Annotated in this window: 79 protein-coding genes and 1 tRNA gene; 52 read left to right on the top strand and 28 right to left on the bottom strand. The window is 67.6% G+C overall.

Annotated features, from left to right (window positions below):
• The 17 genes from ACLM5J_RS17705 to ACLM5J_RS17625 form a co-directional block, all read left to right on the top strand.
• Positions 1-205 (top strand): hypothetical protein (locus ACLM5J_RS17705; RefSeq protein WP_413657821.1); only part of this gene is annotated, 205 nt, incomplete at its 5' end.
• Between the two features lie 12 nt (positions 206-217).
• The gene (locus ACLM5J_RS17700) at positions 218-772 is read left to right on the top strand and encodes a NuoB/complex I 20 kDa subunit family protein (RefSeq protein WP_413657820.1); all 555 of its coding nucleotides are present in this window, start codon (positions 218-220) and stop codon (positions 770-772) included.
• Positions 769-1437 carry an NADH-quinone oxidoreductase subunit C gene (locus tag ACLM5J_RS17695; protein ID WP_413657819.1) on the top strand — a complete coding sequence of 223 codons (669 nt, stop codon included), beginning with the start codon at positions 769-771 and terminating at the stop codon, positions 1435-1437. The genes ACLM5J_RS17700 and ACLM5J_RS17695 overlap by 4 nt, the downstream gene beginning before the upstream one ends.
• Positions 1437-2798 (top strand): NADH-quinone oxidoreductase subunit D, encoded by a 1362-nt coding sequence (locus ACLM5J_RS17690; protein WP_413657818.1) that lies wholly within the window; start codon positions 1437-1439, stop codon positions 2796-2798. Before ACLM5J_RS17695 ends, ACLM5J_RS17690 begins: the two co-directional genes overlap by 1 nt.
• Positions 2795-3508 (top strand): NADH-quinone oxidoreductase subunit NuoE, encoded by a 714-nt coding sequence (nuoE, locus tag ACLM5J_RS17685; RefSeq protein WP_413657817.1) that lies wholly within the window; start codon positions 2795-2797, stop codon positions 3506-3508. The genes ACLM5J_RS17690 and nuoE overlap by 4 nt, the downstream gene beginning before the upstream one ends.
• On the top strand, positions 3505-4830 hold the full coding sequence (nuoF, locus tag ACLM5J_RS17680) for an NADH-quinone oxidoreductase subunit NuoF (RefSeq protein WP_413657816.1): 1326 nt from the start codon (positions 3505-3507) through the stop codon (positions 4828-4830). Before nuoE ends, nuoF begins: the two co-directional genes overlap by 4 nt.
• On the top strand, positions 4827-7250 hold the full coding sequence (locus ACLM5J_RS17675; protein WP_413657815.1) for an NADH-quinone oxidoreductase subunit G: 2424 nt from the start codon (positions 4827-4829) through the stop codon (positions 7248-7250). The genes nuoF and ACLM5J_RS17675 overlap by 4 nt, the downstream gene beginning before the upstream one ends.
• Positions 7251-7267: 17 nt before the next feature.
• On the top strand, positions 7268-8524 hold the full coding sequence (nuoH, locus tag ACLM5J_RS17670; protein WP_413657826.1) for an NADH-quinone oxidoreductase subunit NuoH: 1257 nt from the start codon (positions 7268-7270) through the stop codon (positions 8522-8524).
• Positions 8524-9081, top strand: coding sequence for an NADH-quinone oxidoreductase subunit NuoI (gene nuoI, locus ACLM5J_RS17665; protein WP_413657814.1), 558 nt, complete (start codon positions 8524-8526; stop codon positions 9079-9081). Before nuoH ends, nuoI begins: the two co-directional genes overlap by 1 nt.
• Positions 9078-9986: an NADH-quinone oxidoreductase subunit J gene (locus ACLM5J_RS17660; protein ID WP_413657813.1), complete on the top strand. Its 909-nt coding sequence runs from the start codon at positions 9078-9080 to the stop codon at positions 9984-9986. Before nuoI ends, ACLM5J_RS17660 begins: the two co-directional genes overlap by 4 nt.
• Positions 9986-10285 carry an NADH-quinone oxidoreductase subunit NuoK gene (gene nuoK, locus ACLM5J_RS17655; RefSeq protein ID WP_413657812.1) on the top strand — a complete coding sequence of 100 codons (300 nt, stop codon included), beginning with the start codon at positions 9986-9988 and terminating at the stop codon, positions 10283-10285. The genes ACLM5J_RS17660 and nuoK overlap by 1 nt, the downstream gene beginning before the upstream one ends.
• Before the next feature lie 11 nt (positions 10286-10296).
• Positions 10297-12231, top strand: a complete 1935-nt coding sequence (gene nuoL / locus ACLM5J_RS17650) for an NADH-quinone oxidoreductase subunit L (RefSeq protein WP_413657811.1) — start codon at positions 10297-10299, stop codon at positions 12229-12231.
• Positions 12231-13775, top strand: coding sequence for an NADH-quinone oxidoreductase subunit M (locus ACLM5J_RS17645; protein WP_413657810.1), 1545 nt, complete (start codon positions 12231-12233; stop codon positions 13773-13775). Before nuoL ends, ACLM5J_RS17645 begins: the two co-directional genes overlap by 1 nt.
• Before the next feature lie 47 nt (positions 13776-13822).
• The gene (gene nuoN / locus ACLM5J_RS17640; protein ID WP_413657824.1) at positions 13823-15358 is read left to right on the top strand and encodes an NADH-quinone oxidoreductase subunit NuoN; all 1536 of its coding nucleotides are present in this window, start codon (positions 13823-13825) and stop codon (positions 15356-15358) included.
• Between the two features lie 83 nt (positions 15359-15441).
• Positions 15442-16374: a polyprenyl synthetase family protein gene (locus ACLM5J_RS17635; RefSeq protein ID WP_413657823.1), complete on the top strand. Its 933-nt coding sequence runs from the start codon at positions 15442-15444 to the stop codon at positions 16372-16374.
• Positions 16375-16466: 92 nt separating this feature from the next.
• Positions 16467-17492 carry a peptidyl-prolyl cis-trans isomerase gene (locus tag ACLM5J_RS17630; RefSeq protein WP_413657809.1) on the top strand — a complete coding sequence of 342 codons (1026 nt, stop codon included), beginning with the start codon at positions 16467-16469 and terminating at the stop codon, positions 17490-17492.
• A gap of 369 nt (positions 17493-17861) precedes the next feature.
• The gene (locus tag ACLM5J_RS17625) at positions 17862-18614 is read left to right on the top strand and encodes a hypothetical protein (RefSeq protein ID WP_413657808.1); all 753 of its coding nucleotides are present in this window, start codon (positions 17862-17864) and stop codon (positions 18612-18614) included.
• A 608-nt stretch (positions 18615-19222) separates the two neighbouring features.
• Here ACLM5J_RS17625 and ACLM5J_RS17620 read toward each other — a convergent pair.
• On the bottom strand, positions 19223-19714 hold the full coding sequence (locus ACLM5J_RS17620) for a YajQ family cyclic di-GMP-binding protein (RefSeq protein ID WP_413657807.1): 492 nt from the start codon (positions 19712-19714) through the stop codon (positions 19223-19225).
• 141 nt (positions 19715-19855) lie between these two features.
• On the opposite strand from ACLM5J_RS17620, the gene ACLM5J_RS17615 reads away from it, so the two are divergent.
• The 3 genes from ACLM5J_RS17615 to kynA all read left to right on the top strand — a co-directional run bounded on the left by ACLM5J_RS17615 (position 19856) and on the right by kynA (position 22280).
• Positions 19856-19936 (top strand) — tRNA-Tyr (locus tag ACLM5J_RS17615).
• A gap of 97 nt (positions 19937-20033) precedes the next feature.
• Entirely contained in the window at positions 20034-21365 is a 1332-nt protein-coding gene (locus ACLM5J_RS17610) for an MFS transporter (protein ID WP_413657806.1), read from the top strand.
• A gap of 57 nt (positions 21366-21422) precedes the next feature.
• The gene (kynA, locus tag ACLM5J_RS17605) at positions 21423-22280 is read left to right on the top strand and encodes a tryptophan 2,3-dioxygenase (protein WP_413657805.1); all 858 of its coding nucleotides are present in this window, start codon (positions 21423-21425) and stop codon (positions 22278-22280) included.
• 9 nt (positions 22281-22289) lie between these two features.
• Here the strand turns inward: kynA and ACLM5J_RS17600 are convergent, their stop codons facing one another.
• A complete protein-coding gene (locus ACLM5J_RS17600) occupies positions 22290-23435 on the bottom strand; it encodes a CaiB/BaiF CoA transferase family protein (protein WP_413657804.1) in 1146 nt (381 codons plus the stop codon).
• Positions 23436-23459: 24 nt separating this feature from the next.
• A complete protein-coding gene (locus tag ACLM5J_RS17595; RefSeq protein WP_413657803.1) occupies positions 23460-24068 on the bottom strand; it encodes a TetR/AcrR family transcriptional regulator in 609 nt (202 codons plus the stop codon).
• A gap of 173 nt (positions 24069-24241) precedes the next feature.
• Here ACLM5J_RS17595 and ACLM5J_RS17590 point away from each other — a divergent pair, with 173 nt between their 5' ends.
• The 12 genes from ACLM5J_RS17590 to ACLM5J_RS17535 all read left to right on the top strand — a co-directional run bounded on the left by ACLM5J_RS17590 (position 24242) and on the right by ACLM5J_RS17535 (position 38754).
• Positions 24242-25618 (top strand): 4-hydroxyphenylacetate 3-hydroxylase N-terminal domain-containing protein, encoded by a 1377-nt coding sequence (locus tag ACLM5J_RS17590; protein WP_413657802.1) that lies wholly within the window; start codon positions 24242-24244, stop codon positions 25616-25618.
• Positions 25615-26820, top strand: coding sequence for an acyl-CoA dehydrogenase family protein (locus ACLM5J_RS17585; RefSeq protein WP_413657801.1), 1206 nt, complete (start codon positions 25615-25617; stop codon positions 26818-26820). Before ACLM5J_RS17590 ends, ACLM5J_RS17585 begins: the two co-directional genes overlap by 4 nt.
• 67 nt (positions 26821-26887) lie before the next feature.
• Complete coding sequence (locus ACLM5J_RS17580; RefSeq protein WP_413657800.1) at positions 26888-27997, top strand: homogentisate 1,2-dioxygenase; 1110 nt, start codon at positions 26888-26890, stop codon at positions 27995-27997.
• Positions 27994-29172 carry an alpha/beta fold hydrolase gene (locus tag ACLM5J_RS17575; protein ID WP_413657799.1) on the top strand — a complete coding sequence of 393 codons (1179 nt, stop codon included), beginning with the start codon at positions 27994-27996 and terminating at the stop codon, positions 29170-29172. The genes ACLM5J_RS17580 and ACLM5J_RS17575 overlap by 4 nt, the downstream gene beginning before the upstream one ends.
• Complete coding sequence (locus ACLM5J_RS17570; RefSeq protein ID WP_413657798.1) at positions 29169-30707, top strand: class I adenylate-forming enzyme family protein; 1539 nt, start codon at positions 29169-29171, stop codon at positions 30705-30707. Before ACLM5J_RS17575 ends, ACLM5J_RS17570 begins: the two co-directional genes overlap by 4 nt.
• Positions 30704-31801 (top strand): acyl-CoA dehydrogenase family protein, encoded by a 1098-nt coding sequence (locus ACLM5J_RS17565; RefSeq protein WP_413657797.1) that lies wholly within the window; start codon positions 30704-30706, stop codon positions 31799-31801. Before ACLM5J_RS17570 ends, ACLM5J_RS17565 begins: the two co-directional genes overlap by 4 nt.
• 29 nt (positions 31802-31830) lie before the next feature.
• On the top strand, positions 31831-33039 hold the full coding sequence (locus ACLM5J_RS17560) for a thiolase family protein (RefSeq protein WP_413657796.1): 1209 nt from the start codon (positions 31831-31833) through the stop codon (positions 33037-33039).
• Positions 33036-33782, top strand: a complete 747-nt coding sequence (locus ACLM5J_RS17555; RefSeq protein ID WP_413657795.1) for an SDR family NAD(P)-dependent oxidoreductase — start codon at positions 33036-33038, stop codon at positions 33780-33782. The genes ACLM5J_RS17560 and ACLM5J_RS17555 overlap by 4 nt, the downstream gene beginning before the upstream one ends.
• A gap of 22 nt (positions 33783-33804) precedes the next feature.
• On the top strand, positions 33805-34989 hold the full coding sequence (locus ACLM5J_RS17550) for an acyl-CoA dehydrogenase family protein (RefSeq protein WP_413657793.1): 1185 nt from the start codon (positions 33805-33807) through the stop codon (positions 34987-34989).
• Positions 34986-35729: an enoyl-CoA hydratase/isomerase family protein gene (locus ACLM5J_RS17545; protein ID WP_413657792.1), complete on the top strand. Its 744-nt coding sequence runs from the start codon at positions 34986-34988 to the stop codon at positions 35727-35729. Before ACLM5J_RS17550 ends, ACLM5J_RS17545 begins: the two co-directional genes overlap by 4 nt.
• 11 nt (positions 35730-35740) lie before the next feature.
• Complete coding sequence (locus tag ACLM5J_RS17540) at positions 35741-36664, top strand: hydroxymethylglutaryl-CoA lyase (RefSeq protein ID WP_413657791.1); 924 nt, start codon at positions 35741-35743, stop codon at positions 36662-36664.
• A 38-nt stretch (positions 36665-36702) separates the two neighbouring features.
• Positions 36703-38754: a 3-hydroxyacyl-CoA dehydrogenase NAD-binding domain-containing protein gene (locus tag ACLM5J_RS17535; RefSeq protein ID WP_413657790.1), complete on the top strand. Its 2052-nt coding sequence runs from the start codon at positions 36703-36705 to the stop codon at positions 38752-38754.
• A gap of 54 nt (positions 38755-38808) precedes the next feature.
• On the opposite strand, the gene ACLM5J_RS17530 is transcribed toward ACLM5J_RS17535, so the two are convergent.
• Positions 38809-39729 (bottom strand): amidohydrolase family protein, encoded by a 921-nt coding sequence (locus ACLM5J_RS17530; RefSeq protein WP_413657789.1) that lies wholly within the window; start codon positions 39727-39729, stop codon positions 38809-38811.
• 150 nt (positions 39730-39879) lie between these two features.
• Here ACLM5J_RS17530 and ACLM5J_RS17525 point away from each other — a divergent pair, with 150 nt between their 5' ends.
• From ACLM5J_RS17525 to ACLM5J_RS17505, 5 genes are read left to right on the top strand one after another with little or no spacing between them, the layout of a single operon-like run.
• Positions 39880-41400 carry an ABC transporter substrate-binding protein gene (locus ACLM5J_RS17525; protein ID WP_413657788.1) on the top strand — a complete coding sequence of 507 codons (1521 nt, stop codon included), beginning with the start codon at positions 39880-39882 and terminating at the stop codon, positions 41398-41400.
• Between the two features lie 37 nt (positions 41401-41437).
• Positions 41438-42397, top strand: coding sequence for an ABC transporter permease (locus ACLM5J_RS17520; protein ID WP_413657787.1), 960 nt, complete (start codon positions 41438-41440; stop codon positions 42395-42397).
• On the top strand, positions 42394-43260 hold the full coding sequence (locus ACLM5J_RS17515; RefSeq protein WP_413657786.1) for an ABC transporter permease: 867 nt from the start codon (positions 42394-42396) through the stop codon (positions 43258-43260). Before ACLM5J_RS17520 ends, ACLM5J_RS17515 begins: the two co-directional genes overlap by 4 nt.
• A gap of 3 nt (positions 43261-43263) precedes the next feature.
• Positions 43264-44271 carry an ABC transporter ATP-binding protein gene (locus ACLM5J_RS17510; RefSeq protein WP_413657785.1) on the top strand — a complete coding sequence of 336 codons (1008 nt, stop codon included), beginning with the start codon at positions 43264-43266 and terminating at the stop codon, positions 44269-44271.
• Positions 44268-45050 (top strand): ABC transporter ATP-binding protein, encoded by a 783-nt coding sequence (locus ACLM5J_RS17505; protein ID WP_413657784.1) that lies wholly within the window; start codon positions 44268-44270, stop codon positions 45048-45050. The genes ACLM5J_RS17510 and ACLM5J_RS17505 overlap by 4 nt, the downstream gene beginning before the upstream one ends.
• Before the next feature lie 264 nt (positions 45051-45314).
• Here the strand turns inward: ACLM5J_RS17505 and ACLM5J_RS17500 are convergent, their stop codons facing one another.
• On the bottom strand, positions 45315-46460 hold the full coding sequence (locus tag ACLM5J_RS17500) for an amidohydrolase family protein (protein WP_413657783.1): 1146 nt from the start codon (positions 46458-46460) through the stop codon (positions 45315-45317).
• Between the two features lie 228 nt (positions 46461-46688).
• On the opposite strand from ACLM5J_RS17500, the gene fabG reads away from it, so the two are divergent.
• Positions 46689-47435, top strand: coding sequence for a 3-oxoacyl-ACP reductase FabG (gene fabG / locus ACLM5J_RS17495; RefSeq protein WP_413657822.1), 747 nt, complete (start codon positions 46689-46691; stop codon positions 47433-47435).
• Positions 47436-47496: 61 nt separating this feature from the next.
• Here the strand turns inward: fabG and ACLM5J_RS17490 are convergent, their stop codons facing one another.
• From ACLM5J_RS17490 to ACLM5J_RS17465, 6 genes are all read right to left on the bottom strand, one after another.
• Complete coding sequence (locus ACLM5J_RS17490; RefSeq protein WP_413657782.1) at positions 47497-49074, bottom strand: sulfatase; 1578 nt, start codon at positions 49072-49074, stop codon at positions 47497-47499.
• A 98-nt stretch (positions 49075-49172) separates the two neighbouring features.
• A complete protein-coding gene (locus ACLM5J_RS17485) occupies positions 49173-49331 on the bottom strand; it encodes a hypothetical protein (RefSeq protein WP_413657781.1) in 159 nt (52 codons plus the stop codon).
• Positions 49332-49361: 30 nt separating this feature from the next.
• Positions 49362-49565, bottom strand: coding sequence for a DUF2892 domain-containing protein (locus ACLM5J_RS17480; protein WP_413657780.1), 204 nt, complete (start codon positions 49563-49565; stop codon positions 49362-49364).
• A 14-nt stretch (positions 49566-49579) separates the two neighbouring features.
• The gene (locus ACLM5J_RS17475; protein WP_413657779.1) at positions 49580-51715 is read right to left on the bottom strand and encodes an MMPL family transporter; all 2136 of its coding nucleotides are present in this window, start codon (positions 51713-51715) and stop codon (positions 49580-49582) included.
• Between the two features lie 26 nt (positions 51716-51741).
• On the bottom strand, positions 51742-52545 hold the full coding sequence (locus ACLM5J_RS17470; protein ID WP_413657778.1) for a sulfite exporter TauE/SafE family protein: 804 nt from the start codon (positions 52543-52545) through the stop codon (positions 51742-51744).
• Positions 52545-53948, bottom strand: coding sequence for a rhodanese-like domain-containing protein (locus ACLM5J_RS17465; RefSeq protein ID WP_413657777.1), 1404 nt, complete (start codon positions 53946-53948; stop codon positions 52545-52547). Before ACLM5J_RS17465 ends, ACLM5J_RS17470 begins: the two co-directional genes overlap by 1 nt.
• A gap of 161 nt (positions 53949-54109) precedes the next feature.
• Between ACLM5J_RS17465 and ACLM5J_RS17460 the strand changes: the two genes are divergently transcribed.
• Positions 54110-54367 carry a metal-sensitive transcriptional regulator gene (locus ACLM5J_RS17460; protein WP_413657776.1) on the top strand — a complete coding sequence of 86 codons (258 nt, stop codon included), beginning with the start codon at positions 54110-54112 and terminating at the stop codon, positions 54365-54367.
• Positions 54368-54543: 176 nt separating this feature from the next.
• On the opposite strand, the gene fahA is transcribed toward ACLM5J_RS17460, so the two are convergent.
• Both fahA and ACLM5J_RS17450 read right to left on the bottom strand, forming a co-directional pair.
• Entirely contained in the window at positions 54544-55734 is a 1191-nt protein-coding gene (gene fahA / locus ACLM5J_RS17455; protein ID WP_413657775.1) for a fumarylacetoacetase, read from the bottom strand.
• The gene (locus ACLM5J_RS17450) at positions 55731-56603 is read right to left on the bottom strand and encodes a hypothetical protein (protein WP_413657774.1); all 873 of its coding nucleotides are present in this window, start codon (positions 56601-56603) and stop codon (positions 55731-55733) included. The genes fahA and ACLM5J_RS17450 overlap by 4 nt, the downstream gene beginning before the upstream one ends.
• A 157-nt stretch (positions 56604-56760) precedes the next feature.
• On the opposite strand from ACLM5J_RS17450, the gene ACLM5J_RS17445 reads away from it, so the two are divergent.
• From ACLM5J_RS17445 to ACLM5J_RS17420, 6 genes are read left to right on the top strand one after another with little or no spacing between them, the layout of a single operon-like run.
• Positions 56761-57651 (top strand): DUF3152 domain-containing protein, encoded by an 891-nt coding sequence (locus tag ACLM5J_RS17445; protein ID WP_413657773.1) that lies wholly within the window; start codon positions 56761-56763, stop codon positions 57649-57651.
• 44 nt (positions 57652-57695) lie between these two features.
• Positions 57696-58811, top strand: coding sequence for an alanine dehydrogenase (ald, locus tag ACLM5J_RS17440; protein ID WP_413657772.1), 1116 nt, complete (start codon positions 57696-57698; stop codon positions 58809-58811).
• Positions 58812-58847: 36 nt separating this feature from the next.
• Positions 58848-59843 (top strand): pirin family protein, encoded by a 996-nt coding sequence (locus tag ACLM5J_RS17435; protein ID WP_413657771.1) that lies wholly within the window; start codon positions 58848-58850, stop codon positions 59841-59843.
• A gap of 1 nt (position 59844) precedes the next feature.
• Positions 59845-60429, top strand: coding sequence for a DNA-3-methyladenine glycosylase I (locus tag ACLM5J_RS17430; protein ID WP_413657770.1), 585 nt, complete (start codon positions 59845-59847; stop codon positions 60427-60429).
• Positions 60430-60783 (top strand): CidA/LrgA family protein, encoded by a 354-nt coding sequence (locus tag ACLM5J_RS17425; protein ID WP_413657769.1) that lies wholly within the window; start codon positions 60430-60432, stop codon positions 60781-60783.
• The gene (locus ACLM5J_RS17420) at positions 60780-61484 is read left to right on the top strand and encodes an LrgB family protein (RefSeq protein ID WP_413657768.1); all 705 of its coding nucleotides are present in this window, start codon (positions 60780-60782) and stop codon (positions 61482-61484) included. Before ACLM5J_RS17425 ends, ACLM5J_RS17420 begins: the two co-directional genes overlap by 4 nt.
• Before the next feature lie 58 nt (positions 61485-61542).
• On the opposite strand, the gene ACLM5J_RS17415 is transcribed toward ACLM5J_RS17420, so the two are convergent.
• Together ACLM5J_RS17415 and ACLM5J_RS17410 are read right to left on the bottom strand one after the other, a co-directional pair.
• Positions 61543-63138, bottom strand: coding sequence for an AMP-binding protein (locus ACLM5J_RS17415; RefSeq protein WP_413657767.1), 1596 nt, complete (start codon positions 63136-63138; stop codon positions 61543-61545).
• Between the two features lie 91 nt (positions 63139-63229).
• A complete protein-coding gene (locus ACLM5J_RS17410; RefSeq protein ID WP_413657765.1) occupies positions 63230-63691 on the bottom strand; it encodes an OsmC family protein in 462 nt (153 codons plus the stop codon).
• Positions 63692-63852: 161 nt separating this feature from the next.
• Here ACLM5J_RS17410 and ACLM5J_RS17405 point away from each other — a divergent pair, with 161 nt between their 5' ends.
• Together ACLM5J_RS17405 and ACLM5J_RS17400 are read left to right on the top strand one after the other, a co-directional pair.
• Positions 63853-64704, top strand: coding sequence for an SGNH/GDSL hydrolase family protein (locus ACLM5J_RS17405; RefSeq protein WP_413657764.1), 852 nt, complete (start codon positions 63853-63855; stop codon positions 64702-64704).
• Positions 64705-64745: 41 nt separating this feature from the next.
• Positions 64746-65609, top strand: coding sequence for an ATP-grasp domain-containing protein (locus ACLM5J_RS17400; protein ID WP_413657762.1), 864 nt, complete (start codon positions 64746-64748; stop codon positions 65607-65609).
• Positions 65610-65786: 177 nt separating this feature from the next.
• Here the strand turns inward: ACLM5J_RS17400 and ACLM5J_RS17395 are convergent, their stop codons facing one another.
• A complete protein-coding gene (locus tag ACLM5J_RS17395) occupies positions 65787-67709 on the bottom strand; it encodes a carboxypeptidase regulatory-like domain-containing protein (protein ID WP_413657761.1) in 1923 nt (640 codons plus the stop codon).
• A 194-nt stretch (positions 67710-67903) separates the two neighbouring features.
• A complete protein-coding gene (locus tag ACLM5J_RS17390; RefSeq protein WP_413657760.1) occupies positions 67904-69814 on the bottom strand; it encodes a carboxypeptidase regulatory-like domain-containing protein in 1911 nt (636 codons plus the stop codon).
• Between the two features lie 226 nt (positions 69815-70040).
• On the opposite strand from ACLM5J_RS17390, the gene ACLM5J_RS17385 reads away from it, so the two are divergent.
• The 4 genes from ACLM5J_RS17385 (at position 70041) to ACLM5J_RS17370 (ending at position 75141) form a co-directional block, all read left to right on the top strand.
• Complete coding sequence (locus ACLM5J_RS17385; protein ID WP_413657758.1) at positions 70041-72167, top strand: MMPL family transporter; 2127 nt, start codon at positions 70041-70043, stop codon at positions 72165-72167.
• Positions 72168-72370: 203 nt separating this feature from the next.
• A complete protein-coding gene (gene groL, locus ACLM5J_RS17380; RefSeq protein WP_413657756.1) occupies positions 72371-74002 on the top strand; it encodes a chaperonin GroEL in 1632 nt (543 codons plus the stop codon).
• A 180-nt stretch (positions 74003-74182) separates the two neighbouring features.
• On the top strand, positions 74183-74650 hold the full coding sequence (locus tag ACLM5J_RS17375; protein ID WP_413657755.1) for a type IV toxin-antitoxin system AbiEi family antitoxin domain-containing protein: 468 nt from the start codon (positions 74183-74185) through the stop codon (positions 74648-74650).
• Positions 74638-75141 carry a hypothetical protein gene (locus ACLM5J_RS17370; RefSeq protein WP_413657754.1) on the top strand — a complete coding sequence of 168 codons (504 nt, stop codon included), beginning with the start codon at positions 74638-74640 and terminating at the stop codon, positions 75139-75141. The genes ACLM5J_RS17375 and ACLM5J_RS17370 overlap by 13 nt, the downstream gene beginning before the upstream one ends.
• Before the next feature lie 26 nt (positions 75142-75167).
• Here the strand turns inward: ACLM5J_RS17370 and ACLM5J_RS17365 are convergent, their stop codons facing one another.
• The 9 genes from ACLM5J_RS17365 to ACLM5J_RS17325 form a co-directional block, all read right to left on the bottom strand.
• Positions 75168-76340 carry a hypothetical protein gene (locus ACLM5J_RS17365; protein WP_413657753.1) on the bottom strand — a complete coding sequence of 391 codons (1173 nt, stop codon included), beginning with the start codon at positions 76338-76340 and terminating at the stop codon, positions 75168-75170.
• A gap of 221 nt (positions 76341-76561) precedes the next feature.
• Positions 76562-77881, bottom strand: coding sequence for a hypothetical protein (locus tag ACLM5J_RS17360; protein ID WP_413657752.1), 1320 nt, complete (start codon positions 77879-77881; stop codon positions 76562-76564).
• Positions 77878-79122 (bottom strand): helix-turn-helix domain-containing protein, encoded by a 1245-nt coding sequence (locus tag ACLM5J_RS17355; RefSeq protein ID WP_413657751.1) that lies wholly within the window; start codon positions 79120-79122, stop codon positions 77878-77880. Before ACLM5J_RS17355 ends, ACLM5J_RS17360 begins: the two co-directional genes overlap by 4 nt.
• Before the next feature lie 336 nt (positions 79123-79458).
• A complete protein-coding gene (locus ACLM5J_RS17350) occupies positions 79459-80094 on the bottom strand; it encodes a hypothetical protein (protein ID WP_413657750.1) in 636 nt (211 codons plus the stop codon).
• A 66-nt stretch (positions 80095-80160) separates the two neighbouring features.
• A complete protein-coding gene (locus ACLM5J_RS17345) occupies positions 80161-80838 on the bottom strand; it encodes a hypothetical protein (RefSeq protein ID WP_413657749.1) in 678 nt (225 codons plus the stop codon).
• 70 nt (positions 80839-80908) lie between these two features.
• Positions 80909-81547 carry a hypothetical protein gene (locus ACLM5J_RS17340; RefSeq protein WP_413657748.1) on the bottom strand — a complete coding sequence of 213 codons (639 nt, stop codon included), beginning with the start codon at positions 81545-81547 and terminating at the stop codon, positions 80909-80911.
• Positions 81548-81629: 82 nt separating this feature from the next.
• On the bottom strand, positions 81630-82301 hold the full coding sequence (locus ACLM5J_RS17335) for a hypothetical protein (RefSeq protein WP_413657747.1): 672 nt from the start codon (positions 82299-82301) through the stop codon (positions 81630-81632).
• A 209-nt stretch (positions 82302-82510) separates the two neighbouring features.
• Positions 82511-84535: a hypothetical protein gene (locus tag ACLM5J_RS17330; RefSeq protein ID WP_413657746.1), complete on the bottom strand. Its 2025-nt coding sequence runs from the start codon at positions 84533-84535 to the stop codon at positions 82511-82513.
• Positions 84536-84540: 5 nt separating this feature from the next.
• Positions 84541-85269 (bottom strand): hypothetical protein, encoded by a 729-nt coding sequence (locus ACLM5J_RS17325; protein ID WP_413657745.1) that lies wholly within the window; start codon positions 85267-85269, stop codon positions 84541-84543.
• Positions 85270-85498: 229 nt separating this feature from the next.
• Between ACLM5J_RS17325 and ACLM5J_RS17320 the strand changes: the two genes are divergently transcribed.
• Complete coding sequence (locus tag ACLM5J_RS17320) at positions 85499-87358, top strand: Ig-like domain repeat protein (RefSeq protein ID WP_413657744.1); 1860 nt, start codon at positions 85499-85501, stop codon at positions 87356-87358.
• A 365-nt stretch (positions 87359-87723) separates the two neighbouring features.
• Here ACLM5J_RS17320 and ACLM5J_RS17315 read toward each other — a convergent pair whose 3' ends face one another.
• The gene (locus ACLM5J_RS17315; protein ID WP_413657743.1) at positions 87724-88761 is read right to left on the bottom strand and encodes a hypothetical protein; all 1038 of its coding nucleotides are present in this window, start codon (positions 88759-88761) and stop codon (positions 87724-87726) included.
• A complete protein-coding gene (locus tag ACLM5J_RS17310; RefSeq protein WP_413657742.1) occupies positions 88758-89870 on the bottom strand; it encodes a hypothetical protein in 1113 nt (370 codons plus the stop codon). The genes ACLM5J_RS17315 and ACLM5J_RS17310 overlap by 4 nt, the downstream gene beginning before the upstream one ends.
• Positions 89871-90151 lie beyond the last annotated feature (281 nt).

Raw genomic sequence — 90151 nt, 5'->3', positions numbered from 1 at the left:
GTTCTTGTCGGTCGGCGACCGCTCCGCTGCGCTCCGCACGGAGGTCGCCTTCCCTCCTTGGCCTTGGCCTGCACAGCGCCTCGCAACCCTCAGCGGGGCTGAGAGTCGCGATGCACTGCACATGCCTGCGTTCTTGTCGGTCGGCGACCGCTCCGCTGCGCTCCGCACGGAGGTCGCCTTCCCTGCGCTCCGCACCACGCCCTGATTGGAGTCTGTGATGGGTATCGAAGAGAAGCTCCCGAGTGGGGTGCTGTTGACCACGGTCGAAGGTGTGGCCGGGTACATGCGGAAGGCGTCGTTCTGGCCGGCGACCTTCGGATTGGCGTGCTGCGCGATCGAGATGATGACCAGCGGCGGACCGAAGTACGACCTCTCCCGGTTCGGGATGGAGGTCTTCCGGGCCAGCCCGCGCCAGGCGGACCTGATGATCGTGGCCGGCCGGGTGAGCCAGAAGATGGCGCCGGTGCTCCGCCAGATCTACGACCAGATGGCCGAACCCAAGTGGGTGCTGGCGATGGGTGTCTGTGCCAGTAGCGGCGGCATGTTCAACAACTACGCCGTCGTCCAGGGTGTCGACCACGTGGTGCCGGTCGACATGTACCTCCCGGGCTGCCCGCCGCGGCCGGAGATGCTGATCGATGCGATCCTCAAGCTCCACGACCAGGTCCAGCACACCAAGCTCGGCAAGAACCGCCAGGAGCAGATCGTCGAGTTGGAGCGTGCCGGCCTGGTGGCGCTGCCGACCTCCGAGCAGAGGGGGCTGCTGCGATGAGCGAGGGCAAGGAGATCGTCGAAGCCGCCCAGGCCACCGGCCAGCAGGTCGGTGAGCGACGTGGCATGTTCGGCGCCAGCGGTACCGGCGACACCAGCGGCTACGGCGGACTGGTCAGCCCCAAGGTCTTCCCCGGCGCGGCGACCCGCCCCTACGGCGGCTGGTTCGACGACGTCGCGGACGCCCTCGGCGATCTCGTCGAGTACGTCGTTCTCCACCGAGGTGAGGCGACCTTCCACGTCCGTCGGGAGTCGCTCTACGCGGCGATGGAGAAGCTGCGCAACGACCCGGCCCTCCGGTTCGAGTTCTCGGCCGGCGTCTCCGGCGTCCACTATCCCGACGACACCGGCCGCGAACTGCACGCCGTCTACAGCCTGCTGTCGATGAGTTTCAACCGCCGGATCCGCGTCGAATCCACCTGCCCGGACGGCGACCCGCACCTGCCGAGCACGGTGGCGCTCTATCCCACCCACGACTGGCACGAGCGCGAGGTGTGGGACTTCTTCGGCGTCATCTTCGACGGCCACCCGGCGTTGGCCAGGATCCAGATGCCCGACGACTGGCCCGGCCACCCGCAGCGCAAGGACTACCCCCTCGGCGGCATTCCCGTGGAGTACAAGGGCGGAACCGTTCCTCCGCCGGACCAGCGCAGGAGCTACAACTGATGGTTTCGACAAGCTCAACCAACGCGAACAGCACCGACGCCTACGCAGGCAGCTCGGAGACCACCAGTGGCCGGGTCTACACCCTGACCGGTCAGGACTGGGACACCCTGGTCGAGGGGATCGGCGAGCACGCCGACGAGCGGGTCGTCGTCAACATGGGTCCGCAGCACCCCTCGACGCACGGTGTGCTGCGGCTGATCCTCGAACTCGAGGGCGAGACCGTCACCGAGGCTCGGTGCGGGATCGGCTACCTGCACACGGGTATCGAGAAGAACATGGAGTTCCGCACCTGGACCCAGGGCGTCACCTTCTGCACCCGGATGGACTACCTCTCCCCGTTCTACAACGAGATGACCTACGTCCTCGGTGTGGAGCGGCTCCTCGACATCGAGGAGGACATCCCGGAGAAGGCGCAGGTGATGCGCGTTCTGCTGATGGAGCTCAACCGGATCTCCTCGCACCTGGTCGCGATCGCCACCGGTGGCATGGAGATCGGTGCGCTGACCGTGATGACGATCGGCTTCCGCGAGCGCGAGCTGGTCCTCGACCTCTTCGAACTGATCACCGGTCTGCGGATGAACCACGCCTTCTTCCGCCCCGGCGGAGTCGCCCAGGACCTGCCCGCCGGAGCGCTCGACGAGATCCGCAGCTTCATCACCTTGATGAAGAAGCGGCTGCCCGAGTACGCGGCACTGTGTAACGCGAACCCGATCTTCAAGGCCCGTTTGGAGGGCGTCGGCTACCTGGACCTCGAAGGCTGCCTGGCGCTGGGGATCAGTGGGCCGGTGCTCCGCTCGACCGGCTACGCCTGGGACCTGCGCAAGACCCAGCCGTACAGCGGCTACGAGACCTACGACTTCGACGTCCAGACCTGGGACACCTGCGACTCCTACGGCCGGTTCCGGATCCGGCTCAACGAGATGCACGAGTCGCTGCGGATCGTCGAACAGTGCGTAGATCGCCTTGCCGGCTTGGAAGGCGCCCCGGTGATGGTGGCCGACAAGAAGATCGCCTGGCCCAGCCAGTTGGCGATCGGCTCGGACGGGATGGGCAACAGCCTCGACCACATCCGGCACATCATGGGCGAGTCGATGGAGGCGTTGATCCATCACTTCAAGCTCGTCACCGAAGGGTTCCGGGTCCCACCGGGCCAGGCCTACATCCCGGTCGAGTCGCCGCGAGGTGAGTTGGGTGCCCACGTAGTCAGCGACGGCGGAACCCGCCCCTACCGCGTGCACTTCCGCGACCCGTCGTTCACCAACCTGCAAGCGACCAGCGTGATGAGTGAGGGCGGCATGGTGGCCGACGTGATCGTCGCGATCGCCAGCATCGACCCGGTGATGGGAGGCGTGGACCGATGACTGTGACCGAGCCGAGCCAAGGGCCGGTGACTTCGGCGATCACCGAGACCACCAAGCGTGAGCTGGCTGAGATCGCGGCGCGGTACCCCGAGGCGCGTTCCGGCCTGCTGCCGATGCTGCACCTGGTGCAGAGCGCGCAGGGCCGGATCACCCCCGAGGGCATCCAGGCCTGTGCCGACGTGCTGGGTCTCTCCGCCGCCGAGGTGTCGGGAGTGGCCACCTTCTACACGATGTACAAGCGCCGCCCGGTCGGTGACTTCCACGTCGGCGTCTGCACCAACACGCTCTGTGCGGTGATGGGCGGGGACCTCATCTTCGAACGGCTCAAGGAGCACCTGGACGTCGGCAACGACGAGGTTGCCGAGCGGCGTCCCGGCGACCAGGCCACCGTCTCCCTGGAGCACGTCGAGTGCAACGCGGCCTGCGACTACGCCCCGGTGGTGATGGTCAACTGGGAATTCATGGACAACCAGACGCCGAGCTCGGCGACGCAGCTGGTCGACGATCTGCGCGCCGGCGTCGAGGTCTCCTCGACCCGTGGCCCGCGGCTCTGCACCTGGCGGGAGGCCGAGCGGGTGTTGGCGGGATTCGAGGACGGTCGCGCCGACGAAGGGCCGTCCGCCGGTGCGGCATCCCTTGCTGGCTTGGAGATCGCCCGCGAGCAGAACTGGAGCGCTCCGAGCGCCGACGGCGAGGAGGCAGCACGGTGACCGACACCCTGACCCCCGTACTCACCGCGAACTGGGGCGACGACCGCGCCTGGTCGCTGGCCTCTTACGAGGCCCAAGGCGGCTACGGCGCGCTGCGCAAGGCACTGGCGGAGCTCCAGCCCGACGACGTGATCACCATGGTCAAGGACTCCGGCCTGCGCGGACGCGGCGGCGCCGGCTTCCCGACCGGGATGAAGTGGAGCTTCATCCCGCAGGATCTGCCGAAGCCGAAGTACCTGGTGGTCAACGCCGACGAGTCGGAGCCGGGAACCTGCAAGGACATCCCGCTGATGATGGCGAGTCCGCACACCCTGGTCGAGGGCGTCATCCTCTCCGCCTATGCGATCCGTGCGAACCACGCCTTCATCTACGTCCGCGGCGAGGTGTTGCACGTGGTCCGGCGTCTGCAGAACGCCGTCCGCGAGGCGTATGCGGCCGGGCACCTGGGCGAGAACATCCACGGATCCGGCTATCAGTTGGACCTCGTCATCCATGCCGGTGCCGGTGCCTACATCTGTGGCGAGGAGACGGCGCTGCTCGATTCGCTGGAGGGCCGCCGCGGCCAACCGCGGCTGCGCCCGCCGTTCCCCGCCGTCGCCGGCCTCTATGCGAGCCCGACGGTGATCAACAACGTGGAGTCGATCGCCTCGGTCCCCGCGATCGTCGCCAACGGCGCCGGGTGGTTCTCCGCGATGGGCACCGAGAAGTCCAAGGGCCACGTCATCTACAGCCTGTCGGGGCACGTGAAGCGTCCCGGACAGTACGAGGCGCCGCTCGGGATCACCTTGCGCGAGCTGCTCGACCTCGGTGGCGGTATCCGTGAGGGTCATCAGCTCAAGTTCTGGACGCCGGGTGGCTCCAGCACGCCGTTGCTGACCGCCGAACACCTCGACATGCCGTTGGACTACGAGTCGGTGGGGGCGGCCGGATCGATGCTCGGCACCCGAGCCCTGCAGATCTTCGACGAGACCACCTGTGTGGTCCGCGCCGTGCTGCGCTGGACCGAGTTCTACAAGCACGAGTCCTGCGGCAAGTGCACCCCGTGCCGTGAAGGGACCTGGTGGCTGGTGCAGAACCTCGCCAAGATGGAGGCCGGCACCATCGCCCCCGAGGACGGCGAGAAGATGCTCGCACTGCTCCTCGATCAGTGCGACAACATCCTGGGCCGTTCGTTCTGCGCGCTCGGCGACGGTGCGACCAGCCCGATCACCTCCTCGATCCAGTACTTCCGTGAGGAGTACCTGGCGCATCTGACCAACCGCGGTTGCCCCTTCGACCCGGTTGCCTCGACGTTGTTCGCCCCGGAAGGAGCAGCGGTATGAGCACCGGAGCACCGGAGACGACCGATCTGGTGACGCTGACCATCGACGGCGTCGCGGTCAGCGTCCCCAAGGGGACCCTGGTGATCCGGGCCGCCGAGCAGATCGGCATCCAGATCCCGCGGTTCTGTGACCACCCGCTGCTGGCGCCCGTCGGCGCCTGCCGCCAGTGCCTGGTCGAGGTCGCGCTCCCCGGTCCGGACGGCGAGCTGCGGCAGATGCAGGGCCCGCCCGGCCGGATGAAGCCCCAGGCCTCGTGCACCTTGACCGCCTCGGAAGGCATGCAGGTCAACACCCAGCTCACCTCGCCCGGTGCGGACAAGGCACAGCGTGGGGTGATGGAGGCTCTGCTGATCAACCACCCGCTCGACTGTCCGGTCTGCGACAAGGGCGGCGAGTGCCCGCTGCAGAACCAAGCGATGAGCAACGGCCAGGGCGAGTCGCGGTTCGCCGACACCGGCGGCACCAAGCGGACCTTCGCCAAGCCGATCAACATTTCCGAGCAGATCCTGCTCGACCGGGAGCGGTGCATCGTCTGCCAGCGTTGTACTCGGTTCGCCGACGAGGTCGCCGGCGATCCGTTCATCGAGCTGATCGAGCGCGGCGCCTACCAGCAGATCGGTATCGCCGAAGGCGTCCCGTTCAACTCCTACTTCTCCGGCAACGTGATCCAGATCTGCCCGGTCGGTGCGCTGACCAGTGCCGAGTACCGGTTCCGTTCCCGGCCCTTCGACCTGGTCTCCTCGCCCGGCGTCACCGAACACGACTCCAGCGGGGCCGCGATCCGGGTCGACCACCGACGCGGCAAGGTCGTCCGGCGGATGGCCGGCAACGACCCCGAGGTCAATGAGGAGTGGATCACCGACAAGGACCGTTTCGCCTTCCAGTACACGCGGTCGGCCGACCGGCTCGGCCACCCGCTGGTCCGTGACGCCGACACCGGCGAGCTGCGCGCTGCCTCGTGGCCCGAAGCGTTCGTGGTGGCGGCCCGTGGGCTCGCCGCGGCCCGCGACGGCGGCGGTGTCGGGGTACTCACCGGTGGCCGATTGATCGCCGAGGACGCCTACGCCTACAGCAAGTTCGCCCGAACGGTGCTCGGCACCAACGACATCGACTTCCGGGCCCGCCCCCACTCGGCCGAGGAGGCGGCGTTCCTGGCCAGCGAGGTGGTCGGCACTATGCCGGTCACCTACCGCGACCTGGAGCAAGCCTCCACCGTTCTGCTGGTGGGTCTGGAGCCTGAGGACGAGGCCGGCTCGATCTTCCTGCGGCTGCGCAAGGCGCAGCAGGCGGGCGCGATCAAGGTGGTCACCGTCGCACCGTTCACCACCCGAGGCTCGGCGAAGCTCCGGGCCGAGGTCGTCTCGACGGCGCCGGGCGAGGAGGCCGAAGCCCTTGCCACGTTGGACGGTCAGCTCGACGGCAACGCGGTGATCCTCGTCGGCGAGCGGCTCGCCTCCGGCTCGGGTGCCTACGCGGCCGCGGTCCGGTTGGCGCGGAGCACCGGCGCCCGACTGGCCTGGGTTCCGCGCCGGGCCGGTGACCGTGGTGCGCTGGAGGCTGGCTGCCTGCCGGGGCTGTTGCCCGGCGGGCGCCCGGTCGGCGACGCCGCCGCCCGGGTCGACGTGGCCACGGCCTGGGGCGTTGACCCGCTGCCGGAGCGGCCGGGCCGCGACACCACCGAGATCCTCTCGGCGCTGAGGGAGAAGACGTTGGCGGGTGTGGTCGTGGCGGGGGTCAGCATCGACGACCTGCCCGACCCGGCGGCGGCGCGCGACGCCTTGCAGGCGGCGAGCTTCGTGGTCGCCCTCGACCTGCGCAACACCGAGATCACCGAGCTCGCCGACGTGGTCTTCCCGGTCGCGCCGACCAGTCACAAGGCCGGAACCTTCGTGAACTGGGAGGGCCGTCCGCGCAGCTTCGCGGCTGCGCTGAGCGCACCGGGGGTGCTCCCCGACCTGCGGTCGCTGGCCGGGATCGCCGAGGAGATGGGAACCACCCTCGGCTTCCGCACCGTTGCCGAGGCACAGGCCGAGATGGCGGAGGTGGGCGCCTGGGACGGGGCCCGCGCGCCCGCTGTCGAGGCGCCGTCCGCGAAGCCGAGGCGACTTGCCAGCAACAGGTTCTGGCTCGCCAGCTGGAAGCTGCTGCTCGACAACGGGCTGCTCCAGGAGGGCGACAAGGCGATGGCCGCGACCGCCCGCCCGGCGGTGGCGAAGGTCTCCGCTTCCACCGCGAACGCGTTGCAGGGTGCCCGCGCCGTCACTCTGACCGGTGATCGGGGCGAGGTGACCGTTCCGGTCGAGGTCGCCGACATCGCTGACGACGTGGTCTGGCTGCCGGCCAACAGCTTGGGCCGCGGCGTACTGGCCGACCTCGCCTCACCGGGGTCTGCGGTCACTGTGAAGGGAGCGCAGCTGTGATCACTGCGGTAGTGCCGATGGCCACCGAGCCGCTCGCCTCGTTCGGCAACGACCCGGTCTGGTTGATCGCGGTCAAGTCCCTGTTGATCTTCGTCGTGCTGGTCGTTCTCACGCTCTTCAACATCTGGTTCGAGCGTCGCGTGGTGGCCCGGATGCAGCACCGCGTCGGCCCCAACGTGCACGGTCCGTTCGGTCTGCTCCAGTCGCTCGCGGACGGCGTCAAGCTGGCCTTGAAGGAAGACATCATCCCGAAGGCGGCCGACAAGGTGGTCTTCGTCCTGGCGCCGATCCTGGCGGCGATCCCGGCCTTCGTGACGTTCGCGGTGATCCCGTTCGGCCCCGAGGTGAACCTCTTCGGGGAACGCACCCCGCTGCAGCTCACCGACATGCCGGTCGCGGTGCTCTTCGTGATGGCGATCGCCTCGATCGGCATCTACGGCATCGTCCTCGGTGGTTGGTCCTCCGGCTCCACCTACTCGCTGCTCGGTGGCCTCCGCTCCAGTGCGCAGATGATCTCCTACGAGGTCGCGATGGGCCTGGCCCTGGTCGCGGTCTTCCTCTACGCCGGGTCGATGTCGACCTCGGAGATCGTCGCCGCCCAGGACGACGTCTGGTTCGCCTTCGTCCTGGTGCCCTCCTTCGTGATCTACGTGATCGCGATGGTCGGCGAGACCAACCGTGCGCCGTTCGACCTGCCGGAGGCCGAGGGCGAGCTGGTCGGTGGCTTCCACACCGAGTACTCGTCGCTCAAGTTCGCCCTCTTCTTCCTTGCCGAGTACATCAACATGGCCACCGTCTCCGCGCTGGCCACGACGCTCTTCCTCGGCGGTTGGCACGCGCCGTGGCCGATCTCCCAGCTGTGGGAAGGCTCGAACGAGGGTTACTGGCCGTTGCTCTGGTTCTTCTCGAAGATGTACCTCTTCATCTTCATGTTCATCTGGCTGCGCGGCTCGCTGCCGCGGTTGCGCTACGACCAGTTCATGGCGTTCGGCTGGAAGCGGCTGATCCCGATCTCGCTGGTCTGGATCGTCGCGGTGGCGACCATCCGCGCGGCCACCCTCGACGACGGCCTGACCCGCAACCAGTTGCTCAGCGTGGTCGGCGTACTCGCCGTGATCTTCCTGGTCCTCTTCCTGGTCCCGGAGAAGAAGGCGCCACCGGCACCCGAGCCGATGCCCGAGGCCAGGCCGGGTGGTTTCCCGGTCCCGCCGATGCCCGCAAACGGCGCGGTCCGCGGTGCGGCCGCCCCGCTCACCTTCCGAGAGGAGAAGTGATGGCTGACTCGCCCAACCTCAAGGAGCAGTTGATCGACCCGATCGCGGGGTTCGGGGTCACCTTCCGGACGATGTTCCGCAAAGTGGTGACCGAGCAGTACCCGTTCGAGAAGAACCCCACCGCACCACGGTTCCACGGTCGGCACCAGCTCAACCGCTGGCCGGACGGGCTGGAGAAGTGCGTGGGCTGCGAGCTCTGCGCGTGGGCCTGCCCGGCGGATGCGATCTACGTCGAGGGTGCCTCGAACGACGACGCGGCGGGTGAACGGTTCTCGCCCGGTGAGCGGTACGGCCGGGTCTACCAGATCAACTACCTGCGCTGCATCCTGTGCGGTCTCTGCATCGAGGCCTGCCCGACCCGGGCGCTCACGATGACCAACGAGTACGAGCTGGCCGACTCCTCGCGCGAGTCGCTGATCTACGAGAAGAACGACCTGCTCGCGCCGTTGCTGCCCGGCATGGAGCAGCCCCCGCACCCGATGCGGCTCGGCGACGACGAGGGCGACTACTACCGGGGCGCCTACCGCAAGCCCGCCGAGGGCGAGGTGTCTCAGTGACCGCGTTCTGGATCCTGGCGCCGATCATGGTGATCGCCGCCCTCGGCATCCTCTTCGTCCGCAAGGCCGTCCACGCCGCCCTGCTGCTGGCCGTGGTGATGGTCTCCCTCGCCGTGCTCTACGCGGTGCTGGAGGCCCCGTTCCTCTTCGCGGTGCAGATCATCGTCTACACCGGCGCGATCCTGATGCTCTTCCTCTTCGTGCTGATGCTGGTCGGTGTCGACGCCTCCGACTCCGTGGTCGAGACGATCCGCGGACAGCGGCTGTTGGCCACCATCGTGGGTCTGGCCTTCGGTGCCACGCTGATCCTCTCGCTCTCCCAGCTGACCTTCGGCACCGTCGTCGGTCTCGACGAGGCGAACAACGGCGGCAACGTCGAGGCGCTGGCCAACCTGCTCTTCAGCAACTACGTCTTCGCCTTCGAGACCACCTCGGCGCTGCTGATCACCGCAGCGATGGGCGCGATGCTGTTGGCGCACCGGGAACGGATCACCGCCAAGCTCGGCCAGCGCGAGCACGCCAACCAGCGGATGACCGAGTACGCCGAGACCGGCCGTCACCCCGGGCCGCTGCCGGCCCCCGGTGTCTTCGCCCGGCACAACGCGGTCGACACCCCCGCACTGCTGCCCGACGGCTCGCCGTCCTACGCCTCCATCTCGCGGGTCCTGGCGGCCCGCGGGGCGGTGCGGAGCGCTCCCGTCGAACAGATCAACGAGGTGCTGCGCCAACTGGGCGCACCGGCCGTCGGCCCGGCGCCGTCCACCCTCACACCCGAAGCACGTGACGAGGAGAACGTCGTCCTCGCCGATGACGCCGCGGCGGCGCCTCCCGCACAGGCCCCCAGCGATCTGCCTGAGGGTCCGTCGAGCGAGGGCCCGCCGGCCGAGGGGAAGGAGGACGCCTGATGGAGACCGAGCCGTACATCCTGCTCTCCGCGATCCTGTTCACGATCGGTTGCATCGGTGTTCTGGTGCGACGCAACGCGATCGTGGTCTTCATGTGCGTGGAGTTGATGCTCAACGCCTCGAACCTCGCGCTGGTCACCTTCGCCAAGGCGAACGGCAATCTCGAGGGACAGATCGCCGCCTTCTTCGTGATGGTCGTCGCGGCCGCCGAAGTAGTGGTGGGTCTGGCGATCATCATGACCATCTTCCGCGCCCGTCGTTCGGCTTCGGTCGACGACGCCAGCCTGCTGAAGTACTGAGGTGAGTTGAGTTGCTGACAACCCTGACCACCGTCGTGCCGGTCCCCGCTGCTGCGGACGGCGTCTTCGGCCTTGCCTGGCTGGTGATCGCACTGCCGTTGGCCGGTGCCGCCATCCTGTTGATCGGTGGCCGGTTCACCGACAGGTGGGGCCACCTGCTGGGCACCGCGACGGCGCTCGCCTCCTTCGGGGTGGGCCTGGCGATGTTCTTCGCGCTGCTCGGCGAGGAGAGCGACAACCGCCAGTACTACGACCACCTCTGGACCTGGTTCCAGGTGGGTGGGCTCGACGTCGGGATGGACCTGCTCTACGACCCGCTCTCGGCACTCTTCGTGCTGCTGATCACCGGAGTCGGATCGCTGATCCACATCTACTCGATCGGCTACATGGCGCATGACGCCAGGCGTCGTCGTTTCTTCGGGTATCTCAACCTCTTCATCGCCGCGATGCTGATGCTGGTCCTGGCGGGCAACTACCTGGGTGTCTTCCTCGGCTGGGAAGGCGTGGGACTCGCCTCCTACCTGTTGATCGGTTTCTGGCAGCACAAGGACTCCGCCGCTGCGGCGTCCAAGAAGGCGTTCGTGATGAACCGGGTCGGCGACGTCGGCATGGTGCTGGCGATCAGCCTGATGTTCGTCACCTTCGGCGCGACCGGGTTCGCTGCGGTCGCGGCCGGTGTCGGCGGGGCGAGCGAGTCCACGCTCAACGCGATCGGTCTGCTCCTACTGCTCGGGGCCTGCGGCAAGAGTGCCCAGGTTCCGTTGCAGGGTTGGCTGTTGGACGCGATGGAGGGCCCGACCCCGGTCTCCGCTCTGATCCACGCGGCCACCATGGTCACCGCGGGCGTCTACCTGATCACCCGCTCCAACTTCATCTTCGAGAACGCTCCGGCCGCGCAGACCGCGGTCGTCGTCGTCGCCGTGGTCACCCTGTTGTGGGGCGCGATCATCGGTTGCGCCAAGGACGACATCAAGAAGGCACTGGCCGGCTCCACGATGAGCCAGATCGGTTACATGATGCTGGGGGCCGGACTGGGAGTGGCGGGTTACGCGTTCGCGATCTTCCACCTGATCACGCATGGTTTCTTCAAGGCCAACATGTTCCTCGGCGCCGGTTCGGTGATGCACGCGATGGACGACGACGTCGACATGCGGCACTACGGCGCGCTGCGGAAGTTCGTCCCGGTCACCTTCCTCACCTTCGCGATGGGCTACCTGGCGATCATCGGATTCCCCGGCTTCTCGGGCTTCTGGTCGAAGGACAAGCTGATCGAGACCGCGTTCGCGGAGAACACGGTCGTCGGTCTCGCCGCCCTGCTGGGAGCGGGCATCACGGCGTTCTACATGACCCGGTTGATGTTGATGACCTTCTTCACCGACAAGCGGTGGGCGGACCCGGAGACCGGCGAGGAGCCGCACCCGCACGAGTCGCCCGCGGTGATGACCGTCCCGTTGATCGTGCTGGCCGCCCTCTCCATCTTCGGCGGTGTGATGCTGGCCGGTGACTGGATCATCGAATGGCTGGAACCGGTGGTCGGCCACGCCGAGCACCATGACCCGCCGATCCCGGCCCTGGCGTTGACCGCGATCATCGTCGCGGTGGTCGCCGTCGGTGTCGCGACGGCCTGGTTCACCATCGGCAGGTCCGAGGTGCCGCGCACTGCCCCCAGCGACGTCTCCCCGCTGACCAAGGCAGCGCGCGCCGACCTCTACGGCGACGCGATCAACGACACCCTGGTGGTAGCGCCGACGATGAGCCTGGCCCGCGGCCCGCAGACCTTCGACGACACCTTCGTCGACGGCGCGGTGGAAGGCCAAGGCCTCGCCACCAGCGGCATCGCCGGACTGCTGCGCAAGGTGCAGAACGGTTACGTCCGCTCCTACGCGCTCTCCATCCTGCTCGGTGCGGCGCTGGTCGTCCTGGCCCTTCTGGCGGTGAACTGGTGATGAACGACTTCCCCTGGCTCAGTCTGCTCGGCATCGTCCCGTTGGCCGGTGCCCTGCTCACCGCGCTGACGCCGTCCAGGCCCGGCGCGGCGCTGCCGAAGCAGGTGGCCCTCGGTACCTCGCTGGTCACCCTGGTGATCGCGATCGTCGTCGGGCTCCGGTTCGACCCGGACGAGGGCATGCAGTTCGCCGAGACCCACACCTGGATCGAGGCGTTCGGTGCGCACTACGCGCTCGGCGTCGACGGGATCGGCCTCGCCCTGGTCCTGCTCACCGCGGTCCTGCTCCCGGTCGTCGTGCTGGCGTCGTGGCACGACGCGGACGAACGCAACACCTCGGCCTTCTTCGCCTGGATCTTGACGCTCTCGGGTCTCGCTCTCTTCGTCTTCATGGCCCAGGACGTCTTCCTGTTCTACGTCGTCTTCGAGGCGACGTTGATCCCGGCCTACTTCTTGATCGGCTCCTACGGTCACGGTGCGGAGCGCGCCCACGCAGCGATGAAGTTCCTGCTCTACATGCTGGCCGGCGGTCTGATCATGTTGGCCTCGGTGGTCGGCCTCTACGCGGTCTCGGCGGCGGCAGGGGAGCCGACCTACCTGATCTCCGAGCTCTCCGCGATGGGCTTCGACAAGGAGACCGGGCGCTGGCTCTTCGTCGGCTTCTTCATCGCCTTCGCGATCAAGGCACCGCTCTTCCCGGTCCACACCTGGCTGCCGAGCACCACCGCCAACGCGACGCCGGGCACCTCGGTCCTGCTGATCTGTGTGCTCGACAAGATCGGCACCTACGGCATGATCCGGTTCTGCCTGGAGCTCTTCCCGGAGGCCTCGAAGTGGGCGACCCCGGTGGTGATCACGCTGGCCGTGATCAGCATCGTCTACGGCGCCCTGCTGGCGATCGTCTCCGACGACATGCTCAAGCTGATCGGTCTGACGTCGCTGTCGCACTTCGGCCTGATCACGTTGGGGATCTTCGTGATGAGCACCCAGGGCATCTCCGGGGCGACCTTCTACATGGTCAACCACGGTCTCGCTACCGCGGTGCTCTTCCTGGTCGCCGGCTACCTGATCCGCCGGACCGGCTCCCAGCTGATCGGGGAGCACGGCGGCATCGAGAAGCATGCGCCGGTGCTGGCCGGGCTCTTCCTGATCGGTGGCCTGGGCACCCTGGGCCTGCCGGGGCTCTCTCCTTTCGTCTCGGAGTTCCTGGTGATCCTGGGGGCGTTCAACTACCACTGGGTCGTCGGTGCCTTCGCGGTCACCGCGATCGTGCTGGCCGCCGTCTACGTGCTGCGGATGTACCAGCGGCTGATGACCGGCCCCAGCGGCCCGGCCGTGGGTGACCTCAAGGTCCGCGAGGTCAGCGCGATCGCCCCGCTGGTGTTGGTGATGGTGGTCCTCGGCTTCTACCCGCAGCCGGTACTGGACGTGATCAACCCGGCGGTCGACGCGGTGTTGGTGAGCGTCGATGAGACCGATGATCCGCCCACCGTGCCGATCGACCAGGTGGTCTCCGACCAGACGCACGAGGAGGTGGACCAGTGATCGAGTTCTCCAAGCCCGCACTGGAGTACGGCGAACTGTGGCCGTTGATGGCGGTCTTCGCGATCGCCTGCGTCGGGGTGCTGATCGAGGCGTTCGCCCCGCGTGCGGTGCGCTACCTGGCCCAGGTCACCCTGGCGTTGGCAGGAACGGTGGCCGCTCTGGTCGGCGTCGTCCTGATCGGGATCGACCACGACAACGGTGACCGTCTCGACGGCACTGTGGCCGCGATGGGTGCGATCGTCGTCGACGGCCCGGCGATCTTCGTCTGGGGTCTGCTTCTGGTGATCGCGATCGCCGGCATCCTGCTCTTCGCCGAGCGGCGCCTCGAGGGCGGCGTCAGCGCGTTCGCGGGCCAGGCCGCAGCGGTTCCCGGCTCGGACGCCGAGCAGGAGGCTGCCGCGCACCGCCTCGACCACACCGAGGTCTATCCACTGCTGATGTTCGCCCTCGCCGGAATGATGCTCTTCGCAGCGGCGGCGGACCTGTTGGCCTTCTTCGTGGCGCTCGAGGTGCTGTCGTTGCCGCTCTACCTGCTGACCGGGCTGGCACGCCGCCGTCGTCTGCTCAGCCAGGAGGCCGCGCTCAAGTATTTCCTGCTCGGGGCATTCTCGTCGGGCTTCGTGATCTACGGCATCGCGTTGGTCTACGGCTACTCCGGCACGATGAGCTACGCCGGCATCCACGAGGCGATCGCCAACAGCGCCGACAACCGGCCGCTGCTCCTGGTCGGCCTCGGCCTGATCAGCGTCGGGCTCCTCTTCAAGATCGGCGCCGCGCCGTTCCAGGCCTGGACCCCGGACGTCTACCAGGGAGCACCGACCCAGGTCACCGCCTTCATGGGCGCGGCCACCAAGGTGGCGGCCTTCGCCGCGATGATGCGCCTCTTCTACGTGGCCTTCGGCTCCGAGCGATGGACCTGGGTCCCGGTGCTCGCCGTCATCGCCGTGGTCACCATGGTCGTCGGCGCGCTGCTCGCGATCGCCCAGACCGACATCAAGCGGATGCTGGCCTACTCCTCGATCACCCACACCGGCTTCCTGCTCACCGGTCTGATCGGGGCACGCGCCAGCGGCGAACTGGCGGACGGCCAGATCTCCTCGACCCAGGCGGTCCTCTTCTACCTGGTCACCTACTCTTTCATGACGCTCGGCGCCTTCGCCGTCGTCTCGTTGGTCCGTGACGCCGGTGGCGAGACCACCGGGATGGCCCGCTGGGCGGGCCTGGGGAAGGAGTCGCCGCTGGTGGCCGGGGTCTTCGCCCTCTTCCTGCTCGGCTTCGCCGGTATCCCGCTGACGGCGGGCTTCGCCGGCAAATGGGCGGTCTTCGCCTCCGCGATGTCGGCCGGCCAATGGCAGGTGGTGGTGGCCGCCGTGCTCACCAGTGCCCTGGCTGCGTTCTTCTACATCCGGGTGATCGTGGTGATGTTCTTCTCCGAGCCCGAGGGCGACGGTCCGACCGTGGCGCTGCCGAGTATGGCGACGAGCGTTACGATCGGTTTCGGCGTCCTGGCGACCGTGATTCTCGGCGTGTTGCCCGGCCCGTTGCTCGACCTAGCGGCCCATGCGGGAGACTTCATCAGGTGACCACCAGTAACGCAGCCGAAACTCCTGCGGCACTTGCCCTGCCGATCCTCGACGAGGAGCTTGCCGACCGCCTTCGCCGGCGGATGGCCGTCGTCGAAGAAGCCTTGGTCGGGCACATCCGCAGCGAGGCCGACTTCGTGACCACTGCGGCCCGGCACCTGATGACTGCCGGGGGCAAGCGGTTCCGCCCGCTGCTGGTGCTGCTGGCCGCCGAGGCCGGCACCACGCCGGACTCCGACGACTTGGTCACGGCTGCCTGTGTGGTCGAGCTGACCCACCTGGCGTCGCTGTACCACGACGACGTGATGGACGAGGCCGAGCTGCGTCGTGGCACCGAGTCCGCCAACGCCCGGTGGGACAACCACGTCGCGATCCTGACCGGCGACTTCCTCTTCTCGAAGTCGTCGGAGCTGACCGCCGACCTCGGCGCGGACGCGGTCCGGATCCAGGCGCAGACGTTCACCCGCCTGGTGGAGGGGCAGATCCTGGAGACGGTGGCGCCCGCTGAGGGAGCCGACCCGCTGGAGCATCACCTGCGCGTGATCGCCGGCAAGACCGGTTCGCTGATCGCCACCTCGGCTCGCTACGGCGCCCGTTTCGGTGGGGCGACGCGCGAGGTCGAGGAGGCGCTGGCCGCCTACGGCGAGATCGTCGGCGCCGCCTTCCAGATCTCTGACGACATCTTGGACATCGCCTCGGAGACCGACGAGTCCGGCAAGACGCCCGGCACCGATCTGCGCGAAGGTGTGCCGACCCTGCCGGTGCTGCTGGTCCAGCGCTCGAACGACCCGGCCGACGCCCGGCTCCAGGAGCTGCTGCGCTCCGACCTCAGCGACGACGCCGCGCTCGCCGAGGCCTTGGAGCTGATCCGCAAGCACCCCGCGATGGACGAGGCGAAGGCCTACGTCGTCGGGCGTGCCAACGAGGCGAAGGCGCTCCTGGAAGCGCTGCCCCGGGGCCCGGTCCGCGAGGCGCTCGAAGCCTTCGCGGACGCCGTCGCGATCCGCTCGACCTGAGCCGACCGCGCCGCGATTCGGGAGGCTTGGCGCCTCCTGGGAGACTTGTTTCCTGGTGCCGGTGTTCGGCTCCGGGAAGAAGGTAGTGCGGCATGGACGCCACGAAGGGTCGATTCGGTACCGGCACGATCGGCCTGGTGATCGCTGTTCTGGCGGTGATCGCCGGCGCGGTCTGGTTCTTCGGGTTCCGTGACGCACCGCTCGACGACGACGTCGTGGTCCAGTACGGCGACGACGTCGTCAAGGTCGACGACTTCCAGGACCGCAGCGCCGCGTTGATCGCCATTCACGCCCTCCAGGTGCCCGGCGACGCCGGCGCGCAGGAGGTCTTCCGCCGCCAGATGGCGAAGTCGATCGCGATCTCCGAGGTGCTGGACGCGGCCGCCGAGAAGCGGGGGATCACGGTCCCGGAGGGCGCCGAGCAGAAGACGCTCGACGAGTTGCTCACCCGATTGAAGACGACCCCCGAGAAGTTCGCCAGCTACCTCGATCAGTCGGGCGCGACCCAGGAGCAGGTCCTGGTCGAACTGCGCCGGCAGCTGATCGCCCAGCAGCTCTACCAGGACGTGACCGCGAAGATCGAGCCGGTGGACGAGGACGAGCTGCGGACCGCGTTCGACTCGGCGTCGGGCCACCTGGCCACGCCGGAGAAGCGGGTGGTCAGTTCGATCGTGGTCAAGGACAAGAAGAGCGCCCAGCAGGTGCTGGCCCAGCTCCGTGGCGGGGCTTCGTTCGAGAAGCTGGCCAAGAAGCGGTCGATCGACACTGCGACCGCGGCCCAGGGCGGCGTCCTGGGCGAGTTTGCGAAGAAGGACCTGGAGGAGGCCTACGCCGAGCTGGCGTTCGCGGCCAAGGCCGGTGCCCTCTTCGGACCGGTCAAGACCTGGTCGGGCTGGCACGTGGGCCGCGTCGACAAGGTCATCGCCGCCAAGAACCCGACCTTCGCCGAGGCGAAGGAAGGCCTGCGCAAGCAGGTCGAGGAGCGGCGCGGCGTCGACCTATGGGAGGACTGGCTCGGCAAGCAGTTGAAGGACGCCGATCTGCGCTACGGCGACGACTACCGCCCGGCCAGCCCCAACGACCCTACCGGCGCCGTCCCGACCAACGCGGCCGTCTGAGGCGCGCATCGCTGGCGGACGGCTGCTAGACGAGGGAGTCCTCGCGGTCGTTGTCGTCGACTTCAGTCGAACGGGGTGTCTGCAACGACCGCTTGGACTCGGCAAGAACAGAGCCACACCAGGTGCAGTTCGGCCAAAGCAAGGCGGTTCCGACCCGGTCGCGACCTGCGAGGTGCCGGTGGTCCAGCCCTAGATCGAGCAGCCCGCCGAGCAGGTTCCGCCCGAGCAGGCCCCGGTCGAGCAGCAGTGGGGGCAACAACCCGCGGACCAGCAGCGCCCCACGCAATCTTCGCCCCGCACCTCTGACTGGTTGAAATCGCCAGTCAGACGTACGCTGAAAGTGTCGGAGCCATCGGGAAGGTAGGGCAGATGACCGTCATCCGTCACCGCTCGTTCCCGACCCCTGTGGTCGAGTTGGATGCGATCAAGGGGGCGTCCGGTTCTGCCCTCAGAATGAGCCGGAGCAGGTACCGGACCCTCACCGAGCGGGGCATCGTCTCGCCAGGCTTCAGGGTTCCGGTCAGGACCCGCGCCGGGTTCAGCGGCTCACGCAAATACCACAGCGTTCTGGCGATCTTGGCTCTCAAGGCGCAACTTGCCGGAGATGATGAAGGTGCTGAGTACCTCGGCGGGCAGGCGCGCGATCTGGAGAGCCGGTTCGAGGCCAGCATCGCCGGGTACCTGATAGACCACGCGGCGACTGACCTGGCGCATGCAGACTTCTTCAAGGATCTTCTCGCTGCGACCGAGGGGGCCCTCGATGGCTGGGCTCGCTTCCGAGAAGTGATCTTCGCGGACGGTGAAGTTGTGGAGATCGACGACAACGATGTTCGCATCATCGGAACCACGTCCGCGGGTGAGCCGATCGAAGTGCTTCTTCCCGCAACCCTGGCCCATGCTCAACAGATTGACGTAGGGGATGCCGTCTGGGTGTTCCGTATTCTGGCGGGTACGAGCGCAATCGTCGAGATCATGCCCACGGAGTCGGCGGAGGGCAGCGGCGGGCGTCGCTATCTTGAGGAAGGCGCGGGCGCGCCCATCAGCAAGGCTGAGGCCGAGTACTTTCAGAACTTGCCGAAGGGAACCCTTCCTGCGGTCAGGGTGGCGAGGATCGCCGGTTGACCCTGACCTGGCGCGAGGCTACGAAGGGGGATCGCCCCCTCCTGCAACGGTTCGTCTGCACCGTTCCCACTCCTCGTGAGCCAGGCCGGCGTGCTCGACCTCATCCGAAGCCGTACGAGCGTGAGGTCGAGAAGGCGGTACGTGCCCTGCCGGTACCCATTTCAGGGGCCGACGGGGTGGCGCTACTCGGCTTTGACGAATCGGAGGAGTTGGTCTCGGTCGCAGCCTGGTGTTCCATCATCGGTGTGGCTTGGCTCTACAAGATTCGATTGGTTGCGGCCGCCGGTAGCCAGCGTGGATCCGGTGGGGCGGTGGCTCGTGAATGTCTGGACGAGGTTCTTCGGCGGATCGCGTCTGAGTGCTCAGGGGCCACCGTCTTTGGGCTCGTCGATGGGCGCAACGCGAACTGCCAGCGGTTGTTGGCCGACCGCGGTTTCGCCAGAACGCCCGGACCTGTCGATGACCCTCGTCTAGAAATGTGGGCTGCGGAGTTGTCCGGGTAAGGGGCAGATCCGCCGGACGGCGTCTTCGCCCCGACTTGCCCGCAGGCCTCCCTCACGCTGGGCTGCCGACCTGGGTCGGCGACAACGTGAGGGGGCCCGCGAGGGTCAGCGGTAGTTGGTGAACTGGACCGCGAACTCGTAGTCCTGGGACTTCACCAGCTGCTGGACGGCCTGGAGGTCGTCACGCTTCTTGGAGGAGACGCGGAGCTCGTCGCCCTGGATCTGGGCCTTCACGCCCTTGGGGCCCTCGTCGCGGATCAGCTTGGAGATCTTCTTCGCGTCCTCGGAGGTGATGCCCTCCTTGAGGTTGATGGTGATCTTGGAGACCTGGCCGGACTGGCGGGGCTCGCTGGCGTCGACGATCTTCAGGCTCTGGTTCCGCTTGATCAGCTTGCCCTGGAAGACGTCGAGGACGGCAGACGCGCGGTCGTCGGCGGAGGCCTCGATCTCGATCACGAACTCGCCGTTCCATTCGATCTTGGCGCCGGTGCCCTTGAAGTCGAATCGGGTGGCGATCTCGCGGGCGGTCTGCCCCAGCGCGTTGTCGACCTCCTGGCGGTCGATCTTGCTCACGATGTCGAATGACGAGTCAGCCATGGCTTCTCCTTCTCCTCGCCCGGTCAAGAGGCGGGCATACGGTGGGGTTCGGGGGTGGAGAGACCTCAGTTTTTCACTCGGTCGCTCACTGCGCTATTGTTGCTGCTTGCTACGACCCGGCCAAGCCGGGGGGTAGTGCGCGGCAGATTGCCCGAGCGGCCAATGGGAGCGGACTGTAAATCCGTCGGGAAACCTTCGAAGGTTCGAATCCTTCATCTGCCACAGCGCAAGACTCAGGCCCTCGCCTCAGGCGGGGGCCTGAGTCGTTCCTGCCTGCCGCCAGTAGCCGGCGCGCCGGCCCGATGGAGGAGTGACCCGAGTGACCAGCGAGGCCCGTGAGCTGCGGTATCCCTTGGGACGCTCGCGAGCTTTCCTGGTCTGGGGAATCGCGATGGTCGCCTACGTGCTGGCGATCTTCCACCGCAGCTCGCTGGGCGTGGCCGGCCTGTTGGCGACCGAACGGTTCGAGATCTCGAACTCCGAACTCGCGGCCTTCACCGTCCTGCAACTCCTGGTCTACGCCGCGATGCAGGTCCCGGTAGGGGTGCTCCTGGACCGCTACGGCCCCCGTGCGCTGCTCCTGAGCGGCGGGATCCTGATGGCGGCGGGCCAGTTCGCCTTCGCCGTCGTCGATGGGTTCGGGGGTGCGTTGGTGGCGCGCGGTGTCGTCGGTGCCGGCGACGCGATGATCTTCGCCAGCGTGATCCGGTTGGCCAACGCCTGGTTCCCTGCGCGGCAGGTGCCGATGGTGGTGCAGGGAACGGGGATGATCGGGCAGCTCGGCTCGGTGCTGGCCTCGGTGCCGTTGACCATCATGCTCCGCGAGATCGGCTGGACCCGTACCTTCGCGGCCGCCGCGACATGCAGCGTGGTGGTGCTGATCGTGGTGCTCCTGGTGGTCCGTGACTCGCCGTACCGGGAGCGTCAGGTCACCGAGGTCCGGATCGGCGAACTGGTCCGTTCCCTCGGCGGCGTGTGGCGCAGCGCCGGAACCCAGCTCGCATTCTGGATGCACTTCACCTCCCAGTTCGCGATCAACTGCTTCGCGTTGCTGTGGGGCTTCCCGTTCCTCGTAGAGGCTCAGGGGCTCTCCGACGAAGCGGCCTCCACGGTGCTCCTGGTGATGGTCGCCTCGGTGTTGGTGATCGGATGGGCGATGGCCAAGCTGATCGCCCGTTTCCCCTACTACCGTTCGCTGCTGGTGGTCGGTGTCGTGGTGGCGATCGCCGTGGTCTGGGCGGTCGTCCTGCTCTGGCCCGGGCAGAGCCCGGTCTGGCTGCTGGTCCTGATGGCCGTGGTCACCGCCGTCGGCGGCCCCGCCTCGATGGTCGCCTTCGATGTCGCCCGCACGTTCACCTCGCCGCAGGCGATCGGCCGGGTCACCGGGTTGGTCAACGGCGGCGGCTACATCGCCACCTTGGCCGTGACCGCCCTGATCGGGTTGATCCTCGACCTGCACGCCACCGACGGCGACACCCGGAGTCTTGGGGACTTCAAGCTCGCGATGGCCGTCCAGTTCCTCTTCTGGGGCGTAGGCGCGGTGCAGATCATCCGCTGGCGTCGCCGCGCGATCGCCCTGTTGTCGGCGGACGGCGGCGATCGGGTGACCCGGCTGCGTCGCGGCGAACAGGTCAGCCTGCCGGTGATCTGACGCCGCAGTGCCGGTGGCTGATCCCCGAAGGTGCGAGGTCCGAGCTAGATTGCCCAGATGGGCGACGACGGCGTACAGGCGAACACCCGCCGGATCGAGGAGTCGGTGGTCACCGACTTCAGCGACCGGATGAGCTACGGCGGCTATCTGGAGCTGCCCACCCTGTTGTCGGCGCAGCGGCCCCTCTCGGACCCGGAGCACCACGACGAGCTGCTCTTCATCGTGCAGCACCAGACCACCGAGCTGTGGCTCAAGCTGGTGTTGCATGAACTCACCGACGCCTGCGCCCGGCTCCGGGCCGACGATCTTGGCCACGCGTTGAAGAACATCGCCCGGGTCAAGCACGTGCAGAAGACCCTTGCCGAGCAGTGGTCGGTGCTGGCGACCCTGACGCCGAGCGAGTACGCCGAGTTCCGGGGCGTACTGGGCAACTCCAGCGGGTTCCAGTCCTGGCAGTACCGGGCGGTCGAGTTCACCCTCGGCAACAAGAACGCCGCCATGCTCAAGGTTTTCGAGGCCGACCCGCAGGCCCACCAGATGGTCGCCGAGGCGTTGGCCCAACCGTCGCTCTACGACGAGTTCCTGCGCTACCTGGCGCGGCACGGCTACCCGGTCCCGGCTGCGGTGCTGGAGCGTGACGTCACCACCGCCTGGACCTTCGATGCCGAGCTGGTCCCGGTCTTCGCAACGATCTATGCCGACACCGAGCAGCATTGGGCGGCCTACGAGACCTGCGAGGAGCTGGTCGACCTGGAGGACAACTTCCAGCTCTGGCGTTTCCGCCACCTCAAGACGGTGGAACGGATCATCGGGCTCAAGCCCGGCACCGGAGGAAGTAGCGGTGCTCCCTTCCTCCGGCGCGCGCTCGAGCTCACCTTCTTCCCGGAGCTCTACGCGGTTCGCACCGCGTTGTGAGCTGGCACCTCAGCCGAACTCGGCACGGACCGCATCGGTGTGGGCGCCCAATAGCGGGCCCGCGCTGCGGATCGTGCCTGGTGTCGCGGTGAACCGGGGAACCACGCCCGGCATCGGCATGGGTTGGGGGTAGCCCGGGGCGTCGATCCGGGTCACCATGCCGCGGGCTTGGTACTGCTCGTCGGCGACGATGTCGGCGGGAGTGAAGATCCGTCCACGAGGGATCTCGTGGGCGTCGATCGTCGCCTCCAAGGTCTCGCTCAGCTGGCTCGAGGTCCACGCCTCGATCAGCGCGTCGAGCTCGATGGCGTGGGCTCCGCGGGCCTGGTGGGTGGCGAACCGGGGGTCCTCGATCAGTTCTGGCCGGCCCATCGCTTCGGCCAGTCGGCCGAAGAGCGAGTCGCTGTTGGCTGCGATCAGCACTTCGACGCCGTCCTTGGTCGAGTAGACGTTGGACGGCGCAACGCCGGGCAGGGTGCTGCCCGCTCGCCGTTTGCTGATGCCGCCGACCTCCCAGTCCGCGACCAACGACTCGGTAAGGGCGAAGACGCTCTCGTAGAGCGCGACGTCGACCTCTTGGCCCTTGCCGGTCCGATGGCGTTCGTTGAGCGCCGCCATCGCACCGCTCACGGCGAAGAGTGCCGCCGTCGAATCACCGAGGCTGATCCCGGCTCGCACCGGCGGACGATCGCTGAAGCCCATCAGAGCCCGCAACCCACCCATCGCTTCGGCAACGCTGCCGAAGCCGCGGTCGCTGGCGCGCGGGCCATCCTGGCCGAACCCGGAGACGTGCACCATGATCAGGCCTGGGTTGTCCGGGGCCAGCGACGCATAGTCCAGTCCCCAGCCCTGCATCCGGCCAGGGGCGAAGTTCTCCAGCACGATGTCGGCCTGTAGGCAGATCGAGCGGGCCAGCGCCCGGTCGGCGTCGGACTTGAGGTCGAGGACCACCGACTCCTTGTTACGTGCGATCGCCGGCCACCACAGGCTTCTGCCGTCCTGGAGTACGCCCCAGGTGCGCATCGGGTCGCCCACGGGCGGCTCGATCTTGATCACCCGCGCGCCGTAGTCGCCGAGTAGTTGGCCGGCGAACGGACCGGCGATGAAGCCGCCCAACTCGACGACGGTCACCCCCTCGAGGGGACCGCGGCTCATCGGGCAACTCCGATCAGGTGACGATCAGTGCGTGGCGCCGTTCCCGTACACGGTTCGGTACCAGATCGCACTGAGGATGTCGACGGCGGTGTCGTCGTCAGGAGCATCGACATCTTCATCGCCTCCCGCCGCGAGCCAGACCCAGCAGAAGCCCTCCAGCATGGAGACGATCGCCGAGGCCAGTTGCCGTTCGGGCAGTCCGGGGGAGTGGCCCGCCCGCTCCGCCGTGTGCAGCGTGGTCACCACTTCGCGGATTCCGGCTGCCCTGATCCTGCGCCACCGCTCCGTGTAGGTGTCGTCGCGCATCGACATCTGGAAGACGCCGATCAGTTCCGGCAGGTACTTGCGGTACGAGTTCCAGTAGGTCAGGACCGCTCCCCGGATGTCCTCCACGGGGTCGCCGGTCTGCGCTCGCATGGAGCCCTTGAGAACCTCGTCCGTGAACTCGGTCAGCAGCGCTTCGAGGAGTTGCTCCTTGTTCTCGTAGTAGTTGTAGAACGAGCCCGCGGACCGTCCAGCGGCCGCCGCAATATCCGAGATCTTCGCGTTGAAGTAGCCCACCTCGGCGAACGTCTCGCGCGCCGCTTGTAGGAACGCTGCTTCGGTCCGCTGTCCCTTGGAGGTACCGGACATGCTGATTCGCCCTTTCGTGGGTTGGGGAGGCCCGATGAGCCGGTGAGGCGGCTCTCCGAGCAACTTGTCGCCGGTTGAGCATATTCATTCCTCCTAGGGGGTTGCGCAAACTCAAATCTGAATCTAACGTCAGAATCAAGTTTTTGGAACCCCTGAACTGAGGAGAGATCGGCATGGCGATGATGAACGGGGCCCAGTACCTGGCCTCCTTGCAGGACGGACGGCGCATCTTCGCCGAGGGTGAGGAGATCAAGGACCTGGCAGAACACGCCCAGTTCGCCAAGTCGCTGCGCCTGGTCGCCGATGGCTACGACGCCCACTACGAGCCGGGTGCAGAGGCCAGTGGGCCGTACTTCAAGATCCCGCGCAGCAAGGACGAGCTCAAGGAGCTGCTGACCGACCTGATGAAGTGGGACATGGTCACGGTGACCACCAGCCAGGGCCTCCTCGCCCTGCTCACCGCGGCTGCCCGGATGCGCGCCGACCTTCCTGAGTACGCGGAGCGGATCGAGAAGTACTTCGCCTACTGCAAGGAGAACGACCTGCGCTGCGTGCAGGCGATCACCGACGCCAAGGGCGACCGCAAGTTCTCGCCGGGCAAGCAGAGCGACGAAGACTCCTACACCCACATCGTGGAGCGTCGCGAAGACGGCATCGTGATCCGGGGCGCCAAGCTGCACATCTCCTCCGCCTCGGTCAGTCACGAGCTCGTGGTGATGCCGACCAAGGCGATGAAGGAGGGCGAGGAGCAGTACGCGGTCGCCTGTGCGATCCCGGTCAACGCGCCCGGCGTGAAGATCGTCAACACCAGCTACGCCCCGAGGGAGCGAGCCGAGGACTTCCCTGCCAGCAGCGAGCACAACATGCCCGAGGGCTTCATCATCCTCGACGACGTCTTCGTGCCCAACGAGCGCGTCTTCCTGGCTGGCGAGACACAGCACTCGCCGACCTTCGCCCACGCACTCGGCCTCTGGGAGCGCCTCGGTGGCACTGCGCACATGGCGGAGTTCGGCGACACACTGGTCGGTCTGGCCCAACTGATCGCCGAGGCCAACGGCACCGAGAAGATCGTGCACGTCAAGGAGAAGATCGCCGAGATGGTGATCTACTCGACGCTCGTCCGTTCCGGCCTCGAGGCAGCGATCGCCAATGCCGCCCCCAGCCCTGAGGGCTGGTACTTCCCGAGCGAGCTGTACACCAACGCCGCCAAGCACTACGCAGCTTCCGAGTACGGCCTGATGACCCGGCATCTGCACGACATCGGTGGTGGCTCGATCGTCACCGCGCCGTCGATCGCCGACCTTGAGAATGAGGAGGTCGGGCCTGCGATCCGTAAGTACATGGCCGGCAAGGACGGCATCGACGGTGAGTATCGGCTGCGCCTGTTCCACGCGATCCGTGACTTCACCGCTGACGCCTACGGGGGCTGGCAGCTCGTCACCATGATCCAGTCCGGCGGCGGCCTCTACGCCCAGCGGATCGTCGCGCGCAAGCACTACGACATGGAGAACGCCAAGGCACTCGGGCGGAAGCTCGCGGGGCTGGCATGACCACTCTTTCGGCGCCCAGCGACCTGGCCGCGTTCGCCGAGTACGTCCGCGAGCAGTTGGGGCGTCTCGCCCCCACCTTCGTCCCGGAGGGTGCCGCGGACCCGAACGACGACCGGATCGCTTCCGTTGAAGAGCTCCGGGAAGGACATGAGGAAGAGGTCGCGCAGGTCCGTAGCCTGCAGGCAGCCCTCTTCGACGCCGGGATCGCTTGGCCGAGTGGGCCGGTCGAGTTCGGTGGGCTCGGCCTGACGGCGGCGCACGATGCCGTCGTCGAGGCCGGACTCTCCGATCTCGGCTTCCCTGCGCGCGATGCGCTCTTCGTCGGGCTCAACATCGTTGCACCTGCGATCCGGCACCATGCCCAGTCGCAGATCCGCGCCGACGAACTCACCGCGCTCTACCGTGGTGACAAGATCGGGTGCCAACTCTTCTCGGAGCCTGGGTCGGGCTCGGACCTTGCCAGCGTCTCGACCAAGGCGGTTCGTGATGGCGACGACTGGGTGATCACCGGCCAGAAGGTATGGACCTCGATGGGACACCTGGCCGACGTCGGGGAGGCTCTGGTCCGGACGGACCCTACGGTCTCCAAGCATGCCGGTCTGAGCATGTTCCTGGTCGACATGCACGCCCCTGGCGTGACCGTGCGACCGATCCGCCAGATGACCGGCGGCGCTGCCTTCAACGAGGTCTTCCTCGACGGCGTCCGGGTGCCGGACAGTCACCGGATCGGCGAGTTGGGCGAAGGGTGGCGCGTCGCCAACACCAGCCTCGGCTCCGAGCGATCCACGATGAGTGGGGCGTCCGGGCCGCTGACCCCTTACGTCCTGGAGCGGTTGAGTGTCCTGGTGCGTCGGCTTGAGGCTGACGCAGACCCGGTCCACCAGGCGCAGATCGCCAGGACAGTCGCGGCGGTCGCCGCGATGCGTGCTGCGGCGGGGCTCAGTGCGGGGTCGTGGAGCCATCAGCTCGAGCCGGTCGCCGGTTCGGTGCTCAAGATGCTGATGGTCCGCGCCCTCGACGAGATCGTTCGGCTGGTCCAGGCCGTCCTCGGCGAGCGTCTTGGCATCGACCACGGCGAACCGGACACCTTCGCCTGGGCGGAGTTCGTGCTCGGAGTCCCGGCGCTGCACCTTGCCGGCGGGACAGATGAGATCCAGCGCAACGTGATCGCCCAGCGAGGCCTTGGACTGCCCCGCCCCTGAATCAAAGTGCCGCGGTCGCCCACAGGCCGCGCAACCATCCAGAACCTGAGTTGTAAGGAGCCGCACCATGGAATCGTTCGTCCAGCTCCGAAGCGGTCGGACACCTCGACAGGTCCATCGCGACGTCGGGGATCTCAAGGACGACGAGCTGGGGCGTTTCGGCTTCAGCGGCCGCGTCGCCCACCTCTATCGCAAGAACGACCCCACCAAGTTCCGCCTCGAGGGCGATCTCGGGGGTGTCGATACCGACACCTTCGCGTTGACCCCGACCGACGAGACGGACCCTTCCGGTGAACCGTTGCTGATGTTCTACAACGACGACTGCCGGATCCTGCTCAGCAAGCGGGCCGAGGCCGCGCCACATTGGAGTCGTAACGTCGACGGTGACGAGCTCGCCTTCGTACACACAGGTAGTGGCTACTTCGAGACCGAGTTCGGTCGTCTGCCGTACCGCTCGGGTGATTGGGTCTACCTGCCGAAGTCGTGTACCTACCGTCAGGTCCCCGCCGAGCGCACCCATCTGCTGATCGTCGAGGCTACCGACGACTTCCGGATCCCGCGGGATGCCTACCTGGGCCGCTTCTTCCCGTTCGACTCGTCGTTGATCACCGTTCCCGAGGCCGAGGCGTTCGCCGAGGACGGGCGCCGGGAGTACGAGGTCCGGTTCAAGCAGCGCGACGGTGAGACCCGCCTGTTCTACACCTTCCACCCGCTCGACGTCGAAGGCTGGAAGGGCGACAACTTCCCCTTCAGCTTCAACATCGAGGACTACGACGTCCTTGGCTCCGACGACGTTCATCTGCCGCCGACCGTGCATCTGTTCATGCAGGCCACCGGCGTCTACGTGATGAACTTCCTGCCGCGTCCTGCCGAAGGGAAGAAGGGCGTCGAGAGGATCCCGTGGTACCACCGCAACGTCGACTACGACGAGATCGCGTTCTACCACGGCGGCAGCGTCTTCGGTGTTGAGATGCCGGTCGGGCTGATCAGCCACGCGCCGCAGGGCTTGCACCACGGCATCCCCGAGCGTGCCCGCGAGCGCGCCCGTCGTCGTCACGATGAAGACAAGACCGTGGAATGGAAGGTCATCGCTATCGACACCCGACGTCGACTCACCGCAACGCCGGTGATGTCCGCAGCGGTTCAGGTCGAGGTTCCTGAGGAGGTACGGGTATGAGCACCAAGCACAAGTACGAGCGGATTCCTTATCTGGTGGTCTTCGAGGACAACTCGGCGTTCCGCGACACGTATGGCGGAGTCACCGAGGACGTCGTCCTGGAGAGTTACCTGCTGCGCCCCACGGACCTCCCGTCGGAGACGGTGATCGTCTTCATGCACCCGATCGGCGGTGGTGCCTATCTGCCGATGAGCAACGCGCTGCCCCGTGCCGGCCATCACGTGATCTATGCGAACTCGCGCTACCGCGGGCAGGACTACGGTCTGATCATGGAGAAGGTCGTCCAGGACCTCGGCGCAGTGATCAAGGACGCCCGGGAGCGGCTGGGCTACAAGAACGTGATCCTGGCGGGGTGGAGCGGCGGCGGCTCGCTGTCGCTGTACTACCAGCAGCAGGCCCAGAAGGCCACGGTCACCTCGACGCCGGCCGGTGACGGCCCGAACCTGACCGAGCTCGACCTTCCGGCCGCCGACGGCATGATGCTGTTGGCCGCCCACGTCAGCCGTTCCGGCACGCTGACCGAGTGGATGGATCCGTCCATCCTCGATGAGAGCGACCCGACGAAACGCGACCCCGAGTTGGATATCTACAACCCGGAGAACCCCAACCAGCCGCCGTACACCGAGGAGTTCATCGAGAGGTACCGCGCCGCCCAGATCGAGCGGAACCGCAAGATCACTCGGTGGGTCAAGGAGCAGTTGGCCGAGTACAAGGCGAACGGCGAACCGCTGATGGAGCGTGGCTTCGTCGTTCACGGCACGATGGCCGACCCGCGCTGGCTCGACCCGACGTTGGACCCGAACGACCGGGTGCCGGGTCGCTGCTATCTGGGCGACCCCAGGATCGTGAATATGGGGCCGGTCGGTCTGGCCCGCTTCTCCACGCTGCGCAGCTGGCTCTCGCAGTGGAGTTGGGACGATGCGCATGGCGACGGACCGGTCTGCGCGGCGGACCTTGAGGTCCCGACTCTGGTGATCGGAAACTCCGCTGACGACGCGTGCACGCCGAGCCACACCCAGCGCCTCTACGACGCGGTCGGACACCCCGACAAGCAGATGCGGACGATCGAGGGAGCCACGCACTATTACTCGGGCGCGGCGCAGGTCGGGCACCTGAACGAGGCGGTCGAGGTGATCACCGAATGGTTGGCGGCGCGCGGTTGGGCAGCCAAGTGAGTTCTCCCCTCGTGGCCGAAATGCCGGCCCTCCTCCTCGAGCAGGTGTTGCGGCGCAATGCCGAGCAGATGCCCGACCAGGTCGCTGTCGTCGGTACTCAGGCCACCTTGACCTGGGCTCAGCTCGACGCCGGTGCGGATCGGGTGGCCGGGATCATCGAGCGCAGCGGTGGAGCCGGGTCGCGGGTCGCCTTCTTCGGTGCCAACGACTTCGGTTACCCGATGGTCCTGGTCGGTGCCCACCGGCAGCGTTCGGCGCTGGTCGGACTGAACTGGCGTCTTCCGGACGACGCGCTCAGCGCATGTTGCGGCGAGGTGGGGGTCACCCACATCTTCACCTCTCCGGCGTTCGCCGAGCGGGCTCGAGTTGTCGCCGCCGGACGGGAGATCGTGGTCGAGGTGATCGACGTGAGCACGTCGGATCCATGGTCGGGGCAGGCACCCGGTGCCACCTTGGTCCCAGACCCTGACGACATGGCGATGATCTTCTTCACCTCGGGCTCCACCGGCGTCCCGAAGGCCGTCCCGTACAGCCGCCGGGCGACGGAGATCGGGGCGGCGACCCCGGTGGTCCACCGCTTCACCCACGAATCCACGCTGCTGATCGTGCCGCCGACCTTCCACCTGGCCGGCTCCTACTGGGCGCAGTACGGAATTCTCTACGGAGCCCGTCAGGTCTATCTGGCTGACGTCTCGCCGTCGTCGTTGGTGGCCGGGATGCTCGAGCACGGGGTGACCCACGCGGTTCTGGTTCCCGCTCTCATCCGGATGCTCCTCGACCAGCTCGTTGCCGAAGGTGTCACCTTGCCGGAGTTCCGGCACCTCGCCTACGGCGCATCGCCGATGCCGGTGCCGATGATTCGCGAGGCTCTGGACGTGCTGGGCTGTGAGATGTGCCAGGTCTTCGGGATGACCGAAGCCGGGGGCGTGGTCACCTACCTGCCTCCTTCCGACCACGTGGTCGGTGGGCCGCACGCTGGACGCCTCGCCTCTGCTGGACGTCCGACGCAGGGCGTCGAGGTCGAGGTCCGTGACCTGGTCTTCAACGAGCCCGTGCCGACAGGCGCTTCGGGCAACCTGTGGTTCCGGACCACCTTCATGGCTGAGGGCTACCTGGGGATGCCGGGGGCGAGCGACACCGTCTTCGTGGACGGTTGGCTCAACTCGCGCGACGTCGGCCGTCTCGATGAGGACGGCTACGTCTATGTCGAGGGCCGTTCCGACGACATGATCATCACCGGCGGGGAGAACGTTCACCCCAATGAGGTGGAGTCGGTGATCTCCGAGCTGGCCTCGGTGGTCGAGGTAACCGTCTTCGCGACGCCCGATCCGCGCTGGACCAACCTGGTCAACGCCGCTGTGGTGCGCCGCGACGAGTCGCTCAGCGTCGAGGACGTGCGCGCGCACTGCCGTTCTCGGATGGCCGGGTACAAGGTGCCCAAGGAGATCCACTTCCTGGACTCCCTTCCCAAGACCGCTACGGGCAAGGTGTCGCGCTCGGCCGTGGTCGCCGCCGTCCAGGAGGAGGACCGATGAGTGACGAGTTGAGCTCCGACGAGATCCGCCAGGTGTTGCGCGACGTGTTCGCCGATCAGAGCGGGTTGGTCGAGGTGCGTGGTGCGCGCGACGGCCACGACTCCAGGACGGCCTTGGCCGTGGCTGGTTTCGACCGTGGTCGTTGGGCCACGCTGGCCGAGCAGGTCGGGTTGGCTGCATTGGCCGCGCCGGAGGAGTGGGGTGGGCTCGGGCTCGGACTGGGCGCGCTGACCGCGGCTGTCGAAGAGTGCGCCGCCACGCTTTATCCGGGGCCGGTGACCGCGTCCCTGCTCGTCGGCCTTGGGGTACGAGGCATAGCGCCTGAGAGCGTCGCCGCCCCGATCGCGGCAGCTGTCGAAGGCATGCTCGGCGGCGATGTCGTGGCTGGTGTCGGCGCTGGCGCAGGGCGCCTGGTCGACGGGTTGTTCACCGGCACCGTTCTTCGGGTCACGCATGGTCAGGTTGCTGATCTGGTGTTGGCAGAGGTCGAACTCGGCGAAGGATCGGCCCTGATTCTGCTTGCGGTTCCCGATGGCACGGCGCGGCGCCCGGTCGAGGCGATCGATCTGACCACCCCGCGCGCTGATCTCGCGGTGACCGACGCTCCGGTTCTGATCCTGTCGGAGGGGAGCGCCCAGGCCTACGGGACGGCGACCCGGTTGCTACTGGCCGCGGAGCAGGTCGGCGGTATCGAAGGATGCCTCGCGCAGATGGTCGGCTATGCCAAGGTCCGTGAACAGTTCGGCGCCCTGATCGGCACCTACCAGGCGATCCAGCATCGTTGTGCCGAGACCGCGATCGATGCAGCGGCCTCGCGTGCGCTCGTCGTTGCCGGCGCCGAAGCGTTCGACCGTGGTGAAGCGGCATCCGCACACCGCTATGCACTCCTGGCGCAGGCCGAAGCGGGAAGCAGGTTCGTCTCGGCCTCCGACGGTCTGATCCAGGTCTCCGGTGGCATCGGTTTCACCTGGGAGCACGACGCTCATCTCTTCTTCCGCCGTGCTCGGACGAGCGCGCCACGAGGTGGCAGCCCCGAGGTTCTGCGGCACCGCGCGGTCGAGGCGGGCTGCCTCGACCTGCTTGCGCCCGCCTGATCCTCCCCATCTTCTTTGAAAGGACCAAAGTGTCTACTGCAGTAATCGTCAGTGCGGTTCGGACGCCGATCGGCAAGCGGTTCGGTTCGCTGTCGGGCTGGCACCCTGTCGAGCTCGCGGCCGAGGTGATCGCAGCTGTTGTCGAACGCTCGGGCGTCGACCCGACGACCATCGACGACGTGATCATGGGTTGCGTCAGCCAGGTCGGCCCGCAGTCCACCAATATCGCTCGTAATGCGGCCCTGGCTGCGGGCCTTCCCGAGACGGTCCCGGGCACCACCATCGACCGACAGTGTGGGTCGTCGCAGCAGGCGATCCACTTCGCTGCGCAGGCAGTGCTCTCCGGTGCCCAGGACGTCGTCCTCGCTGCCGGCGTGGAGTGCATGAGCACGGTTCCGATGTTCTCCAACGCGCCAGGTGGCGACATCCGCGCGGTCTACGGCGAGAAGCTGATGGCCCGCTACGCCGACCGGGAGACCTTCGGTGTCTCGGGACTGGTCCCGCAGGGGCTCTCCGCTGAATCGATCGTTGCGCAGTGGGAGCTGTCGCGCGAGGAGCTTGACGCCTACGCGTTGTCGAGTCAGCGGCGGGCCGCTGCGGCGCGGGCTGAGGGCCGTTTCGAGCGCGAGATCGTTCCGGTCCAGCGCAAGGTCCGTGACCGGGAGACCGGCGAGGTGACCGTCCACGACGAGCTCTTCACCACCGACGAGTGCATCCGGGAGAGCTCAGCTGAAACCCTGGCCGGTCTCAAGCCGTCGTTCCTGCCGGAGGGCAAGGTGACCGCCGGCAACGCCTCGCAGATCGTCGACGGTGCGGCCGCACTGTTGGTGATGCGGGAGGAGACGGCGCGGGAACTCGGCCTGCAGCCGATCGCCGCGATTCGCCAGATGAGCGTGATCGGCGCCGATCCGGTGGCGATGCTGACCGCCCCGATCCCGGCCACCCGGCTGGCGCTGACGAAGTCGGGCATGGCCGCAGAGGAGATCGATCTCTACGAGGTGAACGAGGCGTTCGCTCCGGTGGTTCTGGCCTGGCAGAAGGAGATCGGGATCGGACTGGAGAAGGTGAACGTCAACGGAGGCGGTATCTCACTCGGGCACCCGCTGGGTGCCTCGGGCGCCCGCCTGATGGTCACCCTGATCCACGAATTGCAGCGCAGCGAGGGCCGCTTCGGCCTCCAAACCATGTGCGAAGGCGGCGGGATGGCCAACGCAACGATCATCGAGCGGCTGTCGTGACACTCACCGCAGACCTCGGCGGCCGGGTGGCCGTGGTCACCGGTGCCTCGTCCGGGATCGGGCGTCACTTCTGCTCGCTGCTGAGCCGCAGCGGGGCCACGGTTGTCGCCGCTGCGCGACGGCTCGAGCGGCTCGAAGAGCTGGCGGCCCACGACGGGCGGATCGTCCCCCAGCGGTGTGATGTCACGGTGGCCGACGACGTCGCCCGCCTGATCGAGACTGCCACCGTTCACGGTGGTCCTCAGATCGTGATCAACGCCGCTGGGTTCGGCGAACCCACGTCGGCAGCGGAGACCTCGATCTCGGACTTCCAACGCACGCTCGAGGTGGACCTGACCGCCACCTTCGCGGTCGCGCAGGCCGCAGCCGCAGCGATGCCGAACGGCGGCTCGATCATCAACATCGCCTCGATCCTTGGCCTCTCCGGTTCATGGCCGGTTACCCAGGCTGCGTACTGCGCAGCGAAGGGCGGCGTGGTCAATCTGACCCGCCAGCTCGGGGCGGAGTGGGCCCGTGACGGGATCCGGGTCAATGCGATTGCGCCGGGTTGGTTTCCGAGCGAGCAGACCGACGAGATGTTCGCCAACGAGCGCTCACTGAACTGGGTCAGGCGGAACACCCCGGTAGGGCGCCCGGGTCGGCTCGACGAGTTGGACGGAGCCCTTCTGCTGCTGGCCTCCGACGCCAGCAGCTTCATCACCGGACAGGTCCTCGCCGTCGACGGCGGCTGGACCGCCCACTGAACTTGGATCGAAAGGAAACACTGTGCGTCGCACGCTCTACGAACAGACCCACGAGGACTTCCGGTCCAGCTTCCGTACTTTCGTTGCGACCGAGATCGTGCCGCATCACGATCGTTGGGAGCACGAGGGTCGGGTCGACCGAGAGATGTTCCTCAAGGCTGGCGAGCAGGGGTTCCTCTGCATGGCGGTGCCTGAGCAGTACGGCGGCCTGGGGGAGAACGATTTTCGTTACAACGCGATCATCGGTGAGGAGTTGCAGCGTGCCGGGGTGATCGGTTCGGGCATGTGCATCACCCTGCACAACGACGTGATGCTGCCGTATCTCATGGAGTCCACCAACGAGGAACAGCGCAAGCGTTGGCTTCCCAGGATGGTGACCGGCGAGATCATGGCCGCGATCTCGATGACCGAACCCGGCGCAGGATCCGATCTCGCATCGTTGCGTACTTCAGCGCGGCTGGATGGCGATGACTATGTGATCAATGGGGCGAAGACTTTCGTCACCAACGGTCTCAACGCGAATCTCTATGTTGTCGCGGTTCGAACCAACGCGGCGGAGAAGCACAAGGGAATCAGCCTGATCGCGGTTGAGGATCCGACCCCCGGGTTCGAACGTGGCCGTCACCTGGACAAGATCGGGTTGCGCAGTCAGGACACCGCGGAGCTCTTCTTCGACGATGCGCGGGTTCCGGCGACCAACCTGATCGGTGGGGAGGGGCGCGGCTTCACGACGCTGATGGAGAACCTGGCGCAGGAGCGTCTCGGGCTCTGCGTCTCGGCGATCTCGGCATGCCGGACCGCGTTGTCGTGGACCGTTGACTACTGCGCCCAACGTGAGGCGTTCGGCACCCGGGTACTGGACATGCAGAACACCCGGTTCAAGTTGGCTGAGTTCGCGGCCCGGATCGACGCGACGCAGGTCTTCGTCGACCACCTCATCACGTTGCACAACGCGGGGGAACTGAGCAGCGTCGATGCCTCCAAGGGCAAGCTGCTGACCACGTCGCTGCAACGTGAGGTCGTGGGCGAGTGCCTGCAACTTCACGGCGGCTATGGCTTCATGCGCGAGTACCCGATCGCACGGGCCTACCTCGACGCGCCGATCCAGACCATCTTCGGCGGAACCAACGAGATCATGCGCGAGATCGTCGGCCGAACCCTGGAGAAGGAGTACGGCAGGGACGCATTGGACGGGCGCTCGGCATGAGCGTGTTGATCGATCGTCGCGACGGCGTCGTCGAGATCACCCTGAACCGCCCGCAGAAGCGGAACGCGATGACGGACGAGATGTGGGCCCAGATGGAGGAGCACCTCGCGTCGATCGATCCCGCCGCCGGCGACCGGGTTCTGGTCATCACCGGTGCCGGGGAAGCGTTCTGTGGGGGATCGGATGTCGACGGTCTGCTGGACGACCTGCCTTCGCTGCCGGACCGGATCGATGTCTCCAACCGGTGTGTGCTGGGGGTGCGGGCACTGCCGATCCCGACCCTGGCGAAGGTGGACGGGATCGCGGCCGGCTCTGCGTTGAACATGGCGCTGGCCTGCGACCTGGTCTTCGCCAGCGACCGGGCCAGGTTCGCGCAGCTCTTCGTGCATATCGGTCTCTCCCTGGACAGCGGTGCGAGTTGGCTGCTGCCGCGGTTGGTGGGCGAGCGCAAGGCACGTGAGCTTTCACTGCTCGGCGAACAGGTCTCGGCCACCGATGCTCTCGCGATCGGGATGATCAGCAAGGTCGTGCCGCACACCGAGCTCGCCGACACGGTCACCCAGGTAGCGATCAGGCTTGCGGGGTTCAACCCGGCTGCACTCGCGGGTACCAAGAAGATGTTGAACCGGGCCTGGGAGATCGAGCTCGCCGAAGCGCTGCGCGCCGAGACAGAGAACCAGGTCGAGGTGATCCAGACCGATCGAGCACGAGAGCTGATCGGGCGGTTCACCCGGCGTTGAGGGAGGAAGCAATGACCAGTACTGGTAACGCGGTCCGGATCGTCGAGGTCGCACCGCGCGACGGACTGCAGAACGAATCGGTGCAGTTGACCACCGAGCAGAAGGCAACCCTGGTTCGGCTTGCCATCGAGGCGGGCGCCACCAACATCGAGGTGACCAGCTTCGTCCACCCCAAGGCGGTACCCGCGATGGCGGACGCCGAGGTGTTGCTGGAGATGTTGGCGCCGGTGGACGGGGTCACCTTCAGCGCCCTGATTCTCAACGAGCGTGGTCTCGACCGGGCTCTGGCGGCTGGAGTCCGCGAGGTCAACATGGTGGTGCACTGCACCGAGACCTTCAGCCAGCGCAACCAGGGCACCGACATCGCGGGTGGCATCGAGATGTGGCGCAACGTGGCAACCACTGCTGCCGCCGAAGGGGTGAGGGCCAACCTGACCCTTGCGGTGAGTTTCGGCTGTCCCTTCGAGGGTGAGGTCGCTGCGGAGACGGTGCGTGAGGTGGCGGCGCGAGCCGTCCAAGCCGGTGCCCCCGCTGAGCTTTCGCTGGCCGACACGATCGGCGTCGCGGTACCGCGCGACGTCACCACACGCTTCGGGCTGGTCGCCGATCTCGTCGAGACCGGGACAGCCCTGCGCGCTCACTTCCACAACACCCGTAACGCCGGAGTGGCCAATGCCTTGGCTGCCGTCGACGCCGGTGTCGGGATTCTCGACGCCAGTCTCGGCGGCATCGGGGGCTGTCCCTTCGCGCCCGGCGCAACGGGCAACGTCGCAACCGAGGACCTCGCCTACGCGCTGGAACGCAGCGGTATCGCACATGCCCTCGACGCCGACGCGCTGCGCACCGGAGGGCTCTGGTTGAGCCAGCAACTGGGACGGCAGTTGCCGGCCATGGTGCTGGCCGCCGGTGGCTTCCCGCAGCCCGCCGTCCCCTGAACCGCGGCCCCGCCGCCCCACCCTCAAGGAGTTCTCTGGTGTCCGACCTGACCCACTTCACCGTGACCGCGCACGACGATGTCCGGCTGGTCGTCCTCGACGTGCCCGGCAGGAGCATGAACGTCATCGACGAGGCGGTGCTCACCGAACTGCGTAACGTCGTCGACGAGTTCCTCGCCGACGATGAGGCCCACGGTCTGGTACTCGCCTCCGGCAAGTCTGGTTCCTTCGGTGGGGGAGCCGACCTCAACAGCCTTCCTGCGTTGGCCGGAGACTCACACACCCCCACGTTCCTGGCGCGTACCCACGAGCTGATGGAGTTGATGGCGGACGCCGCCAAACCGATGGTGGTCGCCATCGACGGCTACGCCCTGGGCGGTGCCTTCGAGGTGGCTCTCGGCGGAAGCAGCATCGTCGCCACCGAGCGCTCGGTGCTCGGACTGCCGGAGTCGACCCTGGGACTGATCCCCGGGGGTGGGGGCACGCAGTTGGTGCTGAATCGAGTCCCTGCGCACGTCGCGGTCGAGCTGATGGTCAGTGGCCGCAGCGTGTCGGCCGCAACAGCTGCGGAGCTGGGCCTGATCGACGAGCTGGTCCCCGCCGAGAAGCTGATCGATACTGCGCTGGAGTTGGCGCGTGGTTCGCGGGTCATCCGCTCGCACCCCTCGTTGACGCCTGCCGAGATCGCCGCCGCGCTTGATGCCGCCGGCGCGGTGCGTCGTCCGCCGAGCGCGGCGGCAGCGGCCGCCGTCGTGGAATGTGTGGAGGTCGGGCTGCGCTCGGGGCGCGCGGCCGGGCTGGCAGCAGAACGTGCCGCGTTCCAACGGGTACTCAGCTCGTCAGAGAGCGCGGCACTGGTTCACCTGTTCCACGTGGAGACCGCCGCCAAGCGCCGGTTCCGCGGGGCTGGTGGCTCGGGATCGATCGGAGTGGTGGGGGCCGGCCAGATGGGTGCAGGGATCGCGGCCACGGCGGTCTCCCACGGCTTGTCGGCCGTGGTCCGCGACATTGACGCGGATCGGATCGCCGAGGCGCAGAACCGGGCCGCGACGTCGCCCGAGGCCGAGCAGTTGTGGCGCGGTACCACCGAGTGGGTTGGATTCGCGGACGTCGATGTGGTGGTGGAGGCGGTCTTCGAGTCGCCCGAACTCAAGCGCGAGACGCTGCAGTTGATCGACGCCGAAGTCGGTCCGGACACCCTGATCACCACGAACACGTCGGCGATCCCCGTGGCCAGCCTCAGCGATGCGGTGTCCCGTCCCGCACGGTTCCTCGGCACGCACTTCTTCTCCCCGGTCGAGAAGATGGCACTCGTCGAGTTGGTGCCCCACCGGCGGAGCGCCGATGACGCCGTGGAGAAGGCCGGCCGAGTCGCCCGGATGATGGGTAAGGTGCCCGTCGTGGTCGCCGACTATCCCGGTTTCTACACCTCGCGGGTCTATGCCCGTTGGCTGATCGAAGGACTCCGGTTGCTCGCCGACGGCGCCGACCCTGCCGCGATCGAGGCTGAGGCGCGTGCGGTGGGGTTCCCCGTCGGACCGTTGCAGGCCAGTGATGAGGTCACGCTCGACCTGGTCCTGGCTGCGAGTGTGGTCCAGGTGGCGGAGCAGGTGCTTACCGAACGGGTCGACGTACTAGGGATCAAGGCACTCCTGGAGCGCTTGATCGCGGACGGTTTCCGCGGCAAGCGTTTCGGCAAGGGCTTCTACTGCTACCGGGACGGGCGCCGTGACGGGCTGGACCCGGCGGTGCTGGAACTGGTCGGCGCGTCGGGCGGCTCCGTTGCGCCGGGGCAGGCTGGGGAGAGGCTCCTACTCGCGTTCGTGACCGAGTCGATCGCGTGCTGGGACGACGCGACTCTGTGCCACCCCGACGACGGTGATCTTGCGGCGGTTCTTGGGATCGGCTTCCCGCGCGCCCTCGGCGGGCCGTTCCACTGGGCGGACCAGCAGGGTGCCGCAACGGTTCTGGAGCGGTGTCGTGGGTTGGACCCGCAGGCATTCCCGGTGGGCGAGTCGCTGACCCGCCTGGCGGCGTCTGCGGGCCGGTTCGCAGAGGAGGGACGCCGGGAGCGTCCGGGGATCGTCTGAACCCACCAGCAGCCTTGTCCGGGGAGACCTGCCTCCCCGGACAAGGCCTCGGCGCTACCAGCCGAAGAGGGCGCGGGCGTTGCCGTACTCGATGGCGCCGCGTTGCTCGTCCGTCAACGGATAGGCGGCGAACTCGCGCTCGAAGTACTCGATGGTGGTGCTGAAGGCGTAGGGCCAGTCAGTTCCGTACAAGATCCGGCTCGGGTCGGCGAAGGCGAGCAGGCTGGGGAGTGAGGTCGGCGAGGTCGAGAGCGCCGTGTCGAAGTAGAAGCGACGCGCGTCGGCGAGCAGTTGCTCGCCGTCCCGTCGCGGTTCGAGCATGGTGGCCGACATCGCCGCGAGCCGATGCACGTTGTAGGGCAGGAAGCCGCCGGCATGGCTGAGGATGATCGACACGTCGCGGTAGCGGTTCAGTACACCCGCGTAGAGCAGGCTGATCGCCGTCCGCACGGTGTCGAGTAGGAAGTCCGCGACCGCTGCGGAGACCCCCGGAACCAGCGGTTGGGTGGTCCAGTTCGGGTGGATGAAGACAACGGACCGACGGCGGTTGAGCTCCGCCCAGACCGGGTCGAACTCGGGGTCGCCGAGGTAGCGCCCTTCGACATTGGTGAGCAGGGTGAATCCTGCGCAGCCGAGGTCGCTGGCGTGCTCGATCTCGGCCAGGGTCGCCTCGACGTCCGGTAGTGGGAGGGCTGCGAAGAAGTCCAGGCGGCCGTCGCTCTCAGGTGACTGGAGGGCTGCTGCGAGCTCTTCATTGGCTGCGTGGGCAGCGGGTATCGCGCGGGCGGCGTCGCCGAACCAGATGCCGGGAGCGGTGAGTGAGACGACCGCTCGGGCGACCTGGTGGTGGTCCATCGCGCGAAGTGCGTCTCCGGGCGTCCAGGGCCGGATCGGACGGCCGGGGGCGAAGTGCTCGACCTCGCGGATCCAACTCGGTACTGCCCCGTGATGGTGGACGTCGATGCGGTTGATCATGTGGCCTCCAGTTGGTTTTCAGGTGTTAGGTATTGCGTCCGCGCAAAACTGAGTCTAATCTCAGTTTCAGTTTAGATGTGAGGGTGGCCACATGGAATTTCTCGGCAGTCACTCGGTCACTACCGATCGTTTTTCACGAAGGGAATCCTGATGCGCTTGAAGACTGGCCTCGCGTGCGGAGCGCTTGCGCTCTCCGTGCTGACTGCATGTGGTGGCGGAAGCGAAGGGGGGAGTTCGTCGGCCGCCGACGACAAGCTCGTCTTCGCCGCGACCTTCGCGCACGCCACGCTCGACCCGGATCTGATGCCGCTGCGGCACATGCAGCTCTACGGTGCCCCCGCCTACGACAGCCTGCTCTTCCTCGACGGCAAGGAGCAGGTCCAGCCCATGCTCGCCACCGAGTGGAAGGCCGGGGAGGACGAGAAGGGCCCGTTCCTCGACCTGACGCTGCGCGAGGGCCTGACCTTCGATGACGGGACGCCGTTCACCGCCGCGACCGTGAGCGCCAACATCAAGCGCTCCCAGGAACTCCCGGGCAGTACGAATGCTTCGGTGTTGGTGGGCGTCACGGTCGAGGAGACCGACGCCAGCCACGTGCGGTTCCGCAACCCGGCCGGTGTGGGTGCGCTGCCGCGGACCTTGGCCAGCATCGCGGGCATGATGATCTCGGACAAGGCGATCGCCGACAAGGTCGACCTGACCGAGGCAGAGGCCGGCATCGGTGCGTTCAACATCAAGAGCGTCCAGCCCAACCGGGTGGTCTACGAGGCCAACAAGGAGTACTGGGACAAGGACGCCGCAGCGGTCAAGACCCTGGAGATCACCTACCTGGCCGACGACGCCAAGCTCAATGCGGTGCGGTCCGGCGAAGTCGACGTGACGGTCCTGCCCCAGAAGCTCTCCAAGACGGCCGAGGAGGCCGGCTACAAGATCGAGCGCAGCAGCGGTGCGGAGAACTACACCTTCTCGGTGAACACCGCGATGAAGCCGTTCGACAACGCCAAGGTGCGGGAGGCCGCTGCCATCGCGCTCGACAGGGACGGGATCTGCGAAGGCGTACTGGGTGGTGCTTGCGTGACGAACGGTCAGGTCTTCGGCGCCGGTACCAAGGCGTTCGACCAGGATCTCGGGCTGAAGAACTTCCCCTACGACATCGAGCGCGCCAAGCAGCTCATTGAGGAGGCAGGTGCCAAGGGCAGCAAGGTCGAGATCTTGACCGTCGCCGGAAACTCGGTCTTCGAGCAACTGGCGACCGTCTTCCAGGCGCAGCTCAAGGAGATCGGCCTGGACGCGAAGGTACTCCCGGTCGCTCCGCCGGACCTGGTCAGCCGGTTCGGTATCGAGAAGGACGTGGCGATCGCCTTCGGCGCGGTCGGCAACGCGATCGACCCGTCGGAGGCGTTGGCCCGTTACCTCCTGCCGGGTGGTCTCTACAACCCGGGTGGCTACGTGATGCCGGAGATCGTCGAACTGGCTGCAGCCGGTCTGAAGGAGCCCGATCAGGCCAAGCGCGCCGACATCTACCGCGAACTGAGCGGAAAGCTCCCCGTCGACGGCCTGCTCATCCCGATGGCGACGCCGATCACCTCCTATGTGATCGCTGAGCACGTCAAGGGCTGGCAGACGCCGTGGGCGCCGTCGTTCCCGACCTTCCGTGGTGTGTCCGGCTGATCGGACTCCGCGGTAGCGGTTTCCGGGAGGAGAAACAATGGCTGTCTTGGTACTGCGGCATGTGATCGGCCGGCTCCTGCTGGCGATCCCGATGCTGCTGGCGGTGACGTTCGGGACGTTCGTCCTGCTGTACTCGATCGGTGACCCGGCGGCGGCGATCGCCGGCGACAACGCGAGTGCGGCGGAGATCGAGAAGATCCGCCAGGAGAACGGCTTCGATCGACCGATCGTGGCGCAGTACGCAAGCTGGCTCGGCGGAGTGCTGACCGGTGACCTGGGCGACTCGATCCGCAACCGCGGAACGGTGAGCCACCTGGTCGGGCAGCACCTCCCGCCCACCCTGTTCCTGGCCGTGATGGCGATGGGGATCGCGATCCTCGTCGCCATCATCGCCGGGATCGTTGTCGGGCTCCGGCCCGGCGGCTGGCTGGACCGGATCGTCTCCATGCTCTCCGTGCTGGGCCTGGCGATCCCGAACTTCCTGGTCGGCCTGGGCCTGATCCTGGTCTTCGCGATCTGGATGCCGATCTACCCGGCCGGTGGCTATCGCACCGTCGAGGAGGTCGGGCTGGGAGCCTCCTTGCAGTACCTCGTGCTTCCCGCCTTCGCCCTGGCAACGTCACTGATCTGCCTGCAGACCCGCACCTTCCGGGCTTCCTTGATCGCGGAGTATCAACAGGACTATGTCCGCACCGCACGGATGAAGGGAGTATCGGAGGCGGGACTCTTCCTACGCCATGTGGCTCGCAACGCCGCGGCTCCGCTGGTGACGGTGATCGGCCTGGAGGTCAGCATCCTGATCACCGGTGCGCTGCTGGTCGAGGTGGTCTTCGCGGTCCCCGGCATCGGCACCCTCACCATCGACTCCGTGCGAGGGCAGGACTTCCCGGTGGTGCAGGCGCTGGTTGCGCTCTTCGGTGCGATCATCCTGGCCGCGAATCTGGTGGCCGACCTGGTCGCCCTCTGGCTCAACCCGATGGCGAGGAGCAAGGCATGACCGAGATGGCATCACCTCCGGCGGCCGCTGCTGTGCCGCGCCGCTTCCGCCGCGAGCGACGCAGCGGCGCTATGTCTTGGGGAGCCCGGATCTCCCTGCTCTTTATCCTGATCTGTCTCGCGGTGATGGCCGGAGTTGAGCTCCTTCCTCTTCAGGATCCCGCGAAGCAGGACCTGGCCAACACCCTTGCCCCGATCTCGGGCGACCACTGGATCGGGACCGACGAGCTCGGGCGTGACCTGTTCAGCCGGCTGATGTGGGGCGTGCACACGTCACTGCTCGCCGGGTTGACGGCGGTCGCCGTTGCGGTCGGGGTCGGACTTCCGCTCGGACTTCTGGCGGGCTATCTGGGTGGCTGGATCGACCAGCTGCTGTCACGCCTGGCCGACGTCGTGCTCACGGTCCCGGCGCTGATCCTGTTGCTGGCCGCGCAGACCGCGCTCGACACCAGCATCCAAGGACAGATGATGGTGCTGGGCGGCATCTTCGCGCCTCGGGTACTGCGCGTGATCCGCGCGGAGACCCTGAGTGTCTCAACGGCGGCCTTCGTGACGGCCGGCCGGATGTCGGGTGCCTCGCACCTGAGGATCCTGTGGCGGTACCTGTTGCCCGGCGTCCGCGCCCAGGTCGTCGTCCAGATCAGCTACCTGCTCGGGCTGGCCATGGTGGTCGAGGCGGGTATCTCCTTCCTCGGCATCGGCGTCAAGCCGCCGGACTCGTCGCTGGGCACCTTGCTGATCGGCGCGTCGGCGATGCTCAGCAACCACCCACACGTGGTGCTGGTTCCGGCCACCGTGCTGACCCTGCTGATCCTGAGTCTCAACGTTTTCGGCGACTCCCTGACCGCGCAACGGAAGAAGTGAGTGATGACCACGACGAAGACGCGTGCCGCCGACGTCCGCATCGAGGGCCTCGCCTTGGAACTCGACGAGCCTGGTGTTCCGCTCGGTGAAGCCCAACGACTGGTTCGAGACGTCAGCTTCACTGTGGCAGCTGGTGAGATGGTGGGCTTGGCCGGCGAGTCCGGTTCCGGAAAGAGCTTGACCGCATCCGCGATCTCCGGCCTGATGCCGGTCGGGGTTCGCCGCGCCGAAGGCACGATCACCATCGGCGGCGAGATCTGCCCGCCGCACAAGCGGCATCCCGACGTGGCGATGATCTTCCAGAACCCGATGACCAGTCTCAATCCGTCGATCCGGATCGGCGACCAGATCGCCGAGGCGGTCCGGTTGCGGCACAAGGGCACCTCGAGGAGCGATGCACGGAGGCGCGCCGTCGAGATCCTGGAACAGGTAGAGGTGTCGAACGCCCCCGCCCGGGCCAAGCAGTATCCCTTCGAGTTCTCCGGTGGCATGCGCCAGCGGGCGATGATCGGGATCGCGATCGCCCGTGACCCTGCGGTCCTGGTCGCCGACGAACCGACCACCGCGCTCGACGTCACCGTGCAGCGCGGAGTGATGGATCTGATCGACCGCCTCCGCGCCGAGCTCGGTCTGGCTGTCCTGCTGATCAGCCACGACCTCGGCGTGATGAACGAACGCTGCGACCGGCTGTTGGTGATGTACTCCGGCGAGTTGGTCGAGGTGGGGCCGACCGGCCAGTTGCTGGCGACGCCGGCGCACCCGTATGTCGACGGGCTGCTGCGCTGCATCCCGGACCGCGCGATGGCTGCCGGAAAGCTGGAACCGCTGGCAGGTCAGGTGCCGCCGCCCAATCGATGGATCCCGGGCTGCCGGTTCGCTGAACGGTGCGCCTCGGCGACTGCCGAGTGCGAGGCTGCGCCCATCCGGTTCACCGCCTTCGCGCCCGAGCGCGAAGTCCGGTGTATCCATCCACAGGCGGCGTCGCTCGGCGCAGGCAGGAGTGTTCGATGAGTGAGGTACTGCTTGCGGCGCATCGTCTGGTCAAGGAGTACAGGTCCTCCAGGTGGCCGGCGCCACCCTTGCGGACCCGGGCCATCGACGACGTCTCGTTGGAGATCAGGGCCGGTGAGACCGTCGGAATCGCGGGGGAGTCAGGGTCGGGCAAGTCGACCCTGATCGGTGCGTTCTGCGGTCTGGTCCGGCCGGACAGCGGTTCGGTCACGCTGAACGGTCAGGAGCTGTATCGAGGAGGCCGGTTCCGGCGTGAGTCGTGGCGTTCGATCCAACTGGTCTTCCAGGATCCGTACACCTCGTTGAACCCGGCGATGACGGTGCTGGCGAACGTCGCCGAGCCCCTGCTGCTCTGGCATCGGCTCTCGAGGCGCGAGGCGGAGGCCCGTGCCCGGGACCTGCTCGACCAGGTCGGTCTGGCCGGGCCGCTGGTGGAGCGCCAGCCGACCACCCTCTCCGGAGGACAACGCCAGCGGGTCTCGATCGCGCGGGCGCTGGCGGCGGATCCCGCCGTCCTTCTGCTCGACGAATCGGTGTCCGCCTTGGACGTCTCGATCCAGGCGCAGATCCTTCAGTTGCTGATGGATCTGCGTGCGGAGCGGGAGCTGACCCAGGTGCTGGTCAGCCACGACATCAGCGTTCTGAAGCTCTTCTGCGACCGGGTGATCGTGATGCAGCACGGCCGGATCGTGGAGGAGTGCGTGGCCAGCGAGCTCGAACCAGAGTCGGTGAAGGAGACCTACACCCGCGAACTGCTGGAGGCAGTGCCGAGAATGTAGTTCTGGTGAGAAGACGTTCAAGGGCCTGGGACCGGTCTTCGCCGGTCCCAGGCCCTTGGTGTCGTGCTGCCTGCTGGTGTGGCCATCCCGCGGCCGTGCTGTAGACGACGCAGCTCGGGTGCTTGCTCGCCAATGTGTGCGGACCGATGTCAGTAGCTGCCGGCAATCGTCAGGTCGGCAGCGAAGCCGATCGGTGAGGTGTGTGGAAATGCCAGGGGAGGCGGGGCGTGGTCGCCCCGCCTCCCCTGGCGGAAGAGGTGTCGGTCAGCGCTGCCCGATGCCGGAGGGCGTGAAGCCGTAGATCCTCTCGGCGTTGCCCACCCGCAGCTTGTACTGGTCCTCCGCGGAGAGGTGGGTGAGTTGGCTGTCGATGCCTTCGCGGATGTTGGGCCACAGGGAGTCGGCGTGCGGGTAGTCGACTTCGCACATCACGTTGTCGACGCCAAGCTGCTCGATGAACTGGGACCCGACCGGGTCGAAGATGAAGCAACCGAAGACATTGCGCCCGAAGTACTCGCTGGGCTTGTACTTCAACGGCGTCTCCTTGGTGGTGGCGCGGTCGAGGTAGTAGTTGTCCATCACCTGGAGCTGGAAGGGGATCCAGCCGATGGAGGCCTCGGAGAAGGCGACCTTCAGGTCGGGGAACCGGTCGAAGGTTCCGGAGAAGGTGTATTCGGTGAGCGCGTAGCACGCGTTGATCCACACCTCGCTCATGTGGGTGAAGTAGTCGCAGTCCTCCGGCGAGTCGACCTTGGAGGAGGAACCGATGTGGCACGAGATCACCAGGTCGCGCTCTTCGGCTGCGGCGAAGAACGGGTCCCAGTGCCGGTCGCGGTCGAAGAGGGAGGGGTAACCCTGGACGTGCGGGCGCTCGCTGAACACGACGCTGCGCACTCCGCGGTCGTCAAGTCGCTCCAGCTCCTTGACAGCGAGTTGCGGGTCCCACAGAGGCATGATCACCGCGGGGATCATCCGACCGGGCGCGGCGCCGCACCACTCCTCGGTCATGAAGTCGTTGTAGGCCTGGATGCTGGAGAGCGCCAGCTCCTTGTCGGAGTTCAGGTTCAGGTAGGTGCCGCCGAAGCCTGGCATCGACGGGAAGCACATGGAGGCAAGGATGCCGGTGTCGTCCATGTCCTTGAGCCGCTTCTCGACGTCGTAACAACCGTCGTGCAGGTCTTCAAAGTTCTCGACGACGACGCGATAGGCCTCATCCGGGACCCGGTCGACGGCGCACTGCAAACCGGAGAAGGGGCGGATCAGACCGTCGAACTCCCAGGCGAAGCCTTCGTCGGTGTCGACGACCTTGGGTGCCCGGTCGAGGTACTTGCGGGGCATCCGCGAGGTCCAGGTCTCGGGTCCTTCGATGACGTGATCGTCGACGGAGATGATGGTCCATTCGTCGGTCATTCGGTTCCACTTCCTTGCATCTTGGGGGCGTGACGAGCTGAATTCGCGATATGTCCTGCATCACATCCCCGTCAGACTAAAACTGAATCCAGGTTTATGTCTACCGTTTCACGTGGGTATTTCAGCCAGTGGGACGCGGCGCCGGAGGCCTTGAAGTGGGTGCTCCGGCAAAACTAAACTTCGATTCAGTTATGTGATCTGAGGAGGTTTCTGGTGAAGGCAGAGGGAATGCGTGCGGCGATCGTCACGGGTGCCGGGCGCGGTATCGGTGCCGCGGTCGCAGAGCGGTTGGCGGGAGAAGGTCTTGCGGTCGCGGTCTTGGACGTCGACGTCAATGCAGCCGAGAAGGTCGCGGCTTCCATTGATGAGGCGGGCGGCGTCGCTGCTGCGTTCGCGGTCGATGTGGCTGACGAGACGTCGGTGGGTCAAGCCGTCGACGCCGTCGCCGAGCGCCTCGGTGCTCCGGTGGTGCTGGTCAACAACGCGGGGATCACGCGCGACAACATGCTGCACAAGATGAGCCTGGCTGACTGGGACTCAGTGATGTCGGTGCACTTGCGGGGCGCTTTCCTGTTGGCGCGCGCAGTCCAGCCGCACGTCAAGGCGGAGGGCTGGGGCCGCATCGTCAATCTGTCGAGCATCTCGGCCTTCGGCAACGTGGGTCAGGCCAACTATGCCGCTGCGAAGGCTGGGATCTGGGGCTTCACCAAGACGCTGGCGCTGGAGTTCGGTCGTCTGGGGGCGACGTGCAACGCGATCGCTCCGGGCTTCATCCAGACCGAGATGACCCGCGCTACTGCCGAGCGCCTCGGCGTCAGCTTCGAGGAGCTGGTGGAGGCCAGTGCCAAGGAGACGCCGGTGGGTCGAGTCGGCGTCCCGGAGGACATTGCCAACGCCGTGGCGTTCTTCGTCTCCGAGGCCTCCGGGTTCGTCTCTGGGCAGGTGTTGACGGTGGCCGGTGGCCCCAGGGGCTGAACCGCTGCCCGCGAAGGGCCGGCCCCGCATCTGCGGGACCGGCCCTTCGCTGTGTTGGGGATTAGCCCATCGCCACCGGGCGGAGCCGCGGTTGGCGGCCGGCCGGGAGTGCGCGATAGATCTCGGCGACCATCGCATCGCGGATCTCGCGTGCGTCCGGGTCGTTCCATCGGTTGTGCCACTGGTGGGGGTCGTCGATGACGTTGTAGAGCTCGCCTTCGCTGCCGTCGTAGGTGATCAGCTCGGGCACGGGTGCGCCGTTGCGGTCGAACTCGGCATACCGCTGGGCGCGGGGAAGTCCGTAGTCGGTCTCCGTCGGCTCATAGGCCGTGCAGAGCCAGCCGTCGGCGGCGATCGTGCGCATCCGGTAGCCGGTGTCGAGTTGGCTGTCCCACTCGATCAGCGCCCGGCGGCGCGGCCCGTCCGGCGCGGTGGGCATCGCGGTGCCCTCGATCCAGTCCGGGGTCTCGATGCCGGCGATCGAGCAGAAGGTGGGGGCTAGGTCGATCTGGCTCACCGGCTGGCTGACCACGGCCGGCTCCAGGCCGGCGGAGGGGGCCGGGCGCCAGATCATCGGCAGGCGCATCAGCGCGTCCACGTGGTACGGGCCCTTGAAGAGCAGGCCGAGATCGCCTTGGAACTCGCCGTGGTCGGTGGTGATGATGACGTCGGTGTCGTCGAGTTGGCCGCGCTGGCGGAGGTGGTCCAGGACCCGCCCGTAGGCCTCGTCAAGCAATTCGTTCTTGATGTGGACCACCGCGTTGACCTCACGGATCTGGTCGTCGGTGAGGTTCGCGGGGACGAAGTCGCCTGGTGCGGCGTCGATATTCGGCACGCTGCCGTCGTACCAGGCCAGCCAATGCGCCGGGCGGTCCGAGAGGATCTCGCGGATCCGCTCGGGGGAACCGGGGTGGCCGGCTGGGAGATCGAGGGTTCGCCAGTCGATCCGGTCCCGTTCGCTCTGCGGCAGATCCCAGGGGTGGTGGGGATCTGGGAAGCTCATCCAGCAGAACCAGTCCTCGTCGTCGTCGAGGCTGTCGAGCCAGGTGATCACCTGGTCGGCGATCCAGTCGGTGTGGTAGTTCTCGCGGGCCACCTGATGTGCCTTGACGGCCGGTGCTCCGGTGTCGCCGCCTGGTGTGGTGGCGAAGATCCGTAGGAAGCCGTCGACCTGGTCGGGGTGGTTCTTGCGCAGCCAGTTCGCGTAGTGCGAGGCGCCGAGGGGGCCGTGGCCGGCGAACGAGACGTAGTCGAAGCCCCGGTAGGGGCCGTGGGTGTCGGTGGCGGCCAGGCGGTTCTGTGGGAACTTCGCCTCGGGGTCGGCGATCGGTTCGAAGTGCACCTTGCCGATAAGCGCCGTTCGATATCCGGCGTCGGCGAGAGTTTCGGCGATCGAGGGTGCGTCCTGGGGGAGCGGCACTCCGTTGGCGATGGCGCCATGGGTCCGCGGGTGTTGGCCGGTCAGCATGCTGGAGCGCGCCGGAGTGCAGATCACGTTCGCGCAGTAGGCCCGCTCGTAGCGGATTCCCTCGGCGGCGAGTTGGTCGGTGACCGGTGTACGAGCAACGGTGCCGCCGTTGCAGCCGTAGGCGTCGTAGCGTTGCTGGTCGGTGGTGATGAAGAGGATCTTGCGGCCCATGCTGGCTCCTGTCGTCGTGACTCCGATCACCATACTGGAAGTGAACTCAGTTTTAGAAGAGTGGTGGATCCCGCGACTTACGGGACCCACCCCTCGCCTCAGGAGCGGCCGAGCAGCCGGCCGAGCAGGCCGGGGCCGGCTTCATGGCCGGGGCAGCGCTGGTCCTTCGGGACGCCGCGCATCACGTCGTCGACGTGCATGCCGCAACCGGCCCAGGTGGTCAGGCCGCACTTCTTGCAGGTGGCGGGTCGGCACATGAGGGTTTCCTTTCGTTGGGGTTCAGTAGATCAGCGGAAGGCGCAGCCGCTGCGGACGCCGAGGCGGCGCAGGATGCTGGCGGCGGGGCAGAAGCCGGTCAGGCTGGCCTGGAGCAGGTTGGCTCCGACGAAGCCGGTCAGGATCAGCCACCAGGGGGAGACCAGGGCGGCCAGGGCGGTGCCGAGCAGCACCAGGGTCCCGGCCAGGGTCATCACAGCGCGGTCGAGGTTCATCGTCGTCTCTTTCATCAGTCGTGGGCGAAGGTGATCGTGGGCAGCAGGCGGCGTAGCCAGCCCGGGCACCACCAGGCGGTGGCGCCGGTGAGTCGGAGCAGGACGGGCAGCAGGACGAGGCGCACCAGGAAGGCGTCGAGCAGCACGGCGACGCCGAGCACGATGCCCATCTCCTTGGGCGGCAGCGGTCCGCTGATCGCGAAGGTGAAGAAGACCGCGACCATCACCGCGCCGGCGGCGAAGATCACCCTGCCCGAGTGGGCGAGTGCGCCGACCATCGCGGCCTTCGCCTCGCCGGTCTTCTCGAAGTGCTCCTTGGCGGAGGCCAATAGGAAGACGGTGTAGTCCATCGCGATCGCGAAGATCATCGCGAAGAAGAAGACCGGCGCCCAGGCATCCAGGAAGCCCTGTGGCTCGAAGTTGAAGAGGTCGGCGCCGTGGCCGTCCTGGAAGATCAGCTTCGCGGCACCGAAGGCGGCGGCTGTGGAGAGCAGTGAAGCCAGGGTGCCGAGCAGGGCGATCACGGGTGCTTGCAGAGCGATCAGCAGGAGCAGGAAGCCGAGTCCCAGGATCACCGCGATCACCAACGGCGTCGAGTCGTCGAGTTGGGCCTTCAGATCCAGATTCTCGACGGCGGCGCCACCGACCCGGGCGTCGTCGGGCAGGGCCGAACGGAGCCGCTGCACCGTGTCGGCGAGTGCCGGGTCGGACGGGTCGACGGTAGGCACGGCTTGGATCAGGGCCAGGTCGGTGCCGGTGGCTGCCGGCTGTGCCGGCATCGTCATCGCGATGCCGGGGTCGGCCTCCAGGACCGCGGTGCTGTCGGCTGCGGAGTCGGCCGAGGTGATCACCTGCAGGGAGCCGGGGGCGCCGACGCCGAACGCTTCCTGGACCCGGTCATAGCCGACCCGGGCGCTGGCGTCGGTGGGTAGCACCTTGATCGAGGGCATTGCGGTCTTCAGACCGAGCACGGGCGCGGCGAGCGCGATCAGCACGACCAGGGCGCCGAGCCCGAAGGCGATCGGGCGGCGCCACAGCAGGTTGCCCCAGGCGGCGAAGCGCGGCGAGCTCTGGTCGGCTTTCTGCTTGCGGACCGCGATCTTGTTGATCCGCAGGTCGAGCTTGGACAGGACCAAGGGGAGCAGGGTCAGGGTTGCGGCGAGGATGAAGACGACCGCCAGCATGATGCCGCCGGCCATCGACCGGAACGCGGGCGACGGCACCAGCATCACCGCAGAGAGTGAGATCAGCACGGTGGCCCCCGAGAGCAGCACCGCCTTTCCTGCGGTGTCCATCATCTCGCCGATCGCCTCCGGCATGGACTTGCCTTGTGCCATCCGGGCCGCGCGATAACGGACCACCAGGAACAGCGCGTAGTCGATGCCGAGCGCGAGCGCGAACATCATCGCGAAGTTCATCGCCCAGATGGAGACCGGGACGAGCTCGTTGATCAGCACCAGCGAGCCGGCCGAGGCGACCAGCCCGGCCAAGGTGAGCAGGAGCGGGAGCCCGGCCGCGACCAGCGCGCCGAAGGCGAGCACCAGGATCGCCAGGGTCACCGGCCACGACATCATCTCCGACTTCAACATCGCATCGAGGTTGGCTTCGTTGAAGTCCGACCAGAGCTGGGAGGCGCCGGTCGGGTCGACCTCGACGCCGTCGCCGGAGAGGGCGCGGAGATCGTGCTTGAGGTCGTCGGCGACCTTGACCATCTCGTTGGTGTCGACGCCGGCACCGGCCATCACGATCGCGGTCCGGCCGTCCTCGCTGAGGGTGGCGCCGGGAGTCGGCGGAACGATGCTGGCGAGCCGTTCGTCGGCGTCGAGGAGGGCAGTGACCTCGGCGATCACCGCTGCGCCGTGGCCTTCGCTCAGCGGCGCGTCGTCGCTGTGTACGACCACCTGCAGCGCGGAGCTGGCGTTTCCGCCGAAGTGTTCTTCGGCGAGCTCGCGGACGGCGACCGACTCCGAGCCGTCGGCCTGCCAGCCGGCGCCTGACAGGTTGGCCTCCACGCGGGGAGCGAAGGCGCCGAGACCGATCACCAGGAAGACCCAGATCAGGGTGGTGGCACGGCGGTGGGTGATCACCCATTGACCGAGGCGACCCAGGGGGCCGTACCGCCGATCTGCGTGCTGGGCGGGGCTGGACATGCGGAGAACTCCTTGTTGCTCGGTGGTCATCGTGGTGAGGCCAGGGCGGGGACGCCGGTGGCGACGGCCAGCGCGAGTAGCGCGCTGGCGAAGGCGAGGGTGAGCGGACGTCGGGGAAGGGCGGCGGTGCGGCGGGCGGCGAGGGTCGCGACCACGGCTGCGGCTGCGGTGAGTGCGAGCACCGGTCCCCAGTCGACGTCGATCCCGAGGCCGGCCCGGGTGGCGAGCGCGGCGGTGCTGGTCACCGCGATCACCACCAGCGAGGTGCCGATCGCTTCGTCGATGGTGAGCCCGAGCGCCAGGACCAGGGCCGGCACGACCAGGAAGCCTCCGCCGACCCCGAACAGTCCGGTGAGCAGGCCGAGCGCGGCGCCGGTGAGGAGCACCTTCGCGGCCCGCGGACAGGCGCAGTGGAAGGTCGGCGAGAAGGTGATGATCGGTTGGTCCAGCACGCCCGTCCCGGGATGGGCGGGTTCGCGGCGGAGCATGCTGAGAGCCACGGCGACCATCAACAGGCTGACGCCGATCAGCAGTAGGTCGCCGTCGATGCCCTGGGCCAGCACCGATCCGCCGACGCTGCCGAGAGCGGCGATCAGGCCGAAGGCGAGGCCGGGCCCGAACCGGATCGGCCGCTTCCCGCGGGCCGCGAGCGAAGCAAGGGCTGCGCTCACCGCGACCACCAGCAAGGAGCCCGTGGTCGCGGCGTGCGCGTCGGCGCCGAAGAGGTGCACCAGGACCGGGACGGCGAGGATCGAGCCACCGGCGCCGAGGGTCCCCAGCACCAGGCCGATCACCGCACCGGCCAGGAGCGCGGCACCGAGCTCGATCATCAGCGTGCGCTGACCAGGTCCGGGGCGGCGGCGTTGTCGAACGCGTCGTCGATCGCCACCGGGCGCCGTCCGGACGCGGCCAGGATCGAGGCGGCGATGGAGGCGCGATAGCCACCGGCGCAGTGCACCCAGACCTCGCCGTCGGGCACCTCGTCGATCCGGTCCATCAGTTCGTGCAGGGGGATGTTCGTCGCGTCGCGCAGGTGTGCGGTCGCGAACTCGCCGGCTCGGCGGACGTCGAGCAGGTGGACCGGCCGGTGGCTGCGGACGTCGGCCAGGTCGGCGAAGGTCGCCGTCGGGTGGCTGGTGCTCTGTGACGACCAATCGGCCGGGCCGCCGGTGGCGTGGGCCGCGGGGGACGTGACGCCGATCCGGCTCAGTTCGCGGATCGCGTCGCCGACCTGGTCTTCGCTCTCCCCGAGCAGGGTGAGTGGCGTGCCCCACGGGATCAGCCAGCCCAGGTAGGTGGCCAGCGCGCCGTCGCTTCCGAAGTTGAGCGCCCCGGGGGTGTGTCCGGCCGCGAACGCGGTGCGGTTGCGCAGGTCGACGACCCATTCGCCGGCGTGGATCCGTTGCTCGATCTCGGCTGCGTCGGCCAGGTGCGGCAGAGTCAGATCGGCTGCCGCGGGGCCGGTGGCGTTCTGCGGCGCCATGTGCACGTAGTAGGCGGGCCAGGCGTCGAGCCCGGCGAGCAGGTCGCGGACGTAGCTCGCGGCATCCTGGGTCAGGGCTGGGTTGGTGTTCCGTTCGATACCTACCGTGGACGCCGTCGCGTCGCTCTGCGTGGCCGAACAGAACGAGCCGAACCCGTGGGTGGGGTAGAGGTCGGTGTCGCCGGGCAGCAGGTCGGCGATCCGGTGCGCGGAGGCGTGTTGGTGGTGGGCGAGCTGTTCGGCGTGTGCGGCACCGAGGAGGTCGGGGCGACCGGTGGCGCCGTAGAGCAGGGAGCCGCCGGAGAAGAGCGCGGTCGCCTCAGCGATCTGGTCCGCGGCGTCGTGCAGCGCGAAGGCGAGATGGGTGAAGGTGTGGCCGGGGGTCGCCACGGCGGTGATCCGCATCCGTGTGCCGATCGCGACGGTCTCGCCGTCGCTGATCGGGGTGCGGGCGAAGCTGACCGGGTCGACGGCGTTGACGTAGTACTTCGCCTGGTGCCGCTCGGCGAGCGCGAAGCCGCCGGTGACGTAGTCGTTGTGGATGTGGGTCTCGAAGACGGCGAGCAGCCGGACCTGGTGCTCGGCGAGCAGGTTCTCGACCCGGTCGAGATCGCGCTGCGGGTCGATCACGAAGGCGTCGTGGCCGTCGTGGACCAGGTAGCTGCGGTCGCCCAGGGTCGGGGTGTCCAGGGCGATCACCTCGAACGACATCGGGTGGCGGGTCTCGGCGGTGTGGTGGTCGGTGGTCATCTCTGCTCTCCCCTCTCGTATACCCCAGGGGGTATCTGTCGAGATTGAACATAACACCCCGGGGGGTATATTCAAATGGAGCGTTCCTCAGGGCCCGGCGCGGCCGTGACAACCTGGGGCGGCGTGGCTGAGCAGGAGAAGCCCAGCGAGAGGAGAGAGACATGCAACTGGATCCCGACGAGATGACTCCGGTGATCAACCGGATCAAGCGCGCGCAGGGCCAGCTCGCCGGCGTGCTCCGGATGTTGGAGGAGGGCCGCGAGTGTGAGGACGTCGTCACCCAACTGGCTGCCGTCTCCAAGGCGCTCGACCGCGCTGGCTTCGCGATCGTCGCCAGCGGTCTTCAACAGTGCCTGACCAGTGGCGCCGACGAGTTCGACGTCAAGAAGATGGAGAAGCTCTTCCTATCGCTCGCCTAACCGCCTAACCGCCGAACCGTCACTTGCACGCGCCGAGCCGTCACCTGCACGCGCCGAACCGTCACCTGCACGCGCCGAACCGTCACTTTCGCTTCAACGCGTGACGGTTCGAGGCGAGCGCCTGACGGTTCGGGCCGGTTGAGTGACGGTTCGGGCCGTATGCCTGACTGTTCGGGCTAGTGGGCGGGCAGGATTCGCCCGCTCACCTCGCCGAGGGCGATCCGTCCGCCGCCGGTGCCGGGGGCGGTGTAGCGCAGGATGACGGTGTCGCCGTCCTCCAGGGCGAGGCGGCCGTCGCGGCCGATCGGTTCGTGCCAGCCCCAGGTCAGCTCCAGGAGTGAGCCCTGGGTGCCGGGTTCCGCGCCGGAGATGGTGCCGGAGCCGAAGAGGTCGCCGGTGCGGACCGAGGCGCCGTTCACCGTGAGATGGGCTAGCATCTGGGCCGGGCTCCAGTACATGGCAGCGTAGGGAGGCCGGGCGATCACCTCGCCGTTGAGCTCCACCTCGACCGCGATGTCGAGACCGCGAGCGGAGTCAGGAGCCAAGTAGGGCAAGGGTTTCGGGTCCTGGCCCGGCAGTGCGGTCCAGGCGGCGTCGAGTGCTGCCAGCGGCGTCACCCAGGTCGAGATCGAGGTGGCGAAGGACTTGCCCAGGAACGGCCCGAGCGGAACGTACTCCCAGGCCTGGATGTCGCGCGCCGACCAGTCGTTGAGACCGACGACGCCGAAGACGTGGGCGCCGAAATCCTCGGCGGCGATCCGGTCGCCCAGGGCTGAGGGATGGCCGACCACGAAGCCCAGTTCGGCTTCGATGTCGAGCCGCGTCGAGGGTCCGAACTCCGGAGCGTCGGCGCCGCGCCGTTGGCCGAGCGGGCGGCGGATCGCGGTTCCGCTGGCCACCACGGTTCCTCCGCGCCCGTGATAGCCGACCGGAAGATGCTTCCAGTTGGGCAACAGGGCATCGCCGTCGGGGCGGAAGATCCTGCCCACGTTGGTGGCGTGGTGCTCGGAGGCGTAGAAGTCGACGTAGTCGCCGACCTCGAAGGGGAGTTGGAGCGCTACCTCGCCGACCGGCACCAGGAACGGCTCGGCGGAGTCGCGACCGGCGTCGGTGGTCAGGACGTCGATCAACCAGCCGCGCAGGTCGGCGAGCTGCTCGAGGCCACACGCCATCAGCCGGTTCAGGCTGGGCTGCTCCAGCGCGTGGGCTATCTCCAGCAGGTCCGCTGCGGCCAACGGAGCGAGGTCGAGAACGAACTCGCCGACCCGGGCGCCGACCCGCGGCTCTTCGCTGGGCCGGGTGAAGACGCCGTACGGAAGGTTGTCGACGTCGTAGAGCGACCCGGCCGCGCCGGGTACCCAGGTCATGCCAGCCCCAGTTCGCACAGGTCGTGTTCGGGTTCGGCGATGCTGCAGGAGCCGAAGCTGGTGAACCAACGCCGGGCCCGCCCCAGGGCGTCCAGGCCGACCGAGTCGCGGGCGTCGGCGGCGAGCAGGGCGCCGTCGCGCTCACCCAGTACGCCCTGCACGGTGCGGGAGTCGGCACCGTCGAGGCTGGCGCGGGTCGCCATCAGGACGTTGAGGAAGCCGTGGTGCTCGAAGCCATCTGCGCCGGAGTGGCGGACGGCGTTGTGCAGGCCTGCGGTGCACTTGAACGGGGTCTCGCGGTCCAACGCGGCGATGATCCAGGAGCCCAGGTCTGCGGTGCTGGGAAAGAAGTCCGCATCCATGCCGCCGGTGCGGAACTTGAGCCGCAGTTCGGCTGCCGCGACCACGTCGGCGGCGCTCAGCCAGCCGTGCGTCGGGGTGCCTTGGGGAAGCTCGACGTAGACCGCCACCTCGTCGTCGAGGAGTGCGAGATCGCGGGCCTGGTCGACGGCGGCGACGACGCGGCGCGCGTTTCCTGCCAGGTCGTCGTGGTCGCGCAGTGCGATCTCCAGGCCGGCCGCGCGGACCCCGCCGATCCGGTGCGCGATGCTCAGCGCGGGGGCGATCCCGCCCGCCCCAGCGCCGATAACGATGCTCAGCGGCAGCGAATCGGTGACCAGTCCGACCAGGTCGTTGAGCTGGTGGTCCCCGATCACGAAGCTGCCGACCAGCGGATGGTTCTCGCCGACTCTGCGCAGGAAGTGGGCACGGACCGCCTCGTCGAGGGGTGCGTTGCCGGGCGGGTAGATGGCAGCGTCGTCGACCAGCGCGGCGAACGCGGGACTGATCGATGGGTTGTTGTCGGCCACGGTGCGAGGCTAGCGTGTATCAACTGAGCGGACGAGAGTGTTCGATTAAAGGACGGCCAACAATGGTCCACTGCCGACAGGTCGGCGTACTGCTGAGCCAGCGGTACCCACAACCGCGCGGCGACGACTTCCTGTCCTCGAACCGAAGGTGGCCGCGATGAGGCGGACCCTCGGCTTCATCGTTGCTCTGCTGGCGATGCTGCTGGGCACCGCGCCGCTGGCCGCTGCGGGGGCGCCGGGCCCGGTCGACCCCGGCGTGCCGACGGCGCGGCTCGACCCGGCGGCGAACGCCGCCGCCGACCCGCTCACCGTGCTGGCCCGTCCGCGGGTTACCGGCACACCGCGGTTCGGACGGGTGCTGCGGGCCGTCGCCCCGCGCTGGTCGGCCATGCCGCGTCAGGTCACCCGGCAATGGCTCAGGGACGGCACCCCGATCGCCGGGGCTCGCGGCAAGCACTACCGGATCCGGCCGCGCGATGTCGGGCACCGGCTCCGGGTGCGCTACCTCGCCACCGGCCCGGACGGCGCCGACGTGGTCGCCGCCTCCAAGCCCCGTCGGATCCTGCACCGGGTACCGGTGCGGCGGGTCGTCCGTTACTCGGTGGAGACCCGCGGCCGGATCGTGGCCGACCTCGCCATGTTCAAGCGCCTGGCCCGCGAGACCTTCGCGGACCCTCGTGGCTGGCGTGCCGCGGGTGTGGAGTTTCGCCAAGTAGGTAAGGGCGGAGCGATGACGTTGGTCCTCGCCGAGGCGTCGAAGGTGCCGTCCTTCTCGTCGGCATGCAGTGCGGAGTGGAGCTGCCGGGTGGGCCGGTTCGTGGTGATCAATCAGACCCGTTGGCGGTTCGCGTCACCGGCCTGGCGCAAGGGTGACGGAACCCTTCGCGACTACCGGCACATGGTGGTCAACCACGAGAGCGGCCACTTCCTGGGGCGCGGTCACAGCAGCTGCCCGCGACGAGGCGCGCTCGCGCCGGTGATGCAACAGCAGTCCAAGGGATTGGGCGGCTGCCGGTTCAATCCCTGGCCCACCGCAACCGAGCGGTGAGCTGCTGAACACCCCTGACCCACCACCCATCGAGGAGGCTGAAGATGCGCGTCGGAGTACCCAAGGAAGTGAAGAACCACGAGTACCGGGTGGCGTTGACGCCGGTGGGCGTGCACGAGTTGGTGCACCACGGCCATGAGGTCGCCGTCGAAGCCGGTGCGGGGATCGGTTCGCTGGTCACCGACGACGAGTACCGGGCGGCCGGCGCCACCATCATCGGTGACGCCGACGAGGTCTGGGCGCAGGCCGAGATGGTGCTCAAGGTCAAGGAGCCGGTGGCCTCGGAGTACCACCGACTACGCGAAGGGCTCACCCTCTTCACGTACTTGCATCTGGCGGCCGACCCGACGCTGACCACCGAACTGCTGGACCGCAAAGTGACCGCGATCGCCTACGAGACCGTGCAATTGGCCTCGGGGTCGCTGCCCCTGCTCTACCCGATGTCGGAGGTGGCCGGGTGCCTGGCGCCGCAGGTGGGCGCTCACTGCTTGCTTCGCGCAGAAGGTGGCCGCGGTGTGCTGCTCGGCGGCGTCGGCGGGGTGGCGAACGCCAAGGTGGTGGTGATCGGCGCGGGAGTCGCCGGCCAGAACGCGGCCAACATCGCGCTGGGCATGGGCGCCGACGTCACCTTGCTCGACACCGACCTGGACAAGCTGCGGATGTCGTTCTGGCGTTACTCCAACCGGGTCCACGGCCTCGCCTCCTCCACGTTGGCGATCCGGCAACAGGTCACCCAGGCCGACCTGGTGATCGGCGCCGTACTGATCCCGGGCGCCAAGGCACCGAAGCTGGTCAGCAACGAGCTGGTGGCCCAGATGAAGCCGGGCTCGGTGCTGGTCGACATCGCCGTCGACCAAGGTGGCTGTTTCGAGGACACCCGGCCGACCACCCACGACGATCCGACCTTCACGGTGCACGGCTCGACCTTCTACTGCGTGGCGAACATGCCGGGAGCGGTTCCCAACACCTCCACCTACGCGCTCACCAATGCCACGCTTCCGTACGCGGTCGCGTTGGCGAACCGGGGTTGGCAGGACGCCTGCCGCACAGATCCCGCACTGGCGCTGGGGTTGAACACGCATGCCGGGCTGCTCACCAACGCCCCCGTGGCCGAGGCGACCGGCATCGACGCCGTCGAGTTGGCTGAGATCCTGGGCTGACGGCGGTCGACTGGCCGGCTGAGGCACACTGGACGGGTGAGCAATCCTGAACAGGACCCCGGCGTTCTGGTCTGCACCGAAGGTGCCCCGGTTCCTGACCTTGAGGTGATCGAAGCCCGCGACGTACCGCTCGGCGGCCCGCGGGCGATGTTGGTCCGACGCACGCTGCCGTCGCGGCAGCGTTCCCTGATCGGGGCTTGGTGCTTCCTCGACCATTACGGTCCTGACCGTGTCGTCGACAGTGGTGGCATGTCGGTGGCGCCCCACCCGCATACCGGTCTCTCCACGGTGAGCTGGCTCTTCACCGGCGAGATCGAGCATCAGGACAGTGCCGGGAACGTGGCGATGGTGCGTCCCGGTGAGTTGAACCTGATGACCGCGGGTCGCGGGATCAGCCATAGCGAGGTCTCCACGCCCGCTGCCGAGGTACTGCATGGCGCCCAGCTCTGGGTGGCCCTGCCTGAGGCCACCCGCAACTGCGAGCCGGGTTTCGACCACTACGTTCCGCAGCCCATCGCCCTCGACGGCGCGGTCGCGCGGGTCTTCCTCGGCAGCCTGGTCGGCGACACCTCGCCGGTCGCCACCCACACGCCGTTGCTGGGCGCGGAGCTGATCCTCGACGCCGGCGCCGAGCTGACCATCGACCTCGACGAGATCTTCGAGCACGGTCTGCTGGTCGACCAGGGCGCTGTCGTGCTGGACGGCAGGGAGTTGGCTCCCGCCGAGCTCGGCTACCTGGCACCGGGCCGGTCGTCGATCGTGCTGCGCGCGACCGCCGACTCCAGGATCCTGCTTCTCGGTGGCCCGCCGTTCGGCGAGTCGATCGTGATGTGGTGGAACTTCGTCGGCCGTAGCCACGACGAGATCGTCGGTTTCCGCGACGACTGGCAGGCCCAGATCACCCGCGACGGCGAGGTGATCGGTGACAGTCGCGACGCCGCGCCCGGTCGGTTCGGTGTGGTGGCTGACCAGCCGTTGCCGCCGATTCCGGCGCCGCCACTGCCGAACGCACGTCTGCGCGAGCGTCGTTGAGGTGACGGAGGGAGCCCCGGTCACCGACGCCGCCGGTATCACTCGATGCCCCTGGGGTGCGGTGGCCGGGCCCATGCAGGAGTACCACGACACCGAGTGGGGAGTGCCGGTCCACGGCGAGTCCGCGCACTTCGAACGGCTCACCCTGGAGGCGTTCCAGTCGGGGCTCTCCTGGGCGACGATCCTGGCCAAGCGTCCGGCGTTCCGGGAACTCTTCGATGAGTTCGACGTGGAACTCATCGCTCGCTACGACTCCGCCAGGTTCGCTGCGTTGATGGGCGATGCCCGGATCGTCCGGAACCGGTTGAAGATCCAGGCCACGATCACCAACGCCCAGGCAGCGATCGCGCTGCGGGAGGAGGGCGGGCTGGCCGACCTCCTCTGGTCGTTCCGCCCCGACCGTTCGCCCGAGCCTCGGGTCGCTGCCGAGGTGCCGACCACCTCGGCAGAGAGCCTGGCGTTGAGCAAAGCCCTGAAGAAGAAGGGATTCACCTTCGTGGGACCGACCACGATGCATGCCTTGATGGAGGCGATCGGCTTGGTCAACACCCATCTGCTGGAGTGCCACCGACGGCAGGCGAACTGAGTGATCAACGGTCTGATGTGGCTGCTGACCTTCCAGATGGTCGGCGAGCTGATCTCCCGCGGCCTGGACCTCCCGGTGCCGGGCCCGGTGATCGGGATGCTGCTGCTCTTCGCGGTCCTGCTCTGGCGCCGCCCCGACGGGGCGGCAGGGGTGATCCGGGTCTCCGAGTCGATGCTGCGCCACCTGCAGCTGCTCTTCATCCCGGCGGCGGTCGGCGTCGTCACCTACCTGTCTGTGTTGAAGGCTGATGCGGTGCCGATCGCCGGTGGTCTCTTCGTCTCCTGGCTGGCCGGACTGATCACGGTGGCCGGCCTGGTGACGCTGTTGGTTCGCCGGCCGAAGGAGGCCTCGTGAGCGAGATCCACGATCTGCTGCGGACGTCCCCGTTGGCAGGGGTCTTCCTGACCCTGGTCGCCTACCGGATCGGCTGCGAGGTGAAGAAGCTCAGCGGAGGGCACCCTTTGGCGCAGCCGGTGTTGATCGCGGTGCTGCTGATCGGGCCACTGCTCTGGGCGCTCGACGTCGACTACGCCGAGTACCTCAACGGTGCTTCGGTGATCGCGTTCTTCCTCGGTCCGGCCACCGTGGCGTTGGCGGTCCCGCTCTATCGGCAGGCCCACCACCTCCGCGAACTGATGGTCCCGATGCTGATCGCGATCCCGGTCGGCACTGTGGTCTCGGTGGTGACCGGGATGGCGTTGGTCGACTGGCTCGGCGGCGATCGTGAGCTGGCGTTGACGATGGCGCCCAAATCGGCGACCACGCCGATCGCGATCGGGATCACCGAGCAGATCGGTGGCATGCCGGCGCTGGTCGCGGTCTTCACGATCGTGGCCGGCATCATCGGCGCAGTACTGGCACCCACCGTGCTCAATCTGTTGCGGGTCCGCGACCCACGCGCCCGCGGCCTGGCGATGGGCGTGGTCTCGCACGGAGTCGGCACCTCCCGTGCGCTCAACGACCATCCGGTCGAGGGCGCCTTCTCCGGGCTGGCGATGGGCCTGACCGCGCTGATGACCAGTCTGGTGGTGCCGATCGTGGTCCACCTGCTCTGAACGCGAGAACACCGCAGGCCCGCCGATCAGCGGGCCTGCGGTGTTCTGTCTGCTGTACTCAGCTGAGCAGCTTGGTGGCGAGCGCGGTGCTGGCCGGGTAGTCGACCTTGCTGACCGGGGTGCGCGGCACCTGGTCGACGAAGAGGAACTCCTTCGGCACCTTGTAGCCGGAGATCAGCGACTTGCAGTGCTCGCGCAGTTGCTCGACGGTGACCTGGGAGCCTTCGCGGCGCTGCACCAACGCCGTCACCTGCTGGCCCCAGCGCTCGTGCGCGGTGCCGACGACAACGGCGTCGAAGACCTCGTCGTGGCGCAGCAGCACCGCCTCGACCTCTTCGGGGTGGACCTTCTCGCCGCCGGTGTTGATGCAGACCGAACCTCGGCCCAGCAGGCTGATCGTGCCGTCCTCCTCGCGGCGGGCGGCGTCTCCCGGGAGCACCCAGCGGACGCCGTCGATCACCTTGAAGGTGGCGTCGGTCTTGACCGGGTCCTTGTAGTACCCGAGCGGAACCGCGCCGGTGCGGCCGAGGATGCCCTCGACGCCGATACCTGCGGGCTTGAGGTCGCCGTCGAAGACCTCGACCTCGGGGGAGGCGCTGAACTTGGGGGCGCCGGTCGGGCCCTCGCTGCCGTCGTCCATCCGCGACGCCGTCGCGCCGGACTCCGAGGAGCCGTAGGAGTCGAGGATGAAGCGGCCGGGCAGAGCCTTGCGGATCTCGTCGCGGACGCCGTCGGAGAGTGGAGCGGCGCCGTTGGAGACGGCGGCCAACGCGGAGAGGTCCCAGCGGTCGGGCTCGGCGAGGATCGCCTCGGCGACCGGGCGGCCCATCGCGTCGCCGAGGAAGGTCAAGGAGATGACCTTCGCCTGCTCGACCAGGTCGAGGATCTTCTCCGCGTCGAACGACGGCTCGGTGTAGAAACCGACCGGGCTACCGGCCACGTGGGCGTTGCCGAAGATCCACTGGCTGCCGCCGTGCATCATCGGGCCGCAGGCGAGCAGCACCATCGGGTTCTCGTTGGTGGCCGCCTCTTCGGCGAGCGCCTCGACCGACTCGATGGGAGCCCCGAACCGGCTCGCGTTGAGGGCGCCGACCACGATGTCGGCGTTGCGCCACACGACACCCTTCGGGTTGCCGGTGGTGCCACCGGTGTAGAGCACGTAGGTGTCGTCCTCGGTGCGGCCGGTGATCTGGCGCTCCGGCGACGCGGCGGCCAGGGCGGCGTCGTACTCCTCGCCCATCACCAGCATCTGCTTGAGTTCCGGCAGGTCGAGGTCCTTGACGATCTCGACGTACTCCGGCGCGATGATCGTGGCGACGGCGTCCGAGTTGCGGTAGAGGTAGTCGAGCTCGCCGGCCAGGTACCGGTAGTTGATGTTGATCGGCACGGCCCGGGCCTTGAGGCAGCCGTAGAAGGCGTCGACCCACTCGATCCGGTTGGGTGCGTGGACCGCAACGTGGTCGCCCGGCTTGATCCCGATGCTCACCAGATGGTTCGCCAACCGCGTGGAGCGCTCGTCGAGTTCCGCGAAGGTGTACGTGTGATCGAGGGTGATCAACGCGGCACGGTCGCCGATGCGATCGGCCATCGCCTCGAGGATGTCGGCGATGGTCAGGGGGCGGGGAGTGGTCACGGGGCCTGTGTTGTCGGTCACAGGGTAAGGATGACTATTAGAACGCGTTCTCGTAAAGCCGTAGTCCCGAAAATGGTGGCGCGAGACCATGCCCGCCCCCGCCCGAGGTACGTCAGGCGACGACTATGCGCGGCTCGTGGGTGACCGGGAAGTTGACCGAGGCGGCGATGAAACAGTTCGCGCTGGCTTCGGCATGGATCGCCAGAGCCGTCTCGACCATCGAGGCATCGGCGACCGTGACCACCGGTCGCAGCACCACGGAGGTGAACCGTCCGCCCTGGCCGGACTGGTCCATCACGCCGACCGGCTGATCGCGGTAGTCGGTGACCACCACGCCGTGGTTGACCGCACTGTGCAGGTAGGAGAGCAGGTGGCACTGCCCCAGCGCCGCGAGCAACAGTTCTTCGGGGTTCCACCGGTCCGCATCGCCGCGGAACGGCGTGTCGGCCGAGCCGAGCAGGTCCGGCTTCCCGGACGCCGTCAACAGCACGTTGCGCCCGTACTCGCGGTAGCCGCTGGTCCCGGTGCCGCGGTTGCCCTGCCAATCAACGCCGAGTTCGTAACGGTGCTCCATGCCTCCACTCTGCCAGCCGTCATCCGTTCGGCGGGAGTGCCTCCGCGCAACGGATGACCTCCGCGGGGGAGGGCAGCGGGTGGGGAATGTTCGGGCTGACGTCGATCACAGGTCGCCTCGCTGTCGGCGGCCGGCTGTCCGGTTCTGGTTGAACAGGTGCTGTGTGGAAGTGGTGGCGAGCCGTACTCCTCGGTGCCGGCCTGGGCGCCGGACTCGGTGTGCTCGGGCTCCGTGCCCTGCTGCGCCGGCAGGCGGCGATCGCACGCCGACTGATCGGCAAGCCGCTCGGTGAACAGGCGTTGGACGCAGACCGGGTCTGGCGCCCCGAGTTGGGCAGTCCCTGGCACCTGGTGGTGTTGGGCGACTCGATCGCGGCCGGGCTGGGGGCGGACAAGCCGAAGCACACGTTGGGGGCCCGGCTGGCCAAGGGGTTGGCCAAGGCGTCGGGGCGCGCGGTCCGGCTGACTACGCTCGCCCGAGTGGGCGCCGAGAGCAGTGACCTCGCCGCGCAACTCGCCCGCCTTCCCTCCGTGGCGCCCGTCGATGTCGCGGTGATCGTGGTCGGTGGCAACGACCTCACGCATCGGGTCCCGATCGCCGACTCGGTGGCGGCGTTACGGGCCGCGATCGACGAACTCCGGCATCGCGGGGCCGAGGTGGTGGTGGGCACCTGTCCGGATCTGCGCGCGGTCTCGCCGGTGCCACAACCCTTACGCAGCTTGGGTTCTCGAGCGGCGCGCCAGCTCGCGGCGGCGCAACAGGCGGCTGCGCTCGCGGCCGGTGCCCGCGCCGTCTCGCTGGCTGCGGTGGCCGGTCCCTTCTTCGAAGCCGCGCCGGACGAGATGTTCAGCGTCGACCGGTTCCACCCTTCCAGCGCTGGCTATCGGCGGACCGCGAAGGCGATGTTGCCCTCCGTTCTGGCGGCGGTCGGCGACGAACAGCCGGACCGTTTCGGCCACCATGCGCCGGGTGCTGAGACGGCGCCCGTCGAGACGTCTCAGCGGCGCCGTTGAGGCCGCCCGGGCTCGGCGACGGCGGCACTACAGTGGGGCTCATGGTCGACGTACTGCTGGTCACCTCGAACGCTTGGCCCGACGGCGAACCCGGCGGCTCACTCCTGTTGGAGGCCTTCGAGGCTCGCGGGATCACCGCCGCGTGGGCAGTCTGGGACGACGAGACGGTGGACTGGACGGCGGCCCAACTGGTCGCGCTCCGCTCGACCTGGGACTACCACGAACGGTTCGCGGAGTTCATGGAGTGGCTGGTCCGGATCGAAGAGGCCGGCGCCAGGGTGCTGAACGGTGTGGACGTGGTCCGTTGGAACACCGACAAGGCGTACCTGGTGGAGCTTGCCGAGGCGGGGGTCCCGGTGGTGCCGACGTTGTTGGCCGAGGGTGAGGAAGATCTGCCGTCCGCGATCGCCGAGTTCGGCACTGCGGTGGTGAAGCCACGCACCGCGGCCGGTGGTCGTGGGGTGGTGGTCTTCGATATGACGGAGGGCGGTCCGGCGGACCTGGACGAGTCGCGACTCGAACCGGGACCGTGGGTGGTGCAGCCGCTGGTCGAGTCGATCCACGACGAGGGCGAGTGGTCCGTCTACGTGCTCGGCGGGCGGGCGGTGTCGGCGGCCCGGAAGGTGCCGGGGGCCGGCGAGATCCGGGTGCACGAACACTTCGGTGGGCGTACCGACGCCGCCGAGCTCGGTGCCGAGCAGGCCGAGGTCGCGTTGCGGACCGTGGCCGGTGCCGAGTCGCTGCTCGGACGCCGTCTGCCGTATGCCCGGGTGGACCAGATGCGGCTGGCTGACGGCACCTTGGCGGTCAGTGAGTTGGAGGCCACCGAGCCCGGCCTCTACCTCGACGTGCTGCCCCAGAACGCGGCTTGGTTCGCGGACGCCGTCGCCGACGAGCTCGGCTGACTCGAGCTGCGCGCGCCCGGCCGCCGCTTCGCTTCCCGGGCTGTCATGCGTTGTGGGGAAGCGGGTGCGCGGTTCGGATGACGTCCTGAGTCTGACGCCCTGCGAAGGCGGGAAGCAGAAGCGCCGCCCCCACTCGCGTGGAGGCGGCGCCCTGGTTGTGCGGTGCAGATCTTTGGGTCAGCGCTTCTTCTTGACCTTCTTGACCTTCGCGACCTTGACGGCGGGCGAGTTCGCCGAGCCGGGAATGAAGGTGTTCAGGCGGTGGCTGGCGCGCACCGTGACGGTGAGCTTCTTGCCGGCGTCAGCCTTGGTCACCTTGTACGACGACTTGGTGCCGACGGTCTTCGTGCCGCGCTTCCAGACGTAGCTGTAGACCACGTCGGTGCTCTGGTTCCAGGTGCCGACGTTGGCCTTCAGCGTCTTGCCGACCTTGGGGGTTCCGGTCGCCTTCGGCTTGGTCGCGTTGCGGATCTTGCTGGTCAGGGCGACCTTCAAGCCGCTGACCTTCGCGCCCGGGGCCACCGTGATCCACTTCGCCGTGCTGGCGGTCAGGCCGCCGTACCAGGAGGTGATGAACGGCTTGACCATCAGCACGCCGATGCCGCCGTAGATGAGGCCCATCGACGACACGCTGAGCTTGTAGGAGCCGGGTGCGAGGTTGGTGAAGGAGAACACGTCGGTGCCCTGGCTCATCGCCACCAGGTTCCCTGCCGAGTTGGTCAGCGTGTAGAGGACCTGGTCGGCCTCCTCACCGATCGAGTCGTCCGTGGTGGTGACGCCGCTGATCGAGGCGAGCCGGGTCAGCTTGACGGTGCCCAGCGAGACGGCGCCGGTCGAGCCGACGGTGAAGATGCGCGCCTTCGTGGGGTCCTGGGTGTTGCCGTAGAAGAGCGGCTCCGCGTCGAACTCCGGCATCGAGCCGGAGAGCTGGGCTGCCATGAAGCTCGCGGTGTAGGTGCCAGGAGCGATGTCTTCGCGGGCGACCGACCAGCGACCGTTGGTCCGGGTGTATGCGATCGCCGTCGGTTCGCTGTCGAGGCCGGGCTCGCCGACCATCACCATCACACCGCGCATCGGCTTGCCGGTGCTGTCGGTGACCAGGCCTGAGATGGCTGCCTCGGGGGCAGGGGTGGGGTCGGCGGCCAGGGTTGCGTTCGCGGTGAGTCGCTGGCCGGGGGCTAGCTCGACGTCGGTGGGGTCCTCCACGGTGGTGGTGCCGCTGTGGAAGGCGGGCAGATACTCGCCGGCCGGGTCCTGGAATGCGATCGCGGTGACGCCGGGAGCGGTCGAGAGGGTGTAGCGACCGTTGGCGTCGGTGATGGTGTGGCCGTCCTCGCCGGCGGCGACCACGATGTTCGCGAGCGGCTTCTTCGCCTGGTCCGTGACGACACCGGAGATCACCGGGTTCGCGATCAGGTTGAGCGGCACCTTGACGCTCGCGTCCTTGGTGACGGTGAAAACGGTGGCGCTGTCCTGGTCACTGCCTCCGGCCCAGGCTGCGCTGCCCTGGGGGCAGGGGGTTGAGCCGAACATGCCGGACGTTCCGGACCGGGTCGAGGCCTGCACCTGGTAGCTACCGACCGGGACCCGCAGGCTCCAGGCGCCGCCGCGGCGGGTCCTGGTGTCGAGCAGCGAATCGCCGTCGGCCAGGTACAGCTCGATCTCGCCGCACTCGGCACGCACAGGGGCGCCTCCGACGGTCAGGTTGCCGCTCAGGGTGCCCCATTCGCTGGGCTCGAGGTAGAACGAGCTGGTCCAGGAGTTGCTTCCGGCATAGATGGTGATCGACTTCTCGGCGGGGGCATAGCCCGCCTTGCTGGCGACGAGGACGTACGGCCCTGCCGGGATGTCATCCAGATCCCAGTAGCCGACGCCGTCGGTCGTCGTCTGGTGCAGTGCGCTGCCGCCCGGGTAGCTGCCCGGCGAGTACAACGCGACGTTCGCGCCTTCGAGCCCGTTGTCGGTGAAGTCGTCGTAGACGGTGCCGAAGGCGCCTCCGGTCAGGACGGGCTCTGCCGAGGCGCTCATCGTCAGCGCGGGCGCCGCGATAGCGAGCAAGGCGGCCAACAGGAACGCCAGAAGCTGGCGGGTACTTCGCATCTTTTCCTCCGTTGTTGCCGGCGCTGGAGGCGCCGACGGTCATCTCCCCAAGGTAAGATGAATACTGCACAACTTTGGAGTCTGTCCAAGCCTGAGTGAAGTGGTCTAGTCCTCAGGGCTGGCCAGAGGGCGGAAATGACAGGCGCCACCTCCGCCCGGAGGCGGAAGTGGCGCTCTGTCGGAGTCGGTTCAGGTCAGCGCTTGGCGACCTTGACCGGCTTCGAGGTCGACGAGCCGGACCTGAGGTCCTTGCGTCGGTCGGTGGCGGTCACGGTGACCGTCAGCTTCTTGCCCCGGTCGGCCTTCGTCACCTTGTAGGTGGCGGCCCGGCCCACCACCTTGCTGCCGCGCTTCCAGACATAGCTGAACGCGACGTCGGCGGTCAGGTTCCAGGTTCCGGTGGTGGCCCGCAGGACCTTCTTGCCCTTCGCCTTCCCGATGATCCTCGGCTTGGCCACAGCCCGCAGGGTGGTGCTCGGGGTGATGGTGATCCCGGTGACCTTGGTGCCTTGGCCGATCACGATCGGCGTCGCGGTGGCTAGCGAGTAGCCGTTCTTCCACCACGACGGAATGAACCGCGGCAGCATCCCGGCGAGCGGGCCGGCGAGCGGACCGAGGTCGGAGAGCTCCACGTAGTAGCGCCCCGGGCGCAGTGAGGGGAAGGTGAACTCGCCAACGGCCGGCTGGATGCCGACTAGCGTGCCGTCCTGGTTGCGGAGGGTCAGCAGCCCCGCGCCGAGACCGCTCGGGACCGGTGAGGCGGTGGTCGGTGTCGGCACGGCGGCGGTTCCGGAGATCTGGCCCAGGCGGTTGAGTCGGATCGGGTTGAGCGTGATCGAGCCGGTCGCCGGGACCGGGATCCGGGTCGCCTTGGCGACGTTGAGGCTGCCGCCGTAGAACTGGGCGTCGAACGGCATGTGTTCGATCTCGCCGAGGCCACCGGAGCCGGAGGGGCTCCCGGCGCCGAGCAGGTAGGTGCCCCGGGTGACCGCGGCGCGGTCGATCCGGTAGCTGCCGTCGTCACGGGTAGCGCCCTGCGCGGACCCTTCGCCGTCCTCGCGCATCAGGAAGACCGGGATGCCGCGCAGCGGCTTGCCTGCGGTGTCGGTGACAGTGCCGGTCAAAGCAGCGGGCGGGAGCGGCGCGGCGTTGCGGGTGAGGGCAACGTTCACGGTGCGGGTCTCGCCGACTGCGACGCTCACCGGGTTGGTGCTGTCGGGGTCGGTGGTGCCGTCGTGGAACTGCTCGAGGTACTCGTTGGCGGTGTCCTCGAGGAACACTCGATAGGCGCCCCCGGTCAACTCGCGCGACCGGTAGCGCCCCTTCTCGTCGGTGGCGACGGAGTCGTCGCTCCCGCCGCCGATCCTCTCGAACCTGACGGCCACGCCGGCCAGTGGCTTACCGGAGGCACTGGTCACCACGCCGGCGATCACCGGGTTTGCCGGTAGTACGACCGTGGGCACGGTGCTGCTGGTGTTCTTGGCGACGGTGTAGGTGTGTGCGCCGGCCTCGTCTGCCGCGTCGGGCGCCCACCGGCCGGTCTCGCTCCCGGCGCAGTCGTCCGGCTCGACCCGGACCTGGTAGCTGCCCACGGGAAGTGGTGCAGTCCATGCGCCGCGTCCGGCGACGACGGTCGAGTAGACCTCATCGCCGCTGGTGGCGCCGTAGATCCTGACCGTGGCACAGCCGGTGGGAGCGGTTGCGGCGCCCACCTTGACCGTGCCCGTGAGGGTGCCCCACGACGCAGGGCGCAGGTCGGCGAAGACGGCCGCCGTCGCGCCGGCGTCCGTGATGTCGAACGATTCGAGCTGCTGGGTGTAGCCGGCCTTGCTGATCGCCAGGGTGTAGTTGCCGAGGGCGAGCGCCGACGACTCCCAATCGCCATCGGAATCGGTGGTCCCGGTGAAGACCGGGGCGCCGGAGGGGTAGCTGGCGGAAGGCCAGATCCTGACCGTGGCGAGCTCGACCGGGTCCTCGGTGAACGCGTCGTAGACGGTGCCCACAGCGCCGCCGGGGACGGCGTGGGCGCCGGTGGTGAGGCCTGGGGCGAGGGTGGCGAAGAGCAACGCCACGATGGTCGCGAGGACGGGTCTGAAGCGGGTCACGGTGGTTCCCTCTCGTGTGGGCGCGGGTCCACCGGATCGACGGGCCGTCGCCTCTTGGCGCTGAGGGGGATCGGGGCGACTCTCCTGTCTAGCGGGAAATGTGGCCTCTGTCTGACTTTCGCTCGGTGGTCTGGACCGGTTTTCGAGTGGTCTCCGGGCGGATGACTCTTCCGGTGAGATCCGCCGAGCGAAGGCTGTTGTCGCCTATCCCGCTAGCCTTTCGGCCATGACGCGCGCGCGGTGGAGACTGCTTGCTGGACTCGTTGTTGCCCTCTGGCTGCTGGCCGCCGGAGTAGGCGGGCCGTTGGTCGGGTCGCTGTCGTCGGTGCAGAACAACGACTCCGCCTCCTTCTTGCCGCAGAGCGCGGACTCCACGAAGGTCAGCGCCCGGCTCGGCGCCTTCGCCGCCGACAGCACCTTGCCGCTGCTTATCGTCGTCGAGTCCGACGAGGCTCTGTCGAAGGAAGCGCTCGGCAAGCTCGGCGGCTACGCGGCCGGTCTGCCGGAGTTGAAGGTCGACGAGCTCAAGAAGCCGCTGGGTAGTTACCTGGCCAGCCCGAAGGTCCCGGTCGTGCCCTCGGCGGACGGCGCCGCCGCGCTGCTCGTCGTCAGCCTCGACGCCGACGCTGCCTCGCTCACCGAGGGCGGGGAGAAGGTCAGCAGGTTGATCGTCGACGCGGTACGGGACCACCGCCCCGACGTCGACGGAATCTCCAGCCAGGTCACCGGTCCGGCCGGTTTCGCGGCCGACCTCAGCGCTGCCTTCGCCGGCATCGACGGCCTTCTGCTCGGCGTCACCCTGGTCGCCGTGCTGCTGATCCTGCTGGTGGTCTACCGGAGCCCGGTGCTCCCGTTCGCGGTCCTGCTCACCAGCGTCTTCGGTCTGGCTCTGGCGGCGCTGGTGATCTACCCGATGGCCGACGCCGACTGGATCCAACTCTCGGGGCAGAGCCAGGGCATCCTCTTCATCCTGGTGGTCGGCGCGGCCACCGACTACTCCTTGCTCCTGGTCGCCCGGTACCGCGAGGAACTGCACCACCGTGACCCGCTGCCCGCGCTGCGGACCGCGTGGCGCCAGTCCCTGGAGCCGATCGCCGCCAGTGGTCTCACGGTGATCGCCGGACTGCTCTGTCTGCTCCTCTCCGACCTGGGCAACATCTCCGGGCTGGGGCCGGTCGGGGCTCTCGGTATCGCCGGCGCGATGGTCGCCTCACTCACCTTCCTCCCCGCTGTCCTGGCCCTGATCGGCCGACGCGCGTTCTGGCCCTCGACGCCGAAGCGTGGCGAGCCGAGTCGGCACCGCGGCTGGACCCGGATCGCGGACGCCGTCACCCGGCGTCCGCGCGCGACCTGGGTCGGCACGGTCGCGGTCCTGATCGCGGCAGCGGCCTTCGCGCTCCAGTTCCCGACGTCCGGCATCTCGCAGGCCGAGTTCTTCACCAAGCAGGTGGAGTCGGTCGACGGCCAGGAGGCGATCAACACCTACTTCAAGGGACGGGACCAGTCGCCTGTCCGGATCGTCGTGCCCGACGGCGCCGTTTCCGAAGTCCGCGATGTGCTGGCGGCGCACCCGATCGTCGGCGAGCGGGTCGAGGAGACGCCGTCGAAGACCGGCAGTGGCGACACCATGCTCACCGCCACCCTCAATGCCGGCTCCGAGACGGAGCGGGCGCGTGACGCCGTCCGCGACCTCCGGGACGAGCTGGCAGAGGTCGACGACGCGATCCTGGTCGGCGGTGCGACGGCGACCGACGTCGACACCCTGGCTGCGGCGGACCGCGATCAGCGACTGGTGATCCCGGCGATCCTGGTTGTGGTGACGCTGATCCTGATCTTCCTGCTGCGGTCGGTGCTGGCGGCGGCGCTCCTGGTGCTGATCAACGTGCTCACCTTCGCCGCCACCCTGGGTGTCTCGGCGCTCCTGTTCGAGCACGTCTTCGGCTTCCCGGGTGCTGACCCTTCCACGCTGTTGCTCGGCTTCGTCTTCCTGGTCGCGTTGGCGGTCGACTACTCGATCTTCCTGATGTCGCGGGCCCGCGAGGAGGCGCTCTCGGTGGGTACGCGACAGGGGATCCGCCGCGCTGTCGCGGTCACTGGGGGCGTGATCACCAGTGCTGGCGTGGTGTTGGCGGCGACCTTCTCGGCGCTGTCGGTCATCCCGTTGCTCTTCCTGGCGCAGATCGCGTTCATCGTCGCCTTCGGCGTTCTGCTCGACACCCTGGTCACCCGATCGGTCCTGGTCCCGGCGCTCACCTATGACCTGGGCAATCGGGTGTGGTGGCCGTGGCAGCGCCGGATGGCCGCCGACGACGAGCGGTCGGCTCCGGAGGTCGGCGCTGAACTCGGCGGCTGAGGGCCGGCTTCCACCTTGCACTCTCACCGGGCGAGTGCTAAACATGAGGCTGGCACTCTCCCTAGGAGAGTGACAGTTACACGGATCGGTGAGTTGAGGTCTGAAGCGTCGGCGGGAAGGGTCCGCCGGGTCAGCCAGATCGGCCGTCGCGGGCAGCTGCCCGATCTGTACCGAACTCTTAAGCGTGAGGAATCGCAGGAGTCATGGCAAAGCTGATTGCTTTCAACGAGGAGGCCCGCCGCGGCCTCGAGCGGGGTATGAACACCCTCGCCGACGCGGTCAAGGTCACCCTCGGTCCCAAGGGCCGTAACGTCGTTCTGGAGAAGAAGTGGGGCGCCCCCACGATCACCAACGACGGCGTGTCGATCGCCAAGGAGATCGAGCTCGAGGACCCGTACGAGAAGATCGGCGCCGAGCTCGTCAAGGAAGTTGCCAAGAAGACCGACGACGTCGCCGGTGACGGCACGACGACCGCGACCGTTCTCGCTCAGGCGATGGTCCGCGAGGGTCTCCGCAACGTGGCCGCCGGCGCCAACCCGATGGGTCTGAAGCGCGGCATCGAGGCCGCCGTCGCCGCCGTCTCCGAGCAGCTGCTCGGCATGGCGAAGGACGTCGAGACCCGCGAGCAGATCGCCGCCACCGCCACCATCTCCGCCGGTGGCGACACCACCGTCGGTGACGCCATCGCCGAGGCGATGGACAAGGTCGGCAAGGAAGGCGTCATCACCGTCGAGGAGTCGAACACCTTCGGCATCGACCTCGAGCTGACCGAGGGCATGCGGTTCGACAAGGGCTACATCTCGGCCTACTTCGTGACCGACCCGGAGCGCATGGAGACCGTGCTCGAGGACCCGTACATCCTCATCGCGAACTCCAAGATCTCCAACGTCAAGGACCTCCTCCCGGTTCTCGAGAAGGTCATGCAGAGCGGCAAGCCGCTCGTCATCCTCGCCGAGGACGTCGAGGGCGAGGCTCTGTCGACGCTGGTCGTCAACAAGATCCGTGGCACCTTCAAGTCCGTTGCCGTCAAGGCTCCGGGCTTCGGTGACCGCCGCAAGGCCATGCTGCAGGACATCGCGATCCTGACCGGTGGCCAGGTCATCTCCGAAGAGGTCGGCCTCAAGCTGGAGTCGGCTGGCATCGAGCTGCTCGGCCAGGCCCGCAAGGTTGTCATCACCAAGGACGAGACCACCATCGTCGAGGGTGCTGGCGACCAGGGTCAGATCGAGGGTCGGGTCAACCAGATCCGCGCTGAGATCGAGAACTCGGACTCCGACTACGACCGCGAGAAGCTGCAGGAGCGCCTGGCCAAGCTGGCCGGCGGCGTTGCGGTGATCAAGGTCGGCGCGGCCACCGAGGTCGAGCTCAAGGAGCGCAAGCACCGCATCGAGGACGCCGTTCGCAACGCGAAGGCTGCCGTCGAAGAGGGCATCGTCGCCGGTGGTGGCGTTGCTCTGGTGCAGGCTGCTGCGACCGCGTTCGACAAGCTCGACCTTGAGGGTGACGAGGCCACCGGTGCCGACATCGTCCGCAAGGCGACCGACGCCCCGCTGAAGCAGATCGCGATCAACGCCGGCCTTGAGGGCGGCGTCATCGCGGAGAAGGTGCGCAACCTGGAGTCCGGTCAGGGCCTCAACGCTGCCACCGGCGAGTACGTCGACATGATCGCCAACGGCATCATCGACCCGGCCAAGGTGACCCGCTCGGCGCTGCAGAACGCAGCCTCGATCGCGGCCCTGTTCCTCACCACCGAGGCCGTTGTCGCTGACAAGCCCGAGAAGGCTCCGGCCATGCCGGGCGGCGACATGGGCGGCATGGGCGGTATGGACTTCTGATCCGCCCCGCTTGACGCAGAAGAACCCCCGAGCGCTCCGCGCTCGGGGGTTCTTCTCTTGCCGTCTCTGTGGTGGCTGGCTCCCGATAGTGGGGAGTCAGCCACCACAAAACCTCGGGCCTTCTCCACAGGTTGCGGAACGGGGTCAGCGAGGTGGTCCGTTCTCGTTGATGCTGGGGCGATGTTCTGGATCGACGAGGCGCAGGACGGCGTGGTCAGTCGCCGTCAGTTGCACGCCGCCGGCCTGGGAGACAAGGCGATCGAGCGGCTGTTGCGACGTCGCGAGGTGGCCGTGGTGCATCCCGGCGTCTATCTGAACCACACCGGCGAACCGTCCTGGCGACAGCGGGCCTGGGCGGCACTGCTGCTCTGTGATCCGGTCCTGGGCATCGGGGCGACCGGCCAGAGCCGACGTAGCGATCTCCCGCGAGCTACCCGACAGCTGCCGGGACGGGCTGCGCTCGCCGGACCGTCAGCACTGCGGATCTCCCTCGAACAGCGTGGTTTCCTTGGGCCGAACCTGCGGGTCGTGCTCAGTGATGACCGGATCCATCTGGCGATCGAGCGCGATCGGCGCATCCGTGCTCCGGAAATGGTGGTGCTGCACCGCACCAGCCATCTCTTGGCCAGGGCGCGGTGGGCCTACTGACCGACGCCTGTCAGGCCCGGCTGACCACTCCGGCCCGGCTACGCGCCACGATCGAGGGGCGTGAACGGGTTCCGGGGCGCGCCTTCCTGGTCGGAGTTCTCGGTGACCTGGCCGATGGCACCTGTTCGGCGTTGGAGCACGGATACCGCTGGCTGGTGGCGAGCCCGCACGCTCTGCCGCCAGGCACGCAACAAGCACGTGAGGCGACGAGGTCCGGGTTGGTCTTTCGGGACGTGGTGGTCGGCGAACTGGTGGTGGAGCTGGACGGGCGTCTCTTCCACGACAACGCCCGCCAGCGCGATCGCGACTTCGCTCGTGACCTGGAGGCGGCCGCGGCAGGACACCGCACGCTTCGCCTCAGTTGGGGACAGGTCTACCGGCATCCGTGCGTCACGGCGGCTCGACTTGCCGAGGTGCTCCGCGCCAACGGCTGGTCGGGATCGCCCTCACCGTGCCGGCGGCCTGACTGTGTGGTGGCTGGCTCCCGATAGTGGGGAGTTAGCCACCACATAGACGCTCAGGGCTCGGTGCTCGTCGCCGGTGCGGCGGGCGCGGTGTTGGTGTCGTCGGTCGGTTCGGCCGGGACGCAGTCCTCGGGCTCATCAGCGGGCTCCGTGGGGTCGGTCGTCGGCTCGGTGCTCGGCTCCGTGTCGCCGGGGAGCGGACAGGTCGGCAACTCGCCGGTCGGCGTGCCCGGCTCTGTCGGGGTGCCCGGCTCGGTCGGGGTGCCCGGCTCGGTCGGGGTGCCCGGCTCGGTCGGCCCAGTGGGAGTGGTGGGCTCCGTCGGTGTCGTCGGCTCGGTGGGAGTCGTCGGTTCAGTCGGTTCGGTGGGTGTCGGGGGCGTGGTGGGCTCGGTCGGCGTCACCGGCTTTGTGGGCTTGGTCCCGGCCGAGGTGCCTCCCGAACCCGGGTTCCGGCCACTGATCGCGGCGCCGCCCTCGGCGCGCAGCTTCGCGGGCTTGGCGCTCACTTTGACCGCTACCGGCGCCAGCATCTCGCTCGGGGTGGCGAACGCCGAGACGGCCGTCGAGGCGGTCGTGTAGGCGGCAGCCAGATCGATCACCAAAGTCAGGTAGGCCTCGTCGGCGTTGTGGTGGGCCACCGCCGCGCGCTGCCCGGCCCGGGTGGCGAGGTTGGCGTCGTCGACGCAGAGCCGCACCGCGAGCCCGAGTGCGGCGTCGTCCAGGCTCTCGGGGTTCCGCACTCCATCGCCGTCGGCGTCCACTGCGACCGAGGCCCAGGTGCTGGGCAGGATCTGGAACGGTCCGACCGGGTGATCGGCCTTGGCGTCGCCGTCGTACTGGCCGGCGTCGGTGTCGGCCAGTACGGCGCTCTTGGCGGGGAGTCGGCGTCCGTGGTCGGTCTCCACCTGGCCGATCGCGGCCAGCAACTGCCACGGCAGCCCGCAGCCCGGGGCGGAGGTGTTGATCACCGCGGAGGCCCTTTGGTAGGCGGCGAGTGCGGCAGGGGGGACATCGCTGGTCGGGGTCGCGCTGCGGAGGGCGGCCGGGGCGTTCCGGACGCTGGTCCCGAACGGCGTCGGCTGGGCTGTGGCGGCCGGTGCTGGTGCGGGCGGAAGCGCCGCGGCGGTGGGCAACGGGGCGGACGGTCCGGTGTCGAAGGTGGACGACCCCACCACCGCCGCAAGTGGAACGGCGAGACCAGCCGCGATAATTCGACGTACCTGCATCTGGTCACCTCCAGGGGCCGTCGATGGGCGGTCCCACTCGCATGGTTAGGGCGGTTCGGGAGAGACAGTCGACCCGAAATGTTCGGCCCCCTCAGTCCTACTTCTCGCATCTAAGCCCCTGGAACGCAACGGGGACAACCTCAAAACTGGGCATGCGGATGAACAGATGCCGAAAGTTGGCATCCACGTAACAAACTTGGGGGTTTCTTTTTTCGCCGATCTCAGGATGCGCGGCCCTGAGCGACCGCCGAGGTGGCGGTGACCCCGAGTACGACCAGTCCGGCGACGGCGGCGAGGTACGGGTTCATCAGCCCTGTCGCGGCCAGCGCTGCTCCGCCCAGCGAAGCGGCGCCGGCAACGGTCTGCACTTTCTCCAGCCGTTCCGGTAGCCCGGTGCTGAGTTTCAGCGCCTGGCGGATCGTGTCGAGGTCGAACGGCTCCACGTTGAGGCCGTTCGGTCGATGGGTCGCCCCGGGGCGCGCGTCGGTGACGACGAGATCTGCGGCGTCGAGAGCGGGTGCGTTCAAGGCGCTGCTCGGGCCGATGAAGCAGACCGTCTTGCCCTCGTCCTGCGCGGACTTCACCACGCGGAGCCGCGTCTCGCCATCGGCGGCGGGAACGCTGTCGTCGATGCCGACGTCCTCGGCCAGTGCTTCGGTGTCGAGCCGCGGGCCGTCGGAGATCAGTGTGATCGGGCCGTACCGACCGAGCTCCTCGACGCGCTCCTCGACATGCGGACGCACGACGTCGTCGAGCGTGATCAGGCCGAGTGCCCGGGTATCCACCTCGACGCCGAGGGTGACGCCGCGCCGGATCGGCGTACTCAGCCCGACCCATTCAGGCTGGCCGAGCCGTACCGGATGCCGGTCGACCGAGCCGCTGAGTCGGCCTTCCTGGTCCTGGAAATTGGTGATCCGTCCCCGCCCGGAGCGCCGGGCCAGCGCCGCGGAGACCGGGCTCGGGGTGGGGGAGGCGTGCGAGAGTGCCCCGGCGAAGAAGAGCAGGTTGTTGTGGTGCTCGATGTCGATCGGCTCGACGGCGGTGATCTGCATCGAGCCGGTGGTCACGGTCCGGTGCTTGTCGAGGACGACGCGGTCGATGCGGTTCATCCGGAGCAGTGCGGCGGTCCGCGGCAGGGTGATGCCGTGCTGTGCGGCGGCCCGCTTCGTGACTGCCACCGTGAATCCGCGAGCACCGAGGACGGCGGCGGGACAGCCGGCGACCAGAACCGCGGCACCGGCGGCGGCAGCCTGGGTGGCGCCGTCACGTGCTGCCCATCCGGCCCCGGCCACGACCAGCGCGACGATGCCGGCCGACCACCAGATCGGCGTTAGCGGGCGGGGGAGAGGATCGGCGCGCTGCAACCGCCAGGCCAGGCCGAGCAGGAGCAGGGTGGCCAGCCCGGGAACTGAGTAGCGCGCCACGCCTGTGTCGCGGAAGAAGGGGATCAACCAGAGCAGGTGGACGCTCAGCGCCGAGGCGAGAGGAAGCCACCAACGACTGGAGGTTCGTCGGGCCGGCTCAGCGGCCGGACTGTTCACTGGGGCCCCTGGAAGGTGCGGTAGTGGTTGACGTCGCTGAGGTCGCCGGCCTTCCACATGGGGACGGTCGCCTTGAGCAGCATCGTCACGGTGACAACGTACTCCGGGTCGTGGAGTAGCTCGCCGAAGAGTTCGTTGATCCGTTTCCAGCGGTAGCGGACGGTCTGGGGGTGGACGCCGAGGCGGGCCGCGATCGCGGGGGCGCTGTCGCGGGACTCGAGCCAGGCCAGCATCGTCTCGGCAAGGATCTCGCGGGAGTTCGGCGTCTCGGCGAGCAGCGGTTGCAGGAGTTCGAGTGTCAACTGTCGCCGCAGGTGGGGCTCGGCATGGAGCCACAGCTGGGTCGCGTAGTCGCGACAGGCCAGGATCGGGACCGGACTGATCACGCCGGTATCGACCAGGTTGAGAGCGCGCCGTACCCAGCGGTCGGCGGCTGCTCCTTGGGTGGGGCGCAGCGGCCAGCTCATCGCGACCCGAAGACCTGGCCCGGAGCGGGTGATCAGGTCGGCGATGGGTTGGGCCTGGCGCGATGAGCAGATCACGAGAGCCGGGCTGGTGTCGGCTTCGACGAGGACGTCTTCGGGCAACCGGAAGTGGGGAAACTCGCCGTGGAAGGTGACCCGCATCAACACCATGTCGAGCGGTAGTCGCCAACCGGCGCTTTCGGCGTCGGCGGTCAGCTCGCTGAGCCGGGCGTTCGAGTCGGAGGATTCGGTGAGGATCTGGCTGATCAGGTGCGCGCGGGCTCGCTCGCGGTCGCTCCGTTTGCCGAGCTTGCCGGTTTGGTGGCCGCGGGCCACCTCTTGGTCCAGGTAGTCGAGGAAGGAGAAGAGGGCGTCGCCGAGACGACCGAGGAAGGCGGCGTCGAAGCTGTTCGCGGTAGCGAACTGGTGGATCAGGCTCCAGGAGTGCCGGGTGGCGATCCGCAGGGAGCGACGCATCGGCTCCAAGGTGTGGCCTTCGAGGGCCTCCTCGTAGCCCATCTCGCGAAAGAGTCGGGCCACCTCGGGATCAGGTGATGTAGGGCCGCCGATGGCGTCCAGGAACTGGTTGGCAGCAGCCGTGACGGCGGACGCGATCACCCGGTGGCGTTCGCCCTTCTCCGCTCCCGCATAGACGGATACCTGCGCCTGGATGTCGGCGACGACGAGGTCGACCAACGCCGGCAACGCGAGCCGAGCCTCCGCGATCAGCGCGCCGAGGTTGGGCGGATCGACAGCGTGTGCGTGCAACTCGCTCATCTGGCGCACCCATGGCGCGACGATTCGCTTGGCTGAGTCGGCATCTGACCCCTCTCCACGCCCAGACGTGCCGTGGGTCACATGCATACCTGCTTCCAGTCCGGATGGTCAAAGTGGGTCTCGCCTGTGGGCTATTGAGGCAGCCCGGTCTATGCCGCGCAACCCTCGAGAAGGCGCTCCGAGCATCAGGCCCGAAAACTTGTAACGCCGGGCACAACTTCTGGGGTCTCTCTTCGGGCAGGCTGCCGCCGGCATGCCAGCTTCAGGAGGTACCGGAAGCGATGAGGCCCGTCCTCCCTGGTCGGAGAACGGGCTTCACTTCCGCTGGCCGGTTGGTTACTGCAGGCGGCCGTTGGTGAGGTTGAGTTCGATGGTGTTGCCGCTGCCGGGGATGATTGAGTTGATCAGCCAGGTGTTGAGGCCGCAGTTCTGGAAGTTGCCGATCGAGTAGGTGCCGGTGAGGCGGCCGCCGACGGTGATGTTGAAGTTTTCGCCGGCGGGGGTGTTGGCGGCGATGGAGACGGGGCTGCTGGTGCGGCAGTTGGAGCCGGCGAAGAGGGGGAAGCCGACGACGGCGATGTTGCTGAGTCGCACGTAGTAGTTTGACGTGGAGTTGAGGATCCGCTTGGTGCGGTCGTTGGGGTCACGCGAGACCACACCGGTGGTGGGGCCGGTGGGTTCGAAGTTCACGTTGGCGGTGACCGGGATGAACCCCATGAGCTCGAACCGCGTGCGGGTGCCGGGCAGCGCCATGTCGCCGGTGAAGGAACCGTCGGTCTCCACGAAGGAGTACATGGTGGCGGGACCGATGGCGATGTCGGAGTTGGTGGAGTTGATGTGTGTGGTGCCGTTGACGTCGTAGACGACGTCGATGGTGGCCGCCTGCGCGGGGCTGGCCATCGCGCCGGCGACCAGTGCAGTACCACCGGCGATGATGGCGGCCTTGCGCCACAGCTTGGAGGTGCTCAACATGATGATTCCTTTCGAGGGTTGGTTGTTGCTGTGAAGCTGGCCGCCCGGGATCGGCCGGATCGGGGATTAGAAGGTGAGCGCTCCGCCGGTGACGGCGAGGTTGAAGACGCCGTTCATGTTGGCTCTGTCTCCGGTCCAGACGTCGCCGCCGCAGGTCGTTGCTGCTGCGGTCTTGGTTCCGGTGCCATCGAACGCCTGGAGCGCGAGCGGGAACGCCGTGCTGGCGATGGTGATCTGCTGAGTGGAGGCGTTGAAGGTGCCGGGGACGGTGCCGGTGGCTTCGAAGTCACAGGCCAGCGGGGTGGCGCCGGTCGACTTCACCTGGGCGGTGAGGTTGGCGATCTCGATGTCTACGATGTTGGCCGTGGGTGCCGGGGTGTTCCGGACCTTGATCGCCCAGGTGCCCTTGCTGGCCACGGTGACGGGGTAGTCGAGCGCCGTCGCCTCGCAGCCGGTGAAGTCGAGGTCGGAGATGGTGCCGATGGTGGCGCTGGCGACCACCGAGGTACCGCGGTTGACGGCTCCGGTGATCGTGGAGCTGGTGCACTTCATCGGCACGGCGGCGTCGCTGGCGAAGGTGAGGTCGCCGACGTTGGTACCGGACGCTGCGTTGGTGCCGTTGGTGTCCAAGCCGCCGACCGCGATCTTGCCGGGGCTGCTGGCTTGGGTGGGGACCGCCTGGGCACCGACGATCAGGGCGGTGCTGGCGGCAAGCACGGCGAGGGTGCGGAGGGGGAGTTTCATGGCGGTCCTTGGACGGAGAACGGGCCCACTCGTCGGTCGATGAGTGGGCCCGTCGCCGGTCGGCGTCCTTTTACTGGAGGCGGCCGTTGGTGAGGTTGAGTTCGATCGTGTTGCCGCTACCGGGGATGATCGAGTTGATCAGCCAGGTGTTGAGGCCGCAGTTCTGGAAGTTGCCGATCGAGTAGGTGCCGGTGAGGCGTCCGCCGACGGTGATGTTGAAGTTTTCGCCGGCCGGGGTGTCGGCGGCGATCGAGACGGGGCTACTCGTGCGGCAGTTGGAGCCGGCGAAGAGCGGGAAGCCGACGACGGCGATGTTGCTGAGTCGCACGTAGTAGTTCGAGGTCGACTTGAGGATCCGCTTGGTGCGGTCGTTGGGGTCACGTGAGACCAGGCCGGTGGTCGGGCCGGTGGGCTCGAAGTTCACGTTGGCGGTGACCGGAATGAAGCCGAGCAGGTGGAACTTGGTCCGGGTGCCGGGCAGCGCCATGTCGCCGGTGAAGGAACCGTCGGTCTCCACGAAGGAGTACATGGTGGCGGGACCGATGGCGATGTCGGAGTTGGTGGAGTTGATGTGTGTGGTGCCGTTGACGTCGTAGATGACGTCGATGGTGGCCGCCTGGGCGGGGCTGGTCATGGCGCCGGTGGCGATCAGTGCGGTTCCTGCGGCTGCGACGGCTGCGCGGCGCCACATGGTGCTCATGGTCGACATGGGGATCCTCTCGGGTGGTAAGGAAATGATGGTGAACAGGAAGTGGGGCCGCCCGTAGCCGAGCGGCCCCACTTGGTGTGGATCAGAAGCTGAGCGCTCCGCCGGTGACGGAGAGGCTGAAGACGCCGTTCATGTTCGCCTTGTCGCCGGTCAGGACCTCACCGGCGCAGGTCGACGAAGCGGGCGTCTTGGTGCCGGCACCGTTGAACGCCTGGAGGTTCAACGGGAACGCCGTGCTCGCGATCGTGATCCGCTGGGTGCTCACGTTGAACGTCCCGGGAACGGTGCCGGTGGCTTCGAAGTCACAGGCCAGCGGAGCGGAACCGGTCGACTTCACCTGGGCGGTGACGTTGGCGATCTCGATGTTCACGATGTTCGCCTTGGGGGCGGGGTTGCCGACGACCTTGATCGCCCAGGTGCCCTTGCTGGCAACCGTGACCGGGTAGAGGAAGTCGGTAGCCGTGCAGCCAGTGAAACCGAGGTTCGAGATGTTGCCGATGGTAGCGCCGTTGACCACGGCGGTACCGCGGTTGACGGTGCCGGTGATCGACGAGCTGGTGCAGGTCATCGGCACGCCGGCGTCGCTGTCGAAGGTGAGGTCTCCGACGTTGGTACCGGACGCGGCGTTGGTGCCGACGGTGTCCACGCCACCGACGGTGACCTTCCCGGAACCGGTGGCCATCGCCGCCGGGGCGCCGATCAACAGGGCTGCGCCGGCGAGGGCGCTGAGGGACTTGACTGCAATGGAGCGCATTGAGTGTTCCTATCTCTGTATCGAACGGCCAGGTTTGGCCGACTGGATGCCCTGAGGCCCTGGTTCCGATTCCCGGGGGTGGTCCGGCAAAGATCAGGCTTGAGGACGACCTCAACTTCGCGGAGTGATGGGGGTCACAGCTAGGTCCTGTGTGTGAATTTCTGCGGATTCGGTACGGACGTCCCACTTTTGTTGGATTTCCGCGCCGATCACTTCACCACGCGTACGGTCAGCCACATGCTGGCTGGCTTCGTCGCACCGGAGCCGAGGTATTGGACGTGGACCCGGTGCTTCCCCACTTTGCGGATCTTGGGGAGCCTGATCCTCAGCTGGCCCTTGCTCAGCCAGCCGCTCCGTACCTTCGCTCCTTTCGTCAGCCGAACAACACCCTGCGGTGTTTGGCCGCTGGCAGTGACCCGGACCAGGACGGTGGTTGTGCCCTTGCGGGCTGCGGCCCGTGTGATCCTGCCCGGTTTGCGAACCGTGAGCGTCGCGGTCGCCTTCGCGGGCGGCGTCGTGGGGCCGGAGGTGGGCTCACTCGTCGGGCCCTCGGTGGGATCGGGGCCAGCCGGCTTAGGGATGGCCAGGGGGCGCGACTCGGCAGTCCCCGACGGGAAGCCGGTCTGAGACGCCGTCACCTTGACGGTGAGCTCGGAGCCGAGGTCGGCCGCGCTCACGGTATAGCTGGTGCCGAGCGCCGGTTGATGATCGTCGTCCAGGATCGGCGCGCCGTCGCGGAACCACATGTACGCGTAGTTCCAGGTGGTGCGGGTCTGGTTCCACAGCCCAGGCTTGGCAGTCAACGTGGTGCCGCTGACCACCGGCGTGCTCCCCGCCGTGATCGAGGGACGGAAGACGTTGGTGGCGATACAGGGGCGAGCCGCTGAGTCGGCGCCGCGTCCGGTCGGTCCATTGATGCAGGAACGCGCGGGCGGAGCAGCGGGGTTCTGAGCGAAGAAGTCCCGGGGGACGAGTTGGAACCGTTGCCAGTGGATCGGCATCGGGCTCTGGTCCTCGTTGCGGTCGATGTGGTGGTACCCGACGTTGATCCAGGCGACCGGGTCGGTGAGCTCCGCTTCGCTGGCCGCCCATTCGAGGATGCCTTGGTTGGGGCAGGCCGGATTGAGGTTGTGTGAGGCGTACTCGGCGCAGGACTGATTCTCGGTGACCGTGAGGATCGGCTCTGTGACCGGGATCGACACATTGGCAGCTGACTGGTTGACGATCTCGTAGGAGCGGGCCAACCCGTCGGGATTGAGTGACTGGTCGCTGCCGATCCGCCACCAGGAGCGGCGATCCGGAGGACTGGTAGCGCTGAACGGAGCGCTGATCCGGCTGGCGGCGCCCCTGGTGACTGGCGCGGTGAGACCCTGGTCGGTCGTCGCGTAATCCCAGCGTTCGGCGAACTGGCGCTCGCTGCCGCCGATCCCGAAGTCGACGCGCCAGATGGCGCTGTGCCAGTGGGAGGTCGCGTAGGTCGGCTGGCCGTTGACCTGCTCCCCGCCGAGCGGCCAGCCCTGTTCGGGATCGGTGCCGAAGTATTCGTCGCCCGCCATGCTGGGGGCCAGGTCGCCGGTAGCCCCCAGCGCGACGTCGATCTCCCCGTGGTCGCCGAAGGTCACCAGCTCCTGGTATTCGTACCAGGAGATCTTCGAAATCGAGGAGACTTGGAGCGCGGTTCCCTGCTCGGCGAATCGGTGGGTGGTCTCAGCCAACTGATCCTCGACCGAGTGGCTTGCGAGTCCGGTAGGTGTCTCGTCGACGCAGATCCCGGGGACGGTGCGTTCAACGAACCGGTTCAGGTAGGCGAACGCCTGGGTGACGTCGATGGTGTCGCCCAAGCAGGTGTCTGCGGTCTGCGGCACCAGGTACTGGTTGCCGAAGCCGTAGCTGGTGATGTCGTTGAACTGGGAGAGCCCGTTGTCGTAGGGCACGTTGAGTTGGGAGAGGTAGAGCTCGTCGATCACCGGTAGAAAACCGGGATACTCCCGGGCGCCGGTTGCCGGCCGGAACTCCACCTGCTCCAGGACCAACCCCTTGACCGGGTGGATCCGGGCGCACATCCGCCAGGCGGCCCCGTTGGCGAGCTCCTTGGTGACGGCAGCGGAGCCGCAGGGAAGAGCCTCGATCGGCTCGTCGGTATGAGCGTTCGGCATGCTCACGGCGACGACGCCGCCGACGGCCAGTGCGGCAGCCGCTATCCCCGCAAGGGTCCTGCCTACTCGTCCACGCATCACGCTCACCTCAATTTCACGATCGTGCGGGCACTGAGATCGACGACGAAGTCGCCGGTCTCGAAGTAGTCGCCCGCGGGGCTCTGGACCAGTAACCGGACGCACCGGTGGGCGCCGCACTGTTTGCCGGCGACGGTCGACTGGTCGTAGGTCCAGGTGCCGGCCACGTACCGGACCTGGTCCGCGGTGAGCAGCGGGACTCCTTGGGTCTGGAGAAACTGCTCCCGGAAGCTGAGGTCTGCATCGCTGCTCAGCGCGAGCTGCAGGGCGGCGTCGGCCTCGTCGGGGACGGACGGCGGCTGTACCCCGGCTTTGCTGGCGGAGCTCACGATCCGCCGCTCGCTCAGGCTGACCACGTGTTGGGCGAGCCGGTCGCGGGCATAGTCGTAGGCGACGACGACAGCGAGCCGCTCAGCACCACGTGCCTCTCCGGGCGAGGGGAGGTCGACGCTCAAGACCTGAGGGCCTGCGTCGCCAGCGACACTGCGTGCCGCGGCCTGATGGGAGGCGATCAGATAGGTCGCATACCCGATCTCATCCGCGGTCAGCGGGGCTCGGGCCGCCTCGAGGTGAGGTGGGGAACTCGGAAGCTGGCCGTCGCCCGCGACGCGGAACTCGTTCTCGTTCTCGGGTCCGGCGCTGGGTTCGTCGGCGCTGACGGCCGCGACTCCCGCACCGATGCCGAGTGCGATCAGGAGGCCGATCGCCAGGCCGATCATTCGGCTTCGTCTCATGGGCTCAGAGTGGCGTTGGTTGCTCACGAAGGCGAGAGGCCCGTGAAAACTCTTCGATTTTTTGTCACCTAGATGCCAAGTTCCACGAGTTCTCATGGCCGCACGGGGTCATGTGACCTGGGTTACCCCTAGCCTGCAGATGGCCGGAAAAGGACGCCCGCTCAGCGGCTGCCGACGGCGAAACCACTGGCAGCAAGTCAGGTGGGGGAAACCAAGAAGGAGTGTCCACGTGCGGACTAAATCAACTTTGGCGGGTCTTGTCGGCCTCGCCGTGGGCGGCGCCCTCGTGGCCGCTCCGACAGCACAGGCCGACCGGGTGGTGCCGAACTCTCAGGCGGGCGATGTCCACGTCTTCGGGGTGTCAGGTGCCACCGCACCATTCACCCCGGTGACCGAGGAGTATCTCGGCCAATCGCTGGTCAGCGTCACCGGTCGGACCGACGTGAACCGGTACGCGATCGATCGGAACGGCACGCTCCTGCGGGTGAAGTCGAACGGTGCTGCAACGCATGACATCCCACCCGCATTGGCGGGTCAAGAAGTTGTCAGCGTGGACGCCGCTAACTTCCATGTTGGAGCCGTCACCGCCGCGGGTGTTCCCTATGCCTGGGGCACCGCTCGGAACCTGACGTACGCCAACCTGCCGACCACCGCGGCTGAACTCGGCGGCAAGGCCGTCGAAATTGTCGTCGGTTCCAACCTAGTTGCCGTTCGTCTTGACAATGGCAAGGTTGGGGTCCTGACCAGCGTTGGTTATTCGGTACTCTCAGCGTTCGAGAACGTGGCCGAGATTGACGCGGCGGGAACCGCCCTGGTGGTCCGGTTCGAGGGCGGTGGCGTCGCGTCCTGGACCGCTGCGAACGGTGTGATTCAACCGCCGGCGTCGATCGCTGGTGACCAACTCGCTGACCCCGTTGCCGACTTTGAGGTCGGTGCGGAGGCGGTTGCGGTGACTGCGTCGGGCACCGTGGTCACATGGTTGCCGGTCACTGGAGATCTCGCTGTCAATCAGTACCCAGGTGGTGTGACGGGCAGGGTCGTCGATGTCGCTTCGCTTGGCTGGAACAACTACCTCCTTGCCCGGACAGACACGGGGGAGATGGTCCATTGGGGGGGAAGCGATTCGTCCATTCTCGACGCACTGGACGCTGGGATTGACGAGCTGAGCGGCAACGAGCATCTCGCCTCGATCACCGGTTCTGAGAAGACCTTCCAGGTTCTGGTCTCCGACCCTGTGGGGCCGCTCGCCGTCAACACGGCTGCAGCGATCACCGGGGTTGCCAAGGTCGGTCAGACGCTAACTGGGGTACCGGCGACTTTCACCGGCACTCCAGACGCGATCGCTAGCAAGTGGCTGGTGGACGACGTCGAGGTGCCGGGCACCACGCCCACCACGCTGGTGCTGGACGCCTCGATGCTCGGGAAGTCGATCAAGTTCGTCTCGACCGCGGTCCGTGGTGCTGAGACCCTCGACTCGACGTCGTCGGCGGTCGGCCCGGTCACGGCTCAAGAGAACGTGGTCTCCACCACCGCCGTCGCCATCTCGCCGGCCACCGGCCGGTACGGCCTGGCGCGGAGTGCCACCGTCACCGTGGCAGCGGAAGGCGAGACTCCGACCGGAACGGTCACCGTCAAGGTAGGTGGCGTGACGAAGACGGCCACGCTCGCCAACGGTACGGCGAAGATCGCGCTGCCCAAGTTGGGCGCCGGTTCGCACACCTTGACCGCTCTCTACCCGGGTGACGGTGCTACCCAGGCCTCCAGCAAGACGGCGAAGGTTGTCGTCTCCAAGGCCGCCACCAGCACCAAGGTGACCTCGATCAAGGTGACCAAGAAGGGCAAGAAGGTGGCCGTCAAGACCAAGACCAGCTTCCCGTCGGGCGCGAGCGCGACCGGCACAGTCAAGGTCGTCATCAAGCGCGGCAGCAAGACGGTCGCGAAGGGCAACGCCAAGGTCAACAGCGCCGGTGTTGCGAGCTTCACGGCCAAGAAGCTGACCAAGAAGGGCAAGTACACGGTGACGGTCTCCTACACCGGCACCAGCAACATCTCCGCCAGCAGCGGGAAGAAGAGCTTCAAGGTGAAGTGACCACGTTGTTCTCAACGGCCTGTGGCCGGGTCCAGGAAACTGGGCCCGGCCACAGGCCGTTCGGCATCCTGGCGTCGAGCCGACCAGTGCGGCGGATGAACCGGTGCTGGGCACCGAACGCCGGATAGCCGGATTACCGTGCGACTCGAGAACCTCCGGGTTGGCATGGCCGTAGACAAAGCCACATCCCAATTGGAGGTTCTCGTTCGTTCCACCAGGCTCGCCGTTGCCAACGTCCTCGCCGGGTACACCTTGCGGGTGGCGAGCGTCGGGAGCCGTACCGCGCATGCACTGCTTGCGCCAGAGATGCGTTAAGGGCCGAGGTCTCGATGACCTCGGCCCTCAACGCACGCGAAACGGTGTCGCTACTGCCCGTCAGGGAACGGCAGCGCCGGCAAGCTACCCGTGCAGTTGCGGGGAGTCGCGACGCACCCTGCTGCCTGAAGGCCTTGTGATCGCATCGAGACCTTGTTGTTCGGGCCTGAGATGGCGCTGGTCAACAGAGCCGAGACATCCTCGCCGACGGCGGTCCTACATCCGGTGAAGGCGTCGATGTCCACGGTTCCTGTGAGCAGTCCGCCGTTGGCCAAGCCGAAGAACTTCGTGGTCATGACATTCCCGCCCACGGGGCGCTCTTCGGCGGTGATGGTCGGATCCCAACCGTAGTAGTCGGGGGCGGAGGCCTGCACAGCGTTCGCCTCAGCGGTTCGGCAACCGGGTTTGAGTCCGAGGTCGACGCCGTCCACCCTGAGCTTCACCACTTCGACCAGGACATCGAGGGTAGCCCGAGCGTCCCACCAGTGGTTGTTGACTTGGCCAGGTACGGGGACCGTGTACTTCCCCTTCCCCGTACAGAAATCGCCTGTCATGACATTGATCTCCCCGCCCATCGGCAGATCCTCTGCGTCGCGTGGTTGAGCTAGCCGGACGGTGGCGGTCACCGGAATCGATCCGAATGCCACCGTGTTGACGTCGAACGCTCTGACATAGCCGTATGGGCGAGGCGACGCGCCGTCTCCCGAGACGAAGTAGACGGAGGCTCGCCACGACGTTTTCGACTTGTAGTCACCGAGTTCAGTGCAGGTGGGTGATTCCTGGCGTCTGCTGCCGAAGTTGTACGCAGCGAGAACAATTGGCGGCAACCGCACCCATTGCTTGGCGCGCGCCGTCTCGTTGATCGTGGTTACGCTCGGTCCTACCCAGTCTCCTCGCAGGCTGTCCTGACTCGGTAGACCCGGAAAGTCTGGGTCTTCGGAGGCGCTCGAACTCAACGGCGAGTACGCCGTGACGAGGCAACTGGTCGCAAGCGCGGCGAGCCCCGCCCTCCGGAGCCGACGACGTCGGCTGGGGGACGGGGTGACACCCGTGGCGGGCGCTTCGCTGCTGCGTTTGGTGCGCTTCACTCATTGTCCTTCCGAGCGCGCTTCTTGGCGTATTCTTCGGCTTCCTCGGCCCAGCGGGGAAGCACACTGTGCAGTGCGACCAGGATCTCCACTCGGATGATCCGGTTGGTGAGGTCGCTCTGGATGGCGCGCTGCGCCTGTTGCAGCCGACGATGTGTCGTCTGCTGGGCGATGCAGAGGTCCCGGGCGATCCGGTTGACGTTGGCGCCCGTGGTCAGCCAGGTGGTGAAGATCTGGGCGATCTGAAACCGTTGCTGTGGGTGCCACCGGCTCAGCTCCGAGAGGTGCTTCTCCACCAGCAGTTCAGCGGCGCCGGGAATCCCCTCGACGATGACATAACCGATCAGATCCGAACTGGGCGTGATGGGTCCGGTCGTGGCGACGATGTGCTTCGGCAGCGAGATGGCGCAGAAGCGGAGCAGTGCCTCGATGGTGTTGAGCCGGGACAGCGACCGAGGTGGGCCACTGACGTAGTAGCCGTCGAGCTCGGCCGCAACCAGGTCCAAGGGGATGTCGACCGGGATCAACAGATCCCCGGTGCGCCGACGCAGGATCGCGCCTTCGATCGTCAGCTTGCTGGGGCGGCAGGGCACCGTCGGCGCGAGGACAATATAGAGAGCATCGCCATGGATCTCGGCGATCAGCTCTTCATGGGTCAGCCCGCTCGGGGAGCAGAACTGTGCCGCGTCGCGATGTCCGCGCTTGAGGTGGGCCATTAGGTAGTTGACAAGGACCCGGGCGCGGCGCTGGAGCTCTACCACGTGCTCGCCAGGGGCGCGTCCGCCCAGGACCATCCGCAGGCCGTCGAAGGTGGAGCGCTGCGCTACCTGGAAGACCGGCCCGAATCCGGTCATCGTCGAGGGATCGCTGCGTGCGCCGATCGTCCAGTAGAGAGCGGCGAGCTCTTCCGCCGTCTCGTCCGGGTCGAACCTGGTCTCGGTGAAGATCCTTACTGTCTTCTCGATCGTGGCCCGGAGCATGGCCGGGTGGATCGTCATGACCTCGGTGATCCGCGTGGTGAGGAGCTGGGTGATGATCCGCCCGGTCTCCCACGCGTTGGGATGCTTACGTGGCCACGTCGGCTGCTCATCGGAGCTGGCTGATCCCATGGATGGACCCTCCCTCGCGGATAGTGTTAACACGCAGTCCTTGCGAGGTGATCAAGTCACAGCGGCGCTCGGCCACGCAACCGCTAGTGAGGGCTCTGCGGAAGGTGGCGGCACTTTTTATCTCCCGCATGACAAGAAATCGGCCCTTCGTTTTGCTCCAGCCGCTGGAGAGACCCTCAGAGGTCCGGATGGAGTGGGCCGTACGAAGGGGGATGACGCCGCTAGCTGTGATGCCCAGCCAGGTTGTTCAACCTGGTGATGGGGGCGGCTTTCCCGATTGC

It is taken from the genome of Nocardioides sp. Bht2, assembly GCF_047308515.1.
Classification (GTDB): Bacteria; Actinomycetota; Actinomycetes; order Propionibacteriales; family Nocardioidaceae; genus Nocardioides.
Note: the sequence above shows the minus strand (reverse complement) of the source record. Positions and strands in the feature narration are given on the sequence as shown.

Bases quoted from the DNA above. Each gene is read 5' to 3' on its own strand.
- ACLM5J_RS17700 (WP_413657820.1), top strand. From the start codon at position 218: ATGGGTATCGAAGAGAAGCTCCCGAGTGGGGTGCTGTTGACCACGGTC.
- ACLM5J_RS17695 (WP_413657819.1), top strand. From the start codon at position 769: ATGAGCGAGGGCAAGGAGATCGTCGAAGCCGCCCAGGCCACCGGCCAG.
- ACLM5J_RS17690 (WP_413657818.1), top strand. From the start codon at position 1,437: ATGGTTTCGACAAGCTCAACCAACGCGAACAGCACCGACGCCTACGCA.
- nuoE (WP_413657817.1), top strand. From the start codon at position 2,795: ATGACTGTGACCGAGCCGAGCCAAGGGCCGGTGACTTCGGCGATCACC.
- ACLM5J_RS17675 (WP_413657815.1), top strand. From the start codon at position 4,827: ATGAGCACCGGAGCACCGGAGACGACCGATCTGGTGACGCTGACCATC.
- nuoH (WP_413657826.1), top strand. From the start codon at position 7,268: ATGGCCACCGAGCCGCTCGCCTCGTTCGGCAACGACCCGGTCTGGTTG.
- nuoI (WP_413657814.1), top strand. From the start codon at position 8,524: ATGGCTGACTCGCCCAACCTCAAGGAGCAGTTGATCGACCCGATCGCG.
- nuoK (WP_413657812.1), top strand. From the start codon at position 9,986: ATGGAGACCGAGCCGTACATCCTGCTCTCCGCGATCCTGTTCACGATC.
- ACLM5J_RS17645 (WP_413657810.1), top strand. From the start codon at position 12,231: ATGAACGACTTCCCCTGGCTCAGTCTGCTCGGCATCGTCCCGTTGGCC.
- nuoN (WP_413657824.1), top strand. From the start codon at position 13,823: ATGGCGGTCTTCGCGATCGCCTGCGTCGGGGTGCTGATCGAGGCGTTC.
- ACLM5J_RS17635 (WP_413657823.1), top strand. From the start codon at position 15,442: ATGGCCGTCGTCGAAGAAGCCTTGGTCGGGCACATCCGCAGCGAGGCC.
- ACLM5J_RS17630 (WP_413657809.1), top strand. From the start codon at position 16,467: ATGGACGCCACGAAGGGTCGATTCGGTACCGGCACGATCGGCCTGGTG.
- ACLM5J_RS17625 (WP_413657808.1), top strand. From the start codon at position 17,862: ATGACCGTCATCCGTCACCGCTCGTTCCCGACCCCTGTGGTCGAGTTG.
- ACLM5J_RS17620 (WP_413657807.1), bottom strand. From the start codon at position 19,714: ATGGCTGACTCGTCATTCGACATCGTGAGCAAGATCGACCGCCAGGAG.
- kynA (WP_413657805.1), top strand. From the start codon at position 21,423: ATGGGCGACGACGGCGTACAGGCGAACACCCGCCGGATCGAGGAGTCG.
- ACLM5J_RS17600 (WP_413657804.1), bottom strand. From the start codon at position 23,435: ATGAGCCGCGGTCCCCTCGAGGGGGTGACCGTCGTCGAGTTGGGCGGC.
- ACLM5J_RS17595 (WP_413657803.1), bottom strand. From the start codon at position 24,068: ATGTCCGGTACCTCCAAGGGACAGCGGACCGAAGCAGCGTTCCTACAA.
- ACLM5J_RS17590 (WP_413657802.1), top strand. From the start codon at position 24,242: ATGGCGATGATGAACGGGGCCCAGTACCTGGCCTCCTTGCAGGACGGA.
- ACLM5J_RS17585 (WP_413657801.1), top strand. From the start codon at position 25,615: ATGACCACTCTTTCGGCGCCCAGCGACCTGGCCGCGTTCGCCGAGTAC.
- ACLM5J_RS17580 (WP_413657800.1), top strand. From the start codon at position 26,888: ATGGAATCGTTCGTCCAGCTCCGAAGCGGTCGGACACCTCGACAGGTC.
- ACLM5J_RS17575 (WP_413657799.1), top strand. From the start codon at position 27,994: ATGAGCACCAAGCACAAGTACGAGCGGATTCCTTATCTGGTGGTCTTC.
- ACLM5J_RS17565 (WP_413657797.1), top strand. From the start codon at position 30,704: ATGAGTGACGAGTTGAGCTCCGACGAGATCCGCCAGGTGTTGCGCGAC.
- ACLM5J_RS17545 (WP_413657792.1), top strand. From the start codon at position 34,986: ATGAGCGTGTTGATCGATCGTCGCGACGGCGTCGTCGAGATCACCCTG.
- ACLM5J_RS17540 (WP_413657791.1), top strand. From the start codon at position 35,741: ATGACCAGTACTGGTAACGCGGTCCGGATCGTCGAGGTCGCACCGCGC.
- ACLM5J_RS17530 (WP_413657789.1), bottom strand. From the start codon at position 39,729: ATGATCAACCGCATCGACGTCCACCATCACGGGGCAGTACCGAGTTGG.
- ACLM5J_RS17525 (WP_413657788.1), top strand. From the start codon at position 39,880: ATGCGCTTGAAGACTGGCCTCGCGTGCGGAGCGCTTGCGCTCTCCGTG.
- ACLM5J_RS17520 (WP_413657787.1), top strand. From the start codon at position 41,438: ATGGCTGTCTTGGTACTGCGGCATGTGATCGGCCGGCTCCTGCTGGCG.
- ACLM5J_RS17515 (WP_413657786.1), top strand. From the start codon at position 42,394: ATGACCGAGATGGCATCACCTCCGGCGGCCGCTGCTGTGCCGCGCCGC.
- ACLM5J_RS17510 (WP_413657785.1), top strand. From the start codon at position 43,264: ATGACCACGACGAAGACGCGTGCCGCCGACGTCCGCATCGAGGGCCTC.
- ACLM5J_RS17505 (WP_413657784.1), top strand. From the start codon at position 44,268: ATGAGTGAGGTACTGCTTGCGGCGCATCGTCTGGTCAAGGAGTACAGG.
- ACLM5J_RS17500 (WP_413657783.1), bottom strand. From the start codon at position 46,460: ATGACCGACGAATGGACCATCATCTCCGTCGACGATCACGTCATCGAA.
- fabG (WP_413657822.1), top strand. From the start codon at position 46,689: ATGCGTGCGGCGATCGTCACGGGTGCCGGGCGCGGTATCGGTGCCGCG.
- ACLM5J_RS17490 (WP_413657782.1), bottom strand. From the start codon at position 49,074: ATGGGCCGCAAGATCCTCTTCATCACCACCGACCAGCAACGCTACGAC.
- ACLM5J_RS17485 (WP_413657781.1), bottom strand. From the start codon at position 49,331: ATGTGCCGACCCGCCACCTGCAAGAAGTGCGGCCTGACCACCTGGGCC.
- ACLM5J_RS17480 (WP_413657780.1), bottom strand. From the start codon at position 49,565: ATGAACCTCGACCGCGCTGTGATGACCCTGGCCGGGACCCTGGTGCTG.
- ACLM5J_RS17475 (WP_413657779.1), bottom strand. From the start codon at position 51,715: ATGTCCAGCCCCGCCCAGCACGCAGATCGGCGGTACGGCCCCCTGGGT.
- ACLM5J_RS17470 (WP_413657778.1), bottom strand. From the start codon at position 52,545: ATGATCGAGCTCGGTGCCGCGCTCCTGGCCGGTGCGGTGATCGGCCTG.
- ACLM5J_RS17465 (WP_413657777.1), bottom strand. From the start codon at position 53,948: ATGACCACCGACCACCACACCGCCGAGACCCGCCACCCGATGTCGTTC.
- ACLM5J_RS17460 (WP_413657776.1), top strand. From the start codon at position 54,110: ATGCAACTGGATCCCGACGAGATGACTCCGGTGATCAACCGGATCAAG.
- fahA (WP_413657775.1), bottom strand. From the start codon at position 55,734: ATGACCTGGGTACCCGGCGCGGCCGGGTCGCTCTACGACGTCGACAAC.
- ACLM5J_RS17445 (WP_413657773.1), top strand. From the start codon at position 56,761: ATGAGGCGGACCCTCGGCTTCATCGTTGCTCTGCTGGCGATGCTGCTG.
- ald (WP_413657772.1), top strand. From the start codon at position 57,696: ATGCGCGTCGGAGTACCCAAGGAAGTGAAGAACCACGAGTACCGGGTG.
- ACLM5J_RS17410 (WP_413657765.1), bottom strand. From the start codon at position 63,691: ATGGAGCACCGTTACGAACTCGGCGTTGATTGGCAGGGCAACCGCGGC.
- ACLM5J_RS17400 (WP_413657762.1), top strand. From the start codon at position 64,746: ATGGTCGACGTACTGCTGGTCACCTCGAACGCTTGGCCCGACGGCGAA.
- ACLM5J_RS17395 (WP_413657761.1), bottom strand. From the start codon at position 67,709: ATGCGAAGTACCCGCCAGCTTCTGGCGTTCCTGTTGGCCGCCTTGCTC.
- ACLM5J_RS17385 (WP_413657758.1), top strand. From the start codon at position 70,041: ATGACGCGCGCGCGGTGGAGACTGCTTGCTGGACTCGTTGTTGCCCTC.
- groL (WP_413657756.1), top strand. From the start codon at position 72,371: ATGGCAAAGCTGATTGCTTTCAACGAGGAGGCCCGCCGCGGCCTCGAG.
- ACLM5J_RS17375 (WP_413657755.1), top strand. From the start codon at position 74,183: ATGTTCTGGATCGACGAGGCGCAGGACGGCGTGGTCAGTCGCCGTCAG.
- ACLM5J_RS17365 (WP_413657753.1), bottom strand. From the start codon at position 76,340: ATGCAGGTACGTCGAATTATCGCGGCTGGTCTCGCCGTTCCACTTGCG.
- ACLM5J_RS17355 (WP_413657751.1), bottom strand. From the start codon at position 79,122: ATGAGCGAGTTGCACGCACACGCTGTCGATCCGCCCAACCTCGGCGCG.
- ACLM5J_RS17350 (WP_413657750.1), bottom strand. From the start codon at position 80,094: ATGTTGAGCACCTCCAAGCTGTGGCGCAAGGCCGCCATCATCGCCGGT.
- ACLM5J_RS17345 (WP_413657749.1), bottom strand. From the start codon at position 80,838: ATGAAACTCCCCCTCCGCACCCTCGCCGTGCTTGCCGCCAGCACCGCC.
- ACLM5J_RS17340 (WP_413657748.1), bottom strand. From the start codon at position 81,547: ATGTCGACCATGAGCACCATGTGGCGCCGCGCAGCCGTCGCAGCCGCA.
- ACLM5J_RS17335 (WP_413657747.1), bottom strand. From the start codon at position 82,301: ATGCGCTCCATTGCAGTCAAGTCCCTCAGCGCCCTCGCCGGCGCAGCC.
- ACLM5J_RS17330 (WP_413657746.1), bottom strand. From the start codon at position 84,535: ATGCGTGGACGAGTAGGCAGGACCCTTGCGGGGATAGCGGCTGCCGCA.
- ACLM5J_RS17325 (WP_413657745.1), bottom strand. From the start codon at position 85,269: ATGAGACGAAGCCGAATGATCGGCCTGGCGATCGGCCTCCTGATCGCA.
- ACLM5J_RS17310 (WP_413657742.1), bottom strand. From the start codon at position 89,870: ATGGGATCAGCCAGCTCCGATGAGCAGCCGACGTGGCCACGTAAGCAT.